This is a genomic window from Cellulophaga fucicola (genome assembly GCF_900119145.1).
Taxonomy (GTDB): domain Bacteria; phylum Bacteroidota; class Bacteroidia; order Flavobacteriales; family Flavobacteriaceae; genus Cellulophaga; species Cellulophaga fucicola.
Window position 1 is genome coordinate 441,579 of sequence record NZ_FPIY01000002.1, and the last position, 115,343, is coordinate 556,921.

General features: G+C 33.0%; 100 protein-coding genes, 1 tRNA gene and 2 riboswitches (1 of these 103 only partly in view). Of the genes, 28 read left to right on the forward strand and 73 right to left on the reverse strand.

Annotated features, from left to right (window positions below; genetic code table 11):
* Nucleotides 1-114 precede the first annotated feature (114 nt).
* The 15 genes from BT107_RS08265 to mraZ all read right to left on the reverse strand — a co-directional run bounded on the left by BT107_RS08265 (nucleotide 115) and on the right by mraZ (nucleotide 16,198).
* Nucleotides 115-188 (reverse strand) — tRNA-Arg (locus BT107_RS08265).
* Nucleotides 189-210: 22 nt separating this feature from the next.
* Nucleotides 211-660, reverse strand: a complete 450-nt coding sequence (locus BT107_RS08270) for a GatB/YqeY domain-containing protein (protein WP_072303314.1) — start codon at nucleotides 658-660, stop codon at nucleotides 211-213.
* A 99-nt stretch (nucleotides 661-759) separates the two neighbouring features.
* Nucleotides 760-2,733: a cell division protein FtsZ gene (ftsZ, locus tag BT107_RS08275; protein WP_072303315.1), complete on the reverse strand. Its 1,974-nt coding sequence runs from the start codon at nucleotides 2,731-2,733 to the stop codon at nucleotides 760-762.
* A 47-nt stretch (nucleotides 2,734-2,780) separates the two neighbouring features.
* Entirely contained in the window at nucleotides 2,781-4,145 is a 1,365-nt protein-coding gene (gene ftsA, locus BT107_RS08280; RefSeq protein WP_072303316.1) for a cell division protein FtsA, read from the reverse strand.
* A gap of 3 nt (nucleotides 4,146-4,148) precedes the next feature.
* A complete protein-coding gene (locus BT107_RS08285; RefSeq protein WP_342039452.1) occupies nucleotides 4,149-4,649 on the reverse strand; it encodes a cell division protein FtsQ/DivIB in 501 nt (166 codons plus the stop codon).
* 215 nt (nucleotides 4,650-4,864) lie between these two features.
* Nucleotides 4,865-6,211: a UDP-N-acetylmuramate--L-alanine ligase gene (murC, locus tag BT107_RS08290; RefSeq protein WP_072303318.1), complete on the reverse strand. Its 1,347-nt coding sequence runs from the start codon at nucleotides 6,209-6,211 to the stop codon at nucleotides 4,865-4,867.
* A complete protein-coding gene (gene murG / locus BT107_RS08295) occupies nucleotides 6,208-7,299 on the reverse strand; it encodes an undecaprenyldiphospho-muramoylpentapeptide beta-N-acetylglucosaminyltransferase (RefSeq protein ID WP_072303319.1) in 1,092 nt (363 codons plus the stop codon). Before murG ends, murC begins: the two co-directional genes overlap by 4 nt.
* Entirely contained in the window at nucleotides 7,286-8,479 is a 1,194-nt protein-coding gene (locus BT107_RS08300; protein WP_072303320.1) for an FtsW/RodA/SpoVE family cell cycle protein, read from the reverse strand. Before BT107_RS08300 ends, murG begins: the two co-directional genes overlap by 14 nt.
* Before the next feature lie 3 nt (nucleotides 8,480-8,482).
* Complete coding sequence (murD, locus tag BT107_RS08305) at nucleotides 8,483-9,817, reverse strand: UDP-N-acetylmuramoyl-L-alanine--D-glutamate ligase (RefSeq protein ID WP_072303321.1); 1,335 nt, start codon at nucleotides 9,815-9,817, stop codon at nucleotides 8,483-8,485.
* A gap of 1 nt (nucleotide 9,818) precedes the next feature.
* On the reverse strand, nucleotides 9,819-11,042 hold the full coding sequence (gene mraY, locus BT107_RS08310; RefSeq protein WP_072303322.1) for a phospho-N-acetylmuramoyl-pentapeptide-transferase: 1,224 nt from the start codon (nucleotides 11,040-11,042) through the stop codon (nucleotides 9,819-9,821).
* Between the two features lie 25 nt (nucleotides 11,043-11,067).
* Nucleotides 11,068-12,531 carry a UDP-N-acetylmuramoyl-L-alanyl-D-glutamate--2,6-diaminopimelate ligase gene (locus BT107_RS08315; RefSeq protein ID WP_072303323.1) on the reverse strand — a complete coding sequence of 488 codons (1,464 nt, stop codon included), beginning with the start codon at nucleotides 12,529-12,531 and terminating at the stop codon, nucleotides 11,068-11,070.
* Nucleotides 12,528-14,534, reverse strand: a complete 2,007-nt coding sequence (locus BT107_RS08320; protein WP_072303324.1) for a penicillin-binding protein — start codon at nucleotides 14,532-14,534, stop codon at nucleotides 12,528-12,530. The genes BT107_RS08315 and BT107_RS08320 overlap by 4 nt, the downstream gene beginning before the upstream one ends.
* Complete coding sequence (locus BT107_RS08325; RefSeq protein ID WP_072303325.1) at nucleotides 14,534-14,851, reverse strand: FtsL-like putative cell division protein; 318 nt, start codon at nucleotides 14,849-14,851, stop codon at nucleotides 14,534-14,536. The genes BT107_RS08320 and BT107_RS08325 overlap by 1 nt, the downstream gene beginning before the upstream one ends.
* The gene (gene rsmH, locus BT107_RS08330; RefSeq protein WP_072303326.1) at nucleotides 14,851-15,747 is read right to left on the reverse strand and encodes a 16S rRNA (cytosine(1402)-N(4))-methyltransferase RsmH; all 897 of its coding nucleotides are present in this window, start codon (nucleotides 15,745-15,747) and stop codon (nucleotides 14,851-14,853) included. Before rsmH ends, BT107_RS08325 begins: the two co-directional genes overlap by 1 nt.
* The gene (mraZ, locus tag BT107_RS08335) at nucleotides 15,734-16,198 is read right to left on the reverse strand and encodes a division/cell wall cluster transcriptional repressor MraZ (protein ID WP_072303327.1); all 465 of its coding nucleotides are present in this window, start codon (nucleotides 16,196-16,198) and stop codon (nucleotides 15,734-15,736) included. Before mraZ ends, rsmH begins: the two co-directional genes overlap by 14 nt.
* A gap of 239 nt (nucleotides 16,199-16,437) precedes the next feature.
* Between mraZ and BT107_RS08340 the strand changes: the two genes are divergently transcribed.
* Nucleotides 16,438-17,202 carry an alpha/beta fold hydrolase gene (locus BT107_RS08340; protein WP_072303328.1) on the forward strand — a complete coding sequence of 255 codons (765 nt, stop codon included), beginning with the start codon at nucleotides 16,438-16,440 and terminating at the stop codon, nucleotides 17,200-17,202.
* A 25-nt stretch (nucleotides 17,203-17,227) separates the two neighbouring features.
* Nucleotides 17,228-17,848 (forward strand): ribosome biogenesis GTP-binding protein YihA/YsxC, encoded by a 621-nt coding sequence (yihA, locus tag BT107_RS08345; protein ID WP_072303329.1) that lies wholly within the window; start codon nucleotides 17,228-17,230, stop codon nucleotides 17,846-17,848.
* Here yihA and BT107_RS08350 read toward each other — a convergent pair.
* Nucleotides 17,841-18,215, reverse strand: coding sequence for a GTPase (locus BT107_RS08350; RefSeq protein WP_072303330.1), 375 nt, complete (start codon nucleotides 18,213-18,215; stop codon nucleotides 17,841-17,843). The genes yihA and BT107_RS08350 overlap by 8 nt on opposite strands.
* A gap of 128 nt (nucleotides 18,216-18,343) precedes the next feature.
* Between BT107_RS08350 and BT107_RS08355 the strand changes: the two genes are divergently transcribed.
* From BT107_RS08355 to BT107_RS08365, 3 genes are all read left to right on the forward strand, one after another.
* The gene (locus BT107_RS08355; RefSeq protein ID WP_072303331.1) at nucleotides 18,344-18,658 is read left to right on the forward strand and encodes a hypothetical protein; all 315 of its coding nucleotides are present in this window, start codon (nucleotides 18,344-18,346) and stop codon (nucleotides 18,656-18,658) included.
* A 73-nt stretch (nucleotides 18,659-18,731) separates the two neighbouring features.
* Entirely contained in the window at nucleotides 18,732-21,128 is a 2,397-nt protein-coding gene (locus BT107_RS08360; RefSeq protein ID WP_072303332.1) for a TonB-dependent receptor, read from the forward strand.
* A gap of 19 nt (nucleotides 21,129-21,147) precedes the next feature.
* Complete coding sequence (locus BT107_RS08365) at nucleotides 21,148-21,723, forward strand: type 1 periplasmic binding fold superfamily protein (protein WP_072303333.1); 576 nt, start codon at nucleotides 21,148-21,150, stop codon at nucleotides 21,721-21,723.
* A 72-nt stretch (nucleotides 21,724-21,795) separates the two neighbouring features.
* Here BT107_RS08365 and gldC read toward each other — a convergent pair whose 3' ends face one another.
* Both gldC and gldB read right to left on the reverse strand, forming a co-directional pair.
* Complete coding sequence (gene gldC / locus BT107_RS08370) at nucleotides 21,796-22,131, reverse strand: gliding motility protein GldC (protein ID WP_072303334.1); 336 nt, start codon at nucleotides 22,129-22,131, stop codon at nucleotides 21,796-21,798.
* Nucleotides 22,131-23,096: a gliding motility lipoprotein GldB gene (gene gldB / locus BT107_RS08375; RefSeq protein ID WP_072303335.1), complete on the reverse strand. Its 966-nt coding sequence runs from the start codon at nucleotides 23,094-23,096 to the stop codon at nucleotides 22,131-22,133. The genes gldC and gldB overlap by 1 nt, the downstream gene beginning before the upstream one ends.
* Before the next feature lie 96 nt (nucleotides 23,097-23,192).
* On the opposite strand from gldB, the gene nadE reads away from it, so the two are divergent.
* From nadE to BT107_RS08390, 3 genes are all read left to right on the forward strand, one after another.
* Entirely contained in the window at nucleotides 23,193-23,981 is a 789-nt protein-coding gene (gene nadE, locus BT107_RS08380) for an NAD(+) synthase (RefSeq protein ID WP_072303336.1), read from the forward strand.
* Nucleotides 23,982-24,151: 170 nt separating this feature from the next.
* Nucleotides 24,152-24,781 (forward strand): response regulator, encoded by a 630-nt coding sequence (locus BT107_RS08385; protein WP_072303337.1) that lies wholly within the window; start codon nucleotides 24,152-24,154, stop codon nucleotides 24,779-24,781.
* Nucleotides 24,782-24,956: 175 nt separating this feature from the next.
* On the forward strand, nucleotides 24,957-26,063 hold the full coding sequence (locus tag BT107_RS08390; RefSeq protein WP_072303786.1) for an MBL fold metallo-hydrolase: 1,107 nt from the start codon (nucleotides 24,957-24,959) through the stop codon (nucleotides 26,061-26,063).
* A gap of 22 nt (nucleotides 26,064-26,085) precedes the next feature.
* Here BT107_RS08390 and dnaG read toward each other — a convergent pair whose 3' ends face one another.
* Nucleotides 26,086-28,059, reverse strand: a complete 1,974-nt coding sequence (gene dnaG / locus BT107_RS08395) for a DNA primase (RefSeq protein WP_072303338.1) — start codon at nucleotides 28,057-28,059, stop codon at nucleotides 26,086-26,088.
* A 206-nt stretch (nucleotides 28,060-28,265) separates the two neighbouring features.
* Between dnaG and BT107_RS08400 the strand changes: the two genes are divergently transcribed.
* The gene (locus BT107_RS08400; protein ID WP_072303339.1) at nucleotides 28,266-28,691 is read left to right on the forward strand and encodes a hypothetical protein; all 426 of its coding nucleotides are present in this window, start codon (nucleotides 28,266-28,268) and stop codon (nucleotides 28,689-28,691) included.
* Between the two features lie 171 nt (nucleotides 28,692-28,862).
* Here the strand turns inward: BT107_RS08400 and BT107_RS08405 are convergent, their stop codons facing one another.
* From BT107_RS08405 to BT107_RS08420, 4 genes are all read right to left on the reverse strand, one after another.
* Nucleotides 28,863-29,927 (reverse strand): hypothetical protein, encoded by a 1,065-nt coding sequence (locus BT107_RS08405; RefSeq protein WP_072303340.1) that lies wholly within the window; start codon nucleotides 29,925-29,927, stop codon nucleotides 28,863-28,865.
* Nucleotides 29,928-30,031: 104 nt separating this feature from the next.
* Nucleotides 30,032-30,796 (reverse strand): hypothetical protein, encoded by a 765-nt coding sequence (locus BT107_RS08410; protein WP_072303341.1) that lies wholly within the window; start codon nucleotides 30,794-30,796, stop codon nucleotides 30,032-30,034.
* A gap of 11 nt (nucleotides 30,797-30,807) precedes the next feature.
* Nucleotides 30,808-31,377 (reverse strand): RNA polymerase sigma factor, encoded by a 570-nt coding sequence (locus tag BT107_RS08415; protein ID WP_072303342.1) that lies wholly within the window; start codon nucleotides 31,375-31,377, stop codon nucleotides 30,808-30,810.
* Nucleotides 31,378-31,488: 111 nt separating this feature from the next.
* A complete protein-coding gene (locus tag BT107_RS08420) occupies nucleotides 31,489-32,466 on the reverse strand; it encodes a polyprenyl synthetase family protein (protein ID WP_072303343.1) in 978 nt (325 codons plus the stop codon).
* A gap of 205 nt (nucleotides 32,467-32,671) precedes the next feature.
* On the opposite strand from BT107_RS08420, the gene BT107_RS08425 reads away from it, so the two are divergent.
* Nucleotides 32,672-33,355 (forward strand): Lipl32 family lipoprotein, encoded by a 684-nt coding sequence (locus BT107_RS08425; RefSeq protein ID WP_072303344.1) that lies wholly within the window; start codon nucleotides 32,672-32,674, stop codon nucleotides 33,353-33,355.
* A gap of 79 nt (nucleotides 33,356-33,434) precedes the next feature.
* Here the strand turns inward: BT107_RS08425 and rlmN are convergent, their stop codons facing one another.
* The 8 genes from rlmN to rsgA form a co-directional block, all read right to left on the reverse strand.
* Nucleotides 33,435-34,481 carry a dual-specificity RNA methyltransferase RlmN gene (gene rlmN, locus BT107_RS08430; protein ID WP_072303345.1) on the reverse strand — a complete coding sequence of 349 codons (1,047 nt, stop codon included), beginning with the start codon at nucleotides 34,479-34,481 and terminating at the stop codon, nucleotides 33,435-33,437.
* Nucleotides 34,482-34,574: 93 nt separating this feature from the next.
* On the reverse strand, nucleotides 34,575-35,624 hold the full coding sequence (gene queA, locus BT107_RS08435; protein WP_072303346.1) for a tRNA preQ1(34) S-adenosylmethionine ribosyltransferase-isomerase QueA: 1,050 nt from the start codon (nucleotides 35,622-35,624) through the stop codon (nucleotides 34,575-34,577).
* A gap of 201 nt (nucleotides 35,625-35,825) precedes the next feature.
* On the reverse strand, nucleotides 35,826-37,055 hold the full coding sequence (locus BT107_RS08440; RefSeq protein WP_072303347.1) for a 3-phosphoshikimate 1-carboxyvinyltransferase: 1,230 nt from the start codon (nucleotides 37,053-37,055) through the stop codon (nucleotides 35,826-35,828).
* Between the two features lie 34 nt (nucleotides 37,056-37,089).
* Complete coding sequence (locus BT107_RS08445) at nucleotides 37,090-37,416, reverse strand: nucleotide pyrophosphohydrolase (RefSeq protein ID WP_072303348.1); 327 nt, start codon at nucleotides 37,414-37,416, stop codon at nucleotides 37,090-37,092.
* Nucleotides 37,416-39,431, reverse strand: a complete 2,016-nt coding sequence (locus BT107_RS08450; protein ID WP_072303349.1) for a transglutaminase family protein — start codon at nucleotides 39,429-39,431, stop codon at nucleotides 37,416-37,418. Before BT107_RS08450 ends, BT107_RS08445 begins: the two co-directional genes overlap by 1 nt.
* A gap of 45 nt (nucleotides 39,432-39,476) precedes the next feature.
* Nucleotides 39,477-41,390, reverse strand: coding sequence for a DUF3857 domain-containing protein (locus tag BT107_RS08455; RefSeq protein ID WP_072303350.1), 1,914 nt, complete (start codon nucleotides 41,388-41,390; stop codon nucleotides 39,477-39,479).
* Nucleotides 41,391-41,454: 64 nt separating this feature from the next.
* Nucleotides 41,455-41,907, reverse strand: a complete 453-nt coding sequence (gene dtd / locus BT107_RS08460) for a D-aminoacyl-tRNA deacylase (protein WP_072303351.1) — start codon at nucleotides 41,905-41,907, stop codon at nucleotides 41,455-41,457.
* Nucleotides 41,904-42,857 (reverse strand): ribosome small subunit-dependent GTPase A, encoded by a 954-nt coding sequence (rsgA, locus tag BT107_RS08465; protein WP_072303352.1) that lies wholly within the window; start codon nucleotides 42,855-42,857, stop codon nucleotides 41,904-41,906. The genes dtd and rsgA overlap by 4 nt, the downstream gene beginning before the upstream one ends.
* Before the next feature lie 111 nt (nucleotides 42,858-42,968).
* Here rsgA and BT107_RS08470 point away from each other — a divergent pair, with 111 nt between their 5' ends.
* Nucleotides 42,969-43,412, forward strand: coding sequence for a hypothetical protein (locus tag BT107_RS08470; protein ID WP_072303353.1), 444 nt, complete (start codon nucleotides 42,969-42,971; stop codon nucleotides 43,410-43,412).
* Between the two features lie 62 nt (nucleotides 43,413-43,474).
* Here the strand turns inward: BT107_RS08470 and BT107_RS08475 are convergent, their stop codons facing one another.
* The 4 genes from BT107_RS08475 to BT107_RS08490 all read right to left on the reverse strand — a co-directional run bounded on the left by BT107_RS08475 (nucleotide 43,475) and on the right by BT107_RS08490 (nucleotide 47,471).
* Complete coding sequence (locus BT107_RS08475) at nucleotides 43,475-44,557, reverse strand: bifunctional 3-deoxy-7-phosphoheptulonate synthase/chorismate mutase type II (RefSeq protein ID WP_072303354.1); 1,083 nt, start codon at nucleotides 44,555-44,557, stop codon at nucleotides 43,475-43,477.
* Nucleotides 44,558-44,562: 5 nt separating this feature from the next.
* Nucleotides 44,563-45,423 (reverse strand): prephenate dehydrogenase, encoded by an 861-nt coding sequence (locus BT107_RS08480; protein WP_072303355.1) that lies wholly within the window; start codon nucleotides 45,421-45,423, stop codon nucleotides 44,563-44,565.
* Nucleotides 45,424-45,504: 81 nt separating this feature from the next.
* Entirely contained in the window at nucleotides 45,505-46,647 is a 1,143-nt protein-coding gene (locus BT107_RS08485; RefSeq protein WP_072303356.1) for a pyridoxal phosphate-dependent aminotransferase, read from the reverse strand.
* Nucleotides 46,644-47,471: a prephenate dehydratase gene (locus BT107_RS08490; protein ID WP_072303357.1), complete on the reverse strand. Its 828-nt coding sequence runs from the start codon at nucleotides 47,469-47,471 to the stop codon at nucleotides 46,644-46,646. Before BT107_RS08490 ends, BT107_RS08485 begins: the two co-directional genes overlap by 4 nt.
* Nucleotides 47,472-47,885: 414 nt before the next feature.
* Here BT107_RS08490 and gldA point away from each other — a divergent pair, with 414 nt between their 5' ends.
* Nucleotides 47,886-48,776 carry a gliding motility-associated ABC transporter ATP-binding subunit GldA gene (gene gldA / locus BT107_RS08495; protein ID WP_072303358.1) on the forward strand — a complete coding sequence of 297 codons (891 nt, stop codon included), beginning with the start codon at nucleotides 47,886-47,888 and terminating at the stop codon, nucleotides 48,774-48,776.
* Here gldA and BT107_RS08500 read toward each other — a convergent pair.
* The 21 genes from BT107_RS08500 to BT107_RS08600 form a co-directional block, all read right to left on the reverse strand.
* Entirely contained in the window at nucleotides 48,766-49,854 is a 1,089-nt protein-coding gene (locus BT107_RS08500; protein WP_072303359.1) for a serine hydrolase domain-containing protein, read from the reverse strand. The genes gldA and BT107_RS08500 overlap by 11 nt on opposite strands.
* Nucleotides 49,855-49,873: 19 nt before the next feature.
* The gene (locus BT107_RS08505; protein WP_342039453.1) at nucleotides 49,874-50,680 is read right to left on the reverse strand and encodes a head GIN domain-containing protein; all 807 of its coding nucleotides are present in this window, start codon (nucleotides 50,678-50,680) and stop codon (nucleotides 49,874-49,876) included.
* A gap of 4 nt (nucleotides 50,681-50,684) precedes the next feature.
* A complete protein-coding gene (locus BT107_RS08510) occupies nucleotides 50,685-51,773 on the reverse strand; it encodes an acyloxyacyl hydrolase (RefSeq protein WP_072303361.1) in 1,089 nt (362 codons plus the stop codon).
* Nucleotides 51,774-51,857: 84 nt separating this feature from the next.
* Nucleotides 51,858-52,811 (reverse strand): methylenetetrahydrofolate reductase [NAD(P)H], encoded by a 954-nt coding sequence (metF, locus tag BT107_RS08515; RefSeq protein ID WP_072303362.1) that lies wholly within the window; start codon nucleotides 52,809-52,811, stop codon nucleotides 51,858-51,860.
* Between the two features lie 120 nt (nucleotides 52,812-52,931).
* The gene (metH, locus tag BT107_RS08520) at nucleotides 52,932-55,622 is read right to left on the reverse strand and encodes a methionine synthase (protein WP_072303363.1); all 2,691 of its coding nucleotides are present in this window, start codon (nucleotides 55,620-55,622) and stop codon (nucleotides 52,932-52,934) included.
* Nucleotide 55,623: 1 nt separating this feature from the next.
* Nucleotides 55,624-56,628, reverse strand: a complete 1,005-nt coding sequence (locus BT107_RS08525) for a homocysteine S-methyltransferase family protein (protein WP_072303364.1) — start codon at nucleotides 56,626-56,628, stop codon at nucleotides 55,624-55,626.
* Between the two features lie 194 nt (nucleotides 56,629-56,822).
* Nucleotides 56,823-56,940: riboswitch (SAM riboswitch) on the reverse strand.
* A gap of 124 nt (nucleotides 56,941-57,064) precedes the next feature.
* Nucleotides 57,065-58,126 (reverse strand): NAD(P)/FAD-dependent oxidoreductase, encoded by a 1,062-nt coding sequence (locus tag BT107_RS08530; RefSeq protein WP_072303365.1) that lies wholly within the window; start codon nucleotides 58,124-58,126, stop codon nucleotides 57,065-57,067.
* Nucleotides 58,127-58,164: 38 nt separating this feature from the next.
* Complete coding sequence (locus BT107_RS08535) at nucleotides 58,165-58,749, reverse strand: precorrin-2 dehydrogenase/sirohydrochlorin ferrochelatase family protein (RefSeq protein WP_072303366.1); 585 nt, start codon at nucleotides 58,747-58,749, stop codon at nucleotides 58,165-58,167.
* Nucleotides 58,750-58,812: 63 nt separating this feature from the next.
* A complete protein-coding gene (gene cobA / locus BT107_RS08540; RefSeq protein ID WP_072303367.1) occupies nucleotides 58,813-59,595 on the reverse strand; it encodes a uroporphyrinogen-III C-methyltransferase in 783 nt (260 codons plus the stop codon).
* Nucleotides 59,596-59,599: 4 nt separating this feature from the next.
* On the reverse strand, nucleotides 59,600-61,690 hold the full coding sequence (locus BT107_RS08545; RefSeq protein ID WP_072303368.1) for a HEPN domain-containing protein: 2,091 nt from the start codon (nucleotides 61,688-61,690) through the stop codon (nucleotides 59,600-59,602).
* A gap of 106 nt (nucleotides 61,691-61,796) precedes the next feature.
* On the reverse strand, nucleotides 61,797-63,044 hold the full coding sequence (locus tag BT107_RS08550; RefSeq protein ID WP_072303369.1) for a sulfate adenylyltransferase subunit 1: 1,248 nt from the start codon (nucleotides 63,042-63,044) through the stop codon (nucleotides 61,797-61,799).
* Between the two features lie 95 nt (nucleotides 63,045-63,139).
* The gene (cysD, locus tag BT107_RS08555) at nucleotides 63,140-64,078 is read right to left on the reverse strand and encodes a sulfate adenylyltransferase subunit CysD (protein WP_425291842.1); all 939 of its coding nucleotides are present in this window, start codon (nucleotides 64,076-64,078) and stop codon (nucleotides 63,140-63,142) included.
* A gap of 54 nt (nucleotides 64,079-64,132) precedes the next feature.
* The gene (locus BT107_RS08560; RefSeq protein WP_072303370.1) at nucleotides 64,133-64,756 is read right to left on the reverse strand and encodes a phosphoadenosine phosphosulfate reductase domain-containing protein; all 624 of its coding nucleotides are present in this window, start codon (nucleotides 64,754-64,756) and stop codon (nucleotides 64,133-64,135) included.
* Nucleotides 64,757-64,776: 20 nt separating this feature from the next.
* Nucleotides 64,777-65,040, reverse strand: coding sequence for a DUF2061 domain-containing protein (locus BT107_RS08565; protein ID WP_072303371.1), 264 nt, complete (start codon nucleotides 65,038-65,040; stop codon nucleotides 64,777-64,779).
* A 219-nt stretch (nucleotides 65,041-65,259) separates the two neighbouring features.
* The gene (locus BT107_RS08570) at nucleotides 65,260-65,667 is read right to left on the reverse strand and encodes an RrF2 family transcriptional regulator (RefSeq protein WP_072303372.1); all 408 of its coding nucleotides are present in this window, start codon (nucleotides 65,665-65,667) and stop codon (nucleotides 65,260-65,262) included.
* Between the two features lie 111 nt (nucleotides 65,668-65,778).
* Nucleotides 65,779-66,942 carry a trans-sulfuration enzyme family protein gene (locus BT107_RS08575; RefSeq protein ID WP_072303373.1) on the reverse strand — a complete coding sequence of 388 codons (1,164 nt, stop codon included), beginning with the start codon at nucleotides 66,940-66,942 and terminating at the stop codon, nucleotides 65,779-65,781.
* Between the two features lie 103 nt (nucleotides 66,943-67,045).
* Nucleotides 67,046-70,429: a bifunctional aspartate kinase/homoserine dehydrogenase I gene (thrA, locus tag BT107_RS08580; RefSeq protein ID WP_072303374.1), complete on the reverse strand. Its 3,384-nt coding sequence runs from the start codon at nucleotides 70,427-70,429 to the stop codon at nucleotides 67,046-67,048.
* Nucleotides 70,430-70,494: 65 nt separating this feature from the next.
* Nucleotides 70,495-71,787, reverse strand: coding sequence for an O-acetylhomoserine aminocarboxypropyltransferase/cysteine synthase family protein (locus BT107_RS08585; RefSeq protein WP_072303375.1), 1,293 nt, complete (start codon nucleotides 71,785-71,787; stop codon nucleotides 70,495-70,497).
* Between the two features lie 134 nt (nucleotides 71,788-71,921).
* Nucleotides 71,922-72,036, reverse strand: a riboswitch (SAM riboswitch).
* Nucleotides 72,037-72,369: 333 nt separating this feature from the next.
* On the reverse strand, nucleotides 72,370-73,626 hold the full coding sequence (gene metK / locus BT107_RS08590) for a methionine adenosyltransferase (protein WP_072303376.1): 1,257 nt from the start codon (nucleotides 73,624-73,626) through the stop codon (nucleotides 72,370-72,372).
* Nucleotides 73,627-73,900: 274 nt separating this feature from the next.
* On the reverse strand, nucleotides 73,901-76,669 hold the full coding sequence (locus BT107_RS08595; RefSeq protein WP_072303377.1) for a carboxypeptidase-like regulatory domain-containing protein: 2,769 nt from the start codon (nucleotides 76,667-76,669) through the stop codon (nucleotides 73,901-73,903).
* Nucleotides 76,670-76,697: 28 nt separating this feature from the next.
* Entirely contained in the window at nucleotides 76,698-77,528 is an 831-nt protein-coding gene (locus BT107_RS08600) for a GLPGLI family protein (protein WP_072303378.1), read from the reverse strand.
* Nucleotides 77,529-77,810: 282 nt separating this feature from the next.
* Between BT107_RS08600 and BT107_RS08605 the strand changes: the two genes are divergently transcribed.
* A complete protein-coding gene (locus BT107_RS08605) occupies nucleotides 77,811-78,431 on the forward strand; it encodes a deoxynucleoside kinase (protein ID WP_072303379.1) in 621 nt (206 codons plus the stop codon).
* Between the two features lie 67 nt (nucleotides 78,432-78,498).
* On the opposite strand, the gene BT107_RS08610 is transcribed toward BT107_RS08605, so the two are convergent.
* The 4 genes from BT107_RS08610 to BT107_RS08625 all read right to left on the reverse strand — a co-directional run bounded on the left by BT107_RS08610 (nucleotide 78,499) and on the right by BT107_RS08625 (nucleotide 85,215).
* Nucleotides 78,499-80,916 carry a sodium-translocating pyrophosphatase gene (locus tag BT107_RS08610; RefSeq protein ID WP_072303380.1) on the reverse strand — a complete coding sequence of 806 codons (2,418 nt, stop codon included), beginning with the start codon at nucleotides 80,914-80,916 and terminating at the stop codon, nucleotides 78,499-78,501.
* 118 nt (nucleotides 80,917-81,034) lie between these two features.
* The gene (locus BT107_RS08615) at nucleotides 81,035-81,562 is read right to left on the reverse strand and encodes an inorganic diphosphatase (protein WP_072303381.1); all 528 of its coding nucleotides are present in this window, start codon (nucleotides 81,560-81,562) and stop codon (nucleotides 81,035-81,037) included.
* An 84-nt stretch (nucleotides 81,563-81,646) separates the two neighbouring features.
* Entirely contained in the window at nucleotides 81,647-84,142 is a 2,496-nt protein-coding gene (locus BT107_RS08620) for a DUF5686 family protein (protein ID WP_072303382.1), read from the reverse strand.
* 95 nt (nucleotides 84,143-84,237) lie between these two features.
* Nucleotides 84,238-85,215, reverse strand: a complete 978-nt coding sequence (locus BT107_RS08625; protein ID WP_072303383.1) for a pyruvate dehydrogenase complex E1 component subunit beta — start codon at nucleotides 85,213-85,215, stop codon at nucleotides 84,238-84,240.
* Nucleotides 85,216-85,385: 170 nt separating this feature from the next.
* Here BT107_RS08625 and BT107_RS08630 point away from each other — a divergent pair, with 170 nt between their 5' ends.
* From BT107_RS08630 to BT107_RS08655, 6 genes are all read left to right on the forward strand, one after another.
* The gene (locus BT107_RS08630) at nucleotides 85,386-86,132 is read left to right on the forward strand and encodes an electron transfer flavoprotein subunit beta/FixA family protein (RefSeq protein WP_072303384.1); all 747 of its coding nucleotides are present in this window, start codon (nucleotides 85,386-85,388) and stop codon (nucleotides 86,130-86,132) included.
* A 2-nt stretch (nucleotides 86,133-86,134) separates the two neighbouring features.
* Nucleotides 86,135-87,103: an electron transfer flavoprotein subunit alpha/FixB family protein gene (locus tag BT107_RS08635; protein WP_072303385.1), complete on the forward strand. Its 969-nt coding sequence runs from the start codon at nucleotides 86,135-86,137 to the stop codon at nucleotides 87,101-87,103.
* 91 nt (nucleotides 87,104-87,194) lie between these two features.
* Nucleotides 87,195-87,827 carry a bifunctional nuclease family protein gene (locus BT107_RS08640; RefSeq protein ID WP_072303386.1) on the forward strand — a complete coding sequence of 211 codons (633 nt, stop codon included), beginning with the start codon at nucleotides 87,195-87,197 and terminating at the stop codon, nucleotides 87,825-87,827.
* A 21-nt stretch (nucleotides 87,828-87,848) separates the two neighbouring features.
* The gene (locus BT107_RS08645; protein ID WP_072303387.1) at nucleotides 87,849-89,342 is read left to right on the forward strand and encodes a NupC/NupG family nucleoside CNT transporter; all 1,494 of its coding nucleotides are present in this window, start codon (nucleotides 87,849-87,851) and stop codon (nucleotides 89,340-89,342) included.
* Nucleotides 89,343-89,510: 168 nt separating this feature from the next.
* On the forward strand, nucleotides 89,511-90,335 hold the full coding sequence (locus tag BT107_RS08650; protein ID WP_072303388.1) for a thymidylate synthase: 825 nt from the start codon (nucleotides 89,511-89,513) through the stop codon (nucleotides 90,333-90,335).
* Nucleotides 90,336-90,352: 17 nt separating this feature from the next.
* Nucleotides 90,353-90,850: a dihydrofolate reductase gene (locus BT107_RS08655; RefSeq protein WP_072303389.1), complete on the forward strand. Its 498-nt coding sequence runs from the start codon at nucleotides 90,353-90,355 to the stop codon at nucleotides 90,848-90,850.
* A gap of 7 nt (nucleotides 90,851-90,857) precedes the next feature.
* Here BT107_RS08655 and murI read toward each other — a convergent pair whose 3' ends face one another.
* The 8 genes from murI to BT107_RS08695 all read right to left on the reverse strand — a co-directional run bounded on the left by murI (nucleotide 90,858) and on the right by BT107_RS08695 (nucleotide 98,889).
* The gene (murI, locus tag BT107_RS08660) at nucleotides 90,858-91,649 is read right to left on the reverse strand and encodes a glutamate racemase (protein ID WP_072303390.1); all 792 of its coding nucleotides are present in this window, start codon (nucleotides 91,647-91,649) and stop codon (nucleotides 90,858-90,860) included.
* 95 nt (nucleotides 91,650-91,744) lie between these two features.
* Nucleotides 91,745-92,254: an OmpH/Skp family outer membrane protein gene (locus BT107_RS08665; protein WP_072303391.1), complete on the reverse strand. Its 510-nt coding sequence runs from the start codon at nucleotides 92,252-92,254 to the stop codon at nucleotides 91,745-91,747.
* A gap of 57 nt (nucleotides 92,255-92,311) precedes the next feature.
* Nucleotides 92,312-93,097, reverse strand: coding sequence for an OmpH/Skp family outer membrane protein (locus BT107_RS08670; RefSeq protein ID WP_072303392.1), 786 nt, complete (start codon nucleotides 93,095-93,097; stop codon nucleotides 92,312-92,314).
* A gap of 101 nt (nucleotides 93,098-93,198) precedes the next feature.
* A complete protein-coding gene (locus BT107_RS08675; RefSeq protein ID WP_072303393.1) occupies nucleotides 93,199-95,820 on the reverse strand; it encodes a BamA/OMP85 family outer membrane protein in 2,622 nt (873 codons plus the stop codon).
* The gene (locus BT107_RS08680; RefSeq protein WP_072303394.1) at nucleotides 95,792-96,532 is read right to left on the reverse strand and encodes an undecaprenyl pyrophosphate synthase; all 741 of its coding nucleotides are present in this window, start codon (nucleotides 96,530-96,532) and stop codon (nucleotides 95,792-95,794) included. The genes BT107_RS08675 and BT107_RS08680 overlap by 29 nt, the downstream gene beginning before the upstream one ends.
* Nucleotides 96,533-96,541: 9 nt before the next feature.
* Nucleotides 96,542-97,237 (reverse strand): type IX secretion system protein PorG, encoded by a 696-nt coding sequence (gene porG / locus BT107_RS08685; protein ID WP_072303395.1) that lies wholly within the window; start codon nucleotides 97,235-97,237, stop codon nucleotides 96,542-96,544.
* 117 nt (nucleotides 97,238-97,354) lie between these two features.
* The gene (locus BT107_RS08690; protein WP_072303396.1) at nucleotides 97,355-98,236 is read right to left on the reverse strand and encodes an NAD kinase; all 882 of its coding nucleotides are present in this window, start codon (nucleotides 98,234-98,236) and stop codon (nucleotides 97,355-97,357) included.
* The gene (locus BT107_RS08695; protein WP_072303397.1) at nucleotides 98,233-98,889 is read right to left on the reverse strand and encodes a CBS domain-containing protein; all 657 of its coding nucleotides are present in this window, start codon (nucleotides 98,887-98,889) and stop codon (nucleotides 98,233-98,235) included. Before BT107_RS08695 ends, BT107_RS08690 begins: the two co-directional genes overlap by 4 nt.
* Before the next feature lie 146 nt (nucleotides 98,890-99,035).
* Between BT107_RS08695 and BT107_RS08700 the strand changes: the two genes are divergently transcribed.
* From BT107_RS08700 to clpX, 6 genes are all read left to right on the forward strand, one after another.
* The gene (locus BT107_RS08700; RefSeq protein ID WP_072303398.1) at nucleotides 99,036-99,749 is read left to right on the forward strand and encodes a pyridoxine 5'-phosphate synthase; all 714 of its coding nucleotides are present in this window, start codon (nucleotides 99,036-99,038) and stop codon (nucleotides 99,747-99,749) included.
* Nucleotides 99,749-100,519, forward strand: coding sequence for an alpha/beta fold hydrolase (locus BT107_RS08705; protein ID WP_072303399.1), 771 nt, complete (start codon nucleotides 99,749-99,751; stop codon nucleotides 100,517-100,519). Before BT107_RS08700 ends, BT107_RS08705 begins: the two co-directional genes overlap by 1 nt.
* Nucleotides 100,520-100,538: 19 nt before the next feature.
* A complete protein-coding gene (locus BT107_RS08710; protein ID WP_072303400.1) occupies nucleotides 100,539-100,889 on the forward strand; it encodes a phage holin family protein in 351 nt (116 codons plus the stop codon).
* Between the two features lie 98 nt (nucleotides 100,890-100,987).
* On the forward strand, nucleotides 100,988-102,316 hold the full coding sequence (tig, locus tag BT107_RS08715) for a trigger factor (RefSeq protein WP_072303401.1): 1,329 nt from the start codon (nucleotides 100,988-100,990) through the stop codon (nucleotides 102,314-102,316).
* 204 nt (nucleotides 102,317-102,520) lie between these two features.
* Nucleotides 102,521-103,198, forward strand: coding sequence for an ATP-dependent Clp endopeptidase proteolytic subunit ClpP (gene clpP, locus BT107_RS08720; RefSeq protein ID WP_072303402.1), 678 nt, complete (start codon nucleotides 102,521-102,523; stop codon nucleotides 103,196-103,198).
* A 45-nt stretch (nucleotides 103,199-103,243) separates the two neighbouring features.
* Nucleotides 103,244-104,479: an ATP-dependent Clp protease ATP-binding subunit ClpX gene (clpX, locus tag BT107_RS08725; RefSeq protein WP_072303403.1), complete on the forward strand. Its 1,236-nt coding sequence runs from the start codon at nucleotides 103,244-103,246 to the stop codon at nucleotides 104,477-104,479.
* Nucleotides 104,480-104,527: 48 nt separating this feature from the next.
* On the opposite strand, the gene BT107_RS08730 is transcribed toward clpX, so the two are convergent.
* Both BT107_RS08730 and BT107_RS08735 read right to left on the reverse strand, forming a co-directional pair.
* The gene (locus BT107_RS08730) at nucleotides 104,528-105,118 is read right to left on the reverse strand and encodes an alpha/beta fold hydrolase (RefSeq protein ID WP_072303404.1); all 591 of its coding nucleotides are present in this window, start codon (nucleotides 105,116-105,118) and stop codon (nucleotides 104,528-104,530) included.
* 70 nt (nucleotides 105,119-105,188) lie between these two features.
* Nucleotides 105,189-106,703 carry a GH3 auxin-responsive promoter family protein gene (locus BT107_RS08735; RefSeq protein WP_072303405.1) on the reverse strand — a complete coding sequence of 505 codons (1,515 nt, stop codon included), beginning with the start codon at nucleotides 106,701-106,703 and terminating at the stop codon, nucleotides 105,189-105,191.
* Nucleotides 106,704-106,786: 83 nt separating this feature from the next.
* On the opposite strand from BT107_RS08735, the gene BT107_RS08740 reads away from it, so the two are divergent.
* On the forward strand, nucleotides 106,787-107,581 hold the full coding sequence (locus BT107_RS08740) for a DUF2797 domain-containing protein (protein WP_072303406.1): 795 nt from the start codon (nucleotides 106,787-106,789) through the stop codon (nucleotides 107,579-107,581).
* Here the strand turns inward: BT107_RS08740 and BT107_RS08745 are convergent.
* Nucleotides 107,574-110,312, reverse strand: a complete 2,739-nt coding sequence (locus tag BT107_RS08745) for an AsmA-like C-terminal region-containing protein (protein WP_072303407.1) — start codon at nucleotides 110,310-110,312, stop codon at nucleotides 107,574-107,576. The genes BT107_RS08740 and BT107_RS08745 overlap by 8 nt on opposite strands.
* A gap of 119 nt (nucleotides 110,313-110,431) precedes the next feature.
* Nucleotides 110,432-111,142 carry a queuosine precursor transporter gene (locus BT107_RS08750; protein WP_072303788.1) on the reverse strand — a complete coding sequence of 237 codons (711 nt, stop codon included), beginning with the start codon at nucleotides 111,140-111,142 and terminating at the stop codon, nucleotides 110,432-110,434.
* 131 nt (nucleotides 111,143-111,273) lie between these two features.
* Here BT107_RS08750 and folK point away from each other — a divergent pair, with 131 nt between their 5' ends.
* Nucleotides 111,274-112,419: a 2-amino-4-hydroxy-6-hydroxymethyldihydropteridine diphosphokinase gene (gene folK / locus BT107_RS08755; RefSeq protein WP_072303408.1), complete on the forward strand. Its 1,146-nt coding sequence runs from the start codon at nucleotides 111,274-111,276 to the stop codon at nucleotides 112,417-112,419.
* 166 nt (nucleotides 112,420-112,585) lie between these two features.
* Here the strand turns inward: folK and BT107_RS08760 are convergent, their stop codons facing one another.
* Nucleotides 112,586-113,119, reverse strand: a complete 534-nt coding sequence (locus BT107_RS08760) for an RNA methyltransferase (RefSeq protein ID WP_072303409.1) — start codon at nucleotides 113,117-113,119, stop codon at nucleotides 112,586-112,588.
* A 158-nt stretch (nucleotides 113,120-113,277) separates the two neighbouring features.
* Between BT107_RS08760 and mutS the strand changes: the two genes are divergently transcribed.
* Nucleotides 113,278-115,343: the 5' portion of a DNA mismatch repair protein MutS gene (gene mutS / locus BT107_RS08765; protein ID WP_072303789.1), read on the forward strand. It continues 511 nt past the right edge of the window; 2,066 of the gene's 2,577 nt are visible here — the first part of the coding sequence; it begins with the start codon at nucleotides 113,278-113,280; its stop codon lies off the right edge, out of view.

The window sequence follows — 115,343 nt, forward strand, 5'->3', positions numbered from 1 at the left end:
GGATGAACTGCGCTTCGCTTGTTGATCCCTAAAAGCTCCGCTTTGAAAACAAAGAATCCAAAGTTAAAAATACAAGTAAACTTGATTTTTAACTTTGGATTCTTTGTTTATTCGTGACCCCGGAGGGATTCAAACCCCCAACCCTCAGAGCCGAAATCTGATGCGCTATTCAGTTGCGCCACGGGGCCTTAATTGACCTAAAAAAATGTTTTAAGCTAATTTGTTTTTTACAATAGTAGATATTGTTTTTCCGTCTGCCTTACCGGCTAACTGAGAAGATACCATACCCATAACCTTACCCATATCTTTCATCCCTTCTGCACCTGTTGTTGCTATTACACTTTCTACAACTGTTGCGATTTCATCCTCTGACATCTGCTCTGGTAAAAATTGCGATATAACTTCCGCTTGTGCTAATTCTGGAGCAGCTAAATCTTCTCTACCCTGCTCTGCATATATAGCAGCACTATCCTTACGTTGCTTAACAAGCTTCTGTATAATTTTAATTTCTTCCTCTTCACTTAATTCTGTTTTAGCACCAGATTCTGTTTGCGCCATTAGTAAAACAGATTTTATAGCTCGTAATGATTCTAAAGCTACGCTATCTTTAGCTTTCATAGCTGTTTTCATTGCCGTCATTACATCTTGTTGTAAGCTCATAATCTATAATTTTTTGGAATACGAAGATAAAAAAATAAACCCGAAAACAATTATTGCTTTCGGGTTTATACACTAAATTATATAGTCTAAAAAACTACATTAATCTACATTATCGTGTAAATAAGAATTATTAGAACGTAGCTGAATATCATCTCCGTCATCACTTAAAGTAGTTCTAGACATTCTATTCTCTGGGTTATTCTGATTTAAATCTACACCTTGACGTAAATAAGCTGGTTTAGTTTCCATATCATTTACATTATTAATATTGTTTTTAAACTTATGATTAAAGTCTTTTAACTTTCTTCTACGCTCATCTGCTCTATTTTTAAGCAAATCTTCTATTGGCGTATTCATTGGATCCACATCTAAATCTAACTCCTTTACTTCTGGAGCAGGTGCTGCTTTTGGAGCTTCTGCTACTTTCTGAACAACTGTTTTTCTTTCAAAAGCCAATTCTTCGTCTACAATTTTAGGTTCAAATTTTTCAGCTTTAGATTTAGCTCCTGTAAGCTCTTTCTCTAACTCCATATAGTCATCTAAACTATATCTTTTTTCTCCTTCTTTATTTAATTCTAAAACAGGAACAACCTCTACATGGTCTTTAACATCCATATCATTTACATCTTCATCTAAACTAAATGTAATTGTATGTTCTTTTTCTTCCTCTTCTACTTTTTGTTCTCTACGTGGAATATCATCAAAGCTAAATGCAAATTGATCTTCATCTTGCACAACTTTTACTTCTTCTGCATCTACAACATTAAAATCATTTACATCAACAATAACAAAATCTTCTTCTTTAGGCACTTCTGCTATTACTTCGTCATAAAAAACATTAAAGTTTTTTATATAGTTTGTTGTTGGTATTAAATCCATTTCTGGCTTTTCTTCTTCGAACAATGTATGCTTAATAACTTCTGGCTCAGCAGGTGTAACTTCCTTTTTAACAGGACTAGTCTCTGGCTCCACAACCTCGTATACAACATTAGCAGCAGCAGGCGTTAAATTGTGCACTGCTTTTTGCTCATCTTCTAAAGTGTGAATTATTTTTTTAGACTCAGTGTTTACTATATCATCTTGCTGATCTACATTAAAACCCGTAGCAATAACCGTTACAGCGATTGCGTCTCCTAAGCCCTCATCTTCACCAACACCCATAATAATGTTAGCTCCGTGACCTGCTTCTGTTTGAATATGATCGTTAATTTCACCTATTTCATCAATAGTAATCTCCTGAGCTCCGGATACTATTAATAATAATACGTTTTTAGCACCCGCAATTTTATTATCGTTTAATAACGGAGAGTCTAATGCTTTAGTAATGGCTTCATGCGCTCTAGAAGAACCAGATGCATTTGCAGAACCCATTATTGCAGTACCACTATTAGATAATACTGTTTTAGCGTCACGTAAATCTATGTTTTGCGTGTAATGATGCGTTATTACCTCTGCTATTCCACGGGCAGCAGTAGCTAATACTTCATCTGCTTTAGAGAAACCAGCTTTAAATCCTAAATTACCGTATACTTCTCTAAGTTTATTATTATTAATAACAATTAATGAATCTACATTAGCACGAAGTTTTTCTATACCAGTCTGAGCTTGCTGGCATCTCATTTTTCCTTCGAACAGAAAAGGCATTGTTACAATACCCACAGTTAGGATATCCATACCTTTTGCTTGTTTTGCTATTACAGGAGCAGCACCAGTACCTGTACCACCACCCATACCGGCAGTAATAAAAACCATTTTAGTATTAGAATCTAACATACTTTTTATGTCTTCCATACTTTCTATAGCTGCTTGTTCACCAACTTCTGGATTTGCACCTGCGCCCAAACCTTCTGTTAATGTTACACCTAATCTTATTTTATTAGGCACTGTACTATTTTCTAGTGCTTGTGAGTCTGTATTACAAACTATAAAATCTACACCATTTATCCCGGCTTGGAACATGTGATTAATGGCATTACTACCACCGCCACCTACACCAATGACTTTGATTACGTTACTTTGATTTTTAGGCAAATCAAAAGAAATATTACTTTCTAATTCAGCGTTCTTGCTCATACTGTTATTTTACTGAGTTACTCTTTTTTCAATTTTCTATATATGCGTTACTCTGCATTATCCAAAAAGTCTTTCAACTTATCAGACCATTTCTCAAAAATGGATTTACGTTCTATTTTTACTTCTTTTTTAGGAGCCGCTTCGTTAGCCTCTTCTTGCTTATAGTCACCCTCACCAGCACTTACATTCTCTACAGCAGCAATTTCTTCTGCTTCTTCTTTAGCTTCTAACGCTACAGCCTTATTTTTTGCATTGGTTTCAATTGCATTCATTAACAAACCAACACCTGTTGCATATAACGGACTAGCAATATCTTGGTCTGAATCTCCTGCCAAATGCTCGTTAGGATAACCAATTCTAGTATCCATACCTGTTATATACTCTACTAATTGCTTTAAATGTTTTAATTGGCTACCTCCACCAGTTAAAACAATACCTCCAATTAATTTTTTCTTTTGGTCTTCATGTCCATAATTTTTTATTTCCATGTACACCTGCTCTATAATTTCTACAACGCGAGCGTGTATAATTTTAGAAAGGTTTTTAAGTGTAATTTCTTTAGGTTCCCTACCTCTTAACCCAGGGATAGAAACTATTTCATTATCCTTATTTTCTCCAGGCCAAGCAGAACCAAATTTTATTTTTAGCAACTCAGCTTGTTTTTCTATAATAGAACAACCCTCTCTTATATCTTCTGTAATAACATTACCTCCAAAAGGGATTACAGCAGTATGCCTAATAATACCATCTTTAAAAATGGCAACATCTGTTGTACCACCTCCTATATCTATTAATGCTATACCTGCTTCTTTTTCTTCTTGACTTAATACTGCATTTGCAGAAGCCAAAGGTTCTAATGTAATACTACCCAAATCTAGGCCTGCACTTTTAATACATCTGCCTACATTTTTAATAGATGAAACCTGACCTACTACTACATGGAAGTTGGCCTCTAACCTACCACCATACATACCAATAGGCTCCTTAATCTCTGCTTGTCCGTCTACTTTATATTCTTGTGGCAATACATGAATAATTTCTTCACCAGGAAGCATTATTAATTTATAAACCTGATTTACAAGTATATCTACATCATCTTCATTAATAACTTGCTCAGAATCTGGTCTAGTAATATAATCGCTATGTTGTAAACTACGAATATGCTGACCAGCAATACCAACAACCACAGAGCTTATTTTTAAGCCAGAAGCAGCTTCTGCCTCCTCTACTGCTTGCTGTATAGACTTTATAGTTTGTGTAATATTATTTACTACACCTCTATGCACACCAAGACTCTTAGATTTACCAATACCTAAAACCTCAATTTTACCGTACTCGTTTTCTTTACCAATAATGGCAACAATCTTAGTTGTTCCTATATCTAATCCTACTGAATATTTACCTGGTTCCATAACTTAAATTTTGGTGCACACCACTTGATTATTATACTCTAAACTAACAGCTTTATAACCACCTAAAGCTTTATCTTTTATTGCTTTACTATAAAAAGCTTTGTAATTATTAAACTTAGCTTCTAAATTGTTAACGCTACCCAAATTCACAACATAATCTTCTAACCGAAGCTTTAATTGCAAATCATTAGTGTCTACAACGTTTATACCAATAATGTTTTTCTTTAAAAAATCATCGGCATTAATAAAATTCAGAAAAGCATAGCAATTCTGAAGACTTTCATCTGTAATCTTACCAGTAATAATTGGCACCCTTGCAGAATGGTTGCTAGATAAAGGCATACGTTTACCATCGTCATCCAAATAAAAATTAGAATTCCCTTCTATACGCCCTAAAGGTTTGCGTTGAACAATTTTAGATGTAAGCCCCCCATTTACAGTAAGATAAACCTGAGCACTCTTAACCATTTCATTGGCCTCTAAAACCTTTTCCACTTTATTCAAAACTAACGCATCTTTTGGCACGTTTGTAAGGCTTCCCAGATTTTGTATTAACAATTTATTAACCGTTTGCTGAGTTATAAACAAATTGTCTTCACCTATAAATTCTACTGTGGAATTTATTATTTTTTTAGATTGATGTCTTTCCACGCAAAAAGTGTATACTCCTGATAACAAGACTAAAAGAAACCCAAGTTTTATGTAATTCCAATTTATCTTCATTCTACAAAAGCATTTTTAATTTTATCAATCTCTTGTCCAATATCTCCCGCACCCATAGCAACTAAAACTTCAGGAGCTTGTCTTTTTATTTCATTTATTAAATCTATTTTAGAACAGATTTTTTTATTCGGATTATTTATTTTACTCAACAACCATTCAGATGTAACACCTTCAATTGGCTCTTCTCTTGCCGGATAAATATCTAACAAAATAATACTCTGAAATTGCGACAAACTAGCTGCAAAATCATCTATAAAATCTTTTGTTCTAGAAAACAAGTGTGGCTGAAAAACAGCAACGGTATTTTTATTTGGATGCATTTCTGATACTGCATCGTAAACTGCATTTACCTCTGTAGGATGATGTGCATAATCATCTATAAAAACAAAATTATCTTGTTTAATACGGTATGAAAACCTACGTTCTACCCCCTTAAAAGAGCCTAACGCAGCAGCTACTACATTTGGAGATTTGCCAGCTTCTAAAGCCATAGCAAATGCAACTAAACCATTTAACAAATTGTGTCTTCCTGGTTTATTAAATTTTACACCATTAATAACCGAATCTGGTGTTTTTATATTAAAAATATAAGACCCGTTTTTAATTTTTATATCTGTTATACAGAAATCAGAATCATCTTCAATTCCGTATGTAATACCCTCTAAAGGCAAACCGTTACGAACAAATAATTTACCACCCGGTTCTAACCTATTTACATACGCCACAAAAGCATCTTTTAGATCATCACCAGTGCCATAAATATCCAAGTGATCTGCATCCATAGAAGTAACACAAGCTACATTTGGCGATAACTGCAAAAATGACCTATCAAACTCATCTGCTTCAACTACAGAATAATCGTTCCCTTCTAATAAAAAATTACTATTAAAATCCTCTGATATACCACCTAAAAAAGCAGTAATTGGAGTACCTGTAGCATGTAATAAATGTGCTAAAATACTAGACGTTGTAGTTTTACCGTGCGTACCTGCAACACCAAAACAGAACGTATTTTTTGTGATGAGACCTAAAACCTCAGATCTTTTTTTAACACCAAAACCTGCCGTTAAATAGTAATTTAATTCTAAATGATTTTTAGGCAAAGCCGGTGTAAACACAACCAACGTAGCACCTAAATCTTTGTATTTTTTAGGTATTAAATCTACGTTATCTTCATAATGTATTTCTATACCAGACGCAACAAGCTCTTTAGTTAAAGGAGTTTCAGTTTTATCGTAACCAGCAACCTCTTTACCAATAAATTTAAAATAGCGAGCCAAGGCAGACATACCTATACCACCTATACCCAAAAAATAAACGCTATGTATATCTTTTAAATTCATTTTTTTAATAACTTTTCTACTTCTAAAGCAATGTTTTTTGTTGCATTTGGAAACGCTTGCTTTTTTATATTTTCACTTAATTTTAGTTGCTGCTCTTTACTACTTAATAAATCAGTAAAAACAGTTTTAAAATTTAAGTCTAATTCTTTTTCTCTAAGCAATATTGCAGCATTCTTATCTGCATACGCTAATGCATTTTTTGTTTGATGATCTTCTGCAACATTTGGCGACGGAATAAATATTACAGGCTTACCCACTATACTTAATTCTGACACAGAACCTGCTCCTGCTCTAGAAATAATTACATCTGCAGCAGCGTAAGCATAATCCATTTTATTTAAAAAATCGAATACCAAAACATCATCAGTCTGACAGTTTTTATACTCGTCATAATACAACTTACCACACTGCCAAACAACCTGTATACCTAAAGACTTAAACAAAGGCAATTGCTCTTTAATTAGCACATTAACTCTTCTTGCACCTAGACTACCTCCCAAAACAAGCAAAACTGGTTTCTCTGCATTTAAACCAAAGAATTCTAAAGCTTCTTGCTTAGAGACATTCATCTCCACTAAATCTTTACGAACAGGATTACCTGTTTTTATAATTTTATCTACTGGAAAAAAACGGTCCATACCATCATAAGCAACACAGATTTTCTTCACTTTATTGGCCAATAATTTATTGGTAACACCCGCATAAGAATTCTGCTCCTGCAATACACAAGGAATATCTTTACCCGCAGCCATACGTAATAATGGTCCGCTTGCAAAACCACCAGTACCGATTACTGCATCTGGCTTAAATTTCTTTACTATACCTCTTGCTTTTAACAAACTGCTAACCAATTTAATTGGAAATAGCATATTCTTAAACGTAAGTTTACGTTGCAATCCAGAAATCCATAACCCTTCTATTTTATAGCCGGCTTGTGGCACTTTTTCCATTTCCATTCTGTCTTTAGCCCCTACAAACAAAAACTCAGCATCAGGATACATATCCTTAAGCTCGTTTGCTATAGCTATAGCCGGATAAATATGTCCGCCTGTGCCTCCGCCAGATAATATAAATTTATAATTGCCCACTTAACACTTCTAAAGGATTAGACTCATCTACAACTTCAACTTCTTTTTCTGGATTTTTATTACTTGCACTAAGCACAATACCTATTGCCAAACACGTCATCCAGATAGACGTACCACCACTACTAATAAGCGGCAATGTTTGTCCTGTTACAGGAAATAACTCCACTGCAACGGCCATATTTATAAATGCTTGAAAAACTATAGGTAAGCCTACACCTACCGCTAATAATTTACCAAACACTGTTGGATTTGAATTGGCAACTACCACTATTCTAAACAATAACAAGAGGTAAAAAAACATTACCACCAAACCACCAACTAACCCATATTCTTCAACAATAATAGCATAAATAAAATCTGAAGAACTCTGCGGTAAAAAGTTTTTTTGCACACTTTTACCCGAGCCTTTTCCAAGAATACCACCAGAAGCAATTGCAATTTTAGCGCGCTCTATTTGGTAATCTTCACTTGTATCTTCACCATTAGCAAAATTAGATATCCTATTTTCCCAGGTATCAATTCTATTATCAAACAAATCCGGAACTGCTTTAGCTACAAGCACAAACAATGCTAAACAAGCAATACCACTCCCCACAATACCTAACAAATATTTAATAGGATATCCACCTAAAAAAGTAAGCATTAACACCATAAAAAATATAATAGCTGCTGTAGAAAAGTTTGCTGGCAGTATTAATACAACAACTAAAAAAACAGGCACCCATAAAGGCAAAATACTCTCTTTAAAAGTTACTGTCTTGTTTTTTATTTTAGCCAAATAACGTGCAACATAGATCATTAATACAACTGCAGCCAATGTAGACGTCTGAAAAGAAACACCCACAAACGGAATATTAATCCACCTACTAGCATTTGCTCCACCAATTGTTTTTCCCTGAGCCAATGTATACCCCAAAAGCAACAAAACAATAGGCATTGCTATTAATGACAAGCCTTTAAAAAAGTGCATTGGTATTCTATGCACTGCGTAAATAATACCAAAACCAAGTAATAACAGAAAAGCATGTTTAACCAAATGACTAACTGCCGTACCGTTACCTACCACATATACTAGATTACTACTAGCGCTGTAGACTGGTAAAAACGAAAACAATGCCAATAGGGCAACTATGCCCCAAATAGCCTTATCTCCTTTTATATTTTTGATAGCATCTAACACCTCTTATAAACTTTTAACTGCTGCTTTAAATTGATTTCCTCTGTCTTCGTAATTTTCAAATAAATCGAAACTAGCACAAGCTGGCGATAACAATACTGTATCTCCACGCTGACCAATTTTATACGCCATTTTAACAGCTTCATCCATTCTTTGTGTTTCCACAACTAAATCTACAACGTTACCAAATTCTTCAATAATTTTAGAGTTATCTACGCCCAAACAGATAATAGCCTTAACTTTTTCTCTTACCAAAGGCATTAATGACTTATAGTCGTTACCCTTATCCACACCACCAACGATCCAAACGGTAGCTGTTTTCATACTTTCTAAGGCATAATACGTAGCATTAACATTAGTTGCTTTAGAATCGTTTATATATGTAACATGCGCAATCTTTAACACATTTTCTAAACGGTGCGCCGCACCCTGAAAATTCTCTATACTAGCTCTAATAGTTGCTTTTCTTATACTCACTAATTTAGAAGCTGCCGAAGCCGCCATTGTGTTTTTTAAATTGTGTTTTCCTTCTAAAGCTAAGTTATCTGTCGTCATCTCTATTGTATTATTTTGGGTCGTTATATGTATATTATTGTTCTTTAAACAAACACCTTCTTCAAGTTCTTTTTCTATTGAAAAGGGTATTAATTTTGATTTAACTGGGTGTTTCTCTAACCAACTTACAAGCACTTCATCATCTGCGTCATAGATTAAAAAATCTTCTTCTGTCTGGTTCTCTGCTATTCTAAATTTTGATGCGATATAGTTATCAAACTCATAATCATATCTATCTAAATGATCTGGTGTAATATTTGTAATAATTGCGATATGCGGCTTAAAATCTACAATACCATCTAATTGAAAACTACTAATCTCTAACACATAATAGTCAAAGTTGTTTTCTGCAACCATTTTAGCATAACTATCTCCAATATTACCAGCCATACCAATATGCAAACCAGCTTCTTTAAAAATATGGTTCACCATCATTGTAGTAGTAGTTTTACCATTACTACCCGTTATACCAATAATAGTTGCATCTGTATATTGCGTCGCAAATTCAATCTCCGAAATCACTGGTACATTTAGCTCTACTAGCTTTTTAACTAGCGCTACCTTATCTGGTATACCCGGGCTTTTCATTACTAAATCTGCATTTAAAATTTTAGATTCCGTATGCTGTTCTTCTTCCCAGTCTATCTCAAAATGCTTAAGAACTTCTTTATATTTATCTTTTATTTTTCCTTTATCAGACACAAAAACATCGTATCCCTTTTTCAATCCTAAAAGCGCCGTACCAACACCACTTTCTCCACCACCAAGAATTACCAACCTCTTCACCTTATCTTACTTTTAAGGTTACAAAAGTGATAATAGCAAGTAGTATGCTCACAATCCAAAAACGGGTTACAATTTTAGTTTCGTGGTATCCTTTTTTCTGATAATGATGATGTAAAGGCGCCATTAAAAATATACGCTTACCCACACCAGAAACTTTCTTTGTATACTTAAAATATCCAACCTGTAGCATTACAGAAATAGATTCCGCAAAGAAGATTCCGCACAATACAGGGATAATTAATTCTTTACGTACAATTATTGCAATAACAGCAATAACACCACCGATTGTTAAACTACCAGTATCTCCCATAAATACACTTGCCGGATACGTATTATACCAGAGAAACCCAATAAGAGCGCCCACAAAAGCAGCTATAAAAACCACAACTTCTCCAGATCTAGGAATAAACATTATATCTAAATAATCTGAAAATATTATGTTACCAGAAACCCAAGCAAAAATGCCCAATGTAAATACTATAATTGCAGATGTACCCGCTGCTAAACCATCTATACCATCAGTTAAATTTGCACCGTTAGATACTGCTGTTACAATAAAAATTACAATAGGTATAAAAATTAACCAACCATAATCTGCTGCACCATCTCCCATCCAAGAAATTAAACTTGTATAGTCTAACTCATTGTTTTTTATCAAAGGCACAGTCGTTATCATAGACTTAATCTCTGGTACTGCTATTGGCATAACCTCAGATCCTTTTTGCACAATACCAGCTATAGCATTTTCTTTAATAGTAACTTCTGGATGAAAATAAAGTGTACTACCTACAATAAGCCCTAATACAACCTGACCAAGTATTTTAAACTTACCCTTTAAACCCTCTTTATCCTTTTTAAATGTTTTTATATAATCATCTATAAAACCAATAACTCCCATCCAAAGCATAGTAACTATTAGGAGTATTATATATATGTTATCTAATCTAGCAAACAGTAATACAGGAATTAAGGTTGATAAAATAATTATTAACCCACCCATTGTTGGTGTACCAGCTTTTTGTTTTTGACCTTCTAAACCTAAATCCCTAACCGTTTCTCCAATTTGCTTTTTCTGAAGAAAAACAATTATTTTTTTACCGTAAACAGTAGCAATCAACAACGAAACTATTATAGCCATAGCAGCTCTAAAAGTTATAAACTGAAACAAACTAGCTCCCGTTAACTGATACTCTTTTTCTAAAAACTCAAATAAATAATATAACATATATTGTTTCTTGTATAACTAGCTTTTACTTTTCTAAACTGGCTAATAGTTCTTTTACAATTTTATAATCATCAAAATCTATGCGCACACCATTTGTTTCTTGGTATGTTTCATGTCCTTTGCCAGCAATAAGAATTATGTCTTTTGGCTGCGCCAATTGACAAGCAGTTCTTATTGCTTGTTCTCTATTCTCTATAGACAACATTTTACGCGTGTTTTGCGCCTCTACACCAGCTTCTATTTCAGTTATTATTTCTGAAGGAGATTCCGTTCTAGGATTATCTGATGTAAAAATTACTTTACTGCTCATTTCTGAAGCAATATGACCCATAACCGGACGTTTTGACTTGTCTCTGTCGCCACCACACCCCACAACGGTGATAACGTCTTCATTCCCAGTCCTCAATGCATTGATAGTGTTCAGTACATTCTTTAAAGCATCCGGCGTATGAGCATAATCTACTATGGCAGTAATATTTTTCTCTGATATATAATATTGAAATCTTCCGTCTACGTTTTCTAACTCACTTAAAAGACGCAGAACTTCCATTTTCTCTAAACCTAATAATTGTGCCGTACCATAAATAGCCAACATATTATAGGCATTAAAATCACCAATTAATTTAGACCACAATTCATTATCATCTATCTTAAGCAATTGCCCGTTAAACTGATTTTCTAAAATCTGCGCTCTAAAATCGGCATATGTTTTTAACGCATATGTCTGCTTCTTAGCTTTTGTATTCTGAAGCATTACTGCCCCATTTTTATCATCTATATTAGTAAGCGCAAAAGCTGATTTTGGCAAACCGTCAAAAAGCATTTTTTTAGTATCCCTATACTCTGCAAATGTTTTATGATAATCTAAATGATCATGAGATAAGTTCGTAAAAACTGCCCCCTCAAAAACCAATCCTTCAATTCTTTTTTGATGAATACCGTGAGAGCTAACTTCCATAAAACAAAACTCTACTCCAACATCGTTCATCTCTGCTAAAGCCTTATTTATAGTTAAAGCATCTGGCGTTGTATGCGTTGCTTTAATTTCCTTATCATCTATCATTATTTTAATAGTTGACAATAAGCCCACCTTATATCCTGCTTTTTTAAATAACTGATACAACAAACTACTAATTGTTGTTTTACCATTTGTACCAGTTACACCAACCAACTTTAAATTTTTAGAAGGATTCCCATAAAAATTAGAAGCCATTATAGCTAAAGCCGCATTACCATTATTTACTTGCACATAGGTTACTCCATTTACTAAATTACTAGGCAAAGTCTCACAAACAATAGTATTTGCACCAGATTTTAATGCTGTATCTATATAGTTATGACCATCTACCAAAGTTCCTTTAATAGCAATAAACACATCGTCTAACCCTACTTTTCTAGAGTCAAAACAAATGGCATTAACCATAACATCTGTAGTACCGTTAACAGCAACGATACCTACACCATACAATATGTCTTTTAATAATTTCACGATAATTCTAACGTTATTTTAGACACTCCATTTATTGCCGTTCCATGAGCAACAGACTGTGCTTTTACTTTTCCGTTTCCTTTTACTACTACCTTAATACCCATATTCTCTAAAAGAGAAACAGCATCCATACCACTCATACCTTTTACATTAGGCACTTTGCTATATTTTTTTTGCGCACTTTTATAGTACGCCATATAATTACCATCTAAAGTTTTATTAGACACAGCCAAACCTTTAACTATATCTGTCTTAGGCGATGTTGCATAAATTTTATGCGCAACAGATTTAAATACTGGGCCAGCAACATCTGCTCCGTAAAAACCTGCTTTTTTATCTGGATCATGCACTACAACAATGCAAGAGTATTTAGGGTCATCTGCCGGAAAATAACCCGAAAAAGAAGATATATACTGCAACTTATTTGGGTCTTTAGCTACATAATTTTTCTGCGCGGTACCTGTTTTACCTGCCATTGAAAAATTTGGAGAATACAAGCCATGACCTGTACCTTTTTTACTCTCTACAACATTTTTTAATAGCGCTTGCACTTTCTTAACAGTTTCCTCTGAACAAATCGCAGGGTTTATTACCTCTTTATCAAACTTATAAATGGTTTTATTCCATTCCTTAACCTCTTTAATTAACCTAGGCCTAACCATTTCCCCGCCATTAGCAATAGCGTTGTAAAAAGTTAGTATTTGCAACGGCGTTAAAGACACCTCGTACCCGTGAGACATCCAAGCTAAAGAAATACCAGACCAACCTTTATCTCCTGGATACCTAATAACTGGTTTTCCTTCTCCTTTAATAGGTAAATCTAAATCCCTATTTAAATTCATCTCCATTAAACGATTCACAAACTTTTCTGGGTTATTCTTATACCCATTATGTATTACTTTAGCAAAAGCAGTGTTAGAAGAGTATTCAAAAGCTTTACCAAAAGATATTTTACCATAACCACCCCATTTAGAGTCGCGCACAGTTCTATCATATATTTTCCAACGCCCATTTTCTGTATCTATCACGGTACTTGTGTCTGCAATTTTATCTTCTAAAGCAGTAACCATAGACATTAACTTAAATGTAGATCCCGGCTCAGAAGACTCTCCAATTGCATAATTTAAACGCTCGTAATACGTTCCGTTAGACGAACGCCCTAGATTAGATATAGCTTTAACCTCTCCTGTTGCTACCTCCATTACAATTACACAACCGTGATCTGCACTATATTTTTCTAGCTGCCCCAACAATGCGTGGTGCGCTATATCTTGTATATTAATATCTATTGTAGAAACAACATCGTAACCATCTTTTGGCTCAACATCATTATCTGGCCCAATAGGCTTCCATTGTCCTTTTGCTATCTTCTGCTTTAACCTTCTTCCCTCTTCACCACGTAAATACTCTCCAAAAGCACCTTCTAAACCTACTCTTGTATAATGCCCTTCTTCGTCTACACGCTCATAACCAACACTACGCTCTGCAATTTTCCCTAACGGATGCTCACGAACTGTTTTCTGCTCAACTATGATTCCACCTCTATTTGGACCTTTTTCAAAAAGCGGAAATTTTTTTATTTTGATGTAATCTGAATAATCCAGATTACGAGCAATAAGCTTGTATCTATTTTTATTAGATCTCGCCTTCCTTAATAGTTGCTGGTAATATGAAGATGACCTATTAAACATTTTACCCAACTCAATAGACAAAGGTTTTATGTTTTCATTAAAATCTGAATTACGAACCGTAACCGCATCAAACCTTATAGTATATTTAGAAACAGATGTTGCCAACAAACTACCATCATCAGAAATTAGATTTCCTCTATTTGGCTCTATAACAAAAACACGCTCTGTACGATCCAAAGCTAATTGACGGTACTTATCGCCATCAACAAATTGTATGCTAATTAGCTTTACAGCCACTGCAATAGCAAATAGAAACAGAAAGCCTGCAACTATATACAAACGGGTTAATATATTTTTCTCTGTTGTCGGCACTATTTAACTGGTATTACTCTTATTTTCTTTGGTGGTGTTTCTGACGGATATAAGTCTCTCTTCTTTACCTCTTCTACTATTGAAGACTCTAGTTTTAACTCTTGTAAATTAGATCGTCCGTCTAAAAATTGACTTCGTAACTCCTTAACTTCTTCACTTAAGAATGCTATTTTATGCACTTTAGCATCTGCACTGTGCGCACTAGCAATCATTAATGCAGCTAAGAAAGAAGCAAAAAGGATAAACATCCAGTTTTTAGGAGCGTCACCACTCACTAAAAACTTACCTTTTAATATGTCTAATAATCCTTTTCTCATTACTTACGCTCGGCAATTCTTAATTTTGCACTTCTAGCTCTATTGTTTTTAGCTATTTCTTCTTTAGATGGCACTATTAAACCACCAACTTTTTTAAATGGAACATCTATATTTCCATAAAAATCTTTCTCCGGCTCACCATCAAACTGGCCAGCTCGTATAAATCTTTTCACTAATCTATCTTCTAAAGAGTGGTAACTAATTAAACTTAATCTACCACCTGTCTCTAACAAATCTTGCGTTTGCTCCAAAAACTCTTTAATTACTTGTATTTCCTGATTTACCTCTATACGTATAGCCTGGTAAATTTGAGCAAGTATTTTATGCTCTTTAAATGCTGGTAAGTATTTTTTCAGAATCGTTTTTAATTGATCTGTAGTTTTTATACCACCATCTACTCTATTCTCTATAATAGTATTTGCCATAGCATTAGCGTTCCTTAAATCGCCATACTGAAACAATACTTTTCTTAAATCATCATAAGAATACTGATTTACCACATCAAAAGCAGAAACCGTATTTTTTTGACTCATTCTCATATCTAAATCAGCATCAAAACGAGTAGAAAATCCTCTTTCAGCTTTATCAAACTGATGAGAAGAAACTCCAAAATCACCTAGAATCCCATCTACTTTACGAATACCGTGAAATTTCAAAAACTGTTTTAAAAACCTAAAGTTCTCGTTAATCAACAAAAACCGGTCATCTTCTAACGCATTTGCCAAAGCATCTTCATCCTGATCAAAACCTATTAACCTTCCTTTTTCCCCTAGCCTACTCAATATTTCTTTTGAATGTCCGCCACCACCAAAGGTCACATCAACATACACTCCGTCTTCCTTAATATTAAGACCGTCTATTGATTCTTTTAATAAAACTGGATTATGATAACTCATCTTCTTCACCTCCCATTACTTCTTCTGCCAAATCCGCAAAATTTTCTGCGTCTTCCTCAATTACTTTTTCATAACTATCCTTATCCCAAATTTCAATAATATTAATAGCCGAACTCAACACCACTTCTTTAGTAATATTTGCTATTTCTATTAAATTTTTTGGAATTAAAAGACGCCCTGTGGCATCTAACTCTACAATCTTAACCCCAGCAGAAAAACGACGTATAAAGTCATTATTTTTTTTCTTGAAGCGGTTTTTCTTGTTCATCTTCTCCATTAGAAGATTCCATTCTTCCATAGGGTACAACTCTAAACAAGGCTGAAAAACAGAACGTTTTATCACAAAACCTTTATTTAGAACACTGGCCATCTGACCCTTAAGAGCTGAAGGTACCATGACCCTACCCTTAACGTCTGCTTTGCACTCGTATGTTCCTATGAAGTTTACCATTTAAAATCAGCTGAATTTTAAAACTGATATCAAAGATAAAAATAATTACCACAAATTACCACTAAATACCACATTGTTAATAAGTTTACCCACCCAAGAAGACACTTTTAGACTAACAACCTAAAAAACAGGATGTAAAGTGGTGGTAGATTTCTAATTTTATCAATGGAAAAGAATGACAATTCTTTTTACGGAAATGCCTATATTTGCTACTTAATAGCATAAGAGCTATCCTATTAATGGAAGAAAAGATTATTACAGAAGGCAAATACAGATATATAGAAATTGGAGAAGGTACCCCATTAATTATTTTACATGGTTTAATGGGCGGACTAAGTAATTTTCAAGGTGTTATGGAACATTTTCCTGCAAAAGGATACAAAGTTTTAGTACCTGAATTACCTATTTACGACAAACCTCTACTTAAAACAACTGTAAAAAGTTTTGCTAAATTTGTACAAGAATTTATTATACACAAAGGACTTACAGACGTTATTTTACTAGGTAACTCTTTGGGCGGACATATTGGATTATTACATACAAAATTACACCCAGAAACAGTAAAAGCTTTAGTTATTACAGGAAGTTCTGGATTGTACGAAAGTGCAATGGGTGATGGTTACCCAAGGAGAGGAGATTACGAGTTTATTAAGAAAAAAGCACAAGATGTTTTTTACGACCCTGAAGTTGCAACTAAGGAAATTGTAGACGAAGTTTTTGCCACTGTTAACGACCGTATTAAACTTGTAAAAACCCTTGCTATAGCAAAAAGTGCTATTAGACACAATATGGCTAAGGATTTACCAAAAATGAAAACACCAACTTGTATTATTTGGGGTGAAGACGATACCGTAACACCACCAGACGTAGCAAGAGATTTTGATAAACTTTTACCAAATTCTAATTTATATTGGATTGAAAAATGTGGACATGCACCAATGATGGAGCACCCAGATAAATTTAATACAATACTAGCTCAATGGTTGCAAGAGCATAAATTGTAAGCCTAACTACTAAAAACTACTACCCTTGAAAATAAAATCTGCTAGCTTTGTAATGAGTAACTCTAATGTTAGGACTTGCCCAAGCGATCCTATACCCGAGTATGCTTTTATTGGCAGATCTAACGTTGGTAAATCATCGTTAATAAATATGCTAATGCAAAAAAAGAGCTTAGCTAAAACTTCGGGTAGACCTGGAAAAACGCAGTTAATAAATCACTTTAGAATAAACGACAATTGGTTCCTAGTAGATTTACCTGGTTACGGCTATGCTCGTGTATCTAAAAGAGACAAAAAAACTTTTCAGAAATACATTACAGACTACTTTAAAGAAAGAGTACAACTTGTGTGCGCTTTTGTTTTAATAGACATACGCCACGAACCACAAAAAGTCGATTTAGAGTTTTTAGAATGGATGGGCGAAAATCAAATTCCGTTTGCTTTAATCTTTACAAAAGCAGATAAATTAAAACCACAAGTAATACAAAAGCAAGCAGATAAATACATAAATGCATTACTAGATGGTATCTGGGAAGATGCGCCACAATATTTTATAACATCTTCTTCTAACAACTTAGGAAGAGAAGAAGTTTTAGAATTTATTGGAGGTATTAATGATGAATTTTTTAAAGCTACCGCTGCTAAGTAAGCTCTGTTTCCTTGGCATTAATTAAATCTATTAAATCTTCTGCTTTTTTAAGCTGATTTAACTCTTCAGTTGGTATAAAATTTTTCAACACACCACTTTCATCTTTTAGAACTACTGGCAAACTTGTGTTTAAAAATTCACTTTTAGGATACTGCTTTTTAAATTCATCCTTGTGTAAAAACTCAAATTCTAAGCTGGTTTCCTCTCTAAAATTTTTCCAAATCGTATTCTCTTTAAAGACTCCAAAAGTAATATCACATAAATTACAATTGTAAGTAGACGGACTAAATATTTTATGAGCACTATCTAGCATAGAACTACCCAAACCAGAATTAGCATTATAAATAAACACAATTTTTTGCGACATACTATTACATTTTATATTGTTAGTCAAAAATCAAGAGAAGGACTTACAACACAAAACAATTAATATTTTGTTAATTTTAGCTAATACAATTTTTAATCCATAGCAAATAAAGTATTTTCGCAGAAGGTATGAAACTAAAAGAAATTACATTATCGGTTTTTAGCCTTGTAATGATTGGGTTCCTTTTATTAGGATCGCAAAACGTACATACGCTAATTTACCACTCTGCAGATGATGATAGCGATGCTATTGTACACTGTGAGCAGTGTGATTTTATTTACACAAACAACCACACCTCTTTTCTAGATCTAGGATACACTACTGTAAGTATACCATACATCTACACAGAAAACCATAAACCTCTTATAAGCAATTACAAAGAGCCGTATGCTAAAGATTTATTTACCTCTTATTACCTTAGCAGGCCACCGCCAACAGCTTAATTACAACATCATTTTCTTCCTATAAATTTTATACGGAAGATTATTTATTTTATTACATATAACACATACAATTATGCGACATACGCTAACAATACTCTGTATTTTAGTTTGTCAGTCATTTGTGTTTGCTCAAGATTGCAATAATATTCTTTTAGGAGAAATTATAGACTTTCATGACAAAACACCTTTGGCAGATGCTATTATACAAGTAAAAGGAAACAAAGAACAAGTATATTCAGACGAGTTTGGAAAGTTTACCATAAAGAACCTATGCAACGGATCTATAGAATTAGAGATCTCTCATCCGGAATGTAGTACGCGTTTTATAATGGTAGAAATTAATGGTAATACCCATAAAAAAATAACTTTAGAACATCATTTAGAAGAGTTAAATGAAGTTAAGGTTATAGGTTCAACTATTAACAAAACCAATTCTGCTCAAGAGAAAACCCTTAAAACAGAACAGTTAGAACGTTTTGGAAGCAGCAACTTAGGTGATGCACTTAAACAAATAAACGGAGTATCTAGCTTAAATACAGGCTCTAATATTGTAAAGCCAGTAATACAAGGCTTAAGTGGTAGTCGCGTTCTTATTCTTAACAATGGCACACGTATGCAAGATATGGAATGGGGTGCAGAACACGCCCCAAACATAGATATTAATGCTGCCAACAAAGTTACTATTGTAAAAGGATCTGCCGCATTGCAATACGGAGGTGACGCTATAGGAGGAATTATTTTACTTGACCAAAATAGAATCCCTAAAAAAGACACTATTTATGGTAAAACACTTGTAAACGGAGTATCTAATGGGCAAGGTGGAAACATATCTACCGAACTCACAAAAGCATATGAAAATGGTTTTTATGTAAAAGGACAGGCTTCTTATAAAAAATTAGGAGATGTTGAAGCTCCAGATTACGTTTTATCTAACACAGGAGTTTCTCAATTTGGCGCTAGCATAAATTTTGGAAAACTTGGTTTTGAGAGTGGATGGAGCGCCTACTACTCATACTTTGACACAAATATTGGCATTTTAAGCGCATCTCATATAGGTAATGTAGACGATTTAATTACCGCTATTAATAGTGATGAACCAAGCAAAATAAGCGACTTCACTTACGATATTAAAGAACCTAGACAAAATGTAAAACACCATTTAGGAAAGCTTAAATACTACAAACGTTTTGAAGGTTTAGGAAAACTAAATATACAATATGACATACAACAAAACCATAGGTTTGAGTATGATATACGTGTGGGAGACGACAAAGGAAAAGCTTCTTTAGATCTTAAGCTTACAACACAAACACTTGCTGCAGATATAAATATTGATGCTTTTGAAAAGCAAAAATTTTCTTTTGGGATTCTAGGCAGATATCAAGAAAATTTTCCTAATCCAGAAACTGGTGTACGTCGTTTAATTCCTGACTACGAAAAAGTAGATTTTGGAGTTTTTGCAACTACAGAATATAAATTTTCTGATGCCACTACTCTAGATGCGGGTATTAGGTATGATTACAGTAAAATTGATGCTCAAAAGTTTTACATAACCTCTAGATGGGAAGAACGTGGTTATGATGAAGATTACAGCGATATAGTTGTTAGCGATCGTAGCACTCAACTTTTAACAAACCCTAAATTTAGCTACCATAATTTTTCTGCTTCTGCAGGCTTAAAACATAGATTTAGCAATGAAAATCAGTTTAGATTTAATTACTCCTTAGCACAACGTGCTCCAAATCCGTCTGAATTATTTAGTGATGGACTGCACCACTCTGCTGCACGTATAGAATTAGGTGATTTACGCATTAAAAGCGAAACATCACATAGATTATCATTAAGCCTAGGAAAAGACACCTACACTTGGGGCTACGAGGTTTCACCTTACTATAACCTTATATCAGACTTTATTCTTTTAGAACCAACTGGTGTAGAATTCTCTTTACGCGGCGCTTTTCCTGTTTGGGAATACAGACAAACAGATGCTCGTTTACTTGGTGTAGACGCATCTATCTATAATAACTGGACAAACAATTGGAGAACAGATCATAAATTTTCTATAGTTAAAGGAAAAGACAGAACTAAAAACGAAGCTTTAATTAACATTCCTTCTGCTCGTTTACAAAACCAAATAACGTTTGCTAAACAAGAATGGAACAACTTTAATATTAGCCTACAAAGTGAATATGTATTTAAACAAAATGAATACATAGATAATATTATGGTATACTCACCACAACAAGACCAAGAAGTAGAACTAGATATAAACACACCACCAAGTGCTTACCATTTATTAAAATTAGATTCAGAAATGAAGTTTGATTTAAAAAACACAAAAGCACTAACAGTTGGCCTTGGCATAAACAATTTATTAAACACAGAATATAGAGACTACCTTAACAGACAACGTTATTTTACAGACGATTTAGGAAGGTCTTTTACACTTAGATTAAAATTAAATTACTAATACTAAAACAATTGACAAAATGATTAAAAGAAACACAATTTTAAAAAACATTAAAAAAGTAAGCTTAATTGCATTCTCTAGTATTGCTTTAATTTCTTGTTCTGATGATGACGATGCACCAGAAGAACAAAATGAAGAAGAAGTAATAACAACAGTAATAGTAAAACTTACACCAGAAGCAGGAGGCACAGCAGTGACTCTAATGTCTAAAGACGATGATGGTGCTGATGGTCCAAACGCTCCTGTAATTACAGTTGAAAACTTAGCAGCTAATACAATCTACAACGGCACTATTACTTTACTAAACGAAACTGAAAGCCCTGCTGAAGATATTACACTAGAAGTAGCAGAAGAAGATGATGATCACCAATTCTTTTACGCTGTTTCTGGAGCCATTAGTAATACAGAGTACACAGATATGGATGAAGATGGCAACCCTGTAGGCATAACTTTTACACTTTCTACTACAGATGCTGGTGCCGCTACATTAGGCGTTACTTTAAGACACGAACCTAAAAAACCTAACGATGGTACTTTAACAGATGCAGGTGGAGCTACTGATGTAGAACAAACTTTTTCTGTAACAGTAGAATAAACTTATAAAGTTATAGCATAAAAAAACTCCCAGAGAAATCTGGGAGTTTTTAGTTTTAAAACAATAACTGTTTTATTTTTTTAGCTCTAGTTTCTCGGCAAAATAATCACAAAAATCTCTCATTGTTGCTGTCATCTTTTCATCTTGTGTTGCCTTCAAAAAAGTATCAGACATAGATACAAGTGTCTGGTGAAAAAATACCTTCATCTCATCTACAGGCATATCCTTTGTCCACAAATCTATCTTTAGAGACTCTTGGTTTTTATTATCCCACACAGATAAAAGCATAGCTTTTACTTCCTCATTCTCTATACCACCATCTTGCGCAGACCAGTTTAAGGTTTCTGGCACTCTGTTTTCATCTAGCCCAACAGTTAATTTAATCTCTGACGTATGTATTTTTGACATTATCTCTTCGGTTTATAATTAGATTTCTTAAAAATTTCTTCTGCAGACAAATTTAGCATCTGCTGTAAAGTTACTTCATTATTATTCATAAAAGAACGCACTATTTGCCATCCTAAAAAACGACCTAGTCTTCCTGGCGACTCACTATCTAACTCTAATTGAAACTTAGAAAAAGGCGCAGGATCTAAAAATCTTTTATTTAAATTTTTATCAGTACTGTATAAATACTGGTTTTGTATATAATTACGCCATATCTGTTCTTCATTAACAAAGGCCCAATCTAGATCTTCTTGACTATATTTTATCTTTTCTGCATCAGTCACAAAAGGGATTAACTTATCTTTTACATATAATTCCTTACCATAATACACTAATTGCCCTAAAAATGTCCTGTCTCTTGTAGGGTAAGGCACTACTTTTTTTGCATAAGCATTAGCTACATCTGTAATAAGATATTTTTTATCTAGACCTTCTGCTATATAATTTTGTAATCCTTGGTAAAACTTATGATCGCTACCCAAGTAATTATCCAACCCCAACAACAAAAGCTTATTAGTAAGTATAACTGGGCTATTGTAATTAACATCAGATATTACCGTAACAACCTTAGGCTCTATCTCTTCTGGGAAAAAATATTTTACGTGTTGGTAAAACATTTTTAGGTCTTGAGACTCCTTTTTAAAGTCGCCAAAAGTAGAATTAACTTCTTTTAACAAAGAAATTTGTAATGTATCTCTTAGTTTATCGACCCATATACTATCTGGGTATTGCGACGGAAATAAGTAAGGATACTTTTCTTTTAGCGCAGGAATATCTGCTGGTTTAGCATCAGCAATTTCTCTGTCAAATCTAGAAATATCTAAAGCAACAGTAACTTTAGCTATCTCTTTTGCTTCCTTAGATTCTTGTTTACAACTCAAAAAAAGAGTAAAAACAAAAAAAAGTATATAAAATGGTTGTCTCATTTAAAAGTAATTACGGTATCATTTTAATATTAGAATGTTACAGTTTATTTTTACGGGATACAAAGTTAACGGTTTTCAACGTAATAAAGGAATTCAATGCAAACAGAAAAAGTAACCAACCATATTGTACAGTGGCTTAAAGATTATGCAACCAAAGCAAACATAAAAGGATTTGTAATAGGAATATCTGGAGGAATAGATTCAGCTGTTACATCTACTTTATGCGCAAAAACAGGATTAGAGTTACTTTGCTTAGAAATGCCAATACACCAAGCATTAAGTCATGTAAGCAGAGCTAGTAAACATATAGACTGGTTACAAGATAACTTTAGCAACGTTAAAAGGCTAGAAGTTAACTTAACACCGGTATTTGATAGTTTTATTGAAACATTGCCAGAAGTTAAAAATGAAGAAGAGCGTTTTTTGTCTTTGGCAAACGCTAGAGCAAGGCTAAGAATGACAACTTTATATTATTTTGCAGGATTACATGGCTATCTAGTTGCCGGAACAGGTAATAAGGTAGAAGATTTTGGTGTAGGTTTTTATACTAAGTATGGTGATGGCGGTGTAGACATTAGCCCTATTGCAGATTTAATGAAAAGCGAGGTTTATGCAATTGCCCAATTAGCAGGCGTTAATTCTGACATAATTGAGGCAGCTCCTACAGACGGGCTTTGGGGAGATGATAGAACAGATGAAGACCAAATTGGAGCATCTTATCCAGAATTAGAATGGGCTATGCATGAGGATGATAAGAAAAAAACAGAAAATGATTTTACAGGAAGACAAAAAGAGGTCTTTATATTATACAAAAAACTAAACAGAGCTAACCAACACAAAATGAATCCAATACCTATTTGCGAGATTCCAAATGACTTAAAATAGTCAGTCATCCCGAATAACGTATTGTAAAACGAAAAAAAGTTAAATAATAGTAAAATCTAACAAAAAAGTTCCATTTTTGTTGAACAAACATACAATTTAACCTTACATCACTTGTCAGAATTAGTTTAAGACTGATAGGTTATGCTTAAATTTAATTAAAACCAAAAAAAATGAAAACAGTATTTATTGCAGATAGTCACCCTGTTGTGCAAGTGGGCATTACGCAGATGTTGAGTATGGAGACGGGATTTAAAGTAATTGGCACTGCTAAATCTTCTTCAGAACTTTTTGAGAAACTGGAAAATGAAACTCCAGATGTCTTAATGTTAGAGATGGATTTCCCTGAGATTAATGGGATTGCTTGTTTAAGAAAGATGAAGAAGAACCACCCAGATGTTAAAGTACTTATGTACAGTGGACAGTCTGAGGATGTTTACGCTATTAGTTCTATTAGAGCTGGTGCTCAAGGATATTTATCTAAGAACGCAGATTTAGACTACATAGTTGCAGCACTAGAAAAAATTAGTGATGGCAAAATGTTTATTACAAATGAACTTGCTCAAAGATTAGCCTTTGATGAGGGAACACAGAAACCTAGAAGATTATTTAGAAAACTATCTACAAGAGAAATAGAAGTTTTAAAAATGCTTGCTAGCGGTAAAAGAAACAAAGATGTTGCTTTAGGTCTTGGTTTAAATGAAAAAACCATTAGCACATACAAAGCTCGTTTAATGAAAAAATTAAATGTAGACAATATGGTAGACTTATTACAACAAGCAAAAGCTTTAGATATTTTCTAGCAAACGGAAAATTCTTACTTAATTAAAAAACCAGCATTTTGCTGGTTTTTTGCTTTTCCTAAGTCAAACATTAAAAATTAGCATATAGAATGTTATTTAAATGCCATAGATATATAAATTTGCTATTAAAATGTACTAGCCTTAAAATATGCTAAAACGAATTTTAAAAAAAATGATGATTACAATCTTAGTTATAATAGGGTTATTAATAGTTGTATACTTTTTGTTTACCAGCTTTTACCCAAGCTTTGGTGGTGATGTCTCTAAAGAACGAAAAATTACTTACCAAAAATCACAACAATATAAAGACGGCAAATTTAACAACACACTACCTGTTCCTAAAGATTTAAGTTTTTCTGAAACACTTTCGTTAGCTTACAAGTTCTTCACAACAAAAGTGCCTAACGGAAGACCTAACAAAGATATTAAAGCACATAAAATAGATTCTGCCAGCGTTGCTAATTACAATAAAGACACGCGTTTAATATGGTACGGTCACTCTTCTTTTTTACTACAGATAGATAAAAAAAACATATTACTAGACCCTATGCTTGGTAAAGTAGCGGCTCCTCACCCACTTTTAGGCGGCAATAGGTTTAATAAAGATTTTCCTTTACCACTAGAAAAACTAACCCATATAGATGCTGTTCTTTTTTCTCATGATCATTATGACCATTTAGATTACGAAACAATCTTAAAAATAAAGGACAAGACAAAGCATTTTTATGTGCCGCTTGGCGTAGGTGCACATTTAGAAGCTTGGGGAGTACCAACAAACAAAATAACCGAGTTAGACTGGTGGCAAGATATTACACTAGAAAGCCTAACTTTTGTCTGTACGCCTGCACAGCATTTTTCTGGAAGAAAATTAAACAACAACCAAAGTACACTTTGGAGTTCTTGGGTAATACAATCTAAAGAAGATAATATTTATTTTAGCGGCGATAGCGGTTACGCACCACACTTTAAAGAAATTGGCGAAAAATACGGTCCTTTTGATATTGCATTAATGGAATGCGGACAATATAACCAAATGTGGGCAGACATACATATGACACCAGAAGAGACAGCACAAGCCGGCTTAGACGTTAAAGCTAAAAAGATAATGCCAATACACTGGGCAGGCTTTAAATTAGCCCTACACGATTGGACAGATCCAATTACACGAGTAAAAGCAAAAGCAAATGAACTTAACTTAGAAGTAATTACTCCTGAAATTGGAGAAGAGATTCTAGTAAAGAACAATAGTAACACCTATTTAGACTGGTGGACTAAATTCTAAATTTACTACACAATAAAATAACTTAAGACAATACTCTTGCCAGCTTTTTACCTAGTAAAGAATTTAAGCTTAAATAATTCATAATTTCTTGTAATATCTCTTTATTATCTGCATTTGGATTCTGAGTTTGCTCCTGCAGCTCTCCTATTCGTTTTTTAATTAAATAACAACGTAATGTTAAAATAGTTTCGCTAACCAACTGACCAATACCTACAGATTTTGCTTTGGGGTAAATTTCTTTACGCCCCCAATCATGCAATATGTATTTTTCTTCTTCCATTAATATTGATGAAATCTCTGATACTAAATCCTGGTTTAGCTCACCTATAAACCTGCTGGCTTCAAAATGTTCTTTTTCATTTAAGTTTTCTATCAACTTATAATAGATGTCTTTAAACTTTGCATTTGTAAGTTCAATTTCATCTTCTTGAAGGTCTAAGAAAATTTTCTCAAAAACTCTTGCTTGCACTACTTCTTTTTCAAGAATTAGATCTCCCTTTTCATCTTCTTTTAGTAATAAATCATCAAACTCTTGTGTAGTGTCACCATACAGCAAAAGTAATTCTATAATTTTTTTCTCTAAAACATACTGTACATCTAGCTTCTCTTGTACAGCTTCGTTCTTAACTACCTGGAAAGGTTTTTGCTCTTGTTTTTGTTTTTTCTCTACATCGGCAATGTCTTTTTTGCCAATCTGCGCAAGCGTATTAAAAAGAACAGCTTCAGAAATATTCATTAACTGAGCACATTCTTGTATATAAATTTCTTTCTTAATTCTGTCTGGAATTTTAGAAATACTATTTACAATATCTCGTACAGTTTCTGCTTTTTTAATAGGATCATTTGCGCTTTCCTTAATTAACAGAGAGGCTTTAAACTGTATAAAATCTTTTGAGTTATTTTCTAAATATGCAAGTACATCTTCTAATGAGTTATTTTTAGAAAAGCTATCTGGATCTTCACCTTCAGGAAAAGTACAAACCCTAACATTCATCCCCTGCTCTAGAATTAAATCTATACCACGTAAAGATGCTCTTAGACCAGCTGCATCACCATCAAACAAAACAGTAATATTTTTAGTTAGCCTATTTACTAATCGTATTTGGTCTGCTGTTAAAGCTGTACCACTAGAAGCTACAACATTATGTATTCCTCTTTGATGAAATTGTATTACATCTGTATACCCTTCTACTAAATAACAATTATCTTCTTTTGCAATTGCTTGTTTGGCGTGGTAAATACCATAAAGAACTTTACTTTTATGGTAAATATCACTCTCTGGCGAGTTTAAATATTTAGCTGCCTTTTTATCATTAGTTAAAATACGGCCACCAAAACCTAAGACCCTACCACTCATAGATTGTATAGGGAACATTACACGCCCTTTAAACCTATCAAACTTTCTATCTTCTTGTCCTTCTTGTTTTTTAACAATAGACAAGCCTGTTTTTTCTAAATATTCTAATTTATATCCTTTATCTAAAGCTGTATTTGTAAAGGAATCCCACTGATCTAGACAATAACCTAATCCAAAACTTTTAATAGTTTCGTCTGTAAAGCCACGTTCTTTAAAATAACTTAAACCTATAGCCTTACCTAACTCACGTTCCCAAAGAACTTCGGAGAAATACTTTTGTGCATACTCAGACACCAAGTACATACTCTCTTTTTCATCTGCCTGCTCTTTTTGCTCGTCTGTTCGTTCTGTTTCTTCTATCTCTATATTGTACTTTTTTGCCAAGTACTTTATAGCTTCTGGGTACGTAAAATGCTCGTGCTCCATTAAAAAAGCAACCACATTACCACCTTTTCCGCTACTAAAGTCTTTCCAAATTTGTTTTACAGGAGACACCATAAAACTAGGAGAACGCTCATCTGTAAACGGACTTAGTCCTTTAAAGTTAGTACCCGATTTTTTTAACTGTACAAAATCGCCAATAACCTCCTCTAAACGAGCAGTTTCGTAAACTTGGTCTATACTAGATTTAGAAATCAATTTTTAATAAATTTTAAATAAGAGGGTAAATATAACGAACTAAATCCATAATACTACACCTAACAAACTATGTATTTTTTACTCTCACCCCTGTTTTCAGGGTATGTATTTTGGCTAGGCAAGGGGTAATTTAAACTCCATAATGGCCGCACCTTTGCTGTATCAAAATATAACAAACAAAATTAATCTAAAAAAAATCAAAAATTATGAGTTGGGGAATTTCATTAATACTATTAAGCATTTTAGCAGTACCGTCTTTATTACTTTCTAAAAAACCAAATGCAAAAGAATTATTAGAAAAATTTGAACCTTATCAAGGTTGGATAGGAATGGTTTTTTGTTTCTGGGGTATCTGGGGTATTGTTAGTGCTATTTTAACTATTGGTTGGTTAAGCACATGGCCAATATTATGGATTACTTATCTTGTTGGTAACATTGTAACTGCTGCTTTAGGCTTTATGCTTGGGTATGGTTTAATTAACAAGTACGTACTATCTAAAAACGAAGCTGCTAAAGCTAAGGCTGAAGTAATGAGAGCTAAAATTGCACCAAAACAAGGTAAATTAGGTTTAATTGGTCTTGTACTTGGAGCTTGGATGATAGTATCTTCTTTCTTATTTGTAGTATCTTAATACATACCACAAATACATATAAAAATTTATTTAGTTGATGAAGAAGAATCTTGTCTTGTTAAAATTGTCTCCGTAGTTTTACTTGTTCAAGATTCTTTATTTTAACTTAAAACAAGAAAAAACCCTAAGATATTATCTTAGGGTTTTTTCTTGTTTTAAACATAGATAAGATTACAGATCAAATCGCAAGCCTAAAGAAATATTATGCTGCTCTACTAACGCATCTTTAAATATAGGATTAAGATCGTATTTAATATAAAGTAATGTTTCGCCAACACCTGCGTAAGCACTTAAACCATATATTAAATCGGACGTGTTATAATCTCTCTTAAATTTATCTTTTACTTTTTTACCATTTTCTTTATACTTAAGTTTTTGACGTGTACCAATATTAAACCCCCCATAAGCACCAATACCAAACCTAAACTTTTTATCTAGGTAATAACGCATTGTATTTTCTGTCTCTACTTTATTAGATGATCCAAACTCGAAATGAACAGGAAATACTAAATTATCCATTCTTAACTTAGACTTATCCAAATCGTATTCAAATTCTTGTAATTCTGTTTGGTCATCATTTTCAACAAAATATTGGTTACCTTCTGGCTTTAAACCATTAAACTGAAAAGAAAAACCGTAATGCAAACGCACTGCATTAGAATTCTTAAACAGTCTAGTTCTCCAGGTTACACCCATTTCAAAAAAACGGCTACCTCCAATTTTATAAGGAGAATCATCTAAAGATTGCCCGTCCACAATAGCATTATTTAAACCTACCGCCCATACAAAGTCTGACTTTGTTCTAATATCATATTTAACCTCTTCCTTATCCTTACTTACATAAAACAAAGACTTATCATTTATTTTTATATCAAAAATATCTACCCCCATTTTAGTTCCTAAAGAATCTAATGTAGCCAACTTATCTGTACCATTACGTTCTAGTAAAGAAATTTTATTATCTATAATAGCAATTCTATTTTCTATATTTAATGCGCGTTTTTTAGCTGCTTCCTTTTTTAAATTTTGAGCATCCAGAGACGTAATTTCGTTTTTATCTAAACGTTTTGCAATAGCTTCTATCTCTATTTTTAAAGCTTCTTTCTCGTATACTTTAATTTGTTCTTTTTCTTTTAAAAGAACATCAATTTTAGTCTTAATTTCTTCTTGTGCAACCATATTTTGCATACAAAATGCCGCTAATAAAAGAAAAATGTAGTGTGTAGTTTTTTTCATAATGATTAAAATTTAGATGTGTTTTATTACTCTTCTAGCATATTGCGTTTACAATACACCAGAAGAACAGTATAAAACTCTGATTGATGAATGATTATTTTTGGTTAATTGGTACGTGCCGCTACAGCCGTTTTTAATTTTAAGTAACGCTCTTTTAAATTATCGAAAATTTTATTTCTAAAGCTTTTATCTAATTCACTTTCTGCCTCTAGCAACAATGCCATAGCATCTACAGACATACCCTCTTGCATCGCTTTTTCTACAACTATTTCTTGTTGTGCTTTCCGCAATAAAGAGTCTACTTCTGCATTTGTTACTGCTATATTATTCTCTTTTAACAAGGCTAATTTCTCCATTACAACATTTAGCTTCTTATCTAGAATTGCTTCTTCCGGAGTAGTAGTTTTTACTTGCAAAATTTTAGTTTCTTGATCTGTAATTGCTACATCTTCATTAGAATTCTGCAAATTAGCATCTAGTATATCTTTTGCTTCCTCTTTTAACATATCTTTTTTCTTAGATTCTTCAACCTTTTCTGTAGCAACTACCACTGTATTGGTTTCAACATTATTTTTAAAAGAATCTTTCTTTAAAGTTGAAGATGCTTCTTTATTTACATCTACTTTATCCCCATCTACAACTTGCGGCTGCATATCTAAACTATTAGGTGCATTAAAAAACCAAACCGAAGCTATTAATAAACCAATAATACAGGCTGCAATTGCATAATACACAGGCTTTTTATTCTTATTTTTTTTTGGTTCATTATCTAAACCTGCAGCAATTTTAGACCAAGCGTTTTTAGATGGGTTAATTTCCCGCCCCTGAAGCTTGTCTTTTAAATGTTCTTCAAATTTTAAAGGTGCCATTTTATTTACTTTTAAGATTCTATTTTTACAGAACCTGATTCTTTTATTTTTTCTAACTTCTCCTGCAACATTTTTCTAGCTTTAAAGAGTTGCGATCTAGAAGTGTTTTCAGAAATTTGCAATTGTTCTGCTATTTCAGAATGTTTGTACCCTTCTATAGCATACATTACAAAAACTACTTTGTAGCCCTCTGGAAGTGCATCTATTAATAACTGCACTTGCTCCACATCTAAATCTGGAGAGCTAGTTATATGTTTTGGAGTAGAACGCTCGTAAACCTCATCATCAAAAATTATATGTTGCTTTTTACGAAGAAACGTAATACTCTCTCTCACCATAATTTTACGAATCCACCCCTCAAAACTCCCCTCAAACTTAAATGTATCTAAATGTTTAAATACTTTTAAAAATGCTGACACCATAACATCCTCAGCAAACTGAAGATCTTTAATATACTGCCTGCAAACACCCAGCATTTTAGGAGCGTATTTGTTGTACAAACGCTCTTGCGCTTCCCTGTCTGATGCAGCAGCCTTTTTTATAAGCGAATTCTCGTTATTATAGAGTTTAATAATTTTCACATTAATGGTGTTCTATTAGTATAGACAACAAACATTAGAATAACGTTGCCTGAAAAATAAATTTATTTTAAAATAAATTACAAGATATTGATTATCAATCAAATAAAAGTGTTATTTTTTTCTATCTACTACGTAGTTTACCATTAGTTCTAGCGAACTTTTATAGTCTGATGGAGGATATTTTTCTAATAAAGCAAGTGCTTCGGCTTTAAAAGTGAGCATTTTTTCTTCGGCATATGCCAAACCACCACTTTCTTTAACAAAGTTAATTACTTCTTTAACTCGTTTTTTATCCTTATTATGTTTTTTAACTGAATTTATTAACCAGCTTTTTTCTTTTTTAGAGCAATTGTTTAAAGTATAAATTAACGGAAGCGTCATTTTTTGCTCTTTAATATCTATTCCTGTAGGCTTACCAATTGCCTCATCTCCATAATCAAACAAATCATCTTTTATTTGAAAAGCCATACCTATTAGTTCTCCAAATTTTCTAAATGTTTCTACATCATCAGAACCTGGATTTACAGAACAAGCACCTAAACTACAGCAAGCAGCAATAAGAGTTGCTGTTTTTTGCCTAATTATTTCGTAATAAATATCTTCTGTAATATCTAACCTTCTTGCTTTTTCAATCTGTAGTAACTCACCCTCACTCATTTCTCTTACTGCAACAGAAATAATTTTTAAAAGGTCAAAATCTTCGTTATCTATAGAAAGCAGCAATCCTTTAGAAAGTAAGTAATCGCCAACTAGTACTGCTATTTTGTTTTTCCAAAGTGCATTAACAGAGAAAAAACCACGACGCTTATTACTATCATCTACAACATCGTCATGGACTAAAGTAGCTGTATGTATTAACTCTATAACAGATGCTCCACGGTATGTGCGTTCGTTTACTTTACCACCAGAAACTAGTTTTGCTGTTAAAAAAACAAACATAGGTCGCATTTGCTTCCCTTTTCTATTTACTATGTAATAGGTAATTCTGTTAAGTAAGGCCACCTTAGAAGACATAGATTCATGAAACTTTTTTTCAAAAAGTTCCATTTCTTTATTTACGGGGTCCTTTATTTGTGCTACAATTTTCAAAAAGGCAGTTAGTTAAATTTGGAAAGGTAAAAGTAATTAAAATATTATATTCCTAAGCATTCATTTACATTTTAGTAACAACTTGGAATATCCCTGAATACTGGGGTACAACTTTCCCTACAAAAAGTGCTATTTGTTTTGTTTAATAGCCGCATCTTTGTAATGTTATTATTAACGAACAATTTAAAAATTAAATCACACTAAGATGAAAAAAAATCTATTTGTAGCTGCAATGTTACTTTTTAGCTGTAGCGCTATTGTTAATGCACAAAAACTAAAGAAATTTGGTAGTTCTATTGAGAAAAAAGTAGGTCCAAAAACAATTAAAGTTCCTTACACAGACAACATTAGCTACTTAGGTTATGCTAGCCCTGGTAATGAAGATGAAACAAAAGACAACAAAAAATTCTATTACATATACGTATGGGTGCCATTAGCTGCTCCTGAATTAGGTGTAAGAATGGTTTCTCCTGCAAATGGTGAAAAAATTAAAGATGCTGTAAAATCTGCAGATTTTGATGAGCATTCTTCTACAAAAGACTTTTTTGATACGTATATTACTTTAGAAAGATCTGATATTATTTCTGCTGCAAACATTACTACAGAAGGTGCTAAAAATGCTAACTGGGTTACTTTAGCTTCTAATGATGATACTTCTGAGCTTCCAAAGCAGCCAAGTGGTAGTAGCTATAATTCTTTACTACGTTACAAAAGTGAAGTAAGCAACCCTACAAAAGCAATAACTGCTGGTTTATACAGAGTTGGTTTTACTACATACAAAAGAGGTGAAGTTAAAGGTACGTTCTTAGCAGAAGTTGCTGCTCCTATTAAAATACCAGGAGTTGTAATGGCCAAAACTATTGATGAGCTAAAAGCTCAAATGAAATAAGAAAAATCATTAAAGTGGTTAATGTGTTTTTTTGGAGAAAGCAGGTGATTTAATTCACCTGCTTTTTTATTTTTAGTCTTTAATTACTTTTATTAGCAAGTTGCCCACAAGCTGCATCTATATCTTTACCCCTAGAACGCCTAACAGTAACAGTTATACCACTACGCTCTAAAGTAGTCACGTACATATCTATAGCCTTATTAGAAGCCTGTTGAAACTCCCCGTCGTCTATTGGGTTGTATTCTATTAAATTAACTTTTGATGGTGCAAACCTGCAAAACTCTACCAATGCATTAGCATCATTTTGCGTATCGTTAATACCATCCCAAACTACATACTCGTATGTAATTCTACTCTTTGTTTTAGAATACCAGTATTGTAGCGCCTCTCTTAAATCTTTTAATGGAAACGTTGCATTAAAAGGCATAATAGAAGTTCTTATCTCGTCTATAGCAGAATGTAGAGAAACGGCAAGTTTAAACTTAACCTCATCATCTGCCATTTTCTTAATCATTTTAGGAACACCAGAGGTAGAAACAATAATTCTTTTTGGAGACATTGCTAAACCTTCTGGAGACGTAATTTTATCTATCGCTTTTAAAACGTTATTGTAGTTCATTAATGGTTCTCCCATTCCCATAAACACAATGTTACTTAACTTACGATCAAAATACAATCTACTTTCGTTATCTATAGCAACGACTTGATCATATATCTCATCTGGATTTAAGTTACGCATACGTTTTAACCTAGATGTAGCACAAAATCTACAATCTAAACTACAACCTACTTGACTAGATACACAGGCTGTTGTTCTTGTTTTTGTAGGTATTAATACCGACTCTACGATTAAGCCATCATGCAATTGCACGGCATTTTTAATAGTACCGTCACTACTACGTTGCATCTGATCTACTTTGATATGATTTATAACAAAATTAGTATCTAATTGATGCCTAGTTTCCTTAGACAAGTTTGTCATTGCCTCAAAAGAATGCGCACCTTTTTGCCATAACCACTCGTATACCTGGTTACCTCTAAAGGCTTTATCTCCTTGAGCTACAAAAAATGCTCTTATTTGTTCCTTAGTTAAGGCTCGTATGTCTTTTTTCTTAATTGTTTCCACAGTACTAAAGGTAGTAGATAAAAGTTAATCCCGCCAATTTCTATTCATAATAGAAAACTGACGGGATTTAAATAGTATTTAATAAAATGCTAATTATACAATTAACATTGCATCTCCGTAAGAGTAAAATTTATAGCTTTCTAATATAGCCTCTTTGTATGCTTTTTTCATAAGGTCGTGACCAATAAAAGCAGATACCATCATTAACAAAGTAGATTTTGGTAGGTGAAAGTTTGTAACCATAGAGTTAGCAATACTAAAATCGTATGGAGGAAATATAAACTTGTTTGTCCATCCTTCATGAGTATTTAAACGTCCGTTAGAAGAAACTGCGCTTTCTAAACCACGCATAGCTGTTGTGCCTACTGCACAAATTCTACGTTTTCTATCTAAAGCAGAATTCACTATCTCTGTAGCTTTTTCATCTATAATTAGTTCTTCGCTGTCCATTTTGTGTTTAGACAAATCTTCTACCTCTACTGGGTTAAAAGTACCCAAACCAACATGCAATGTTAACTCTGCAAAGTCTACTCCTTTTATCTCTAATCTTTTTAATAAGTGTTTAGAAAAGTGCAAACCTGCTGTTGGCGCAGCTACAGCACCTTCGTGCTTAGCGTATATTGTTTGGTATCTATCTTCATCAGACTCTTCTACATCTCTTTTAATGTATTTAGGAAGTGGTGTTTCTCCTAAGTCTTTTAATTTTTGTCTAAAGTCTGTGTAAGATCCATCATATAAAAAACGTAATGTTCTACCTCTAGATGTAGTGTTATCTATAACCTCTGCGACTAGTGTTTCATCATCACCAAAATATAACTTATTACCAATTCTTATTTTACGAGCAGGATCTACTAAAACATCCCATAAACGTTGTTCTGCGTTTAACTCACGTAACAAGAACACCTCTATTCTTGCTCCAGTTTTTTCTTTATTACCGTATAAACGAGCAGGAAAAACTTTTGTATTGTTTAAAACCATTACATCACCTTCATCAAAATAATTGATAAGGTCCTTGAACATTTTGTGTTCAATTTTTCCGGTTTCTCTATGTATTACCATCAATTTAGCTTCGTCCCTATGCTCAGATGGGTATTCTGCTAACAAATTGTCTGGAAGTTCAAAATTAAAGCTCGATAGTTTCATTTAGTATTTTTTATTTTTGTTAACGGTTATACATAACCTTTTGAAAACCAATCTTTATAGTTTTTAAGCATTTAGAAATCGATTTAAAATCTAAACAACTTACACATACAATTTTAATTTTCATTTATGCGATTGCAAATATACTATCCTAGCATAGGCGTTGTCAAGTAAAAGAGCAATTAAATAACATAATATCAGTTATTAGGCATCTTTTATGGCAATTTGAAGCTGTTTTAAATCTGTCCAGAAATCAGGATACGATTTAGACACCACTCCAGCATCGTTTATAATAATACTTGTTTTTAATGCTAATGGAGCAAAAGCCATTCCCATTCTATGATCATTATATGTATCTATGGCAATATCTTTATGTATTGTATTAGATGCCTTTATAGTTAAACTATTGTTTGTAACTGTAATAGCTGCGCCTAACTTTGTAAGTTCTGTTTTTAGCGCCTCTAACCTATCTGTCTCTTTAATTTTTAGCGTGTGTAAACCTGTTAAGTGACATCCCAAACCTAAACCAAAAGTTGTTACCGCTATGGTTTGCGCTATATCTGGAGCATTACTTAAATCTTTTGTAATTATAGCCTCTACAGCTTTACTTACTTTTTTAAGTACAATTTTGTTATCTAAAAATATTGTTTCTACTCCAAAATCCTTATAAATATCAGCTAAAACACTATCTCCTTGTAAACTATCTTTTTTATATGCTGATAAGGTAATCTCTGTACCAACAGCACACAACGCTACAATACTGTAATAGTAAGATGCTGAACTCCAATCTGACTCCACAACTAAGGTAGACTTAGATATTTCTTTTTTAGAACTTACCTTAATAGTGTTACCCACAAAAGAATTTTTTACTCCTATTTGCGTTAATAAAGCAAGTGTCATTTTTATATAAGGCACAGAAGTAATTTTACCCACTAGCTCTAACTCTAAGCCATTATCTAAACTTGGAGCTGTTAACAGCAAAGAAGATATATACTGACTACTAATATCTGCCGGTAAGCTTACTTTTTGCTTTTCTATTTTTTTCCCTTTTATATGCAAAGGCGGATATCCTTCGTTCTCTAAATATGTTATATCTGCCCCTAAAGATTTTAAAGCGTCTACTAAAACACCAATTGGTCTTTCCGTCATACGTTTTGAACCTGTAAGCACTACCTCTTTACCTGCTTGAGACGAAAAATAGGTAGTTAAAAAACGCATTGCGGTACCCGCATGATGAATATCTACTTCTCCTTTAGACACTTTAATCCCTTTTTGCATTACAATAGCATCATCAGAATTAGAAAGATTTTGTATTTTAATATTTGGATATAATGCCTGTAACAATAACAAACGATTAGACTCGCTTTTACTACCAGTAATTTTTATAGCTGATTTAAGTGTACTAGATGCCGGTGGGGAAAGATGTAATTTCAATGTAAAATACTTTAGATGATTATAATATGGGGACTTATTTTAATTTTTGATTGTTATGATGACGGTCGTGATCTCTTTTTGTTTTAAGATCTAACTTTTTATCAAAAGCATCTTGCAAATCTATACCTGTTTGATTGGCCAGACACAAAACAACGAACATAACATCTGCTAATTCTTCTCCTAAATCTTTATTCTTATCAGATTCTTTTTCACTTTGTTCCCCATAACGACGCGCAATTATACGTGCAACCTCACCTACTTCCTCTGTAAGTTGTGCCATATTAGTAAGCTCGTTAAAATAACGTACTCCGTGTTCTTTTATCCAATTATCTACTTCTTGTTGTGCGTTTTGTATGTTCATTATATTTTGGTTAAAACTACTTTTTCATTTTCCTTCTCAATCATAAGCTTAAAATAGTTCTTTACTGTTAAATAATAATTTGGAGTTATAATCGAATTATTTATTGACTCTTTAACCAATAAATGAATCTGATTATTTTTTTCACTAACATTAAATACAAACGATCCTAATTGATCTGGTAAAGCTAAACTTTTTACTTCTGGTATTGACTCAACCTTATATCCAACAGGAAGATCTATTATTATTCTATAGGTTGTCTCTGACGGATAACTAAAGTCTATCGGATAACTCCTTTCTTCTAACTTAAAAGGATTGCTTTTTGTTCTATAAAACAACATTGGAGAAAAATAAATTTTATCACCAATAACATCTGCCTGACTCTCTTTTACAAATTTATAACTTTCAAGCACTGGTTTACCCAAATCGTTACTATTTTTTACTTCAAAATCCGATATTTCTAGATCTAAGGATTTTTCAATCTTTTCTATATAACTATCTTCATCTGCCTCGTTGTAACTATTTCTGTAAATTCTTGCATTATGCAGTTTAGATGCCTTTCTAAGTGAACCCGATAATTCACCACTTGCATTTAATTTAGCCGCCATCATTATAACTTTTGTAGATTCTGAACTAGGATACAAACCTACAGTAGTTGACTCACCTTCTTTAGTTATAATTCTGCCTTCCCAGTTTAACACCCTCGTAGGCAATACATTTGGCATACTATACAAACTTGTCGCATCTAATAAAACTACACCATTACCTGTGTCTATAGCACAAATAACATAGTTATAACCTTCTCTAGTAGGGAATATAGGCACACCATTACCTCTAGTACTCACCAAAACCGGATTAGCATTTAAACCTGCGTACCTTAGCATAGAAGTTAGCATTAGATTAATATCTGCAACATTACCTACACTTTCTTTATATGCTTTACGTACACCGTTGTATGTATACTTACCATAAATACCATTCCATTTTACCTTACTTTTTACATAATTATAGATTACGGCTGCTTTTTGCATAGGATCTGATAATGAAGAAACTAAAGGGTCTATATCTTGATTGTAATAGCCTGTTTTATTTAATTCGGCTCCAAAACTAGGACTATCATAAATTGTTTTTACAACATCTTTCCAAGTTGAAGAATAATACTTAGGAATACTATTAGGATATTGAACATAAGAAAGCTCATATTTTACAGCTGCTCTGTAATTATTTATATTGTTAATATAAGGCTCTTCTTTTAAAGCTGGTATATTAGTTAAATCATATATATGCCTATTCTCTACAAAATTTATTTTATCATTATTAAAAGTAGTGCTCACTGTTTTAGATGGCATATCTGATCTTGTTTTACTCTTTATATTCAAACTAGAATTTACGCTAGTTTTTTTAGGGTAAATACCCAAATAACCTTTAGAGTTTAATTTATAATTAAAGTATTCAGGGGAAGAAAAACTAGATTCTAATTTATTTACAGGTATGCTATGTTGAAAAATAAACTCATCTACATTAAAAATAAAAGGAGAATTAATTTTATACCTATACTCTATCACACTTCCATCTTTAATGTTTGGCATTGTAAATTTAGTCTGGTCATAAAACTCGGATACTTCCGAATCAAAAACACCATCTTTTTTTAATTTTGATTCCTCGATTTTATTGCCAACAAGGTTATAAGTAACAGCCTTTAAACCTATTATTTTTTCTCTATTTCCTTGTGATGCTTTATAAAGTGGTATTGCTTTAGTTGCAAAATCATACCCTTCTTTGTTGTAAATCTTTATTCTCTCATAAACTTCAGTTACTAATTCAAAGCCACTATTATCTAAATACCTAAAATAACACTTCTTATGTTTATATAAGTAAGCTGCACTTGCAGATGAATCTATTGGATGTATTTTTTCTTGAAGTTCCTCTACAGAAACTTTGCCAAAATCGAAATCTTGAGCAGATATTAGGTTAATAACTAAACTGAATAGTACTACTAAACTGTATTTTTTAATCATAATAAATTGGGTTATTTGGTTGTGGGGTTCTGGTTAACTTTTGGTTTATTTTTTTACTAAAACAATTTTTGCATTGTCTGTTAACGATATTTTTTTTCTAAAATCTCTGTAAGAGTTATATTTTTCTTTAGAATAAAAACCTTCTTTTATTAGCAATGTCCTTTTATATGTAATGCTCATTTCATCAACTGACAATTGCAAAGAAGTTTTATACGTTCCAAACTCATTATCTACATTAGTTGCATTAGGCATTGCTTCTACTTTATAATCTGAAGGTATACTTATAACAAATTCGTCTTCATCTAAATAACCTCTCTGCACTTCAAAAGGTAATTTTCTTGTTCTAACCCTATCTGGAACATTGTTGTTCTTATTAAAAACATTAGGAACAAATAAAATTCTTTCACCACTTATAGATGAGTAATTAGTTGCTTTTACACCAAGTTTTTCTGTAAATGCAATATCATCTACATTGTTATTAAAACTATACTTGCCAACATTAAGATTGTTTATATAACTCCAATAAGATTTATAATGTTTATGCACATCATCAGAGTTTTTTACTTCTAAGCTAAACCTATTATCATACTGTATGCCTTTTGTTACCAACTCCAAATCAGCAGATAAATCTCCCTTATTATTTAGTACTACATTGGCATTAGTCTTCTGGTAATTGTCTTCATTTAAATACGCTTGTGTTTGCACCAACTCACCTCCATCTGGTTTAATTACATGTACCAACCTACCGTCTGTAAAATCACCTAAAAAACCAAAAGGATGTATTTGAGAAGTACAATCTATCCAATAATATTTACCATTACTCTCTACCGCTAAAATAACATGATTACCATCTGCCAGTGAAGCAAAGTCTTTTTTAAAATCTACTTTATCATTACCCGCTTCTACATGTGTATAATATGCTGTTACCCCAACAACATCTAGTAATGCCATTGTGTAGTTAGAAAGACCTTTACAATCACCATACTTAACCCTATCTACATCTATAGCTGCTATTGGTTGCATACCACCAATACCAACTTGCACACTTATATATCTAGTATTTTCTTGTACATATTTATATACAATTCTTGCCTTTTCTATATCTGTTGTTGCATCTTTTGTTAATGACCTTATTACATCCTTAGTCGATTCTAGCAATTCATCTCTATCGACTAATAATTTAGAGTACATCCATTTTCCAAGATCTTGCCAATTATGTATACTAGCATAATAACCACCATAAGTAAAGTTTACTGGTCTTATCAATAACTTTGGCGCAATTTTAGTAAAAGACGGACTTAAACTTTCTTTTTTTAAGGCAACAATATTACTGGCTACATAAGTACTAATACCAGGATTTACAGTTTTCTTTACATCAACACCTTCTATGTTTACTTCTTTAATTTCTGGCTTTAAATCTTCACTATCATAAATAACAGTATACTTACTTTTCTCCATACTTGTATAAAAGCCATCTAAAAAATACCAACTAGGAGAAAGCTCTCCTGTGTTAGATGTAGTATACTCATATGTGAATTCTACAGTGTAAGGGTAGGAAATAGCAGTATAATCTAAATATTTGACTCGTGAATCCGAGTATAAAGTACTACCATCTACAGCACTAACATCTGTAAAGTCTTTTTCTCTAAACTTATCTATCTGTTTTCCTAATTGATTGTAAACAATTGCTTGCAGGCTATTTATTTTACGATCATCATCATAGCCAATATAAGTATGTGTGCTATTAGCTCCGTATTTATTTAAAACAGTAACAACTCTTTTTAAAGCAACTGTCATTTTAGTTTTCGAAATGATATGAATATTCATTTCGTCTAACCGAACAACAGCATTTGCGTTCTTAGTTAAATTTGGAGTTATTAATAAAGATTGATAATTAGAATCCTGTGCTTTAACCAGTTGAAAAAACACAAGTAAAACGAAAGTCAAAATTATACGCATTGGTTTGGTTTGGTTGCGGATAAAATAACAAAAAACCTACAATTCCTACAAATTTTAAATGAGATTATTCTTTATTTTTTGTATCTATCAAAATAGTAACAGGACCATCATTAAGTAAATCTACTTTCATATCTGCGCCAAAAACTCCTGTGCCTACTTTTTTATTTACGTCAGATTCTATTTGTTGTATAAATTGCTCGTATAAAGGTATTGCAACTTCTGGTCTTGCTGCTTTTATGTAAGATGGTCTATTGCCTTTTTTGGTGGCAGCGTGTAGTGTAAACTGACTCACAACTATAGCATCGCCATTAACATCTAATAGAGACTTGTTCATAACACCAGCCTCATCATTAAAAATTCTAAGATTTGCTATTTTACGAGACAACCACTCAATATCTTCTTGAGTATCCTCTGTCTCTATACCTAGTAAAATTAAAAGACCTAAATTTATTTTAGAAATAATTTTGTCTTCTACGGTAACGCTAGCCCTTGTTACCCTTTGTACTACTGCTCTCATTTTTTATCTCCGTAAATATCTTGTCTGTAGTTTTCTTCTTCACCATTTACCATTTGCACATAGCTCTTATACCTGCTCCAAGCAACTTCATCATTCTCTAAAGCATCTTTTACAGCACATTTGGGCTCATCTATATGTAAGCAGTTGTTAAACTTACATTCGCTTTTTAAAGCAAAAAATTCAGGAAAATAGTTACCTATTTCTACCTTTTCCATATCTACAATACCAAAACCACGTATACCTGGTGTATCTATAATTTGTGCATCAAAATCTAAATCGTACATTTCTGCAAAGGTTGTAGTATGTTGCCCTTGCATATGTTGTTCTGATATCTCTTTGGTTTTTATATCTAGATTATTGTCTATAGTATTTACCAAAGTTGATTTACCCACACCAGAATGACCAGAAAACATACTTATTTTCCCTGTCATCATCTCTTTTACCTTATCTACATTTTTACCAGTTTTAGCAGATATACCTACACAAGTATACCCAATACTACGGTATAATGCAGCTAAATATTTAACATCCAGAAGTTCTTCCTCGTCATAAGAATCTATCTTATTAAATAATAAAACTGCTGGTATTCTATACGCCTCTGCCGTTACTAAAAAACGATCTATAAAACTTGTAAATGTTTGCGGGTTATTAAGAGTTACCATTAAAAATACCTGATCTAAATTTGCCGCAATAATGTGGGTCTGCTTAGATAGGTTTACAGATTTACGTACAATGTAATTTTTACGGTATTTAATTTCTGTAATAGTAGCATTGGTCTCGTCTCCACTTTTTTCTAAATCAAAAGAAACTCTATCGCCTACCGCAATTGGGTTGGTACTTTTTATTCCTTTTAAACGAAACTTACCCTTTATTCTACAGTCGTAAAATACGCCATCGTCTGCTTTTACAGTATACCAACTTCCAGTAGATTTATAGACAGTTCCAATCATTTATTCTTATTTATTATTCTTTCTTTTTACAAAGAAACAATATAACTAGTATACTTTGGCATTTTTCTTGCTTATAGTAACAACTTACAAACAACAAACAAATTTACAATTATGAAAAAATTATTATTTTTTGCATTTATTCTTTGTCTTTCAACAGTAGATTTATCTGCACAACAATTTAAAGTTATTACAAGTGTAGAGTCTATTGTTCCTAACGGATTAGGTAGATCTAGAATAATTTCTGCTAATGAAGAAAAAGATTATAAAGAATATACTTCTACACAAACAGAAGAAGACAATACAAGAAATAAATCTAAAAGAGGTGACATTAGAGTAAAAGGTTTTGATGAAACAAAATTGCTAAACTTTTATAACGTAGGCGGAATTAGATTTCAAAATATAGCTGCCAATGATGCCATAATCACTTCTAAAATTAACGCAATGGTTGCAGAAGGATGGGAACTTGCCTTTGTTACCAGCGGTGTTGAAAGTGAAAGTGGTAAAGGAGATGGCAAAGGTATTTTTATTACCAGATATATTTTTAAGAAAAAATAAATTCTTAAAACCTTTATTAAAATCCCGATGTAGTACACATCGGGATTTTTTTATACTCTAAATTATCCTTTAATAATTTTTTCTTGGTGGTTAATAGATTCTTGATGTATTGCTTTAAACATTTTTAAAACAAATTCTTCACTTAAACCTTTAGACTCTCCTTCTAAAATCATAGCTCCTAAAATCTCGTTCCATCTTGTAGATTGCAAAACAGCAACGTTCTTTTCTTTTTTAAGTGCTCCAATTCCGTCAGAAATTTTCATTCTTTTACCTAAAGTTTCAATTAGCTGCGCATCTATAACATCTATCTGTGCACGTAAATTACTTAGGTCTTTATTGTATTCTGCTTCAGGATCAGATTCTTTTCTTATTCTTAAGTCGCGCATAATTTGCACTAATTTTTCTGGTGTTACTTGTTGTGCAGCATCACTCCATGCATTGTCCGGATCAAAATGTGTTTCTATCATTAAACCATCAAAATTAAGATCTAAAGCTGTTTGAGACACATCAAAAATCATCTCTCTATTTCCAGTAATGTGTGACGGATCGTTAATTAAAGGTAAATCTGGAAACCTGTTTTTAAATTCAATAGCCAATTGCCATTCTGGAATGTTTCTATATTTAGTTTTCTCATAAGTAGAAAAACCTCTGTGTATTGCACCTAAGTTTTTAATACCAGCTGTATGTAAACGCTCTATACCACCTAACCACAAAGATAAATCTGGGTTAATTGGGTTTTTAACCAATACAATTTTATCTGTACCAGCTAAAGCATCTGCAATTTCTTGCATTATAAAAGGACTTACAGATGTACGTGCTCCAATCCACAATAAATCTATATCATGCTCTAAAGCCAGTTCAACATGTGCTCTATTAGCTACCTCAGTACAAGTTTTCATACCTGTTTCTGCTTTTACTTTTTGCAACCACTTAAGACCTAATAAACCTACGCCTTCAAAATTCCCAGGACGAGTTCTTGGCTTCCAAATACCTGCTCTGTAATAACTTACATCTGTATCTTTTAATTGATGAGCAATTTTTAAAACTTGCTCTTCAGTTTCAGCACTACACGGCCCTGCTATTACTAGTGGATGATCTAGCTTCATGTCATCCAACCATGTTCTCATTTCTTTTGAATTTTCCATCTTACTTAATTTTTATTCTGGGGTATTCCGTTTAATATTTCTTTTATCTTATTTGCACTATCCATCTCGTCATAAATACCCTGATAATTATCTTCTAAAATCATCTTTTTAAAGGCTTCTAGATTCTGGATGTATTCTTCTAATGTTTCTAGAACATTTGTTTTATTCTGTTTAAAAATTGGTGTCCACATTGCTGGTGAACTTTTTGCCAAACGCACAGTACTCTCAAATCCACTCCCGGCCATATCAAATATATCACGTTCATTCTTTTCTTTCTCAATAACCGTCTTTCCTAACATAAAAGAACTAATGTGAGATAAATGAGACACATAGGCTATGTGTTTATCGTGCGCATCTGCATTCATATACCTAATGCGCATTCCCATTTTCTGAAAAATATCTAACGCTCTTTCTTGTAATTTAAAAGCCGTTTTTTCTACTTCGCAGATAATATTTGTTTTTCCCTTAAACAAATTTTCTATAGCTGCAGACGGACCAGAAAACTCTGTTCCTGCAATTGGATGACACGCTATAAAATTTCTTCTTTTAGGGTGATTTTCTACTTCTTTACAAATTAAACCCTTTGTAGAACCAGCATCTAAAACAATTGCATTATCTGTAACTGCATCTAGTATTTTTGGCAATTCTACTACCATAACATCTACAGGAATACTAACTATTACCATATCTGCCAACTCTAAATCTTTATAGGTTGCTTTCTGGTCTATTACACCTAAAGAAATTGCCTCTTCTAAATGTGCATCGTTAATATCTACACCATAAATTTTAGCGTTAGCATCTATTCGTTTAATATCCTTGGCCATTGAGCCACCTATTAATCCTATGCCAACTACAAATACGTTCATTCTTTGTTATATATAAGAGAGAAATTTATTAGTCGTAAAAATTAAAATACCTTTTAACTAAAACTACTTTTCTCTATTTCTTTAAAATCTACTAATTGCTTCTTTTATTTTATCTTGAGTAACACATAACGAAAAGCGTATATAACCTTCTCCATTGCTACCAAAAATTGTTCCTGGCGTTATAAATACATTTTTGCTATACAATACTTCATCTATAAATTCTTCTGATGAAACACTACCCGTTGGCAGCTTTGCCCAAACAAACATACCTACTGCATTTTTATCGTATGTACAATTTAATTTATCTGCTAATTGAAAAATTAAATCTCTACGACTAGCATATACTTTATTTAAGTCTGAGAACCAATCTTTACTACTTTTTAAAGCTGCTATTGCTCCTTTTTGTATGCCATAAAACATACCAGAATCCATATTACTTTTTACTTTTAAGACTGCATCTAAATGCTCTTTATTTCCTAAAACCATACCTACACGCCAGCCAGCCATATTAAACGTCTTACTTAAAGAGTTTAACTCTAAAGCACAATCTTTGGCGCTCTCTATACTTAAAATACTTGTTGGTGCATTGTTTAAAACAAAACTATAAGGATTGTCATTTACCAATAGAATATTATTTTTTAAGGCAAATGCAACTAACTTTTGTAATTGTTCTTTAGTTGCCACAGCTCCTGTAGGCATATGCGGGTAACACACCCACATTATTTTTACTTTAGACAAATCTTGTTTTTCTAAAGCGTCTAAATCTGGAAACCAATTATTCTCTGCAACCAAATCATAATACAAAGGTTCTGCACCAACTAAATTAGTTACAGATGTGTATGTTGGGTATCCCGGATTTGGAATTAATGCTGCATCACCTACATTTAAAAAGGCCATACTAATATGTAAAATACCTTCTTTAGAGCCCATTAATGGTAAAATCTCGTTAGCTGGATCTACATTTACATTAAAGTTAGACTTGTAAAAGGCAGCTATACTTTCTCTTAATTCTGGCAATCCTTGGTAACTCTGGTATTGGTGTGCACCAGCATCATCTACAGCATTTTTTATGGCATCTACAACAACTTTAGAAGGTGCTAAATCTGGACTTCCGATTCCCATATTAATAATAGGTCTTCCTTCTGCCACTAAACCACGTACCTCTCTAAGTTTTTTAGAAAAATAGTATTCTTGAATGTGTGCTAATCTATCTGCGGTTTTCATTCTCTTCCGTTTTTGTATTCACCTAAAATCTTAAACTCTTCGGCCATTATTTCTAATAAAGCCTTTGCTTTTTTATAATCTTTATACTTTAAAAAAGTAACATCTACAAAGAACGAGTACTTCCAAGGCTGCTCTATAACTGGCAAGGATTGTATTTTTGTTAAATTTAAATTACAATCGCTCATTACATTTAAAACAGCTGCTAAACTACCTCGTTTATGATCTAACACAAAACGTAGAGACGCCTTATTAATTTCTTCTTCTGGCAGTTCTTTATTTTCTTTTTTAAGAATGATAAAACGTGTTGCATTATTAGATATCGTTTGTATCTCAGATGCTATAACCTCTAAACTATACAGTTCAGAAGCAACTTTAGGCGCTATTGCTGCTATACCTGTTAAACTATTTTCTTCTATACGTTGAGCTGTTTCTGCTGTATCTACAGACTCAACCAACTTTATATGCGGATAAGCTTTTAAAAATTCTTTACACTGCAACAATGCCATTGGGTGTGAGTGTACTTCTTTTATATCCTCGATTTTTTGACCTTTTAAAGCCATTAAATGATGGTGAATGTTTAAATAATGCTCACCAATAATGTGTAGATCATTATTATAAACCAATGCATAATTAGGTATTATAGATCCTGCAATAGAATTTTCTATAGCCATAACCGCCTTGTCTGCATAGCCCGTCATTAATTGATGAATTAGCTCATCAAAAGAAAGACACTCTACCAATTCTACCTCTTCACTAAAAAACTCATTAGCTACTTGGTGGTGGTTAGAACCCTTTATACCCTGTATTGCTATTTTTAATGCCATCACTTTTTTATCTACTTAAACTTCACTTTTTTGCATAAAAAAAGTCCCGTTATGTACGGGACTTTTATTTATATCTATATTTAAAATATACTACAACAGTCCCGCACCTCTCTTAAAAAAGAAGTAAAAATAAAAACCGTTCCAGAAATATCTTGTGTTCATTATTCGTGTAATATATGGCTAAGGTAATTATTAAATTTAAAAAACAAATTTTATTATTCTTTTTTTTAGCACATCTAACATTATTTAATACTACTGTTATTTTTTTAACATAAAATTAAGATATCGATTTTCACAAACGTTAATATTATGTTAATAACAATTACGCTTAACCCTTAAAAAAGGAATACAATTCCTATTCCTTTTAAAAACAAAATTCACTTATTTACGTTATTTTTGATAAAAAATATAGGTATGTCTATTTCTGTACAAAACATCAGCAAAACATTTGGGAACCAAAAAGCATTAGATAATGTTACTTTCTCTATTAATAAAGGAGAAATTGTTGGCTTTTTAGGTCCTAACGGAGCAGGTAAGTCTACACTTATGAAAATACTTACTACCTACATTTTAGCAGACAGTGGAGATGCACAAGTAAATGACTATAGTGTAGCAGATAAAATTAATGTACAAAAAAGCATTGGGTACTTACCAGAACACAATCCGCTTTATTTAGATATGTATGTAAAAGAGTACTTAGCTTTTAACGCAAATGTATATAAGGTATCTAAAGCAAGAATTGCTGAAGTTATAGAACAAACTGGTTTAACTCCTGAAGCACACAAGAAGATAGATCAACTATCTAAAGGATATAGACAGCGTGTTGGCTTAGCTGCAGCTTTGTTACACAATCCTGAGGTATTAATACTAGATGAACCAACTACTGGTTTAGATCCTAACCAACTATTAGAAATACGTAAACTTATTAAAGAAATTGGTAAAGAAAAAACCATTTTACTATCTACACATATTATGAAAGAAGTAGAAGCAGTTTGCGACCGTGTGGTAATTATTAATAAAGGTGTTATTGTTGCTGATAAAAAATTAAACGAACTTAGAGACTCAACTGAGCAAATTATAGAAGTAGAATTTGATTATAGAGTTGAAGAGCAATTACTAAACAGGTTGCCAAATGTAGTTACTGTTAAAAATACTGCTGGTTTTGTTTACGAAATTACATTTGATACTGATGTAGATATGCGCCCTGCTGTTTTTGATTTTGCACACGACAACCAATTAAAAACATTACAACTTAGTCGTAAAAACAAAAACTTAGAAAGTTTATTTACAGAAATTACAAACTAAGCTCTTTAGATTTTTCTACAAACTCCAGTACAACCTCATCTAACACATCTTGTATATTAGGGTTAGTACAATTGGTTAGTATGCTTATTACTAAACCTTGCTTAGGATACACAAAAAAGTTTGAGTAACCACCTACGCCATTACCAATATGGCCATAATACGCATTACCTTTTTTATCCGTACTTACTTGCCAACCCAAACCGTAGTATGTAGACTCGCCTATTATTTTTTCAGCAGTTAAAAATTGTTGTTGCGTAGCTTCTTGTAAAAAACCACCTTTTAAATATGCGTTTCCTAATTTAACAATATCTGTTGCTGTTGATAAAAAACCACCACCAGCAAGCTTGTAGTAATTATTAACCTCCATTGCTTTTCTAAAATCGGATCTTCTTTTAGAATAAAACTCAGTAATGTACGGAATCGGTTTTCCTTTTACCTCAGCATATGTATTTTGCATTTGTAAAGGATCTAAAACTCTTTTTTGCACATACTCTTCAAACGGAATATCACTAGCCTCTTGCATTGCTAATGACAATAAAACCCAATCATAACTATTGTAATGGTAATTTATCCCTGGCTTAAAAAGCAAATCATCATCCTTAAAAATAGTGATACTCTCTTTAATGGCATATGGTACATTTAAACCATACTCTTTACCTCTGTACCCACGTATACCTGCGGTATGACTAGCCAATTGCCTAATTGTAAAGTCGCACTCTTTTTTAGGGTAATAAGGAACATAGGTATAAAAAGATTCCTCTAAATCTATAATACCCTCTTGTACCATTAAAGCTAAAGCAGTTGCTGCAATGGGTTTAGAGACACTTGCGATTCTAAAAACTGAAGTATTAGGGTTAATTTGTGTTTTCTTTTCTATATTAGAAAACCCATACCCTTTATTAAAAATAGCTTTATCGTCTTGTGTTACTGTAATAGCAATACCTGGAACTTTGGTATTACTGATTAAAGACTGTAATAAATTATCAATTTTATTATAACTTGTATATTGAGAAGATTCTTTTGGTTTAGAACCACCAATTCTGTTAGAAAAATAAGAAAAGAATCTTTTAAAACCCAATGTTAAGTAGTTTTAGTTATTACTCTTTAAATATAAGCTTTCCTTTGTAAAGTACTTCTACATCTACAACAGCTGGCTTATTATAGCTAATAACATCACCAACACCTTTAATTGTACCAGAAATACTTTCTTGAGGGTTTACTAACATATCATTAGAGCTTCTATGGTTTACACTTACATTTTTAGCTATTAAATTTTCTGCATTTAATCTAGAGTCACCCGCAGCAAAAACTACATTTAAACTTTCGGCCGTTCCTTTTAATTGAAAATACGCCGCACCGTTAGAAACTATAGAAACTTTAGTTCCAGAAAGTTCTAAATTAAAAGATCCTGTTGTAAAGTCGGCCTCTGGATTTCCAAAATCTTCAGATAAAAGAGATAAATTAGAATAGCTTAAAACTCCATCACTAGTAATACCCAAACCAGTACTACTACGTATAGATGTTATATTTGGTGCAGTTACATAAAAGGTAGTTAAACCATAGTCTCTAGTAAAATTACATCCGTTAGTGTTGGTTAGTAAAAGTCTACCATCTACAACCTCTGCGTTAATATCGTTACGTAAATATTCTCCTGTTTCTACTTCTACCTTCTGTATTGGTCCCTCTTTTAAAACAAGTGCACTATTTTCAAAAACTGTAATGGCAGTAAATTCATCAACTATAATTTCTTCTTTTATTATATCTCCTGCATTCTGAAAACAATCAGATACATTTTCACTATTACAACCATACATTAAAACAAGTGTTAAAGTGTATAGTATAATAGATTTACCCGTAATTTGTAATCCTATATTTTTAATCGATTTTCTTGTAATCATCTTCATATTTTTAAAAATGGATTCCAACTCCAAATTCTACGGCTTCTGCTTTAGCTGCATGAGCCTTTAAGGTAACAGCACCAAAAACTTTATCACCAAAATAACGCTTCAACCCTATTCTGTTATACATTCTCCCTTCAAAATCAAACGGATAATATACATAATATCCTAACTGAGCTACCACAGACATTTGGTTTATATACAACTCGTGACCTACAAAAACACCTACACGTTTATAATCGTCATTAGGATCTACATTTTTCTCTGGAAAAGCAATTGAATTGTACACAATTAACTCTTTTAAAAACTTAGAAAAGAAAACATCTGCTCCTAACTGAAAACCACTTTTTCTACCTATTCTCTTATCTGCATAAGCAGATAAAATATAAAATGGAGATTGTCCTAATCCAATAACATCACTTTCATTAATACCTCCTCTAAAGGCAACATTAAAATGTATAGGCTGTTTGTAATTGGTAGTATCGTTAACCGTAGTATACTTTATTTTTTTACCTCCGTCTAAATCGTACGTTAGTCCTGCATTTAGTGCAATGGTATTTGTAGATGTATTTGGTGCTTTAAAGTTTGCATTAGAATAATGAATTAATGTTAGTCCGGCTTTAAAACCTAAACCCTTATAAATATTCTCTTTCTGATAATTAACCATTAGGTACGTAGAACTTAAAATATCAGAACCATAAGCATTATTTCTAAAGTTAGTTACCTTATCATACGGGTTGGTTGTATATGCCAAACCCTGACCAACTCTAAGCTGTACATTGCGTTTAAAAAAATAGAAGTTATAATGCGCATATGCACCATAGTTTTTACCCAAGGTACTATTATTCATATCTTGGTAAATAAACGAATATCCTAAATCTGGATAGTTATAAAGTTGTTGCCAAGCTTCATCTCCAAACGTTTTTTTATTATAGCTTAAAATTAAACCTGCAGGATGCGCGGCTATTAAATGAGAAATACTGTTATTATGTAGTGCTATAGAACCATAAAACTGATTAGCATCTATAACTATTTTACTCTTCTGCTGCGCAAAACAACCAACAGAAAACAGGGAAATAAAAAGGATTCTTATATTCATCGCGTGCAAAAATAGCAATTTTAGACCTATGCCTAATATTTATAGGCTAATACTTACAAAAATAAAAACACAGGTCTAAAATCATTAAAAAAGCTGACTTGCAATAGCCTTAACATTATCAGACTTACCCATAGAATAGTAATGCAAAACAGGAACACCAGCCGCTTTTAATTCTTTAGATTGTTGCACAGCCCAATCTATACCAACCTGTCTAACAGATTTATTATCCTTACAATCTTCTACTGCATCTACTAAATCTTGTGGTAGATCTATTTTAAAAACCTGGGGCAATAATTGCAAATGTCTTTTTACTGCAATTGGCTTTATACCCGGAATAATTGGCACATTAATTCCAAAATCTTTTGCCGCTTTTACAAAAGAGAAGTACTTTTCATTATCAAAAAACATTTGTGTAACCACATAATCTGCACCAGCATCTACCTTTTGTTTTAAACGTTTTAAATCTGTTAGTAAAGAAGGAGCCTCTATATGTTTCTCTGGGTAACCAGCAACACCAATACAGAAATCGGCACAATTATCTGTCTCAATAACCTCGTGTAAATAAGAACCACAATTTAGTTTCTGTATCTGGTCTACCAAACTCACAGCATATTGGTGTCCGCCTTTTGTAGGCTCAAAATACTGTTCCTCTCGCATAGCATCACCACGTAGTGCCATTACATTATCAATACCTAAATAGTGACAATCTACTAACAAATATTCTGTTTCTTCTCTTGTAAAACCACCACATAAAACATGCGGAACCGTATCTACATCATATTTATGTTTTATAGACGCACAAATACCAACCGTTCCTGGTCGCATACGTGTTAACTTCTTATCTAATAAACCATCTCTATCTATATAAATATATTCTTCTCTAGACGTAGTAACATCTATAAAAGGTGGCTTAAATTCCATTAGCGGATCTATGTTTCCGTACAATTCCTGAATATTTCTACCCTTAACAGGCGGTATAATCTCAAAAGAAAATAAGGTCTTCCCTTTTGCGTTTTTAATATGGTCGGTTACTTTCATCTCTTTACTTTATTTCTTTATTGGCGTTCCTACGGTCGGGCTTTCGGTAGTCGCTTTTTATAGGTAAAAACTATAAAAGAGCTTCAACAATACCTTAATCCCTAACGCAGCAACATAACATTAATCATCTGCTATATTTGGCGCTAACCATTTTAAAGCAACTTCTAATTCTATATTTTTACGAGTAGCAAAATCTGCTACCTGATCTTCTTTTATTTTCCCAACTCCAAAATAACGCGCCTCTGGATTTCCAAAATAATAACCAGAGACCGATGCCGCTGGCCACATAGCCAAACTATCTGTAAGCTCTACACCTATAGTTTCTTTAACTTTAAGAATATCCCAAATAGTAGGTTTCTCTAAATGATCTGGACACGCAGGATATCCTGGTGCTGGTCTAATACCTTTGTACTCTTCTTTAATTAAAGCCTCATTATCTAAAGCTTCATTGCTAGCATAACCCCAATGTGTAGTTCTAATTTCTTTATGTAGGCATTCTGCAAAAGCCTCTGCTAATCTATCAGCCAAAGCTTTTACCATAATAGAATTATAATCGTCTAAATCTTTACGGTACTGCTCTGCTATTTCTTCTGCCCCAAATCCTGTACTTACACAAAAACACCCCATATAATCTTCTATCCCAGTTTCTATTGGCGCAACAAAATCTGACAACGAGAAATTAGGTTTACCTGCATACTTTTTTAACTGCTGACGCAAAGTTCTAAATGTATGTTCACCATTTGGCGTTTCTAACACTATATCATCATCATTAATAGTATTGGCTTTAAACAAACCAAAAACAGCTTTTGCAGTAAGTAGTTTTTCATCTATAAGTTTTGTTAGCATTTCTTTAGCTTCAGCAAATAAATCTGTTGCCTGCGTACCTACAATTTCATCTGTTAAAATATCTGGATACTTGCCGTGCAATTCCCAACTTCTAAAAAATGGTGTCCAATCTATAAACTCTCTAAGCTTATTTAAATCGTAATCTTCTATAATCTGAATACCTAATTGGTTGGGCTTTACAATCTCAGACGTTTTCCAATCTATCTTATACTTGTTTTTACGCGCTGCCTCTATAGACAAATACTCTTTATGTTTTGTACGTTTTAAAAACTGTTTTCTAAACTCTTCGTAATCTAGTTTTATAGTTTCTTTATACTTTTCTCCTGTCTCTTTCTTAAGCAAATCTCCAACAACAGTTACTGCTCTAGATGCATCGTTTACATAAACAACAGCATTTTTATATTGAGGGTCAATTTTTACAGCAGTATGTGCTTTACTTGTAGTTGCGCCACCAATTAACAAAGGCACACTAAAATTCTGACGCTCCATTTCTTTGGCTAAAAAAACCATTTCATCTAAAGACGGTGTTATCAATCCGCTTAAACCTATAACATCTACGTTGTGCTCTTTTGCTGCTTGTATAATTTTCTCTGGTGGCACCATTACACCTAAATCAACAATCTCATAATTATTACAAGCCAAGACCACACCCACAATATTTTTACCAATATCATGTACATCTCCTTTTACGGTAGCCATTAATATTTTACCAGCATTTTTAGAATCTCCTTCTTGCGGGTTTCTAAGTTTCTCTTCTTCTATATAAGGCAGTAAATAAGCAACTGCTTTTTTCATTACTCGTGCCGACTTTACAACCTGCGGTAAAAACATTTTTCCGCTACCAAACAGATCACCAACAACGTTCATCCCAGTCATTAAATGACCTTCTATAACTTCTATTGGTTTGTCTACACTTTGCCTAGCGGCCTCTATATCTTCAACTATATATTGATCTATTCCTTTTACCAAAGCTCTTGTAATACGATTCTGTATTGGTTCTTCTCTCCAAGATAAGTCTACCTTATTCTCTTTTGCTTTACCAATTACAGTCTCTGCAAAATCTAGCAAACGTTCCGTAGCATCGTCTCTACGGTTTAACATTACATCTTCTACGCGCTCTAATAAATCTTTAGGAATATCATCATAAACCTCTAACATTGTTGGATTTACAATACCCATATTCATCCCTGCTTGTATAGCGTGGTATAAAAAAACCGAGTGCATAGCCTCACGAACAGGGTTATTACCTCTAAAAGAGAACGACACATTACTAACACCACCACTTACACTACAATGCGGTAAGTTTTCTTTAACCCAAGCGGTAGCTTCTATAAAGTCTATAGCATTAAGCTTATGCTCGTCCATACCTGTAGCAACAGGAAATATATTTAAATCAAAAATTATATCTTCAGGAGCAAAGTTTACCTTCTCTACTAAAACGTCATAAGATCTTTTTGCTATTTCTATACGTCTTTGGTAATTATCTGCTTGCCCAACCTCATCAAAAGCCATTACAATTACAGCAGCACCATAACGCTTTATAAGTTTTGCATGGTGTATAAATTCTGCTTCGCCTTCTTTAAGACTTATAGAGTTTACCACGCATTTACCTTGCACCACTTGCAAGCCTGCTTCTATAATTTCCCATTTAGAACTGTCTATCATTATAGGAACCCTAGAAATATCTGGCTCGGCAATAATTAGATTTAAGAACTTAACCATAGCTTCTTTGCCATCTATAAGTCCGTCATCCATATTAATGTCTATAATTTGCGCACCACCTTCTACTTGGTCACGTGCAACATCTAGTGCCTCCTCGAATCTCTCTTCTTTTATTAATCTTAAAAACTTTTTAGAACCAGCTACATTGGTACGCTCACCTACATTTATAAAGTTGGTTTCTGGCGTTACCACTAAAGGCTCTAGTCCGGATAATTTTAAATATTTAGGTTTTAGATCTTTCATACTACGCAGTTTCTAAAGAAATATTTCTGGGTTTGTAATCTTTTACCATGTTGGCAATAGCACTAATATGTTCTGGTGTTGTACCACAACAACCGCCTACAATATTTACCAAACTCTTTTCTACATATTCTTTTATTTGTTCTGCCATTTGTTCCGCAGTCTCATCATACTCACCAAAAGCATTTGGCAAACCTGCATTTGGATGCGCAGAAACACCAAAATCTGTTTTTGCTGCCAATACCTCTAAATGCGGTACTAATTGGTTTGCTCCTAAAGCACAATTAAAACCAACAGATAAAATAGAAATATGACTAATAGATATTAAAAAAGCTTCTGCTGTTTGCCCAGATAATGTTCTGCCAGAGGCATCTGTAATTGTACCACTTACCATTATAGGCACATCTATATTACGTTCTTCTTTTACTTCTTCTATTGCAAAAAGTGCTGCTTTTGCGTTAAGTGTATCAAAAATGGTCTCTACAAGTAAAATATCTACACCACCATCTAACAAAGCTTCGGTTTGCTGCTTGTATGCTATTCTAAGTTCGTCAAAAGTTACACCTCTAAAACCTGGATCGTTTACATCTGGAGACATACTTGCCGTTTTATTGGTTGGCCCTATGCTACCAGCTACAAACCTTGGTTTGTGTGGTTCTTTAGCGGTAAACTCATCTGCTACTTGCTTTGCAATACGTGCCGACTCGTAATTTAGCTCGTACACTAAATCTTCCATAAAATAGTCTGCCATTGCTATGGTTGTACCAGAGAATGTGTTGGTTTCTACAATGTCTGCCCCAGCGGCAAAATATTTACGGTGTACTTCTGCTATAGCTTCTGGTTGAGTTAGAGAGAGTAAATCGTTATTACCTTGTAATGGGTGTTCCCAGTCTGCAAAACGTTTGCCTCTAAAATCTTCTTCTGTAAATTTGTAGCGCTGCAGCATTGTACCCATGGCACCGTCTAGCACTAAAATTCTTTCTTTTAATATGTCTTGTATCTTTTTCATTTTACCGTTGAATCACTTTTGCGTTAAGCATTGAAGCGGCATCTTTTTGGTGCAACGGTTTGTAAAACCTGTTTGCTTAACCAAAAAATACAGCAAAAAGCCTGGCCATTTGTGCTTGCTAACAAATGGAACGCTATAAATAAAAATATCAAGTAAGGTAAAAAGAGGAGACTGTGAATGTCTTTCTAATTTGTGAGTTATCTGCCGTGTTGTTTTGTAACAACGTAGTAGAATGTAGCACCTTCTTTAAATAAGAATAAAGGGTTGCTAAGGTTTCATTGGGTCTAATCCCTCCACCTTTCTTGATAACGTTTTCAGTCTATTAATGAACTAATTGAGCCGCAAAGTAACAGCACAACTTTATTATAACCAAATATTGTTGGTTATTTTTAAGCCTATATGCATTTTTTACACATATAGGCTTAAAATTGTAATATTATGATATGCTTTGGATTACTTCTTTTTTTGCTTCTTTTTTAGAACCATCAAAACCTTCTACACCACCTACGGTTGTGTATTTCATTACGTATCTTTTACCTGGATTTATAATTTGATAAGCGCTTTGGCACATTACCGCAGCTTCATGAAAACCAGATAAAATTAATTTTAATTTACCTTTATAAGTGTTTACATCTCCAATTGCGTATACGCCTGGAATATTTGTTTGGTAGTCGTAAGAGTTATCTACTTTTATGGCATTTTTTTCTATCTCTAATCCCCAATTTCCTATTGGCCCTAGTTTAGGTGACAAACCAAATAATGGAATAAAATTATCTACCTCTACATAGCTTTCTCCTTTTTCTTCGTCGTTATATTTTACAACAACTGCTTCTAGGTTATCGTCTCCATATAACTTGGTTACTTGTGCCTCTGTAAACAGTTTTATTTTACCAGACTTTGCTAGTTCGGCTGCTTTTTCTACTGAGTCTAACGCTCCTCTAAACTCATTTCTTCTGTGCACTAAAGACACTTCTGATGCTACGTCTGCTAAAAAAATTGCCCAGTCTAAAGCAGAATCTCCACCACCAGCAATAAGTACTTTTTTATCGCGATAAACCTCCGGATCTTTAATCATATAAGCAACACCCTTATCTTCAAAATTAAGGATATTATCTATCTGCGGTTTTCTAGGTTCAAAAGAACCTAAACCACCTGCAATTACAACTACTGGCGCATTGTGTTTTGTACCTTTATTTGTTGTTACTACAAACGTACCATCTTCTAACTTATCTAAAGTATCTGCTCTTTCTGCTAATGTAAAACCAGGTTCAAAAGATTTTATTTGCTCCATTAAATTAGTCACCAAATCACCCGCTAGTACTTCTGGAAAACCAGGAATATCATAAATTGGTTTCTTTGGGTAAAGCTCTGAACATTGTCCGCCTGGTTGTGGTAATGCATCTATTAAATGACATTTAAGCTTTAATAAACCTGCTTCAAAAACTGTAAACAATCCTGTTGGTCCTGCACCTATAATTAATATATCTGTCTTAATCATAATTTATGTTTAATATTGAGCCTTTGCTCCTTTATGCTTTACTTCTCTTTTTTATCTACTAACGAACTGGTAATCTGATTCATCTTATCTACTTTTTCTTCAAAATCACCTTTTATGGTTTTTCTGTAGTCGTTTAAGTTTTGAACCATTTTATTAATATCTTCTGGTATTACGTCTTCAAAAAACTGACGTAAACGTTTTGCTGTTGTTGGCGACTTACCATTGGTAGAAATTCCAATTTTTACATTGCCCTTTGTAACAATTCCGCCCATATAAAAATCGCAATACGGAGGGTTATCTGCTACATTCACTAATTTAAACTGAGCTCTACAATCTTTATATACCTGAACATTAACTTCTACATTATCTGTAGTTGCAACCACCATATGTTTGGCATCTAAATAACCAACATTGTACACATCTGTAATAGTGGTGACATTAAATTTATTTGCCAGTTCTAGTGTTTTTTCTGCATACCAAGGAGAAACCATTGTTACAACAGCATCTGGACTTGACTTGGTTAAAAAACGTAGTTTTTCTTCTGCCACATTACCACCACCTACAATTAGCACGTGTAGTTGAGACGTTTTTAAAAAAACCGGATATAAATTATTGCGTTCCATTACTCTGTTTTTAGTGTTATCATTTTGTTTACTTCTTCAAAAATAACCAATTAGCTACAACACTTAATTTACTACAGCTTCTTTTATTTTTACTTCTTGTTGTACTTTTTGCAATTGTGCTCTATGCCTAACAACCTCTCCAATTACAATAATTGCAGGATTAGACAACTCATTTTCTTGCACTACTTTTTCTATGGTTGATATGGTACCAACGCCAACTTTTTCATTAGCTGTTGTTCCGTTTTGTATAATAGCTACCGGTGTTTCTGCTTTACCTTCTTGCTGAAATAATTCTACTATTTCTGACAATTTACCCATACCCATTAAAATTACTACTGTTGCGCTAGACTTTGCAGCCAAATGTACATCTGTAGATAATTTATGGTTTTTAGTTGTTCCTGTAATTACCCAAAAACTCTCTGAAGCTCCTCTTTTTGTAACTGGTATATTTTGAAAAGCTGGTACTGCAATTGAAGAAGATATGCCTGGAACCATAGCTACTGCTACACCGTGACTAGCGGCATACTCCATTTCTTCTGAGCCACGACCAAAAATAAATGGGTCGCCACCTTTTAAGCGCACTACATTACCGTGACTTTTTGCCCTACTAACAATAAGCTCATTAATTTGCTCTTGTTGGTAAGCATAACATCCTTTTCTTTTGCCTACAAAAATTTGCTCTGCATTGGCAGCATACTCTAGTAAATCTTGATTCACCAAAGCATCAAACAAAACAACATCTGCATTTTGCAATGCTTTTATAGCTTTTAGCGTAATAAGCTCTGCATCTCCCGGACCTGCACCAACAACTGTTAGCAACCCTTTTATGTTTTGTTTGTTTGCCATAATTTTAAGCTTCTGCTAATTCTTTTTCTCTATATTTTTGTACTACTTCTAAAAACACTTTAGAATCTTTAAGGTATGCTTCTGCAAACTCTTGTGTTGGTTTGTTACTTTTTATTTGCAACGCCAACTCCTCAAAAGAAGTTTTTAATTCTATTAAACCATTGGTCACAAAATGAGTATCAAAATCTTTTATAATACTTATATGTGTGTTTGTTTTTGTGTTCTGCGCTGTAAGCAATGCTTTAGCTGAGTTTACCATTGCAGAATACGAATGAAAAATACTTGCAGACCATTTTTTATCTTCTAATGCTATTGCAGCATTTTCTATTTTTTCTTCACTCTCGAATAATAAAGTCGCAATTAAATCTATAACAACACCTGCACACTCACCTACACCAATAGCTTTTTCATAACGCTCTGTATTTCCCCAGTCTATAAAATCTTCCTGAGTTAAATTATCTATAGCTGTTAAGTGCTTAAGAAAATCGTAGAAATAGTGTTCGCCTTTTTCTTTGTAGTATTCTGTAAATGATTGTCCGTTTGCATTGGCGTCAAAATCGTTTAAAATTAAACGTAGTGCCTCTGGTCCTCTTTTACTTGGCACTTTTACAACTTTATCTGCAAATACACCGTTACCATCTCCTAAATTACCACCACCTAACAATACTTGTAAAGCAGGTGCTACCAACTTATCTTTAGTACGTACAGACATTCCTTGAAAACCTATGTTTGCCATATTGTGCTGACCACAAGCATTCATACATCCACTAATTTTAATAACAACATCTTCATTGTTTATGTATTGTGGGTATTCTGCTGTAATAACACGCTCTAACTCTGCAGCAATACCTGTACTACTTGCTATACCTAAATTACACGTATCTGTACCAGGACAAGCTGTAATGTCTGATGCCTTATTATAACCCGCTTCTACAAAACCTAATTTTTCTAATTCTGTATAAAAGAAAGGTACTAGCTCTTCTTTTACATAGGGTATTAAGATATTTTGACGTAGTGATAAACGAAATTCTCCGGCTGCATATGCATCTACTAAATCTGCTAATTGACGTGCTTCTTCAATATAAAAATCGCCTAACTTTACTTTTATACCTAGAGCAACGTAACCTTCTTGTTTTTGAGGAACAACGTTTGTGTTTTTCCATTGCTCAAAAGCAACTGTATTTTTAATTATTACTTCTGGTACTTTAGCATTTGCTACTTTTACCTTTGGATATGCATCTACATCTATAGGAAAAGAATCTTGCGGAATTGCATTTTGTTCTTCTTCTAACAAAGCCCTAAAACCATCTAAACCTAAATCTTTAAGTAAAAATTTCATTCGCGCTTTTGCTCTACTCTTACGTTCACCATATCTATCAAAAACACGAATAACACCATCCATTAACGGAATAATTTTATCGGCTTCTAAAAAGGTATATAATTCTTCTGCATGGCGTGGCTGCGAACCTAAACCACCAGCTAAAAGCACTTTAAATCCTCTAACTCCATTTTCAATTTTAGCTATAAAACCAAGATCATGCATATAAGAAAGTCCCGTATCTGCATCACTAGAAGAGAAAGAAACTTTAAATTTTCTTCCCATTTCTTGACTAATAGGATTTCTTAAAAAATACTGAAACATTGCGTGTGCATACGGAGACACATCAAAAGGTTCGTCTACATCTATACCAGCAGTTTCACTAGCAGTTATATTACGTACTGCATTACCACAAGCCTCTCTAATAGTAATATCATCTTTAGCCAATTGCGCCCATAATTCTGGTGTACGCTCTATATCTACATAATGTATTTGTATATCTTGACGCGTAGTAATATGTAAACGTCCTGTAGAATATTCTTCAGACACATCGCAAATACGTTTTAGTTGTGTAGACGTTACTTTTCCGTAAGGTAGTTTTATACGAATCATTTGTACGCCTGGCTGACGCTGACCATAGATCCCACGAGCCAAACGCAAGCTTCTAAACTTTTCTTCGTCTAATTTACCGTCGTTAAACTGTCTAATTTTAGCTTCTAAATCAATAATATCTTTAGCTACTACTGGGTTTTCTATTTCTGTTCTAAAACTTTGCATCTGTCTGTTATTATAGCTTTTTATAATTACTATTATCCTATAGGTCTAATAGGATTTTAGATAAAAGAATGCTTAAAAAAAGCATTCTTTTTAGTATTTCTTCAACTTAATTTATAAATCCTGCACCAGCCGTTGTATTGGTTTGTGCATCAATTAAAATAAAAGCTCCGTTAGATTTATTATCGTTATAACTATCAAAATAAATAGGCTTGCTAAGTTTTATACTTACTTCTCCTATTTCGTTTAGAGATAGTTTGTTCTTGTTTTCTTGCTCTCCTGTATAATCTGTTGCAATAACACTGTTTATGCTGTCTATTTTAGATAGTACACGGTTGGTGTTGTGCTGTACAATATACTTTGTTCCTGGCACTAGGTTTTTACTATCCATCCAACAAACAGTAGCTGTAACTTGCTTTTCTATTTTTGGAAGTTCATCTGTTTTAACCAACATATCTCCTCTAGTAACATTAATATCACCCTCTAAAGTTATGTTTACAGAGCTACCTGCAGGTGCCTCTTCATAAGAGGTATCAAAAAAGAAAATCTCTTTTATTTTAGATTGAGTTAAAGAAGGTAAAACTGTTACAGCATCTCCAACTTTTAAACTACCACCAGTAATTTTACCAGCGTATCCTCTAAAATCGTGAAACTCGTCTGTTTTTGGTCTAATTACTGTTTGTACAGGAAAACGAACCTTACCAGCGTCATAAACATCTTGCGCCTCTAATTCTTCTAAATGCCCTAAAATTGTATCTCCATTGTACCAAGACATTGCATCCGTTTTGTCTACAATATTGTCACCTTTTAAGGCACTAACAGGAATATAACTAACTATTTGTTCTCCATAAGTACTCTTAGCATTTAGTGCTTCAAAATCTTTTTTGATGTTATTAAACACCTCTTCTGAATAATCTACTAAATCCATTTTATTAACAGCAACAATTATGTTTTTTACACGTAATAAATTATTGATAAAAAAGTGGCGGTATGTTTGCTCTATAACACCTTTTCTGGCATCTATTAAAATGATAGCTACCTGAGAAGTTGATGCACCTGTAACCATATTTCTGGTATATTCTACGTGACCAGGTGTATCTGCAATAATGTAACTTTTAGTTGGTGTTGAGAAATAGATATGAGCAACATCTATAGTAATACCTTGCTCACGTTCTGCAACTAAACCATCTGTAGCTAATGAAAAATCTAGGTAATCGTACCCACGTTGTTCACTACTCTTTTTAATGGCTTCTAATTTATCTTCGGTAAGCGATTTTGTATCGTAAAGCAACCTACCAATTAAGGTACTTTTACCATCATCTACACTACCTGCTGTTGCTATTTTTAGTACGTTCATTTTATGTGTATTAAGTATTAAGTAGCAAGTACAAGACTTTATTACTCTTACTTTTTGTTTTAAACTTATTTTTTAACTTGTATACTTTGGACTTACTAAAAGTATCCTTGTTGTTTTCTTTTCTCCATAGCAGCTTCAGAACGCTTATCATCTATACGTGCACCACGTTCAGAAATTTTAGAATCCCTAATTTCTTCTACTACCTTATCTATAGAATCTGCTTTAGATAAGACGGCCGCTGTACAAGACATATCGCCAACTGTTCTAAAACGAACCCAACGTTCTTCTACAACCTCATCTTCTGCTCTAAAAACAACATCATCTTCTGCAGACCAGATTAATCCATCTCTTAAAAATATATTTCTTTTGTGTGCAAAATAGATAGATGGAATTTCGATATCCTCTTTCTGAATATAGCTCCACACATCTAACTCTGTCCAGTTACTAATAGGAAAAACACGTACATTTTGTCCTATTTCTATGGTACCGTTTAACATATCAAACAATTCTGGTCTTTGGTTTTTTTCATCCCATTGTCCAAAATCGTCACGAACAGAAAAAATACGTTCTTTAGCTCTCGCTTTTTCTTCATCTCTACGAGCACCACCAATACAAGCATCGAACTTAAATTCTTCAATAGCATCTAAAAGCGTAGTAGTCTGCAACATATTTCTACTTGCATACTTCCCCGTTTCTTCTACTACTTTTCCTTGATCTATAGAATCTTGTACATTTCTTACAATAAGCTCTACACCCAATTCTTTAACCAATTTATCTCTAAAAGCAATAGTTTCAGGAAAATTATGTCCTGTATCTATATGCATTAACGGAAAAGGAATTTTTGCTGGCCAAAATGCTTTTTGAGCCAAACGTACTAGTGTAATACTATCTTTTCCTCCAGAAAACAATAATACAGGTTTTTCAAACTGTGCTACTACTTCTCTAAAAATGTAAATAGCTTCGTTTTCTAAAGCATTACCTAATCCTTGTAATGAAGCATTAGTTGTTTTCTGTGGTTTTATTTCGTTTATCAATGTTTCCAAATCTTGATTTTTTAATATTGTGTTTATTTTAGTCCTTAGTACTAATTAGGTGTGTAAACCACACTCTCTATTTTCTAATACTTTAGTTGGATCAAAATATTTATGTTCGTTTGGTAAATTACGTTCTGCTAAATATGCGTCTAATTGCACATCTGACCAGTGGTAAAACGGACTTACTTTTAAAATTCCGTCTTTACTTAAGCTTAAAATCCCTAAAGAGTCTCTAAGTGCAGTTTGTCCTTTTCTAAGGTTTGTAAACCAAACATCTGGCTTATGCTCTGCCATTGCTCTTTTAAAAGGCTCTAACTTAACTTGCTCTGTAAATTCTTTGTGTTTTGGGTCGTCTATAGATGGTATACCCATTATAGCATCTCTATGTGCACTTGTTTGTAAAGGCACGTATAATTTTACATTAAGATCTAACGTAGAAATTAACTCTTCTGCGTGTTTGTATGTGTTTGGTGTATTGTAACCAGTATCACACCAAATTACAGGAACATCTTTCTTTATAGCTGTAACTGCATTTAGTATAGCAACCTCATACGGTCTAAAGTTAGTAGTAACTACAGCATTTCTAGCATATTCAATTGCCCAAGAAATAATTTCTTCTGGCGGAATACCTCTAAACTGAGCATTTAAATTCTTTATTATATCTTCTGTAAAACCCATTTTGCTATACTTATACGTTCTTATTTACCCCACTTAATTGAATTCCAAACACGTTCGTGAAAAAAATACAACACCATTTTTGTACCCAATTCTATTATACCAATAGAGAACGCTAATTTTAATGTTCCTGTAACAAACCAAGAAATTAAAACAGTATCTATTGTACCAACTATTCTCCAGCTAATAGATTTAATTATGCTCCTTTTAGGACTCTCTGACTGTTTGTCTGACTTGTAACTTCCTTTAGAAGTTTCTTTATTTAAAATCAATTGATCAGCAATCATTTCGTTAATTTTTATTACCCTATTTAATTACTAGGAATTACAAATGTAAAACTTTTAGGGACATAAGTTGTTAAAAAACATATAAATCCTATCGTTTTAGTAGATTAATAAAAAATAAGAAGATTTTTTGTTGATATTGAAGTATCTGTGCTAGAACACAATAGAAAATTTCCTTCCTTATTAAGGAAGTAAAATTCAGATTTTATAAAATAGGAAGATTTAGATTAGATTACTTAGCGTAGTATTCCTGTATATTTCTAATGCGCTATCTCTAACTTTTAGCATTAGTTTATGTACAGAACAAGTACCCTCGTCTGGGCAATCGTCACATTTTTCGTAGAAATTTAAACTTACACAAGGTACCATTGCAATAGGTCCTTCTAACACTCTAATAACATCTGTCATTAGAATTTCCGATGGCTCCTTTATTAAATAATAACCACCACCTTTGCCTTTTTTAGAAGCCAAAACACCTGTTCTACGTAATAATAAAAGTATGCTCTCCAAAAATTTTTGTGAGATATTATTTTGCTGTGCAATTTCTCCGATAGGAACAGGATTCCTATCTTCTTTCTTAGCTAAGTAAGTTAAGGCCTTAAGCCCGTATTTGGTTTTTTTGGATAGCATAGTACAAAGATAGGCAAAATTGGGATTTAAAAAAGTGATGATTTTAACTCTAACTATTTTTAAATTAACCCTTTGGTTTAAATGCCTAAATATATACTTTATTACTAAACTTTACCCCAATGCTTGCGCTATATCTGCAATAATATCATCTATATGCTCTAAACCAACAGAAACCCTAACGGTACCATCAGTAATACCCACAGCCACTCTATCTTCTGCTGCAAGTTTACTATGCGTTGTAGATGCAGGATGTGTTACAATACTCCTAGAATCTCCTAAGTTAGCAGAAAGTGATAATAACTTTATAGCATTAAAAAATTCTTGTCCTGCTTGCAAGCCTCCCTTTACCTCAAAAGCAACAATACAACCACCAGCTTTCATTTGTATTATAGCTATTTTGTATTGTGGGTGCGACTTTAAAAAGGGGTATTTTACCCAATTTACTTTTGGGTGCGCTTCTAAAAACTCGGCTAATTTCAACGCATTTTCAGAATGCCTGTCTACTCTAATTGCCAATGTCTCTAAACTTTTAGATAAAATCCACGCATTAAACGGAGACAATGCTGGCCCTGATATTCTAGAAAAACGATACACTTTATCTATTAGGTCTGCACTACCAACCGTAATACCTGCTAGTACACGACCTTGACCATCAATTAATTTTGTGCCAGAATGTATTACTAAATCTGCTCCAAACTTTATAGGCTGTTGTAAATAAGGCGATGCAAAGCAGTTATCAATAATTAAAATAAGATTGTGTTTTTTAGCAATAGTACCAAGTACTTCTAAATCTAAAATATCTACAGCCGGATTAGTAGGTGACTCAGCATATAAAATTTTAGTTTTGGGAGTGATTAAAGCTTCAATACCTTCTAAATTATGAGCATCAAAATAACTTGTGGTCACGTTCCATTTGGGGAAAAAGTTTACAAATAAACTATGTGTAGAGCCAAATATACTTTTAGATGATATAATATGATCACCACTCTCTACTAACGCAGCAAAGGTTGAAAACACAGCAGCCATACCAGAAGCAAAAGCAAAACCAGTCTCTGCTCCTTCCATCTGACATATTTTTTCTATAAATTCTGATGTATTAGGATTAGAGTATCTAGAATAAATATTTCTGTCCTTTTCCTCAGCAAAAGAAGCACGCATATCCTCAGCATCTTCAAAAACATAACTAGATGTTAAGTATAAAGGTGCCGAATGCTCTAAAAATTGTGAGCGTTCTATTTGTGTGCGTATTGCGTTAGTTTCAAATTTCTTATCCATAGTATTTCTTTTGTTATTGACTATCTGCTATTAGCCATTAGCGCTATATTCTTTACTCTATTTTCTCTACTCTATTCTCTTGTTTCTTGTTTCTATACAAAGTCTATCCCTTCTCTGCTATTCTTAAAATATCACCAAAAACACCTCTTGCAGTAACAGCTGCTCCTGCTCCCGCTCCTTGTATTACTAATGGATTTTCTCCGTAAGACTCGGTATAAATTTCTATGATAGAATCTGATCCTTTCACTTGTCCCAATGCACTTTCTTTAGGAACAGACACTAATTTTACATCTAAAATTCCTTTTTCTTCTTGAAGATTTCCGTGTAAATCACCTACATAACGTAAAACGTGATTTGGTTTTTGATTTTCTTTAATTTTAGAAAATGCAGTATCTAAAGCATCAGACTGACTTAAAAATTCTGTTTTACTACCTTCTCTTAATGCTTCAGGTATTAAATTCTGAATATTGATATCTGCAAATTCATTGCTTAACTCTAGCTCACGTGCTAAAATCAACAACTTTCTTCCAACATCATTACCACATAAATCTTCTCGCGGATCTGGTTCTGTATAACCATTTTCCATAGCTTCATTTAAAATAGCAGAAAAAGGCACATCACTCTCCGAAAATGTATTAAAAATATAACTTAAAGACCCAGAAAACACACCCTTAATTCTAGTAATATTTTCACCAGATAAATGCAGTAACTTAATAGTATCTATTAATGGTAAGCCAGCACCAACATTGGTCTCGTACAAGTATTGCTTTTGGTTTTTAGTTAATATTTCTCTAAGGTTTTTATAATAATCGAACCCTAACGTATTTGCTATTTTATTAGAAGACACCAAGTCGAATCCGTTTTCTACAAAATCTATATAATGAGATACAAATGCTTGGTTAGCCGTATTATCTATTGCTATTAAGTTTTCTAAATGATGCTTTTCCGCAAATTCAAATATATCTTTAAGCTCGTACGACTTTCCTTTTTCATCTAACTTAGAAGTCCAATCTTCTCCAATTCCTTTTTTACTAAGTAGTACTTTTTTAGAGTTTGCAACTGCAAAAACATTAAGGTTAATTCCTTTACGCTCTTCTATATTTTTAGCCGACTTTAATATTTGATCTATTAAAGTACCACCAACTGTACCGTGACCAAAAATAGCTATGTTTACTTTTTTAGCTACTCCAAATATTTGTCCATGCATTACATTTAAAGCCTTATGCAAACTTGCTTTTTTAACCACCAAACTCACATTTTTACCAGATACTGTATTGTTAAACAACAATGGTATAATTCGGTTTTTTATAAGCGCATTGTATGGTTTATGAAACGTGCTTAAATCCTGACCAACAATAGATATTACAGAAACATCTTTTTGCACTGTAATTAAGTTAATGTCTTTTGAATAGAAATCTGATGCAAACTCACGTTCTAAAACCGACTTCGCTTTTTCTGCACTAACGGCATCTACAACTAAACCAATGCCACGCTCAGACGATCCTTGAGATATAATACTAACGCTAATATGTGCATCTCCCAAAGCTTTAAAAATACGAGCATCTATACCTGCTTTACCTAATAAACCACGACCTTCTATATTTATTAACGCTACATTATCTATAACAGAAAGCGACTTTATACCTTCTTTGGTTGTCTTAGCGCTAATTAATGTGCCGTCATTATCACCATTAAATGTATTTAGAATACGTAACGGAATATTCTTTTCTAGTAACGGAATTATAGTTTTTGCATGTAAAATAGTCGCTCCAAAATTTGCCAACTCATTAGCCTCAGAATAGCTTAATTGCTCTATTCTTTTAGCATCTAAAACATAGTCTGGATTTGCTGTAAAAATACCATCTACGTGGGTATAACTCTGCAACTCTACAGCATTTAAAAAGTTTGCGAATAAAGATGCAGAATAGTTACTACCATTTCTACCCAAAGTTGTTGTTATACCATCTTCTGTAGTTCCTATAAAACCAGTAATTACAGGTACAACTGTATTAGATAAATTAGAAAAAACTCTCTGTATATTTTCTTTAGAGACTTCTTCTAGCACATTTCCATTTCCAAAATTAGCATCAGTTTTTAATACCTTTCTAGCATCTATTACCGTAGCTTCAATTTTGTTATTCTCTAATGCTTTTACAAGATATGCTGCGGATAATAATTCACCATAAGCCAATACTTGATCTTTAATTTTTAAACTATAATCTCCCAACAAAGCAACTCCTTCTAAAATCTGTAATATCTCTTTGTACTCCGTTGAAAAATCTAACTCTAAATCATTTTTTTGATACGCTTTAAAAGCTTCAAAAGCTGAAATATACTCTTTACCTTCTGCTGCTAAATCTAGTAATTGCTCTAGCGTATCTGTAGAACCTCCACGAGCAGAAACCACTACTGCAATATTTTCCTTATCGTTAACTTTAGATTTTATTTTAGCTACAACATTAGAAATACCTTCTCCGTTGGCTAACGATTTACCTCCAAACTTAATTACCTTAAGCTCTTCTGTATTTTTATGATCGTTAAAAATTCCTTTTAACAACTGTTCTAATTGATTAAACTCAATTAAAAATGCATCGTGACCGTGTAGCGAGTGTATTTCGCCATAAGTAACATTGCTATTTGCTTGCGCTAATTGTTTAAACGTATCTTTATTTTCTTTAGCTGTAAAAAACAAATCTGAATCTACACCCACAATATGTATAGATGTATTACTATTTTGCAGGTTGATAAAAGCCTCATTTCCTTCTCTTGTAATATCTATAGTTTTTAACAACTGATTCATTAATTTATACGCAGACAGTTGAAAACGTTCTTGTAATTTTTTTCCGTGATGCGTTAACCAGCTTTCTACATTAAACAACTGCTCTTCTGTATTTGTGCTTCGGTTAAAACGCGCCTTAAAAGATTCTGGTGTGCGGTAACACAACATTGCGTGCATACGAGCATCATGTACTGGTTGTTTAGAATTTACCAAAAACTGTTCTTGAATCTGGCAATTACCTATAAGCCAATCTGTAGATTTCCAATCAGATGCTACAGGTATTAAATGCTGCGTTAATTTAGGGTTTAGCGCCGCCATTTCCCAAGCAATACCACCACCTAAAGAACCACCAATAATTGCATAAAGCGAATTTATTTTTAGTTCTTTTAATCCTAACAAAAACAGATGTGCTATATCTCTAGCAACAAAATCTTTGTAGTTTTCTATTACAAAACCATCAAAACCATTTCCAGGAATATTAAAAGACAACACGGTATACTTTTTAGTATCTATACACTTATCATCGCCAATAAGCGTAGACCACCAACCGTTTGTACCAGATACATTAGAATTACCTGTTAAAGCGTGATTTACAAGTACAATTGGCGCCGTGTGCAGTTCTGCTCCAAATATTTGGTAAGACAAGTCTATGTCTTGTGTTTTACCGCTAAGCGTTGTATATTTTTTTAGTTTGATATGATGCAACATAATACAGTTGTTTTAACCTAGACAGCTTTCTAAGTCTTCTTTTTAATAAATAATGAGGTTTTTTACTATGCTACAACAGCAGAAGTAACCGCTTTAAATGCTTCTTCTAAATCAGCCTTTAAATCTTCAATCTCTTCCATACCAACAGATAAACGAATTAAATCTTGACCAACACCAGCAGACTCTTGTTGCTCTGCCGTTAATTGTTGATGCGTTGTACTTGCAGGATGAATAATTAAAGATTTAGTATCTCCAATATTTGCTAAAAGTGAAAAGACTTTTGTTGCATCTGTAAATTTCTTAGCAGCCTCAAAACCACCTTTTACACCAAATGTAACTAAGCCACTTTGTCCTTTTGGTAAGTATTCTTTAGCCAAGTCGTAATATGTATTACTTTTTAATCCTGGATAATTTACCCAAGCAACCTCATCTCTACCCTCTAACCAAGTAGCTAGTTCTAATGCATTTGCACTATGTTGCTTTATACGCACAGGTAGAGTCTCTAAACCTTGGATAATCTGGAATGCATTAAACGGACTTAAAGCTCCTCCAAAATCTCGCAAACCTTCTAAGATTAACTTATAAGTAAATGCTGCATTACCTAAAGCATCGCTGTACACTAAACCGTGATAACCGGCAGAAGGCTCTGTAAATTCTGGGAATTTTCCGTTAGTCCAGTCAAACGTACCTGCATCTACAATTGCACCTCCTAAAGAAGTTCCTTGTCCGCCTATGTATTTTGTAAGCGAGTGTATTACCAAGTTTGCTCCGTGTTCTATTGGGTTTAATAATGCTGGCGATGCTACTGTATTATCTACAATAAATGGCACTTGTGCTGCCTTTGCTTCTTTAGAAATTGCTTTTAAATCTAGTACATCTAATTTTGGATTTCCTAAAGACTCTACAAAAAAGGCTCTTGTATTTTCTTGTACTGCTTTACCAAAATTTTCTGGGTTAGATGCATCTACAAAAGTAGTTGTAATCCCCAATCTTGGTAAGGTTACATTTAGTAAATTAAATGTACCACCATACAAGCTGCTAGATGCCACAATATGATCTCCAGCCCTTAAAAGGGTTAGTAAACCTGTAGAAATTGCTGCCGTACCAGATGCAAATACAACTGCTCCTATACCTCCTTCTACAGCAGCTAATCTGTCTTGTAGAATTTGATTTGTAGGATTATTTAAACGTGTGTATATAAACCCTAATTCTGATAAAGAAAATAAATTTGCCGCGTGGTCTGTATCTTTAAAAACATAAGAAGATGTTTGATAAATAGGCACTGCTCTTGTACCTGCTGTTTCTGACGGATTGTGGCCTGCGTGTAATGCGTTTGTTGCTAATTTTTGAGTACTCATAATTTTTTATTATTAAAATTGATAAAATAAAAAAAGCTCAATCCTTGTCTTGCCGACTTTGCAAGATGGATTAAAAATTAAATGAGTTAAAAAGAAATTGGAAATTTACTTTTTTTTGAAAAAAAAAGCTTGTTTCGTTATCTGCCTATAGTACCGCTGTACTTGGTAGAATTTAGCACCTTCTTTGCATTGCACAAAGGGTTGCTAAGGCTTCATAGGGTCTAATCCCTCCGCCTTTCTTGATAACTATTCAATATGTGTTTTGAACTTTGAGCTACAAATATATGCTCAGAAAAATTTAATATCCTAATCTTTTTTGAAAAAATATTGAATTTTGCTTTCTAAGTACCGTTAAATAACAGAAACATAATTTTTGTTTGTTTTTGTAACGATTTTTTAAATTGAAATTTTATTTGTGTTAGGGATTGTTGTGAAAATCCTTTTTTATTTTTCTTAAAAAAGATTGTAACGAAAAGCCCGACCCCTTTTGGTAACACCCAAATAATTAGCAAAATATTGGGTGTAAAAAAAGTGCTTTACCATTATAGCAAAGCACTTTTAGATCTTAAAAAAGATATTATTTTAAAGGTTGAAAGCTGTTTTTACAGTATCTACCATATCTAATTTTTCCCACGTAAAAAGTTCTACTTCTCTTTCTACTCTACCATTGTAAGGAGACTCAAAAACCTTTGTGATTGTTTTTGGTTCTTTACCCATATGGCCATAAGCTGCAGTTTCTAAATAAATAGGGTTTCTTAATTTTAAACGTTCTTCTATTGCAAAAGGACGCATATCAAAAATCTCTGCTACTTTTTTAGCTATTTCTCCGTCTGTTAAATTTACTTTAGATGTACCGTATGTATCTACGTAAATAGATGTTGGTTTTACAACACCTATAGCGTAACTTACTTGTACTAAAATTTCATCTGCAATACCTGCTGCTACTAAATTTTTAGCTGCGTGTCTTGCCGCATAAGCCGCACTACGGTCTACTTTACTTGGATCTTTACCACTAAATGCACCACCACCGTGAGCACCTTTACCTCCGTAGGTATCTACTATAATTTTACGCCCTGTAAGACCTGTATCTCCGTGCGGACCACCGATTACAAACTTACCTGTTGGGTTTATATGGTATTCTATTTTATCTGTAAATAATGCTTGTACTTTTTCTGGAAACTGTGCTATTACTTTTGGCATTAGTATAGCTAGAATATCTGATTTTATTTGCGCCAACATTACAGTATCGTCTGCATTAAAATCGTCATGTTGTGTAGATACAACAATGGTATCTATACGTTGTGGCACGTTATCGTCTGAGTATTCTATGGTTACTTGCGCCTTAGCATCTGGACGTAAATAAGAGATCTCTTTACCGTCTCTACGCAATGCTGCAAGTTCTTGTAATATTTTATGAGAAATATCTAACGCCAGTGGCATGTAGTTTTCTGTTTCTTTACTTGCGTAACCAAACATCATACCTTGGTCACCTGCACCTTGTTCTTCTTTAGAACCACGATCTACACCTTGGTTAATGTCTTGCGATTGTTCATGAATTAACGAAATAACACCACAAGAATCACCACTAAATTGGTACGCTCCTTTTGTATACCCAATGTTGTTTATAACCTCGCGCGCTATGTTTTGTAAATCTACATAGGTGTTACTCTTTACTTCACCAGCAAGCACAACTTGGCCTGTGGTTACTAAAGTTTCGCAAGCTACTTTACTTTCTGGATCAAAAGCTAAAAAGTTGTCTAATAATGCATCGCTAATTTGGTCTGCAATTTTATCTGGATGTCCTTCACTTACAGATTCTGATGTGAATAAATATGCCATAATTATATACTTCTATTGTTAATAGAGGAACAGTAAGGACGATTGCAAAAAACAGGAAAAGGCGTTAAAAAAAATCAACTAAATCTGTTTTAGCATTTTTTGTAGTACTGAGTATCAGTATACGAGGTTGCAATCAGTCAAATCCTTCCTCTTAATTTAGACTGCAAAAGTATAAAATTAGATTGGTTCTAAAATAGTTTTAACGAAAAAATAAGAGGCTATGGATACAAATTAATTTGTAAACCATAGCCTCTACATAACAAATAATGTTTTATTATAAGTTGTATCTAACTTTTAAAGTTACATATCTAGGTTGTATAAAATACTCGCTTGTGCTTACAAACAAGGCATTGTCACTATCTTGATTTAAAGATTTTGTATTAAATAAGTTTGTTACTCCCAAAATATATTCCCACTGACTATCTTTCTTTTGATAACCTAAAGAAGCATCCATAAAAGTATACGTATTTAAAGATTCTACCTCGTTTTTATAATTGTAGTACGAGTAATCTGCGTTAAATATAAAGCTCTTTAAGAATGATGCATCCAATTTTACGCTTGGTCTATGTGTAAAATATTTAATGCTAGAACCATTTGGTTGTTCGTAATTATTAATTGACAAATTGTAACCAAACTCTATATTTGGCGCATTTAAAAAACGAGTTCCTAAACTACCTCTATAGCTTGTTGTAAAAGACTCGTTAACTGCTTGCTCATTATTTACTATTTGGTTAAACTTAGAATAGTTCATAGTTGCACCTAAACCACCTTTTATTTTACCAAATGTACGTTCAAAAGATCCGTTTGCAGAAAAAGTCTCATCTGCAAAGTTAGAGTTAAACGGAGACGATATTCTGTTAGATGTTTCTATAAACTCATCATTAGAAGTCGCAGGAAAATCTGGATTAGCGTAACTTAAAAAATCTGATATATTACGTACTTGATCTACTCTTTTGTTATACGATACAGATGCTCTAATATTACTAAAATTAAACATATTAAAGTTGTTGTAACGCAGAGATAAATTATGAGATAATGCACTTTCTAAATCTCTGTTTCCTTGAAAAAGTGAATTATAATTGTTCATTACAAAAGAAGATGCAAACTGGTTAACATCAGAAAAACTAGTTGTCATTCTATAGTTAAAGTTAATATCTTCGCTCTTTTTTAACTGCATTCTTGTTGTAAAACTTGGCAACAAACGAACAAAATCGTCTGTAACAGTAGAGCCTAATTGTGCATTTTTTGTAGTGTAATTATGTACAGACACTCCTGGAGTGAAGGTGAAAATACCGGCTTTTACCCTATATTCAAAAGCTAAATAAACATCGCTAAAGTTATACTTAACATCATTATCTACAGAACTAACTGCATTATCTAACGTAAACTTATTGCCATTATCTAATATTTGAAAAATCTCTGAATTAAACTTTTGTGTACTTAACAAAGAACCTAAAGTAAATTTTACATTACTCTTATCTCCTGTAATATACCAGTAGTCAATTTTAGCGTCTAGCTTATTTGTTTTTACAAGTTTGTCTTGTACAACATCAAAACCATCTTGATTTTGATCCATTCCTAAAACTTCATCTAATCTAAACTGATCACTCTGCGCTAAAGCTGCATTGTAAAAAGGATCCTCTTCTTGTATTAAATACTGCGCTTCTACTGCAAAGATATTTTTAGCATTTAAAGTATAGTAATAATTTGCATTTTGGTTAATGCTATACGGGTCTTGTTTTTGTACCTCGTCTATATTACCTGTTAATGTAGAAAATAAATCTTGCACTTCTTTTTGACTAGATATTCTACCAAAAATATCATAATCGAAATGATTATCTGCATTTGGCTTGTAACTAGAGCTAAGTTTTAGCAATGCTAAATCACTTCTTTGGTTGGTTAAACTCTCTGTAGATTCATCCGGAGAAGGTTGTGTTCCATCTGCATTAGACTTGTACTGTCTAAATGTATTTTGTTGCATATCTGTATTGTTCCCAGAATAAATTGCAAAACCACTAAGATCCCAAGTTTTCTTAGGTGAATAGCTAAAGTTAGCAGCTCCAAACTTAGAATTTATTTCTTTTGCTCTATTGTTTTGCACTGTTAAAAAGCCCATATCACTAGAACCTACGTTAAAACTAGTTCCGCTTCCAGAACTACCTCCACCGCCAAAACCTCCAGTAAACCTAAAGTAATCTCTACGACTAAAGGCTACTTCGCCAATATTATTAAAATTGGTAATTAGGTTTATACTATAATTTGGATTGTAGTAAAACAATTTTGGATGTGCTATATAACGTTCGTCATTACCAACACCAGCAGTAATTTCTCCAAACCAAAAGTTCTTTTTACCTTCTTTTAGTTTTATGTTTATTGCATAACTATCTTGATTGTCTGTAACACCTTTTAGTTGTCCTACTTCGTTATAGTTTTTTAAAACTTGAATTTTATCTAACGCATTTGCAGGTATATTTTTAGAAGCTAATTTACTATCGCCATCAAAAAAATCTTTACCCTCTACCATTACTTTACCAACAGACTGACCTTCTACCTCAATTTCTCCATCATCATTAACCTCTACTCCTGGTAAGTTTTTAAGAATATCTTCTAATTTCTTTTCTGTTCCTGTTGCAAAAGAATCTGCATTGTATTCTATAGTATCACCTTTAACACTTACAGGCATCTCATAAGTGATTTCTACTCCGTCTAAACTTTCTGCTTCATCTAATAGTATAAAGTTTTTTGTTATATCAGCAGTTTTAGTATCTAAAACAATCTCTCTTGTTTTATAACCTAGGTAACTTACTTTAATATTATACTTGGTATTTTCGTTTACATTCATTTTGTAAATACCTTTTTCATTGGTAATTCCAAAACCATCTAACCCCTTTGTTTCATTATTTATAGCAACAACATTTGCCATTTCTAACGGGTTATTAAGACTGTCTGTAACAACACCAGTAACAGTTACCTTTTGAGCATAAGTAGCTCCGGTTAAGCCTAAGAAAGCTATAACCATAAAAATCTTTATGAATTTGTTCATTGCTAAATTTATTAAGTACTGTTATTAGTTAACGACCTCTACCACCACGGCCTCTTTGCTGAAAATTCTGCATCATTTCCTGACGCTTTTTTAGCATTAAAGCATCAAAATCTGCCTGATTGATATCTTTTCCTTTTTCAGGAGCTTTTACCTCAACAACATCTTCTGCATTCATAATAATTTTAGAACAAACTAAAGTAGAATTCTCTTGTTCTACTTCTAGAATTAGACCAGGTAAACCCCAATATTCTGCAGGTCCTTGACTAATAGGGATATCTAATGTATACCAAGCAACTACTGTTTTCTCTGTAGGTATTTTACGTTCTGGTCTATTTGCATTACCACCACGTCTAAACATTTTTGACATTGCCCCCATACCTGTAGTATCTATAGGTGTAGTAAGTGTTGCTTTATATGCAGTATAATTTCCTATTTTTTTTGTTTCAGAACCCATTTTCCAGTCTGGCTTTTTTAGCTCATCCTTTATTAAAAAATTCTTACTGTACATTTCTATTTGATTGGTATAGGTCTGATCTTTAATATTCTTATAATATTTACCAGTAGTACCGCTACCCACAAAACGCAACCAACCTGGACCACCACCACCTGGAGCTTCTAATTTTTCATCCTCTACGTAATAAGACTCTGTTCTGTTAAAAGTTAAAATGTATGTTTTCTCCATAGCGCTTTTCATACGCTCCATAATTTCTTTTTTACGAGCTTCTGGCATATCTCTACCTCCAAAATCTTGAGTTCCCGTAACTTTTGTCTCATAAATAGCCTTTCCTTGAAAGTCCTGAGCAGTACCTGTATGCATAATACACACTAAAGTAAAAATTGCTAAAAAAATATTTTTCATTATTTATTGGTTTTTATCCTAAGGGGATAGTTAGTTTTCAAAGGTTTAGACTGTAAATTTTACATATAGTTTAATTGACTTTAGTTAAAATTTAATTAAAATGAATTTAAACATACATTTTTGGGCCATATTATCGTTGTAACTTTGTAAAATTAGTAGAGGTGAGCTATAAACACTAAAAAGTTTTGCTTTAATAGTCTAAACATTTTTAGATACTAGTCTTATCTTGTATATTGTGCGACCCCTATTATGGTTAATAGAAACTAAAAACACAGACAGAAGATGCATATTGCAGTAGCAGGAAACATAGGTGCAGGCAAAACAACACTAACCAGATTGCTAGCCAAACATTTTAATTGGCAACCAAATTTTGAAGATGTAGTAGACAATCCATATTTAGATGATTTTTACAACCAAATGGAACGTTGGAGTTTTAATTTGCAGATTTACTTTTTAAATAGTAGGTTTAGACAAATTCTACAAATTAGAGAAAGTGGCGAAGACATAATACAAGACAGAACCATTTATGAGGATGCCTTTATTTTTGCTCCTAACCTACACGCAATGGGACTATTAACCAACAGAGACTTTGAAAACTACACAAGTCTTTTTGAGTTAATGGAAAGCTTAGTGCAACCACCAGATTTGCTAATTTATTTAAGAAGTTCTATTCCTAATTTAGTAAACCAAATACACAAAAGAGGAAGAGAGTATGAGAATACTATTTCTATAGATTATCTAAGCAGATTAAATGAACGTTATGAAGCTTGGATACACGGTTATGATAAAGGAAACTTATTAATTATTGATGTAGATAATTTAAACTTTGTTGATGACCCTGAAGATTTAGGTTTTGTAATTAACAAAATTGATGCAGAAATAAACGGTTTATTTAAACCTTAAGACTATAATTTACAAGTAAAAAACCACACTATAAAGTGTGGTTTTTTTGTTTAATAAAATCGTCTTTTTAATTTAAAAAATTAGATTTTCTATTATTTGTAATGTTTACATTAATGTTTTCCCCTACTTCTAAAGCTGCTATTTTAGTTTTTAATTCTTCTTCTGAGCCATTTAACACTTCAACATCACGATCTACATTACCCTTACTATCTATTCTTGTATTGGCAACTACAGCTGTTATTATATTATTAGTTATAAACTCTACTTTTATTTCTTTTTTAGTTTGATGTAATTCTGATGTTACACCATCTTCTATATGTCCGCCTAAAATAGGAGCAATAACCAAACCTATTAAACAAGTTAGTTTTATTAGAATATTCATTGACGGTCCAGAAGTATCTTTAAATGGATCACCAACTGTATCTCCTGTTACTGCTGCTTTGTGTGCATCTGATCCTTTATAAGTCATTTCCCCATTAATCTCTACTCCCGCTTCAAAAGATTTTTTAGCATTATCCCAAGCACCACCAGCATTATTCTGAAAAATTGCCCATAATACGCCACTTACAGTTACACCAGCCATATAACCACCTAACATTTCTGCAATAGCCATATTTTTCATTCCAAAAATCATAGGAACAAAAGCAATAACTAACGGAAAACCTATAGTTAACAATCCTGGCAACACCATTTCTCTTAAAGATGCTTTTGTAGAAATTGCAACACATTTATCATATTCAGGTTTTCCCGTACCTTCCATAATACCTGGAATATCTCTAAACTGTCTACGTACTTCCTGTACCATTTCCATAGCTGCTTTACCAACTGCATTCATTGCTAAAGCAGAAAAAACTACTGGCACCATGCCACCAACAAACAACATTGCTAAAACGGGCGCTTTAAAAATATTAATTCCGTCTATCCCAGTAAATGTTACATAGGCAGCAAATAATGCCAACGAAGTTAACGCTGCCGATGCAATAGCAAAACCTTTACCAGTTGCTGCAGTTGTATTACCAACTGAATCTAATATATCTGTACGTTCTCTTACAATAGGTTCTTGCTCACTCATTTCTGCAATACCACCTGCATTGTCTGATATTGGACCAAAAGCATCAATAGCCAATTGCATAGCAGTTGTTGCCATCATAGCAGAAGCTGCCAAAGCCACACCGTAAAAACCTGCAAAAGCATACGAAGCCCAAATAGCGCCTGCAAATAATAACACAGAAGGGAAAGTAGATATCATCCCTGTTGCTAGACCTGCAATTATATTTGTTCCTGCACCAGTACTAGATTGTTGTACTATTTTTAAAATTGGTTTTTTACCTAATCCTGTATAATATTCTGTTACAGATGAAATAACAGCACCAACAACTAAACCTACTAGTGTAGCATAGAAAACTCGCATCGCAGAAATTTCTAATACACCTTCACCAAAGAATTCCATTTTCATAGTTTCTGGCAACATCCAAGTAACTAGCCCATAGCAAGAAGCTGCTACTAAAATTATAGATGTCCAGTTACCTAGATTCAAAGCTCCCATTACCTGAGACTCTTTAGCATCATTACTTTTTATTTTTACCAATAGCGTACCAATAATAGAAATAATAATTCCTACTCCTGCAATTGCCATTGGCAATAAAATTGGACCAATACCTCCAAAAGCATCAGAAATAGATCCGCCCATATCTTTAATTACATAGTTACCCAGAACCATTGCAGCTAAAACCGTTGCTACATAAGACCCAAATAAATCAGCTCCCATACCTGCTACATCACCAACATTATCACCAACGTTATCTGCTATAGTTGCAGGGTTACGTGGATCATCTTCTGGAATACCTGCTTCTACCTTACCAACTAAATCTGCTCCAACATCGGCTGCTTTGGTATAAATGCCACCACCAACACGTGCAAACAAGGCAATAGATTCGGCTCCTAAAGAAAAACCAGCCAATGTCTCTAATACTATAGTCATATCACCAGTCGTAGTCCATTGTCCTCCCATAAAGAACTGAAAGAAAATTATAAAGAATGCGGTTAAACCCAAAACAGCTAAACCCGCAACTCCTAAGCCCATTACTGTACCACCACCAAAAGAAACTTTTAATGCCTTTGGTAAACTTGTACGCGCCGCTTGTGTTGTTCTTACATTTGTCTTTGTTGCTATTTTCATCCCTATATTACCCGCAAATGCAGAAAATACAGCTCCAAATATAAAAGCAATAACTATAAGCCAATGTGTTGTGGGTACAACCACAGATACTATGGTAAGCAGTATACTTACTATTACCACAAAAATTGCTAAAAGTTTATACTCAGCATTTAAAAAAGCTAAAGCACCTTCGTAGATGTGATCTGAAATTTCTTTCATTTTACCATCTCCGGCATCTTGTTTCATAACCCAGGATTGTTTAATAACCATATAAACCAGTCCTAATACTGCCAAAATTATTGGCACGTAAATCATTATTGACTCCATATTTTATTATTGTTTAATTATTAGCCTAGTAAATGTAATAAAATGAAACTTAACAAAAAAACCCTCTCATATTTGTCATATGAAAGGGTTTTTAATAAAAATATTAATGATTTACTAGTTATATCTTAAAAGCGTCTTTTTCTTTAAATTCACTTTCATTATATCTTTCTATACATTTATCTAATATAGCATAAGCTTCTTTGGCATCTCCCCAACCACCTACATCTACTTTTTTCTTTTCTAAATCTTTATAAACTTGAAAGAAATGTTCTATTTCTTTTATCTGATGTGGATTCATATCAGACAAATCATTTAATATATTCCAGATTGGATCTGATACAGGTACACAGATAACTTTTTCATCTGGTCCTTTTTCATCTGCCATATGAAAAACCCCAATTGGTTTAACCTCTACAACACACATTGGAAAAGTTGGCTCACCCCCTAAAACTAACACATCTAATGGGTCACCATCTAATGCTAAAGTTTCTGGAATAAAACCGTAATCTGCAGGATACATCATTGAAGAAAATAACATTCTATCAAAGCGTATTTTTTTTAAATCAAAATCGTATTCGTACTTATTTCTACTTCCTTTTGGAATCTCTATTAATACATCAAAAGATGTTTTTCCTTGTTTAGTCATTCTTATTATAAATTATTATACAAAAATAGTGTAATCTGTAGTAACAGAAAGTTTTTTTTAGTTTAAATTAATCAAACCTTAGTATTAAAAATTAAATCCAAAAGAGCCAGTTACGCTAAAAGGTCTTGCGTTTGGATTATCAAAATAATTACCTCTAAAATTAAAATCTACTCGCAGAACTTTAAATATATTTCCTATACCAAAAGAATACTCCCAATACATTTCATCCGATGGTGCTATTAAAGGAATACTTGTTGGTGCATTTAAGGCAACATTTTCTGATGACAACTCGCCCCAAACACCTCTTAAACCTACTATTTCTCGTAAGTTTAATTTTCTCATAAATGGTATACGAGAAAAAATTCTACCGTTAAAATTATGTTCTAAATGTACAGATGCATATGTATCTGTAACAAATTCGTAAAAATCTAGATTAGGAAAAGTATTGTAAATAGAAAACAAAGTTTGGTTACCCGGAATTACATTTAATAACCCTAAAGGAACTTCACCAAACGTTTTACCTATTTCTACTGTGCTATACAATCTTCCAAAACCTCCTATTTGCCAAGGTTGACCATAAGAAAACTGAACTTTATCAAATTCAAAATCGCTTTCCATTGGTCCTTTAAAACCTTTAGAGTAATTAAATAATAAAGTACTATACTCGTCATTAATATCTTTACGTTCTACACCATAACCAATAGTTCGTTTACCTGGCGTGTAAATTAATGTGGTTGTAAAATCTAATTGTTTTATTTCTGATGACAACCCGGTTGGCGATTCTGCATCTACATAATCTAAGCTAAAAGCATCTGGTAAAGCCGAGCTAAGTTTTCTGTATGAACTACCCATACGCAACCTTACATTATGTATTGGTTCTACTTCTAAACTAAAGGCCGATAAATCTATATTTGTTAACCTATCATTAGAACCTACTGTAAATACAGAGGAAGATGCAATACTTCTACCCAATACATCATTAGTAGCAGTTAAGCTTAAGCCCAATTGTTCTATATCTTGTCTATGACCACCAGAAACTATTAATCTACTCTTTTTATCGAGCAACCATTTACCAGAAATGCCGTGTTTTACTTTATCATCATCAAAACCATATGCCAAATAGCCCTCTACTCGCCAAGGGTCATTTTGCCCAAAATAAGTTCTGGCTCCTGCACGTACACGTACTCCTTCTGCATCATTATAGCCAAAAACACTATAAACATCACCAATATCTAAATTCCACTTATCAATCTCTACATAACCAGATCCTAGAATACTAACTATATTATAATACGTATTAAATTTAGGAACCGTCTTTAAGGTGTCTAAAAGTTTATACACTCCTTTTTCATCCTTATTAAGTCTTTCTAACCTGTTTTCTGTCCAAAATTCGTCATCCCTACTAAAAGCAGCCGGACTATATTCATCTCCTGTATCTTTATAAAATTTTCTTTCCTTAGGATTATCAAACTTATAATTGTTGTAAATAGTAGTACGCTTCCCGTAAATACCTTTAGATTTTTCTTTTTTGTTAAGACTAAAATCGCTTAACATATAATCTCTTTTTAAAAGAAAAACAGAATCGTTTACAACATCAAACTCCTGTTCTATATAAATTTCTTTTACCCAGTTTATATTAGCGCTTTTTGTAACCTCTAGATTAATTTTTTTAATGGCGTATGTAGAATCGTTTACCCAAAAATCTCCTTTAAATGTAAGTTCATTTTTACGTCTTGGATAATATATAATATTGTAACACCACTTATTATCTATAAAAGCACTGTCTGCTAATGCATAATTATAAACGTCTATTCCTGTTTTAGAAAGCGGACTTGTAAAACTCTTATCAAAAAACTTTAAGTAGTTATTGTAAATATCGTAGTCTGTATAAAGATCTTCTACAAATGCTGTTATAGCTTGATTGTTAGAAAAACCAGAATTTTTACTTCCTTGTAATTTTTCTTTTTTAACACCTAAAACATTATCTCCATTTACTTTATGAAAAGTCTCATTTAAAAAAATAGGTAAATATGTTTTTCCAGTTACTCTAGAAGTGTCCAAATCTTTAAACACAAACTCTAAACCTTTAAACATTTTGCTTTTAATTAAAGCACTATCTATTGTATTAAGATCAAACTCTACTTTCTCATACTTATCATACTCGTATTGTTTGTATTTACGTAAGCCGTTTTCTCTTTTTTTAGTCCATATTTTTTTAAGAATATCTATAGCTGGATTATTCTTTTTAGATAGTTTTCCAGAGAAAATAACAACTTCGTTTAATTCTTCGCCAGATTCTTTTAGAATAGCCTCGATCTTATAGGTAACTTTTGTTTCTAATGTTAAGTTTAAAGTTTCATAACCAACAAATGATATTTGTAGAATACTATGATTGTTTGGTGACTCCATATAGAAGCGACCATCGTCATTAGTAATTGTACCCTCTGTAGAGTTTTTAAATAATACGTTTGCAAATGCAACCGGCTCACCAAATTCATCTATAACAACACCACTAACCTTTGTTTGCGCAAAGTTTACAAGCGTAACAAAACAGAATAGCACGAAAAAAATTTTCCTCATAGCATTAAATTCTTAAAAGCGAACTACATTTAAAAAAAAGAAAAAAGCCTTGTCATAAATGACAAAGCTTAAATACTTTATAAAAAACTAGTTTCTTATTTGTATAAAACTTTTTTAACTGCCTTAACAACATCATTATGGTTTGGCAACCATTCTGCTAATAACACAGGAGAATAAGGAGCAGGTGTATCTGCTGTATTTATTCTTTCTACCGGTGCATCTAAATAATCAAAAGCATTAGATTGTATATGGTATGTAATTTCTGTAGCAATGTTACCAAAAGGCCAAGACTCTTCTAATACAACCAATCTATTTGTTTTCTTAACAGATTTTAAAATTGCATCGTAGTCTAAAGGTCTCACTGTTCTTAAATCTATAATTTCACAGCTAATACCTTCTTTTTGCAACTCATCTGCAGCTATGTAAGCTTCTTTTATAATTTTACCAAAAGAAACAATAGTAACATCTGTACCCTCTCTTTTAATATCTGCAACACCTAAAGGTAATGTATACTCACCTTCTGGCACTTCACCTTTGTCACCATACATTTGTTCAGACTCCATAAAAATAACAGGATCATCATCTTGTATAGCTGCCTTTAACAGCCCTTTTGCATCCATTGGGTTAGATGGCACAACCACCTTTAAACCAGGACAGTTTGCAAACCAACTCTCAAAAGCTTGCGAGTGTGTTGCTGCTAATTGACCCGCAGAAGCCGTAGGCCCACGAAATACAATAGGACAATTAAATTGTCCGCCAGACATTTGTCTAATTTTTGCAGCGTTATTAATTATTTGGTCTATACCAACCAAAGAAAAGTTAAATGTCATGAACTCTACTATAGGTCTATTTCCGTTCATTGCAGAACCAATAGCTATACCAGCAAATCCTAACTCAGAAATTGGAGTGTCTATTACTCTTTTTGCACCAAATTCATCTAACATACCTTTAGATGCTTTATATGCACCATTGTACTCAGCTACTTCTTCACCCATCAAGTAGATAGATTCATCTTTTCGCATCTCTTCAGACATAGCCTCAGCAATAGCCTCTCTAAACTGTAATGTTTTCATTTATGTGGAATAAATTAATATAATCGATAAAAACGCAAGCAAAAATAGGAAATAATCTTTCAACTATAGGAAACGAAGCTGCAAAAAATCAATAAAATTTATTATGCATGCATAGTAAATTATAAAATTTATGGTTATCTTAGCGAAGTTATTATAAAAATGATAAAAAGATGAAAATATTAGTCTGCATAAGTAACGTACCAGACACTACTTCTAAAATTAACTTTACAGAAGGAGATACTAAGTTTGATACAAACGGTGTACAATTTGTAATTAACCCAAATGATGAGTTTGGACTTACAAGAGCAATGTGGTTTAAAGAAAAACAAGGAGCAACTGTACACGTTGTTAATGTTGGCGGAGCAACAACAGAGCCTACAATAAGAAAAGCATTAGCAATTGGTGCTGATGAAGCTATACGTGTTAATGCAGAACCAACAGATGGTTTCTTTGTTGCTCAGCAATTAGCAGAGGTTATTAAAAATGGTGCTTACGATCTAGTTGTTGCTGGTCGTGAATCTATAGATTACAATGGTGGTATGGTTCCTGGAATGATAGCTACCTTATTAGATATGAATTTTGTAAACACTTGTACAAGTTTAGAGATTGATGGCGATACTGTTACTGCTACTAGAGAAATTGATGGCGGTAAAGAAAAAATTAGCACATCATTACCTTTAGTTATAGGTGGACAAAAAGGTCTAGTTGAAGAAAGCGATTTAAGAATACCAAATATGAGAGGTATTATGATGGCTCGTAAAAAAGCATTAACTGTTATAGAACCAACAGATGCTACTGCAGCTACTACAGATGTTAGTTTTGACAAGCCTGCCGCAAAAGGCGCTGTTAAACTGGTAGACGCAGATAATATAGACGAGTTAATTAACTTATTACATAACGAAGCAAAAGCAATCTAATTATGTCAGTTTTAGTATATACAGAATCGGAAAACGGAAAATTTAAAAAGAGTGCTTTTGAAGTAGCTTCTTATGCTTACGCTGTAGCACAACAATTAGGAACAACAGTTACTGCTATCTCATTTAATGCAGACAGTAATAACGCTTTAGGCAACTACGGTGTTACTAAAGTATTAAATGTTAGCAACGATAATCTTAAAACCTTTAACGCTAAAGCTTTTGCACACGCAATTACTGAAGCAGCAGATAAAGAAGGATCTAAAGTTGTTGTAATTGGCTCTAGCACAGATAGTAAATATTTAGCACCAATAGTAGCAGCAAAATTAAAAGCTGGCTACGCGCCTAATGTAGTTACTGCTCCAGATAGCACATCTCCTTTTAAAGTAAAAAGAACAGTTTTTAGCAACAAAGGTTTTGCACACACAACTATTAGCACAGATGTTAAAGTTATTGGTGTATCTAACAATTCTTTTGGCGCTATAGAAAATAATACAACTGCAACAGCAGAAGATTTTTCTCCAACATTATCAGACGCAGATTTCTCTACTAAATCTATAGAAGTAGACAAAGTTGTAGGCAAAGCTACTATTGCAGATGCAGACGTAGTTGTATCTGGAGGTAGAGGATTAAAAGGTCCTGAAAACTGGGGAATGATAGAAGAATTAGCAGACGTACTTGGTGCTGCAACAGCTTGCTCTAAACCAGTTTCAGATTTAGGATGGAGACCTCATAGTGAGCACGTAGGCCAAACAGGAAAGCCAGTAGCAAGTAATTTATACATTGCAATTGGTATTTCTGGAGCTATACAACACTTAGCAGGTATTAGCGCTTCTAAAGTAAAAGTTGTTATAAATACAGACCCAGAAGCTCCTTTCTTTAAGGCTGCAGATTACGGTATTGTAGGCGATGCTTTTGAAGTAGTTCCTAAGCTAATAGAAAAATTAAAAGAATTTAAAGCTCAAAACGCTTAATTTTTTATAAATTGTGCCCATACTAAAGGGCTGTTTAAATACAAGGAAACCCCTTTTATTTAAACAGCCCTTAGTAATTTTAAATGTTTATATGAGTTTAGTACGACTAAAAATAAAAGGAATATCTTATAGCCAAACGCAAAATGGCGCATATGCCCTTATATTAAATGAAGTAGATGGCGATAGAAAACTACCTATAGTAATTGGTGCTTTTGAGGCACAATCTATAGCGATTGCCCTAGAAAAAGAAATTAAACCTCCAAGACCTCTAACACACGATCTTTTTAAGAATTTTTCAGATAGATTTGCCATTGTTATCAAACAGGTAATTATACACAAATTAGTAGATGGCGTATTCTACTCTAGTATTATTTGCGAAAGAGATATGGTCGAAGAAATTATAGACGCTAGAACTAGTGATGCAATTGCATTAGCACTTCGTTTTGATGCACCTATATTTACATACAAAACTATACTAGACAAGGCGGGTATTTTCTTAAAGTTCTCTTCCAAAGAAGAAGATGAAGATCCTGATAAAGATGATAGTATTATGGTTGATGAAATTCTACAAGAAGGTGAAACTGTAGAAATAGAATCTAATCCTTCTGATGCATACAGAGAGTTAACTATTAACGAACTGCACGAAGAATTAAATAAAGCTGTTGCTAATGAAGACTATGAGAAAGCAGCTAAACTTAGAGATGAAATCTCGAAAAGAAAATAACCAATTTACACACAACTTATTATGAAAAAAAGTTACTGGATTTTCCTTATTACTTTTTTTGTTATATTTCCGTCTATAGCACAAGATTCTATTCCTGTACAAGTAGTTGCACAAACTATAGAAACTACTACAACTAACGATACTATAACTCCAATTATAGAAAACCAAGGTTTTTCTATAAACAGCCTTTTACGTGGTCTTTTAGGAATGGCCGTTTTAATATTAATAGCTTTTTTATTTAGTGCTAACCGTAAAGCCATAAACTGGAAAACAGTTGGTATTGGACTAGGATTACAGCTAATTATAGCTATTGGCGTATTAAAAATTGAATTTATCGCTATTGTTTTTGATAGTGTAGGTAAAGTTTTTGTTAGCATACTTGATTTTACCACCAAGGGAAGTAAATTTTTATTTGAAGGCCTAGTAACAGACATGGATAAATTTGGATTCATTTTTGCTTTCCAAGTACTACCAACAATTATCTTTTTCTCTGCCTTAACATCTGTATTGTTTTACTTAGGTATAATACAAAAAGTTGTAAAAGCACTTGCTTGGTTACTATCAAAAAGCCTTGGCATATCTGGAGCAGAAAGTTTATCTGTTGCAGGTAACATATTTTTAGGTCAGACTGAAGCACCTCTACTTATTAAGGCCTACTTAGAAAAAATGAATAAGTCTGAAATTCTATTAGTAATGGTTGGCGGTATGGCTACGGTAGCTGGTGCTGTTTTAGCTGCTTACATTGGATTCTTAGGAGGAAATGACCCAGTACTAAGACTTGAATTTGCAAAACATCTATTAGCCGCATCAGTAATGGCTGCTCCTGGTGCTATTGTAATTTCTAAAATCTTATACCCACAAACTGAAAAAGTTGACACAGATGTACACGTTTCTCAAGACAAAATAGGTGCTAACATTTTAGATGCCATTGCAAACGGAACAACTGAAGGTTTAAAGCTAGCCGTAAATGTTGGCGCTATGCTTTTAGTGTTTGTTGCGCTTATAGCAATGATCAATGGCATTTTAGGCGGCGCAGCAAGTTTTGATGGCATTACAATTAAATCTTTAGACATCTCTTGGCACTTTACATCACTTAACGCAATAATTGACGCTAACCATTCACAATACGATGGCTTATCATTAGAATTTATTCTAGGTTACACTTTTGCTCCATTAATGTGGCTAATTGGCGTTGCCAAAGAAGACATTATGCTTATGGGACAATTGTTAGGTGTAAAATTAGCCGCAAGTGAATTTATTGGATACAAACAATTAGCAGAACTTAAAAATGTTGTTGCTAACCCTCACTTTACATACAACAAGTCTATTTTAATGGCTACCTACATGCTTTGTGGCTTTGCCAACTTTGCTTCAATTGGCATACAAATAGGTGGTATTGGCTCTTTAGCTCCTAGCCAAAGAAAAACACTATCAGAACTTGGACTTAAAGCTGTTTTAGGCGGTTCTATAGCCTCGTTACTTTCTGCTACTATTGCAGGGATGATACTAGGGTAAATCAAGCTAAAAACAATACAAACTCACAACTAGTTAATAAGTTTTGAATAGATGACATACTCATTATTCAAAACTTATTTTACTATTACTTATTATTTAATTACTTATTTTTACATAAGACTAAACAATTTCTGTTTGCTTTAAACAGAAGAAAGATGCTGCTTTAAAATGAAACAATATCACGACTTACTTAATCACGTACTAGAAACTGGAAATCAAAAAGGCGACCGTACAGGAACAGGAACAATTAGCGTTTTTGGACACCAAATGCGATTTGACCTTAGTGAAGGCTTCCCTATGGTTACCACAAAAAAACTACATTTAAAATCTATTATACACGAACTTCTTTGGTTTTTAAAGGGCGATACAAACATTGCTTATTTACAAGAAAACGGAGTACGTATTTGGAACGAATGGGCAGATGAAAACGGAGATTTAGGTCCTGTTTACGGCCATCAATGGCGTAACTGGAATAGTGAAGATATAGATCAGATTAAAGAAGTTATAGAAACACTAAAGAACAATCCTAATAGTAGAAGAATGATGGTTACCGCTTGGAACCCTAGCGTATTACCAGACACTTCTGTTTCATTTTCAGAAAACGTAGCAAACGGAAAAGCAGCACTTCCTCCTTGTCACGCCTTTTTTCAATTCTATGTAGCAGATGGTAAATTATCTTGTCAGCTATACCAAAGAAGTGCAGATATATTTTTAGGAGTACCTTTTAACATAGCTTCTTATGCTTTGTTTACAATGATGATGGCGCAAGTTTGTGGTTATGAAGCTGGTGATTTTATTCATACATTTGGAGACGCTCACATTTACAACAACCACTTAGAACAAGTAGAATTACAACTAAGTAGAGAAGCTAGACCTCTACCTAAAATGATTATCAACCCAGATGTTAAAAATATTTTTGACTTTACATTTGATGACTTTTCATTAGAAGACTACAATCCACACCCACATATTAAAGGCAAAGTAGCCATATAATCTCTAAACAATAAAAGGTGCAAAAAATAGTAGCTATAGCAGCAGCAGCAGAAAACAATGCATTAGGCAAAGACAATGATTTACTTTGGCATTTACCAGATGATTTTAAACGTTTTAAAAAGCTAACTACTGGTCATCCTATAATTATGGGAAGAAAAACGTTTGAAAGCTTCCCTAAACCTTTACCAAACAGAAAACACATTGTAATTACCAGAGATAAAGATTACACAATAGCTTTTGACAATTGTGTTGTTGTACATTCTCTAGAATCTGCTTTAGAACTAACAAAAAAAGAAGATTTAGCCTATATTATTGGTGGTGGAGAAATTTACAAGCTTGCTCTAGAATACACACACATAATAGAACTTACTAGAGTACACGCTGAGTTTGATGCTGATACATATTTTCCCGAACTAAACAAAGAGAACTGGGAGGTTATACTTGAGGAATATCACCCAAAGGATGATAAACACAAATTAGATTTTACATACATTACATATGTACGTAAATGCTAAATAAATTTTAAAAATCCAGATAATTAACATATAGCTTACCATCTACATCCTTTAAAAAAGACTCTAGAATTACAACATCTGCATTTGTATAAAATTGATGTGTTGGCTTTAAATTTTTAGTTGACAAAATAACATCTTTTACAAGAACTGCTTTTGTTTGCTTTGCAACAGCTTCTCCAGAATCTATAATATTTATATGTGCAGGAAGCAACTCTTTAAGTACAGGAATTAAATATGGGTAATGCGTGCAACCTAAAACCAAATAATCTATATTTTGTTTTAACATAGGCGTTAATAAAGAAACTAACAACTCTTTTATTTCTTTTGACGATGCTTTCCCTGCCTCAATCAAAGGAACAAGCCCCACACCTTCTCTCTCAATTATTTTAATGCCCTCTGCGTGGTTTTTAACTGTACTATGGAACAAACTACTAGACAACGTACCTTTTGTTGCTAAAACACCTACTGTTTTAGAATTAGATTGCAATACAGCAGGCTTTATTGCTGGTTCTATACCAATGAAAGAAACATTTTTATATGTAGCTCTTAAATATTCAATGGCGTTTGTTGTAGCCGTATTACAAGCCACTACAATAAGCTTGCAATTGTATTGTAATAACAACTCTGTATTCTTAATACTTAATTGTAAAATATCCTCTGCAGACTTATCACCATAAGGAGCATTAGCACTATCTGCTAAATAAATTGTATTCTCTAAAGGAAGTAACTTATGTATTTCTTTCCAAATAGATGTACCACCAACTCCAGAGTCAAAAATTCCAATAGGATTACTATGCATTTTGCATTTTTAAATTAAAACTTAAATATACTGCAAAGAAACAAAAAAGGCTATGCAAATTGCATAGCCTTTTTATATAATAAAATTTTAGTTTCTTAGAACTTTAATTCCTTTTTTACGTCAGCTAAAAGGTCTTTTCCTTTTGCTACTAAAACACCTGCTCCAGGGCTAGCATCCATAACATAATCAAATCCTTGAGTAGCTGCTACTTTCTCAATAGCTTTCATTGCAGACTCTTGTATTGGAGCTAACAATTCTTGTTGCTTTTTTTGCAATTCTTGTTGTGCAGCTTGTTGTGCAGTCTGAATTGTCTTTTGGTATGTCATTATCTCTTGCTCTCTTTTTGCATTTTCTTCCGCAGTTTTAGAAGGAGCTTCATTTTGATACTGTGTAGCCTTATTTCTAGCTTCCGTCATACTTGCTTGTATATCTGCACCTAGAGTTTCGTTCAACTTCTTTAATTCTGCATCTGCTTGCTTCATTGCAGGCATCTCTTGTAATAATTGTTGAACATTAATGTGAGCAACTTTTGCCTGTGCGTTTACAAATGCCGTTGTAGCTACAAATAATACTAATGCTACTGCTATTTTCTTTAAGTGTTTCATAATAGTAATTGAATGTTAATTTTAAGTATTTAGTTAATTTTAGTGTATAGACTCTTTCTAATTATCGTCCTTTTCCTCTTTGGTCTTTTTCTGTTTAGCTGCCTTTTCTTCTAATAATTTTTTTCTACGAGCTTCATAAGCTTTTTTACGTTCTTCTCTTAACTTTAATTGTTCTGCTCTTTTTTCTTCTGCACTTTTAGCTCTTTGGGCATCTGCCTCCTTAGCTTGCTCTTGCCTAACTCTTAATGCTTCTGTAATTGGCTTATCCTCTTCTTCATCTTCAAACCTACTTCTTGCATTCTTCTTAGGAGCACTTACTTTTCTAGTTCTAGAAATAGCCCTAAGAACCAATTCACTTATATCATTTCGTTTTTCTGCGTACAACATTACAACATCTGCAGATTTATCAAAAATAAAATCGTAATTTTTATTCTTTCCAATTTGCTGCACCTCGTTAAAAACTTGGTCTTGTATAGGCTGTACCAATCTAAGTTTTTGCATAACCAAGTCTCCTTGTGGTCCAAACCTATCTTGTTGGTATTGTAACATTTCTTTTTCAAGTAATGCTATATCTTCCTCGCGCTCTTCTATTAACTCGTTAGTTAATAAAACTTTTTCGGCAAGTAAAGCTTGTCGCATTTCACTTATCTCTTTCTTTTCACCTTCAATTTCTAGTTTCCATTTCTCAACTTTACTAGCCAGTTGTTCGTTAGCATCTCTGTATTCTTCTACATTCTCAAGAATGTATTCCATATCTACATAGGCGATCCTAACACCTCTTTGGGCAAAAATACTAGTTGACAGTAGCAACGTAGTTAAAATTAAAAGAACTTTTGTTTTCATTTTGTTTATTGTTTTAATACATAGAAAATATCGTGCCAAAAATACTAACAAGCTAAAAATAAGCACATTAACATATGGTGAATTGAAAATATTCTCTGTAATTAAAACTGCTGACCAATGATGAAGTGCGTTTGCCATCCACTTGGTTCAGTAGAGGTTGGTAAGTTATCCTTATCAAACCCATAACCAAAGTCAATTCCCAATAAACCAAAAGCTGGCATAAATATGCGCAACCCTACTCCGGCCGATCGTTTTATCTCAAACGGATTAAATTCATTAAAATTGCTAAAAGAGTTACCTCCTTCTAAAAATCCTAGTGCATATATAGATGCAGAAGGTTTTAATGTTATAGGATATCTAAGCTCCATAGAGAACTTATTATACACAACACCACCTTCTTGCTCGTTTGTACTTGCAATAACTGGCGTTAAAGATTGGTTTTCATAACCTCTTAATTGTATTGTTTCTCTACCATCTAAAGTAAAGTTTCCTAAACCATCTCCACCTACAAAATAACGCTCAAAAGGCACATCACCAATATCATTATTATAGCTACCTAAGAAACCAAATTCTGCATTAGAACGTAAAACCAAATCTCCAGTAAGTGTTGTATACCAATCCCCCTTAAAACTAGCTTTATAAAATTCTAACCATTTAAATCTATCTTCTTCAATTTCTTCTAAACGTGTTTGCTCGTAAGCAGTTAACGCTCTAGTTGTACGAGCATCTTGTATTTCATCACTTTCAGCCTTTAAACCTTTATAGTCTTTATTAGAAAACAAAGAGTAAGGAGGAGTTGCTTTTAACTTCAATTGAAAACTAGATCCACCACGTGGAAATATTTTACCACCAGCTAAAGATTCTCTAGACAAACCAAATGTATAAGAAAATGAATTTGCCGAACCATTACCAAAGTTAAATAAGCCAATGTTATAATCTTTAAAATCGTATAACTGATATGCTAAAGAGTGAGATGCAACAAAGAAATCATCTGGCCACTTTAATCTTTTTGCTAAACCTACAGAAATACTAGAAATAGAAAACTGTCTATCCTTATCTACTTCTCTTTCTTGATAATCGTAAGAAAACTGTTGTGTTCTAGATAATGACATATTAAACTGCACTGGTTTTTTTCCTCCTAACCAAGGCTCAGAGAAATTTAAACTATACACTCTATATGTTCTACTTGCTTGTAATCTAATAGCAAATGTTTGCCCGTCTCCCATAGGAACCGGAGTATATGCCTCTTTATTAAAAATATTTTTTAAAGAAAAGTTACTAAAAGACAAACCTAATGTACCAATAAAGCCACCACCACCGTAGCCACCTTGTAATTCTATTTGGCTAGAACCTGCTTCTAATACACCATAGTTAATATCTACAGTACCTGTATCTGGATTAGGGTTAAGTACATCTGGCTTAATGCTTTCTGCATCAAAATAACCTAGAGCACCTAATTCTCTAATACTTCTAATAATATTTGCTTTGTTATATTTTTGACCTGGACGTGTTCTTAGTTCTCTAAATATTACGTGGTCATTTGTTTTATCATTACCAGTAACAGTTACGTGATCTAAAAAGGTTTCTTTACCTTCTATAATTCTTATTTCAAAATTAATAGTATCATTCTCAGCAGAAATTTCTACAGGGTTAATACTAGAAAACATATAACCGTTGTTTTGATACAGACTACTTAAATCGTCTGGATCTGGCTTTGTATTATCTGCAATTCTCTTCTTTAATAACACACCATTATATGTACTACCTTTTTTTATACCTAAAGCTCTTTCTAAAAATCTGTCTGGATACACTGTATTACCAACAAAATCTATATCACCAAAGTAATACTTTTTACCTTCTTCTACTTTTATGTTAATTGCTATGTTATTATCATTAACATTAGTAATAGTATCTGCGACAACTCTTGCATCTCTATAGCCGCTTTCTGCATACTTTTCTACTAAAGAAGTTAAATCTGTTTTATAATCTTCTTCTATATATTTAGATTTTTTCCAGAAACGGTAAAATTTCTTCTTTTTAGTTTTCTTTAATGATTTCTGTAACTTTTTTGCTCCTAAAGCATCGTTACCATCAAAAGTAATATCACTAATTTTTACTTTTTCACCTTTCTTAATATTGATAACCATTTTTCTGGCATTGCTTTCAGTTGTATCTGTAGCAGTAGCAATATTAACCTTGGTATTTAAGTACCCTTGTTTCTTATACTTATTTTTTAAGTAGTTCTCTGTATTATTAATAAGACTCTGGGTAATTTTTTTTCCTTTTTTAAGATCTGTGTCTTCTATAATATCTGCTACTTTACGTTTTTTAACTCCGTAAACTGTAACATCTGTTAAAGTAGGACGCTCAACAATATTAAGTTCTAAAAAAACCTCTTCTCCTTTAATGTCTGTTATATAAAAATTAATATCACTAAAAAGTTCTAGACCCCATAGCTTATTAATAACAGCACTAATTTCTTCTCCAGGAAGCGTTAATGGTTGACCAACACGTAAGCCTGTAAAAGTTTTTACAGTTTGCTCATTATAGCTTTGTACGCCGGTAATTTTGATACCACCCAATATATACTTTTTACCATCTTCATAAGATGTCTCTTGCGCAAAAGCGACTAAGTTTGTAAAAAGAAAAAGGATTGTGATAATAGAACCAAAAGTAATGGTTCTCTTGGTTGTGTTAGTTGAGTTGTTCGCTAGTTTTTCCAAATCTTCGTTCTCTGTTCTGATAATTTTTAATTGCGTCTACTAAATGATGTTCTTTAAAGTCTGGCCAAAGTACATCTGTAAAGTACAGCTCTGCATACGCTATTTGCCATAATAAAAAATTACTTATACGGTGTTCGCCGCTTGTTCTAATAAGTAAATCTACGTCCGGTAAATTTTGCGTGTAAAGATGGTTATTAATAATGATTTCATCAATATTTTCAGGAGAAATTATATTATTTTTAACTTTGATGCTAATTTCTTGAACAGCTCTTTTTATCTCATCTCTAGAACCATAGCTTAACGCCAATGTTAGTGTCATACCAGTGTTTTCGGCTGTTTTAGAGATAACATTCTTTAGTTCGTCGCCTACCTTAGAAGGCATCAAATCTAAATTACCAATAGCATTGAGTTTTATGTTGTTTTTGTTAAGAGTTTTAACTTCTTTCTTTAAAGAAGACACTAAAATACGCATTAACGTATCTACCTCTAACTTAGGTCTGTTCCAATTTTCTGTAGAAAAAGTATATAATGTTAAGTAACCTACACCAATTTTTGCGCAACTTTCTACTACTCTACGCACAGTTTTTACTCCATTTTCATGACCAAATATGCGCAATTTGCCTTTTTGCTTTGCCCATCTACCATTACCATCCATAATAATAGCTAAATGCGCAGGTATATTTTCTTTATTTAAATCTTCTATAGTATCCATAAGTATAATTTACTCAAAACAATCTGAGCACGGTTTTCTACCAAAGGTGTAAGTTAACGTAAAACCAGAAAACACATACCAATCATCACTAAAAATATTTCCAAACTTAGGATCTATAAGGGTTGCAACGTTTGCTTTCTCTGGATTACTAGCGTCTAAATTGTCTGTAAACGTATATCTAGCACCTATTTCGGCGCCTAAGATAAAGAATTGATTTAATCTATACTTAACACCAACAGTCATTGGGATAGCAAAATCTCCTTCTCGCTGGTCTAAATCTTGCAAAAAACCAACTTCAAAATAATTGTAATCGTATCTAAAATAAGTTACACCTGTATATAAATAAGGTGTAAAAGCAGGTCCTAACTTATGTAAATTATACTCCACAAAATTAACTTCTAAACCAGCTGAAAATTCGGTAACAGTATTCTCCATCTTCAGTTGTCTTTTTTGCCTAGAAGCCAACCCCGATTTTAAATCATCTGCAACAAATTTACCGTGCAGTATGCTTGCTCGCCAAGCATAACGCTTGCTTTTATTCCATTTAAAAATTCCGCCATAAGCAAAACCAGTCGGATTTATATAATTTGTACTACCAACGTCTCCTATATTATTTAAACCACCTGCAAGTACACCAACCTCATAGGTTTGCGCACTAGTGACTCCAAAAAAGAAAAGTGATAGAATAGCAATAAATATTCTCATAAATTCTAAAAGTTTGCAAATATAACAATATTAGATTTTTTCCAAAACTAAATTGCCACACCTCTGTTCTCCCTTTGAATAACAGTTTTATAACTTATTTATTGTTTTAAAAAACAATTAATTACGCTTGTCTTCTCCCCACAATAATTTATTGCGCAGCGTTTTTAAAAAGCTCTCTGACGTGTACTCTATCATTTTTATGGTAAAGTCCGCTTTTTTAACCGTTATTTCTGTTCCGTTTTCTAGAGTTACAATTCTAGAATCTAAAGAAAGTAAATGATTTTTTTCTCTACCAGAAACTTTTAATTTAACCACAGTGTTATCTGAAATAACCAAAGGTCTTGCATTTAAATTGTGTGGCGCTATTGGTGTTATAACCAAAGATTTTGCCGTTGGTGTTATTACTGGACCTCCACAACTTAAAGAATACCCTGTAGAACCTGTTGGTGTAGACACAATTAAACCATCTGCCCAGTAGGAATTTAAATACTCATCATTTAAAGTAGTTTCTACAGTAATCATAGAGGTTGTATCTTTTCTACTTACCGTAACCTCATTTAAAGCAAAATTAATAGAGTCAAATTCTGGTATAACCACATTAGAACTTACCGCAACCAAACTCCTATCTACCACAGTATATGCTTTAGCAACAAATTCCTGAATTACTTTTCTAACATCTTCTTTTTTAAAGGTCGATAGAAACCCTAAACGTCCAGTATTTACACCAACAATAGGTATTCCTAAATCTTTAACAAAAGTAATTGCTCGTAAAATAGTACCATCGCCACCAAAACTAACAAACATATCAAAAGAAGCATCTAAACCTGTAGACTCTGTAAAGGTTAAAAAATTATTAATCTTTTCTGATTTCACTACAAAATCATAAAAACCTTTTTCAAAAAAAACAGCAGCATTATGCTGTTCTAACTCATCTAAAAGTTCTAGCACGTAGTCTGTGGCATCGTCATTATAAGTTTGTCCGTATATGGCAACTTTCATACGTTTAAGTATTTATCCAAGTAGTTAGAACGATCTTTTAAATCTTCCAAAAAAAGATCATCGTCATTACCGTACAATATAGTATAGTTATAACGCCTAAAAGACTGTGTAATTTCGTTTAAATTAGCCGAAGTAATTTTCAATGTTATTTGGGCAACATCATTTTCAATCTCTGTAATAAATGCACCATATAATTTAGCATTATTACTTTCTACAATCTGTGCAATTTCGCTAAAAGAATAATCAGACAACCCTTTTGCTACAACTAAAATTCCGCCTGGTTCTGTAAAAAAAGGAGTTCCTATAAAAAGACTTACAATATCAGTTAAGTCATAATACCCAAAAAAAGTCTCATCCTTATCTAAAACAGGCAATATATTGGCATCATTTTTAGAAAAAACTTCTAGAACATCTAACCAAGACGTATCAGAGTCAACAAAAAACATTTCTAGATTGTATTTGTACGCTTCAACTTTCTTGCCTTTTTCAAAAGTTTCAAAATCGTTTTCAGAAATCATTCCTAACAATTTACCATCTTCTACCACTGCAACGTGAGAAAAAGTAGACGTTTTAAAAAAACGAATTACCTTTTCCATATTGTCATCTATAGAAAAAACCGGAATTGTAGTTAATATTTGAGATTGTATCTGCATAGCTTTAATAATAACGCAAATTAATAATAATTTATTCGACCTAGCTTATAATTAACAAGGCTTTTAATAAAAATAAAAAACCTTTTCAAACTAACTGCAAAAGCTATGCCTTATTTGTATTTTTGCAGTAGTTAAAGATGATAAAAATGACAAAATTAAGCGTTAACATTAATAAAATTGCCACTTTAAGAAATTCTAGAGGCGGCAACGTGCCAAATTTATGTAAAGTAGCAACAGACATAGAGTCTTTTGGAGCAGAAGGCATCACAATACATCCAAGACCAGATGAACGCCATATTAGATACCAAGATGCGCGCGATTTAAAACAAATTGTAACCACGGAGTACAACATAGAAGGCAACCCTATTAAAAAGTTTATAGATTTAGTTTTAGAAACACAGCCAACACAAGTAACATTGGTGCCAGATGCAGTAGATGCTATTACTTCTAATGCAGGTTGGGACACTGTTAAACATAAAGATTTTTTAAAGGAAGTTATTGCAACCTTTAAAGCCAACAACATTAGAACATCAATTTTTGTAAATGCTGATTTAAAAATGATTGAAGGTGCTGCAGAAACAGGTACAGACCGCATTGAACTGTATACAGAAAGTTTTGCTGATGCCTATGCTGCTGGAGATAAAACTGGCGTAAAACCATTTACAGATGCTGCTATTTTAGCACAAAAACTAAATTTAGGCATTAATGCAGGTCACGATCTTAGCTTAGACAATATTGCATATTTTAAACAAAATGTTCCAAACCTTCTAGAGGTTTCTATTGGTCACGCCTTAATAAGCGAATCTCTATATTTAGGACTAGAGAATGTTGTAAATATGTATCTAAATAAATTAAAATAATGCCAACATTACATTCTAAAATACTAGGAGAAGGGCAGCCTTTGTTAATCTTACACGGATTTTTAGGAATGTCTGATAATTGGAAAACTTTAGGCAGCAAGTATGAAGAAGCTGGCTTACAGGTACACTTAATAGACCAAAGAAATCACGGTAAAAGTTTTCACTCGACCGAGTTTAACTATGATATTCTTGCTAAAGACATTAAAGAATATATTGCAGAACACAATTTAAGCAACTGCATTGTTCTAGGACACTCTATGGGTGGCAAAACCGCTATGCAACTTGCTTGCAGCTATCCAGAACTAGTAAGCAAATTAATAATTGCAGATATAGCACCTAAATTTTACCCACCACACCACCACGAAATAATCAACGGTCTACAGGCTTTAGATTTAGATGTAATTACCTCCAGAACAGAAGCCAGCGAAGAACTTGCTAAATATATTTCTAATGCAGGTATACGCCAATTTTTACTAAAAAATCTGTATTGGGTAGAAAAGAGAAAATTAGGTTTTAGATTTAATCTAGAAGTTTTAGCAGAACGCATGGAACAAATAGGAGAAAATATAGAAGCGTCTGCAGTTTACAACAAACCAACTCTTTTTTTAAGAGGAGATAAATCTGAGTACATATCCCCTTTAGACAATGATATTATAAAATCTCATTTTCCTAAAGCAGAGATAAAAACAATAACAAATGCAGGGCATTGGTTACACGCAGAAAATCCTAAGGAATTCTTAGAAAAATCTCTTATCTTTATAAGAAATTAACCCCTTAAACAAATACGCTATGAAAACTATTTTACGCATACTATTAAGTGCAATTGCTGTAGTAGTACTTTCTAAAGTTTTACCTGGCATTGGTGTAGACAGCTACACAACTGCTATTATAGTAGCTGTTGTATTAAGCTTGTTAAACTTTTTTATAAAACCACTATTAGTTATACTTACACTACCAGTAACCATAGTAACTTTAGGGTTGTTTTTACTTGTAGTAAACGCTTGTATTATAAAATTAGCAGGCTATTTTGTTTCTGGCTTTACAGTAGATAGTTGGTTGTGGGCCATAGTATTTAGCTTATTATTATCGCTATTACAATCCATATTATTTTCTATCTTAAAAAGCGACAAAGAAAAATAACATACCCATTTGTATTACAACAATTTAAAAACTTGTAGAGGTAATTAAAATGTACTATTTTTGCAGCCCATTTTATTTAAGTAAAATCAGATTCAAAAATGAATATTACAAAAGAGCAGATTGATGCATTAAATGCAGTTGTAAAAGTTGCTATTACTAAAGAGGACTACCAAGATAAGGTACAAGCAATTCTTGAGGATTATAGAAAGCAAGCAAACATACCAGGTTTTAGAAAAGGACACGTACCAATGGGTCTTATTAAAAAACAATACGGTAAGGCTGTTTTAGTAGATGAAGTAAATAAACTTATACAAGACAACCTAAACAAATACCTAACTGAAGAAAAGTTAGATGTTCTTGGTAACCCTTTACCAAAACAACAAGACGACTTTAATTGGGATGCAGAAAACCTAGACTTTGAATTTGAATTAGGTTTAGCTCCAGAATTTGAAGCTCCAATAAAGACTAAAAAAGCAATTACGCAGTACAAAATAGTTGCAGACAAAAAGATGATAGACGAACAAGTAGATCGTATTGGTAAACAATATGGTAAACTTATCTCTAAAACAGAAGTGTCTAAAAAAGATGAAGTAACTGGTACCTTCTCTAACGAAGCTGAAGAAATAGACAACAAAACAACTATAGAATTAAGCAACCTTAAAGCTAAAAAAGCAACTGATGCTTTAGTTGGCAAAAAAGTTGGCGATGTAGTTACATTAAAAACTAAAGGTCTTTTTAAAGAAGATTACCAATTATCTAGTGCATTAGGTTTAGCTGCTGATAAATCTGCAGATTTAGACACAGAAGTTACTTTCACTATTGAAGAAATTAATGAGCGTGAGCCTGCAGAAATGAACCAAGAGTTGTTTGACAAGTTGTTTGGTGAAGAAAAAATTTCTACCGTAAAAGAACTTAGAGACAAAATTAAAGAAGATACAGAAAAACAATTTGAACAACAATCTGATCAGAAGTTGTTAAATGACATTACTGAGAACTTTATTGAAAACACAAAGTTTGAATTACCTACTGAATTCTTAAAAAAATGGATTCAAGTAACAGGTGAAAAGCCATTAACAGAAGAAGAAGCTAGCGCTGAATTTGAAAAATCTGAAAAAGGCTTACGTTACCAATTAATTGAAGGTAAAATTATACAAGAAAACAATCTTCAAGTAAATTTTGATGAATTAAAAGACTTTGCAAAAGGTTTTATTAAATCTCAAATGGCACAATACGGTCAATTAAACCCTGCAGAAGAAGAATTAGATAACATCGCTGCTAGAATTATGTCTAACCAAGACGAAGTTAAAAGATTATCTGAGCAGTTAATGAGCCAAAAATTACTTTCGTTATACAAAGAGAAAGCAAACCTTAAAGAAAAGGAACTTTCTTATGACGAATTTATCAAAGAAGTTTACGGAAAAGAATAAATTTTATTACCAAGCACTGTTAAAAAAATGCCAGTGTATATAAGGTAAAACAAAAAATTCCGTTAAATTTAGTATCAAACCATAGCTTTAAGTTTTAAAAGCAATTTAGACTATAGGTCGTCACTAAAAAAAATAAGTATATTTACGGTGCCGAAAGTAAAAATTTTCGGCACCTTTTTTATTTAAAAATACCAAATACTACATATGGACTACGGAAAAGAATTTAAAAACTACGCCATAAAGGACCAAGGGATTAACAGCATGTACTACGATAAAATCTTAAGTACAATGTACCCAAGCAATATGACTCCTAACATTATCGAAGAAAGACAACTAAATGCAATTGCAATGGATGTTTTCTCTAGATTAATGATGGACAGAATTATATTTTTAGGAACAGGTATTAACGACCAAGTTGCTAACATAGTACAAGCACAATTATTGTTTTTAGAAAGTGCAGACGCCTCTAAAGACATTCAAATATACATTAACTCTCCTGGTGGTAGCGTTTATGCCGGCTTAGGTATATACGACACTATGCAATTTATAAAACCAGACGTAGCAACTATTTGTACTGGTATGGCTGCATCTATGGGAGCTGTATTACTTTGTGCTGGCGCAGAAGGTAAACGTAGTGGATTAACTCACTCTCGTGTTATGATACACCAACCATTAGGTGGCGCTCAAGGACAAGCTAGCGATATAGAAATTACCGCTAGAGAAATATTAAAATTAAAAGACGAGTTATATAATATTATTGCAACACATTCTGGCCAACCTTTTGACAAAGTTAGCAACGATAGTGACAGAGATTACTGGATGAAAGCTGACGAAGCCAAAAAATATGGCATGATAGACGAAATATTAGTTAGGGAAAAGTAATATAACCGACTAATAACAAACCTATTAAAGAGAAGATGTAGACTTATGGCAAAGGAAAATTTAGAATGTTCTTTTTGTAAAAGAACCAAAGCAGAAACAAATATATTAATTGCTGGTGAAGGTGCGCATATTTGCGACAGATGTATAGAGCAAGCTTACGGCATTGTTATAGAAGACACTAAGCAATCTAAAACAGATAGTTTATCTGCAGAATTGGTTCTTAAAAAACCTATGGATATAAAAGCGTTTTTAGACACTTTTATTATAGGTCAAGAACGTACAAAAAAAGTAATGTCTGTAGCAGTATATAACCACTACAAAAGATTATTACAGCCTTCTAGCACAGAAGACGATGTAGAAATACAGAAGAGTAATATTATAATGGCTGGTCAAACCGGTACCGGAAAAACATTAATGGCTAAAACAATTGCCAAAATGCTTAACGTACCATTAGCTATTGTAGATGCTACCGTTTTAACAGAAGCTGGTTATGTTGGTGAAGATGTAGAAAGTTTATTAACTCGTTTATTACAAGCCGCAGATTACAACTTAGAAAAAGCTGAACGCGGTATTGTTTTTATAGATGAGATTGATAAAATTGCTCGCAAGAGCGATAACCCATCTATAACAAGGGATGTTTCTGGAGAAGGTGTGCAACAAGGTCTACTTAAACTATTAGAAGGTACCGTAGTTAACGTACCACCAAAAGGTGGACGTAAGCATCCAGATCAAAAATTTATAGAGGTAAACACAGAAAACATATTATTTATTGCCGGTGGTGCTTTTGATGGTATTGAACGTATTATTACAAAACGTTTAAATATGCAGGCAGTTGGGTACAGCGCATCTAAGTTAGATGACAACGTAGACAACTCTAATATTTTACAGTATATAATTCCAAAGGATTTAAAAGAATTTGGTTTAATTCCTGAAATTATTGGACGTTTACCTGTTTTAACGCATATGAATCCGTTAGACGAAAAAACACTACGCGCTATACTTACAGAGCCTAAAAATGCTATTATTAAACAGTATGAAAAGCTTTTTGGTATGGATAATATTAAATTTACCATAACAGACGAAGCTTTAGATTACATTGTTAAAAAAGCAATAGATTACAAATTAGGAGCTAGAGGTTTACGTTCTTTATGCGAAGCTATCTTTACAGACGCTATGTTTGAGCTACCTAGTAGTGAAGACAAAGAGTTTAAAGTAACAAAAGAGTATGCAGAACAAAAACTGTCTTACGAAACAGTTAAAAAACTAAAAGCCGTTTCATAACAAAACGGCTTTTACAATTACTATATTAAAAATATCCTGAAGTTTTCTTTAGGATATTTTTTTTGCTAAAACTTTAATTTTAGCTTCTGTTTTTTCTTCAACAGGCTTAGTCATCACCTTATCTAAAAGATCCAGACACACTTTCTGTATCACTTGTGAGTCAGAATACATTTCATGACCAAAGTTCTCTACAATCTCTAGATTTACACCAATAGTCTCAGACCATTTAGTAGAAGGCTTATACAAATCTTTACTTCCAAAAAGCATTTTCACCTCTCCATCTGCACGCTCTACTTCTTTTCTTAATCTAGTAGCAGACACTGTATACAAAGATTTCATTGGCAAACCCTTTAAATTTGCTTTCCAAGCAATTGTACCACCCATACTAAAAGCCAAGTAATGCGCTGGCTTAGTTTCTTTTTTTACCAATTGAGAAACAGCAGTATCTATACCACCATCTACAAAGGCTGTGTGAATGTTTTTTTCTGACTGCACTAACAGATCTACATCTGCCAATTGCTGAATATCGTAATACTCAATATTGTAATATTGCTGTAGGTAGCCCAAATAAGAAGTAATCCACATTCCCCTCTTGGCCCCCCACATATCTGACAAAACAACTAGTCTTTCTGAATTCATATTTTTATAGTTTTATATACTGGTTAGGTTTATATCAACAATATGAAGCTTAACCACCAAAAAAACGAATTTATTTGTTCATTAGAAGCAATTCATCGATATAGTCCCTTTTATTAGATAATCTTGGGATCTTATGTTGCCCCCCTAATTTACTTCTAACTTTTAACCAATCATAAAAAAGGTCTTGCCTGGCAATGTGCACATTAGGCATATTTAATGTAATATTATTGTATCGCTTTGCTTCATAATCTGAATTTAAAGATTTTAAAGCATTATCTAATAACTCCGTAAAATGTGCAATATCCTCCGGCTCTTTTCTAAACTCAATTATCCACTCGTGCGCACCTTTTTCTCTCCCTACCATAAAAATAGGCGCAACAGTATAGTCTTTAATTTGAGCTGCAGTTTTTATACAAACCTTTCTTAATGCTTCTTCAGCATTCTCTATAATTAACTCCTCACCAAACACATTAATATGGTGTTTGGTTCTACCTGTAATCTTAATTCTATACGGACTTACCGAAGTAAACCTAACTGTATCTCCTATTTTGTAACGCCACAAACCTGCATTGGTTGTAATAATAATCGCGTAGTTTTTATGTAACTCCACATCCCACAGCGCAACTACTTTCTGGTTTAAAGTCCCATATGCATCCATCGGAATAAACTCATAGAAAATACCATAATCTAACATTAACAACAAATCATCTGCATTGTTCCTGTCTTGTATAGCAAAGAACCCTTCAGAGGCATTGTAAATTTCGTAATAGTTAAACTTTTTTCTAGGCAACAAGGCTTTGTATTGTTCTTTATACGGACTAAAACTAACTCCGCCATGAAAATACACCTCTAGATTTTCCCAAACCTCAAACAAATGTGCTTTCCCAGTTTGCTCTAGCATATTATTAAGCAGCACCAACATCCAAGATGGTACACCAGCCAAGCTTGTTACATTTTCTAACTTACTTTCATTAATAATAGCATCTAATTTGGTTTCCCATTCACTCATTAATGACACCTTATTACTTGGCGTACTACTCATTTCTGCCCAAAAAGGCATATTATCAATTAAAATAGCAGATAAATCTCCGAAAAAGCTACCATTATCTTCATACAAATCTTTACTACCTCCTAAACGCAAACTCTTACCTGTAAACAATTGTGAGTTTTCATTATTATTTAAATACAGACACAATAAATCTTTACCAGACTTGTAATGACAATCTTCTAAAGCCTCTGTACTAACAGGGATAAATTTACTTTTTGCATTGGTAGTACCACTACTCTTAGCAAACCACTTTATACTTGTTGGCCAAAAGATGTTCTGCTCTCCTTTTCTAGTTCGCTCTATAAAAGGCTCTACTTCTTCATAGGAAACAATAGGTAATCGTTCTGCAAATTCTTTATAATTTGTAATAGATGCAAAGTCGTATTTTCTACCAACTTCTGTATCCTTAGCTATAGTTAACAGCTTAAACATTACCTCTTCTTGGACCTCAGCAGGGTATTTTAAAAAAAGTTCTATTTGGTGATACCGCTTTTTAAGCAACCAAGAAGCTATAGAATTAACAAAAGGTATTGACATTTTTAGGTATCTTTATCCTGAAAAATTTCAGAGGTTATTTTGATAAAAGTAGCCTTTACTTATTTAATATTCAAATAGATTTTATGCAGTACCAAGGTGTTTTACAAAAAATGCAAACAGAAAACGGAAACCCTATACAATATTATTTAGTTTTTGAAAATGATTTTTTAAATGTGAATCAGATTTTAAACAAAACCGTAGAGATTAACTTTATAAAACACCAGTGTCTTAACTGCAAGCTAGACAAGCCTATATACCGTCAAGGATTTTGTAAATCTTGCTTTTTTGAGATTCCAACTGCAGGAGATTGGATTATGAGGCCAGAGCTAAGCACCGCACATTTAGACCAAGAAGATCGCGATTTAGCTTATGAAAAAAAAGTGCAATTACAACCACATATTGTTTACCTAGCCAATTCTAGCAATGTAAAAGTTGGAGTTACCAGAAAAACACAAGTACCCACTAGATGGATAGACCAAGGTGCTCACGAAGCTATAGAAATTGTAGAAGTACCTAACCGTTATTTAGCAGGTATTACAGAAGTAGCTCTAAAAGACTATGTGGGCGATAAAACCAACTGGCGCAAAATGCTAACCAATACTGTAGATGACGAAAATCTTATAGAGTGGCGCAACAAACTAAAACAATACATACCAGAAGAGGCTATTTCTTATTTTATTGAAGACAACCAGGAAACTCACTTAGAATTTCCGGTAATGCAATATCCAGAAAAAGTAAAAAGCCTTAATCTGGATAAAACACCTAATTATAAAGGTACACTTAAAGGCATTAAAGGCCAGTACCTAATTTTTGAGGACAATACCGTTTTTAACATTAGAAGCAACGAAGGCTACTACGTAAGCCTTACTATTACTTAGTAGTATCTTTTTCTGTTTCTTTTTTCTTTTTACCAAACAAGCCACCTAAAATAGCTTTAGCAGCATCTTTTTGTTCTTCTTTTTTAGTTTTAGCAGTAGAGTCTTGCTTTACTGCTGTGGTATCTTTTTTACCAAACAAGCCACCAACTACATCTTTAACAACAGAAGCCTTATCATCCTTTGCAGTTAAAGAATCTGTTTTAGATTTATTTTTATTTAACAAATCGCTAATAACACTTGTTGCCTTATCCTTGCCTTTTGCAATTAGTTTTTGCTTTTCTATCTCTACCAATTGACTAGTTAAGTTTTTAACACCACTAGTTAAATCGGTCTTTACTTCTGGGCTTGTAAAATTACCACCAATATTTGCTGTAACAGGTATTGTTAAGTTCTCTAACTGCTTATCATCTATTTTAGCAATAAGCTTATTAATATCTCCTCCCAAGTACTTTGCTGGCACCTCAACAGTTGCGTTGTAAGCCAACTTACTATCAAACGTATGGCTACCAGAAACATTCATTACAACATCTCCGTAGTTTAGCTTAAATGGCTTTACACTTACTTTTCCGTTATCAAAAGACAATGCAGTTTTTAAACCGTTTAAGTTTAATTTTTCTGGTTTTAAGAAACTAAGCTTATCACCAATTGCAGACATAAACTTTTCTTCTTTAGGATTTAATTCTGTAGATAGTAATTCTGCCAAAACTTTACCAGAAATGGTAGCTAAGTCTGGTGTAAAATCATCTTTTAAATTACCAGCTATAGAAATATCAGAATTTAAATTACCTCTAACAATTTTAGCAATTGGCGCTAAAACCTCTAACATCTCTAGCCCTTTAAGTGCCTGACCAATATTAAACTGGTTCATCCCTAAATTCATAGCAAATGTTGCTGCTTCATTCTTAGTAGACACTTCACCATTAAAAGACATTTTACCACCAAATAAAGCAGTTGTCATATCAGATAAAGTTGCTGTCTCATCTTTAATACGCAAAGTACCTTTTACATCTTTAAGCGTTAAATTATCATACAACACTGTATTTGCATTAGCAGTAATTGTTGCATCTAAAAACGACGGTATTTTTAACTTCTCTTCTGCAGCAACAGGTTTTGATTCCGTTTTCTCTGTTGATGTTGATTCCGTTTCAACTTCATCAACCATAAAATCGTTTAAAGCAAACGTATTAGAGTTTAATGCAAAATCTCCTTTTACTTTTTCATCTTTAAACATAAAACCTAACAAATTGGTAATTGTTCCTTTAGCTGAAAAATCTGTTTTACCAGTTTTTCCTTGAAATTCATTTAAAGAAACCGTTTTAGGATTAAAAGTTAAAGAGGTTGTTGTTATCTGTACTGGATTTTTTAATTCATCTGAATTATACTCAAAATCTTTTAAGTTTAACGTACCGCTTGTGGCCGTATTTTGGTATTGCTCTTTTTCTATTGAAGCCATGTCAAAAGAAGTAGAAACATCTGCATTTAACAAGCCTTTTAAATTTAAATCTGCAGGCACAGGATATGCCTTAGAAATATTTGCTAAGTTCATTTTACCAGTTAAATGCGCTTTTACTTTAGTATTACCCATTAAGTCGGTAATTTTAGAAGTAAGACTAAACTGATCTTGATCTATTGCAAAAGCTAATTTTTTAATATCTACTGTAGTATCCTCTACCAAACCAGTAGTATTATCTATACCAGCATTTATAAATATGTTTGTAACCGACTTTGGCAAGTCTGGATATTTAAAAGAAGCGTTATCTGAGTTTAGTTTTACAGAAAACTTAGGAATATGTGTTTCATCTACAATACCGTCTAACTTACCTTCTACTGTAAATTTTCCGGTAGTCTTTACATTATCTATACTTTTAGAATACTCTTCTGGCACAAGAGCCAAAAAGTTTTTAAATTCACTAGACAAAGTTTTAAAGTTGATGTGCACCTCTTGGTTATCATCATTTAACTTTACAAAACCATCAAAGACAAGTGGTAACTTATTAATTAAAGCTTCGTTCTTTAAAAAAGAAAATTTACTTTCTTTTAAGTCTATCCCAATTAAAGCATCTAAACCAACACTATTTCTATTTAAGTAATTAGTGCCGCCCATACCAAAAGATACAAGTGCAGTTGTTTTAGTATCTAACTCAGATTTTTCTAAAGATAAATCTCCAGTACCAGAATGTTGCAAATCTGTTAACGCCAATGCCATACCAGAAGTCTGGTCTACATAAACAATGCTAGAATTTGTAATTTTATAAGACTCCATAGCTAAGTTAAAGCTACTTCCCTCTTCTTCTGCCGCAGCTGTTTCTACAGGTGCATTTGGGTCTTTCTTTGCAATATCGTAATTAGCAATACTATCTTTATTCACCATTATAGTAAGCTTAGCACCATCTACAGCTAAACTTTTAACACCAATAGCCTCAGACGGATCTTTAAAAAGCTCAGTAATTGCCATATCTAATGCAATTTCTTTAGAAGCAAAAAGTGTATCGCCAGCAAAAGGCGCTTTATTTATTAAAACTAAATCGTTTATAGTAACCTTTGCATTAGGAAAACTAGAGAACAAACTAAGATCTGCACTGGCAAAATCTAAAGTAGCTTCAATATTATTATTTACCTTACTTTTAATAATCCCCTCTATTTTTCCTTGTAAAAAGAACGGTGCCGCAATTAATAACACTACTATTAGCAATACAACAACACCAATAATTTTTAAAATTTTCTTTTTCATATAGAACTATTTTATTCGATTTTATTAATTAATTCAACCTCTTTTTATCACCACACAAATTGTGTAATTTTTAATTGTATTAAATATCTTATATTTAAAACAGTATAAGGTCGTTTTTATTATGATTCTAACGTAATTTCTTGGTTTAATTTTAAGTTAAATCGTTTACGCATAATATATACGAGTAAATACAAGAAAGGGGTGTCTAGAAATGCTATAATTATCTTAAAAATAAACCCACTAATTAACAAACCCGTGAATTTATCCCAACCAATTTCTCCAAAAGAACATAAAAGCAATAGAACAGTACAGGTATCTACAAACTGAGAAAAGAAAGTAGAAAAATTATTACGCAACCACAAATGCTTTCCTTTTGTTAATTTTTTCCAGAAATGATACACTTGTATATCTATAAACTGTGCAAACAAGTACGCCAACATAGATGCAGTAACTGCTAAAATTGTGTTTCCAAAAACATCATTAAACATTGTATTACTTACCGGAGACCAACCTGTAGCATTAGATGCTGAAGCTAGCCAAACTATTAGCAATGAAAAGAACGAAGCAAATATACCCGCCACAACAATTTGGTTGGCACTTTTTTTACCATAGATTTCAGAAATTAAATCTGTTAACAAAAAAGTTACAGGATAAGGCAACACACCTACAGAGATCTCAAACAGAGTTGCTCCAAAAATGGTTACATCTCCAAAAGGTTGCCAAATAAAAAATTTCTGAAAAATAAGATTAGAAACCACCAAGGAAGTAATAAACAAAGCACCTAGATATAAATATATTTTAAAGGCTAATTTTTTATCTGTTTTATTCATATTTGCACTAGGGTATCCCAATTAATATTCAATTTACAAAGATATTAAGTAAACCTTTTAATGCCTTTACAAAAAAGATATTTAATTTTAAGATAGCGCCTTAAAAACTATTTTATTTACTTTGTTTTTAAATGAAGAAGAACTTTACAACTGCATACCTATCCATAGGCAGTAATTTAGGTGATAAGATAACAAATTTGCAAGATGCCATTTTTCTATTAGCAGAAAAAGCTGGCAGTATTGCGGGTATCTCTAAAGTATATAAAAGTGAATCTTGGGGTTTTGAATCCGAAGATTTTTTAAACGCTTGTGTTGCTATACATACAACCAACAATGCTTTTGAACTTTTAGATATTATTTTAAAGATTGAAACAGAATTAGGAAGACTACGTACAAATGAAGAAGGCTACCAAGCCAGAACTATAGATATAGACATTATTTACTTTGGTAAAGATGTAATTAACACAAACACTTTAGTATTGCCACACCCAAACTTACAGTTTAGAAGTTTTGTACTAAGGCCTTTAGCAGATGTTGCTCCGCAGTTTTACCACCCAATACTCAATAAAGATTCTAGAAACTTGTTTCAGGAATGTAAAGACAAGGGCAAAGTAGAACGCACAGAAAGAAAACTCTATGCCAGCATAGAAGATTTATTCTCTAAAGCGCAATTCTTAGCTATAGAAGGTAACATTGGTGCTGGTAAAACTACTTTAGCTAATAAAATATCTGAAGACTACAACGCCAAATTAGTTGTAGAACGTTTTGCAGATAACCCGTTTTTACCAAAGTTTTACGAAGATCAGGCTAGATATGCCTTTTCTTTAGAAATGTCTTTTTTAGCAGATCGTTACCAACAATATTCAGATGACACCTCGCAGCTAGATTTATTTAAGTCTTTTATGGTTAGTGATTATGATATTTTTAAATCGCTCATATTTGCTAAAGTAACCTTACAACAAGACGAATTTAAATTGTACCGTAAGCTGTTCGATTTAATGTATAAAGAAGTTAAAAAACCAGACGTTTTTGTTTACTTATACCAAAACACAGAGCGCCTATTAGCCAACATTAAAAAACGCGGACGTGACTATGAACAGGATATTCAGACAGATTATCTAGAGAAAATTAACAAAGGTTATTTAGATTTCATAAAAAGTTATCCGCAACAAAACACCTTTATTATAGACGTTAGCGACCTTGACTTTGTAGCCAATGAAGCTGACTACAAGTACATTATACATCAAATACAAGGTTATATTTCTAGAAATTTATAAAAAAACGCAACTATTAAATTAACAGTTATTTCACATTTTATTTGCAATATTGAAAACGTTTTCTTTAATTGCATATCTCTTATGAGAGAAACTAACTAACTCAAACTATATAATTGGCCCAACGTTGTTGGGCCTTTTTTTATATCTAAAGCTAAAGATTACTATCTTATTTCTGATTTAGTTTAGACCACAAATCCCAAACTACAACACCTGCACTTACAGATATATTTAAAGAGTGTTTTGTACCATATTGTGGAATTTCTAAAACCACATCACTAGCTGTAACCACATCTTGGGCAACACCTTTAACTTCGTTTCCAAAAATTAATGCGTACTTTTTATTAGCCTGCACTTTAAAATCGTTTAAAAAAGCAGCATTTTCTGCTTGCTCTACAGCTAAAACAGTATAACCATCTTGTTGTAATTGCTGTACCAACGGCAATGTTTCTTCTACATATTGCCAGGCAACACTATCTGTAGCTCCTAAAGCCGTTTTTTGTATGTCTTTATGTGGTGGTTGCGCAGTAATACCACACAAGTATATTTTTTCAATTAAAAAAGCATCAGAAGTTCTAAAAACAGAACCAATATTATTTAGACTTCTTATATTATCTAAAACAATAACAATAGGCGTTTTTGGGGCTCCTTTAAACTCTTCGATATTCAATCTTTCTAACTCGTCGTTCTTTAATTTTCGCATTCTTATCTGTATCTAAGTAAACTTATCCACAAATATCAACAAAGGTTTTGTAACCAAAGAGAAAAACTTAAATTCGTTTACATTTTTTAAGCTAACAATTAGATTTTTTCAATTTGTCAAAAACAAGTAAACCTAAGGAGAAAAAGGTAACGCCTTTAATGAAGCAATACAACACTATTAAGACAAAGTACCCAGATGCTATGTTACTTTTTAGGGTTGGAGATTTTTACGAAACCTTTGGAGAAGATGCCATAAAAGCATCAAAAATTCTTGGTATTATTTGTACACACAGAAACAATGGCGGCGAAAAAATAGAATTAGCAGGGTTTCCGCATCATTCTTTAAACACCTATTTGCCAAAATTGGTAAAAGCAGGACAGCGTGTTGCTATTTGCGACCAGTTAGAAGATCCTAAACAAACAAAGACAATTGTAAAAAGAGGTGTTACAGAATTAGTAACTCCTGGCGTTGCTTTAAATGATGATATTTTATCTGCCAAAACAAATAACTTTTTATGTGCAGTACATTTTGGACGTAAAAAAATTGGTGTATCATTTTTAGATATTTCTACCGGAGAATTTTTAACTTCGGAAGGAACAGAAGAACAAATTGATAAACTATTACAAAACTTTGCACCTAATGAAGTTTTAGTTTCTAAAAATCATAAAAAAGATTTCTTAAAGGTTTTTGGCACTCAGTTTCACACCTTCTTTACTGAAGATTGGATTTTTCAAGAAGACTACGCACAAGAAACCTTAACCAAACATTTTAACACTGCTACTTTAAAAGGTTTTGGTGTTGCCCATTTAGAACAAGGTATTATGGCATCTGGTGCTGTTTTACATTATTTATCTGAGACACAACACCACAAACTACAACACATAAACACATTACAACGTATTGCAGAAGAGGAATATATTTGGATGGATAGGTTTACCATTAAAAACCTAGAATTATACCACTCTTACAACCCAAATGCGGTTACACTTTTAGATGTTATAGACAAAACTATATCACCAATGGGTGGTCGTATGCTAAAACGTTGGTTGGCATTACCGCTAAAAAATGTAGATAAAATTACAAGAAGGCACCAGGTAATATCTTATTTGCAAAAAAATGAGACTACACTACATAAATTGCAACAGTCTATAAAACAAATGGGAGATTTAGAGCGATTAATCTCTAAGGTTGCCACTGCTAAAATATCACCCAAAGAAGTAGTACAACTAAAAAATTCTTTAGAAGCTATAGTACCGGTTAAACAATTAACTAGTACTAGCAAAAACGAAGCTGTAAAACTTATAGGAGACCAATTGCACGGTTGTGATATGCTACGCGCTAAAATTAAAGAAATGATTAGCGATGATGCACCTGTAAATATGCTTAAAGGCGAAACTATAGCAAAAGGATACTCTACCGAGTTAGACGAGCTACGTGGTTTAGCTTTTTCTGGTAAAGATTACCTAAACAAAATGTTAGAAAGAGAAACCGAGCGTACCGGAATTTCCTCTTTAAAAATAGCTAGCAATAATGTTTTTGGATATTATATAGAAGTACGTAACACACACAAAGACAAGGTGCCAGAAGAGTGGATACGTAAACAAACCCTAGTAAACGCAGAACGCTATATTACTGAAGAATTAAAAGAATACGAAAGTAAAATTTTAGGTGCAGAAGAGCGTATACAAACATTAGAACTACAATTATTTACAAAGCTCGTAGTTTGGATGCAAGAATATATTGCTCCCGTACAACACAACGCACAGTTAATTGCACAATTAGATTGCCTATGTGGTTTTACGCAATTGGCAACGGAAAACAATTACACCTCTCCCGTAATAGACAATTCTACAGATTTAGAAATTGTAAACGGAAGACACCCAGTTATAGAAAAGCAATTACCCGTTGGTGAAGCATATATTGCTAACGATGTTACCCTAAATAGAGAAGAACAACAAATTATAATGATTACAGGGCCAAATATGAGTGGTAAATCTGCCATATTACGCCAAACAGCATTAATTGTACTCTTAGCACAAATGGGTAGTTTTGTGCCTGCAGAAGCCGCTAAAATTGGTTACGTAGACAAAATATTTACTAGAGTTGGTGCAAGTGATAACATCTCTATGGGAGAATCTACCTTTATGGTAGAGATGAACGAGACTGCCTCTATACTTAACAACTTGTCTGACCGTAGTTTGGTATTACTAGATGAAATTGGCCG

What these genes read in the sequence shown, in the direction of transcription:
- BT107_RS08480 (WP_072303355.1), bottom strand. Translation starts at nt 45,423, where the DNA reads ATGAACGTATTTGTAGTTGGCATAGGATTAATAGGTGGCTCAATGGCC.
- thrA (WP_072303374.1), bottom strand. Translation starts at nt 70,429, where the DNA reads ATGTTGCATCATATCAAACTAAAAAAATATACAACGCTTAGCGGTAAA.
- BT107_RS08525 (WP_072303364.1), bottom strand. Translation starts at nt 56,628, where the DNA reads ATGAAAAAGATACAAGACATATTAAAAGAAAGAATTTTAGTGCTAGAC.
- rsgA (WP_072303352.1), bottom strand. Translation starts at nt 42,857, where the DNA reads ATGATTGGAACTGTCTATAAATCTACTGGAAGTTGGTATACTGTAAAA.
- BT107_RS08340 (WP_072303328.1), top strand. Translation starts at nt 16,438, where the DNA reads ATGGAAGAAAAGATTATTACAGAAGGCAAATACAGATATATAGAAATT.
- BT107_RS08570 (WP_072303372.1), bottom strand. Translation starts at nt 65,667, where the DNA reads ATGCTATCCAAAAAAACCAAATACGGGCTTAAGGCCTTAACTTACTTA.
- metK (WP_072303376.1), bottom strand. Translation starts at nt 73,626, where the DNA reads ATGGCATATTTATTCACATCAGAATCTGTAAGTGAAGGACATCCAGAT.
- mraY (WP_072303322.1), bottom strand. Translation starts at nt 11,042, where the DNA reads ATGTTATATTATTTATTTGAGTTTTTAGAAAAAGAGTATCAGTTAACG.
- BT107_RS08625 (WP_072303383.1), bottom strand. Translation starts at nt 85,215, where the DNA reads ATGAAAACATTACAGTTTAGAGAGGCTATTGCTGAGGCTATGTCTGAA.
- BT107_RS08665 (WP_072303391.1), bottom strand. Translation starts at nt 92,254, where the DNA reads ATGAAACACTTAAAGAAAATAGCAGTAGCATTAGTATTATTTGTAGCT.
- BT107_RS08510 (WP_072303361.1), bottom strand. Translation starts at nt 51,773, where the DNA reads ATGAATATAAGAATCCTTTTTATTTCCCTGTTTTCTGTTGGTTGTTTT.
- BT107_RS08760 (WP_072303409.1), bottom strand. Translation starts at nt 113,119, where the DNA reads ATGCGAAAATTAAAGAACGACGAGTTAGAAAGATTGAATATCGAAGAG.
- BT107_RS08645 (WP_072303387.1), top strand. Translation starts at nt 87,849, where the DNA reads ATGAAAAAAAGTTACTGGATTTTCCTTATTACTTTTTTTGTTATATTT.
- BT107_RS08695 (WP_072303397.1), bottom strand. Translation starts at nt 98,889, where the DNA reads ATGCAGATACAATCTCAAATATTAACTACAATTCCGGTTTTTTCTATA.
- metF (WP_072303362.1), bottom strand. Translation starts at nt 52,811, where the DNA reads ATGAAAGTAACCGACCATATTAAAAACGCAAAAGGGAAGACCTTATTT.
- BT107_RS08605 (WP_072303379.1), top strand. Translation starts at nt 77,811, where the DNA reads ATGCATATTGCAGTAGCAGGAAACATAGGTGCAGGCAAAACAACACTA.
- BT107_RS08710 (WP_072303400.1), top strand. Translation starts at nt 100,539, where the DNA reads ATGAAAACTATTTTACGCATACTATTAAGTGCAATTGCTGTAGTAGTA.
- BT107_RS08730 (WP_072303404.1), bottom strand. Translation starts at nt 105,118, where the DNA reads ATGAATTCAGAAAGACTAGTTGTTTTGTCAGATATGTGGGGGGCCAAG.
- BT107_RS08445 (WP_072303348.1), bottom strand. Translation starts at nt 37,416, where the DNA reads ATGAACATACAAAACGCACAACAAGAAGTAGATAATTGGATAAAAGAA.
- BT107_RS08270 (WP_072303314.1), bottom strand. Translation starts at nt 660, where the DNA reads ATGAGCTTACAACAAGATGTAATGACGGCAATGAAAACAGCTATGAAA.
- cobA (WP_072303367.1), bottom strand. Translation starts at nt 59,595, where the DNA reads ATGGCAAACAAACAAAACATAAAAGGGTTGCTAACAGTTGTTGGTGCA.
- BT107_RS08690 (WP_072303396.1), bottom strand. Translation starts at nt 98,236, where the DNA reads ATGAAAGTTGCCATATACGGACAAACTTATAATGACGATGCCACAGAC.
- BT107_RS08470 (WP_072303353.1), top strand. Translation starts at nt 42,969, where the DNA reads ATGAAAAAATTATTATTTTTTGCATTTATTCTTTGTCTTTCAACAGTA.
- BT107_RS08745 (WP_072303407.1), bottom strand. Translation starts at nt 110,312, where the DNA reads ATGAAAAAGAAAATTTTAAAAATTATTGGTGTTGTTGTATTGCTAATA.
- dtd (WP_072303351.1), bottom strand. Translation starts at nt 41,907, where the DNA reads ATGAGAGCAGTAGTACAAAGGGTAACAAGGGCTAGCGTTACCGTAGAA.
- BT107_RS08600 (WP_072303378.1), bottom strand. Translation starts at nt 77,528, where the DNA reads ATGAAAAATATTTTTTTAGCAATTTTTACTTTAGTGTGTATTATGCAT.
- BT107_RS08610 (WP_072303380.1), bottom strand. Translation starts at nt 80,916, where the DNA reads ATGGAGTCAATAATGATTTACGTGCCAATAATTTTGGCAGTATTAGGA.
- BT107_RS08400 (WP_072303339.1), top strand. Translation starts at nt 28,266, where the DNA reads ATGAGTTGGGGAATTTCATTAATACTATTAAGCATTTTAGCAGTACCG.
- BT107_RS08705 (WP_072303399.1), top strand. Translation starts at nt 99,749, where the DNA reads ATGCCAACATTACATTCTAAAATACTAGGAGAAGGGCAGCCTTTGTTA.
- ftsZ (WP_072303315.1), bottom strand. Translation starts at nt 2,733, where the DNA reads ATGAGCAAGAACGCTGAATTAGAAAGTAATATTTCTTTTGATTTGCCT.
- BT107_RS08385 (WP_072303337.1), top strand. Translation starts at nt 24,152, where the DNA reads ATGAAAACAGTATTTATTGCAGATAGTCACCCTGTTGTGCAAGTGGGC.
- BT107_RS08615 (WP_072303381.1), bottom strand. Translation starts at nt 81,562, where the DNA reads ATGACTAAACAAGGAAAAACATCTTTTGATGTATTAATAGAGATTCCA.
- BT107_RS08620 (WP_072303382.1), bottom strand. Translation starts at nt 84,142, where the DNA reads ATGAGGAAAATTTTTTTCGTGCTATTCTGTTTTGTTACGCTTGTAAAC.
- ftsA (WP_072303316.1), bottom strand. Translation starts at nt 4,145, where the DNA reads ATGGAACCAGGTAAATATTCAGTAGGATTAGATATAGGAACAACTAAG.
- BT107_RS08550 (WP_072303369.1), bottom strand. Translation starts at nt 63,044, where the DNA reads ATGAACGTACTAAAAATAGCAACAGCAGGTAGTGTAGATGATGGTAAA.
- BT107_RS08530 (WP_072303365.1), bottom strand. Translation starts at nt 58,126, where the DNA reads ATGATTAAGACAGATATATTAATTATAGGTGCAGGACCAACAGGATTG.
- BT107_RS08630 (WP_072303384.1), top strand. Translation starts at nt 85,386, where the DNA reads ATGAAAATATTAGTCTGCATAAGTAACGTACCAGACACTACTTCTAAA.
- BT107_RS08485 (WP_072303356.1), bottom strand. Translation starts at nt 46,647, where the DNA reads ATGAAAACCGCAGATAGATTAGCACACATTCAAGAATACTATTTTTCT.
- BT107_RS08735 (WP_072303405.1), bottom strand. Translation starts at nt 106,703, where the DNA reads ATGTCAATACCTTTTGTTAATTCTATAGCTTCTTGGTTGCTTAAAAAG.
- murI (WP_072303390.1), bottom strand. Translation starts at nt 91,649, where the DNA reads ATGCATAGTAATCCTATTGGAATTTTTGACTCTGGAGTTGGTGGTACA.
- BT107_RS08410 (WP_072303341.1), bottom strand. Translation starts at nt 30,796, where the DNA reads ATGGCACCTTTAAAATTTGAAGAACATTTAAAAGACAAGCTTCAGGGG.
- BT107_RS08640 (WP_072303386.1), top strand. Translation starts at nt 87,195, where the DNA reads ATGAGTTTAGTACGACTAAAAATAAAAGGAATATCTTATAGCCAAACG.
- porG (WP_072303395.1), bottom strand. Translation starts at nt 97,237, where the DNA reads ATGAGAATATTTATTGCTATTCTATCACTTTTCTTTTTTGGAGTCACT.
- BT107_RS08360 (WP_072303332.1), top strand. Translation starts at nt 18,732, where the DNA reads ATGCGACATACGCTAACAATACTCTGTATTTTAGTTTGTCAGTCATTT.
- BT107_RS08405 (WP_072303340.1), bottom strand. Translation starts at nt 29,927, where the DNA reads ATGAAAAAAACTACACACTACATTTTTCTTTTATTAGCGGCATTTTGT.
- BT107_RS08425 (WP_072303344.1), top strand. Translation starts at nt 32,672, where the DNA reads ATGAAAAAAAATCTATTTGTAGCTGCAATGTTACTTTTTAGCTGTAGC.
- BT107_RS08680 (WP_072303394.1), bottom strand. Translation starts at nt 96,532, where the DNA reads ATGGATACTATAGAAGATTTAAATAAAGAAAATATACCTGCGCATTTA.
- BT107_RS08575 (WP_072303373.1), bottom strand. Translation starts at nt 66,942, where the DNA reads ATGGATAAGAAATTTGAAACTAACGCAATACGCACACAAATAGAACGC.
- gldA (WP_072303358.1), top strand. Translation starts at nt 47,886, where the DNA reads ATGTCTATTTCTGTACAAAACATCAGCAAAACATTTGGGAACCAAAAA.
- rsmH (WP_072303326.1), bottom strand. Translation starts at nt 15,747, where the DNA reads ATGAGTTATCATAATCCAGTTTTATTAAAAGAATCAATAGACGGTCTT.
- BT107_RS08475 (WP_072303354.1), bottom strand. Translation starts at nt 44,557, where the DNA reads ATGGAAAATTCAAAAGAAATGAGAACATGGTTGGATGACATGAAGCTA.
- BT107_RS08450 (WP_072303349.1), bottom strand. Translation starts at nt 39,431, where the DNA reads ATGATTAAAAAATACAGTTTAGTAGTACTATTCAGTTTAGTTATTAAC.
- queA (WP_072303346.1), bottom strand. Translation starts at nt 35,624, where the DNA reads ATGAAACTATCGAGCTTTAATTTTGAACTTCCAGACAATTTGTTAGCA.
- folK (WP_072303408.1), top strand. Translation starts at nt 111,274, where the DNA reads ATGAAGAAGAACTTTACAACTGCATACCTATCCATAGGCAGTAATTTA.
- BT107_RS08505 (WP_342039453.1), bottom strand. Translation starts at nt 50,680, where the DNA reads ATGAAGATGATTACAAGAAAATCGATTAAAAATATAGGATTACAAATT.
- BT107_RS08670 (WP_072303392.1), bottom strand. Translation starts at nt 93,097, where the DNA reads ATGAAAACAAAAGTTCTTTTAATTTTAACTACGTTGCTACTGTCAACT.
- tig (WP_072303401.1), top strand. Translation starts at nt 100,988, where the DNA reads ATGAATATTACAAAAGAGCAGATTGATGCATTAAATGCAGTTGTAAAA.
- BT107_RS08365 (WP_072303333.1), top strand. Translation starts at nt 21,148, where the DNA reads ATGATTAAAAGAAACACAATTTTAAAAAACATTAAAAAAGTAAGCTTA.
- BT107_RS08635 (WP_072303385.1), top strand. Translation starts at nt 86,135, where the DNA reads ATGTCAGTTTTAGTATATACAGAATCGGAAAACGGAAAATTTAAAAAG.
- clpP (WP_072303402.1), top strand. Translation starts at nt 102,521, where the DNA reads ATGGACTACGGAAAAGAATTTAAAAACTACGCCATAAAGGACCAAGGG.
- BT107_RS08350 (WP_072303330.1), bottom strand. Translation starts at nt 18,215, where the DNA reads ATGTCGCAAAAAATTGTGTTTATTTATAATGCTAATTCTGGTTTGGGT.
- mraZ (WP_072303327.1), bottom strand. Translation starts at nt 16,198, where the DNA reads ATGGTAAACTTCATAGGAACATACGAGTGCAAAGCAGACGTTAAGGGT.
- BT107_RS08565 (WP_072303371.1), bottom strand. Translation starts at nt 65,040, where the DNA reads ATGATTGCTGATCAATTGATTTTAAATAAAGAAACTTCTAAAGGAAGT.
- BT107_RS08325 (WP_072303325.1), bottom strand. Translation starts at nt 14,851, where the DNA reads ATGAGAAAAGGATTATTAGACATATTAAAAGGTAAGTTTTTAGTGAGT.
- BT107_RS08355 (WP_072303331.1), top strand. Translation starts at nt 18,344, where the DNA reads ATGAAACTAAAAGAAATTACATTATCGGTTTTTAGCCTTGTAATGATT.
- nadE (WP_072303336.1), top strand. Translation starts at nt 23,193, where the DNA reads ATGCAAACAGAAAAAGTAACCAACCATATTGTACAGTGGCTTAAAGAT.
- BT107_RS08545 (WP_072303368.1), bottom strand. Translation starts at nt 61,690, where the DNA reads ATGCAAAGTTTTAGAACAGAAATAGAAAACCCAGTAGTAGCTAAAGAT.
- murC (WP_072303318.1), bottom strand. Translation starts at nt 6,211, where the DNA reads ATGAATTTAAAAGATATACATAGCGTTTATTTTTTGGGTATAGGTGGT.
- BT107_RS08535 (WP_072303366.1), bottom strand. Translation starts at nt 58,749, where the DNA reads ATGGAACGCAATAATTTATATCCGGTTTTTTTAAAAACGTCTCAACTA.
- BT107_RS08390 (WP_072303786.1), top strand. Translation starts at nt 24,957, where the DNA reads ATGATTACAATCTTAGTTATAATAGGGTTATTAATAGTTGTATACTTT.
- BT107_RS08585 (WP_072303375.1), bottom strand. Translation starts at nt 71,787, where the DNA reads ATGAGTACTCAAAAATTAGCAACAAACGCATTACACGCAGGCCACAAT.
- clpX (WP_072303403.1), top strand. Translation starts at nt 103,244, where the DNA reads ATGGCAAAGGAAAATTTAGAATGTTCTTTTTGTAAAAGAACCAAAGCA.
- metH (WP_072303363.1), bottom strand. Translation starts at nt 55,622, where the DNA reads ATGAAAGATCTAAAACCTAAATATTTAAAATTATCCGGACTAGAGCCT.
- BT107_RS08740 (WP_072303406.1), top strand. Translation starts at nt 106,787, where the DNA reads ATGCAGTACCAAGGTGTTTTACAAAAAATGCAAACAGAAAACGGAAAC.
- gldB (WP_072303335.1), bottom strand. Translation starts at nt 23,096, where the DNA reads ATGAGACAACCATTTTATATACTTTTTTTTGTTTTTACTCTTTTTTTG.
- BT107_RS08595 (WP_072303377.1), bottom strand. Translation starts at nt 76,669, where the DNA reads ATGAACAAATTCATAAAGATTTTTATGGTTATAGCTTTCTTAGGCTTA.
- BT107_RS08700 (WP_072303398.1), top strand. Translation starts at nt 99,036, where the DNA reads ATGACAAAATTAAGCGTTAACATTAATAAAATTGCCACTTTAAGAAAT.
- BT107_RS08560 (WP_072303370.1), bottom strand. Translation starts at nt 64,756, where the DNA reads ATGGGTTTTACAGAAGATATAATAAAGAATTTAAATGCTCAGTTTAGA.
- gldC (WP_072303334.1), bottom strand. Translation starts at nt 22,131, where the DNA reads ATGTCAAAAATACATACGTCAGAGATTAAATTAACTGTTGGGCTAGAT.
- BT107_RS08490 (WP_072303357.1), bottom strand. Translation starts at nt 47,471, where the DNA reads ATGGCATTAAAAATAGCAATACAGGGTATAAAGGGTTCTAACCACCAC.
- BT107_RS08750 (WP_072303788.1), bottom strand. Translation starts at nt 111,142, where the DNA reads ATGAATAAAACAGATAAAAAATTAGCCTTTAAAATATATTTATATCTA.
- BT107_RS08455 (WP_072303350.1), bottom strand. Translation starts at nt 41,390, where the DNA reads ATGCGTATAATTTTGACTTTCGTTTTACTTGTGTTTTTTCAACTGGTT.
- BT107_RS08650 (WP_072303388.1), top strand. Translation starts at nt 89,511, where the DNA reads ATGAAACAATATCACGACTTACTTAATCACGTACTAGAAACTGGAAAT.